This window comes from Xylophilus sp. PBN-3R, from assembly GCF_057747805.1.
The window spans coordinates 4,507,616-4,622,958 of sequence record NZ_CM173225.1; the positions used below are offsets into that span (position 1 = coordinate 4,507,616).

A 115,343-nucleotide genomic window follows, 5' to 3' on the forward strand; every position below is an offset into this window, starting at 1 on the left:
CCCACACCGTCGAACAGCTCGACCGGCTGCGCGAGACCCGCGACCAGGCCGCATCGCAGGTCGCGGCCGGCAGGGCCCAGCGTGAAAACGCGGTGCGCCAGGCTGGAACGCTCCGGGCCCAGCAGGCGGTGGCTGCAGCACAGGTCGAACAGGCACGAGCGCAGTTGCGGCAAACCGAGGCAGACCTGGGTTCCACCGTGGTCCGCAGCAGCATCGCCGGACGGGTGGGTGACCGCACCGTGCGGGTCGGCCAGTACGTGCAATCGGCCACCCGGCTGATGTCGCTGGTGCCCATCGACCAGCTCTACCTGGTGGCGAACTTCAAGGAAACCCAGATCGGCCTGATGCGTATCGGCCAGCCTGCGGACATCCACATCGATGCCCTGCCCGACTCGGTGCTGCACGGCGAGGTCGAAAGTTTTTCACCCGGCACCGGTGCGCAGTTCGCCCTGCTGCCGCCGCAGAACGCGACCGGCAATTTCACCAAGGTGGTCCAGCGGGTGCCGGTGCGCATCCGGGTCGATTCGGGTGCCGAGGCCCGGCGGGTGCTGCTGGCCGGCCTGTCCGCCACCGTCGAGGTCGACACCCTGGGCGCCAGGGACCAGCGCGAACGGGCGGAGAGCGAATCGGACAACACCGACGACCGCCGCAAGGAAGTGAAAAAACAGGAGGTCGAGCGCGACCGGCAAGCCATACGGCCGGGGCCCGGCAAGTGAGTGGAGAGAAAGCCGACAGCGGCGCCTGGCTGGCGGTCGCCGCCGGCACCATCGGCTCCTTCATGGCGCTGCTGGACGTCTCCATCGTCAATGCATCGCTGCCGACCATCCAGGGCGAGATCGGCGCCACCGGCACCGAAGGCACCTGGATCTCGACCGCCTACCTGGTGTCCGAGATCGTGATGATCGCGCTGGCCGGATGGTTCCAGCGCATGCTCGGCCTGCGGCGATTCCTGTTGATCGCGACCATCCTGTTCATCGGTTTCTCGATGGTCTGCGGCCTGTCGACCAGCCTGGCGCAGATGGTCGTCGGTCGGGTCGGACAGGGTTTCACCGGCGGCGCGATGATCCCCACCGCCATGACCATCGTCAGCACCCGCCTGCCGCCGAAACAGCAGCCGGTGGGCGTGGCGCTTTTCGGCATCACGGCGGTGCTGGGTCCGGTGATCGGACCGCTGCTCGGCGGCTGGCTGACCGAGAACATCAGCTGGCACTACGCGTTCTTCCTGAACCTGCCGGTGAGCATCTTGCTGATCGCCCTGCTGGCCATCGGCCTGCCGGCGCAGAAGGGGCGGCCGGAACTGCTGGCCAATGCCGACTGGTGGGGCATATTCGGCCTGGCGATGGGCCTGGGCTGCCTGACGGTGGTGCTGGAAGAGGGCCAGCGCGAACGCTGGTTCGAGTCGCAATTCATCATCCGGCTGACCGTGGTGTCGATCATCGGATTCGTGCTGCTGGCCATCGGCCAGTTCACCGCCGAAGCCCACAGACGAGAGCCGGTGGTGTACCTGCGCATCCTGCGCGACCGCAGTTTCGGCATGGTGTTTGTCATCAGCCTGGTGGTCGGCGGCGCGTTGTACGGACTGCTTTATCTGATCCCGCAATTTTTGGCCAACGTGTCCGGCTACAACTCGCTGCAAGCCGGATATGTGGTGCTGCTCAGCGGCATCCCGGCGGTCTGCATGATGCCGCTGTTTCCCTGGCTGGCACGCACGGTGGACATCCGGTTCCTGATCGCCCTGGGTCTGTTGTGTTTTGCCGGCAGCTGTTTCATGAACGCCCACCTGACCGATGTCACGGTGGGCGAGGACTTCATCTGGCCGCAGATATTGCGAGGTTTCGGCCAGTACTTCTGCATGCTGTTCCTGAACCAGGCGGCGACCAGTTCGGTCGGCAAAGAATTCGCCGAAGACGCGGCCGGGCTTTTCAACGGCGCCCGCAACCTGGGGGGATCTTTCGGCCTTGCGGTGGTATCCACGCTGCAGGAACGTCGCACCACCCTGCATGTTCAGCAGGTCGGCGAATCGGTCACCGCCAATTCGCCACGCGGGCAGGACTATGTGCAGGGACTCGCCGGCCAGCTGGGTTTCGGTGATCCGGCCACCGGCATGTTGCGGGCCATCGGCACGCTCGGCCGCGAGGTGGAAAGGCAGGCCACGGTGATGGCGTATTCCGATCTGTTCTGGGTCTTCGGCATGGTGCTGTTGTGCACCATTCCGCTGGTCCTGTTTTTGAAGCCCCTGCCCAAGGGGCAGACCTCCAAGCCGGCAGCCTGACATGACGCATAAATCCATTTTGTTGCTCGGCCTCGCCTGCTCTGCCCTGGCCGGTTGCACGCTCGGACCCGATTACCGTGGTGCGCCCGATGCCGCTCCGAAGTCGGTGGCTGCGGGGGCGTTTCATCGTGCCGATGCGGCGCTGGAAATACCGGCGCCGCCGCCGTCGCGCTGGTGGGAATCGCTGGACGATGCGGAACTGACCCGGCTGATCGAAAAGGCTTTTGCGAACAGTCCCGACCTGCAGGCGGCCGAGGCGCGCATTCGCCAATCGCGGGCCTTGCTGGTGCAGCGCCGGGCGGCAGGTTTGCCCGGGGCCACGGCGACCGGCGCTGCCATCAAGGCATCGGTGCCGGCGAACAGTGCCCTTTCGGCGCTGGGCGGGTCTTCTTCTTCGTCTTCGTCTTCGTCGTCTTCGCAGACGTCGTCAGGCGGCCACCAGACCATCGACTTCTACACGGCAGGATTCGACGCCATGTGGGAGATCGACCTGTTCGGCGGTGTGCGCCGCGGAGTGGAAGGCGCCGCCGCGCAGGCCGATGCGGCCATCGCCCGATACCAGGATGCGCAGGTCCAGCTGGCGGCCGAAGTGGGGCAGGCCTATGCCGGTTTGCGGGGTTTCCAGCGGCAGTTGGAGATCGGCCGGACCAGCACCGGACTGCAGCGCCGCATGCTCGCGCTGACCGAGGCCCGGCGGGCCGGTGGCACGGCCGACGAACTGGATGTCGAGCGGGTGCGGGCGCAGATCACGCAGACCCAGGCCAACCTGGTGCCCTTGTCCGGCCGCATCGAAGAAGCGATGGATCAGCTGGCGTTGCTGACCGGGCAGGAGCCGGGGGCGCTCGACGCCGAGTTGTCTGCCGTTGCGCCTTTCCCCAAGGTGCCTGCGACGGTTGCCGTGGGCGACCCTGCCGGCCTGTTGCGGCGGCGGCCGGATGTGCGGGCAGCCGAGCGGTCGCTGGTGGCTGGCAACGCTGCCGTCGGGCAGGCGATAGCGGCGCGGTTTCCGCGGGTGACGCTTTTCGGAAATGTCGGGTTTTCTTCTGGCAGTGCCTCGGATTTGTTCCACCACGACAAACTTGCGGTCCTGGGCGGGCCGATTTTGCAGTGGAATTTTCTGGACTTTGGAGGTAATCGGGCGAAAGTCCGGCAGGCCGAAGCTTCATTCGATGAGGCCGAGGCGCGTTATCGGCAGGCTGTGTTGGCTGCGTTGCAGGACGCGGAGTCGGGGGTTTCCCGTTTTCGTTCTCGGCGGGAGACGTTGGAGCAATTGGCTGCTTCGCGGGATTCGGCTACGCGGTCCGCTGCGTTGGCCCAGCTGCGTTATCGGGGAGGGACCGCCAGCTTGCTCGACGCCCTGGATGCCGAGCGGCAGCGGTTGCAGGCCGAGGACGGCTTGACTCAAGGGGCTGCTGCTTTGATGACCCAGTACGTGGCGCTGCAGAAGAGTCTGGGTCTGGGTTGGGGGGAAGTTTCTGTGCGGTGATTTTTTGGGATTATCTTTGCTTCGTTCCGGTGGTTCTTTCCACTACTCGGTAGGGGTGGAATACGGAAAAACAGAACGAAGCAGAGATCACGGAGCGGAGATAAAAGAAAAACTCAAAGCATCCGGACAGCCGCGTTCCAGACCCGCTCGCAATAAAGCAGTGAAGTAGGCCGATCCCACTGCGCAGCAGTCCTCTCACAGACTTCAACGGACGGGCGAATCAACCGACCGCCTCCCGCCAGAGCACGGGTCTGAATCTGGCAAGCCCGCTCCAGAAAGTAAATATTGACGAAAGCCTCGGCGATCGTGCGGCCACCCGCCAGCAGCCCGTGGCTTCGCAGAATCATCGCCCGATGCGACCCGAGATTGGCCACCAGACGTTCCCGCTCTTCAAGATCCAGCGCGATGCCTTCGTATTCGTGATAACCGAGCCGGCCATAAAACCGCAGCGCATGCTGGTTCAAGGGCAACAACCCATCTTCCTGGCAAGCCACCGCGATACCGTCGGCCGTGTGCGTATGCACCACGCAAGCCAGGTCATGCCGGGCCATATGCACGGCCGAATGGATGGTGAACCCGGCAGCATTCACCCGGTTCTGGTCTTCGTCGCCCGGATCGACCGGCCGCCCGTCGAAATCGATCTTCACCAGATCCTCGGGCCGCATCTCGTTGAACAGAACGCCATAACGGTTGATGAGGAAATGATCGGCAGTACCGGGCACCCTAACGCTGATGTGCGTATCGATGATGTCCGTCATGCGAAACGCGGCGATCAGCCGGTACAAGGTCGCCAGATCGCGGCGCACCTCGGCTTCGGTCTTCACCGGCAGAGCCACGGGAGCCGGCGCATGCGGCGAAAGTTCAAGCGGCGCGGGGATATCGGCCAGGTTCATGGGGTGTCCTCGAAGACGTGAAAAAACAAAGAAGAATCAGCTTGCCAGGTCGGGATGTTCGCGCATCAGGCCGGCGACCGCCAAGCCCGATGTTTCGGCGAGCGCCTCGAGCGCGGCGATGACACTGCGCCGGTCGTCTACCGACTTGTCCTGGTTCAGCTTGAATTTTCCCTCCAGTCCGGCCACCGGAATACGCAGGGCCACGATCGCCCGCAACCGTGATGCGGTCAATTCGGCCGGCATGTCCGGGAACCTCCAGCTGCCGCCCAGCGGCGTGTCGTAAAACGCGACCGTGCGGTCCAGCACGGCCCGCACGCCGGCCGTGTCTTCGACCAGTTCGGGTCGGCCACGCGCATGGATGGCGGTGTAGTTCCAGGTCGGGAAGGTCAGCTGGTTGGTGTACCAGCTGGGCGAAATGAACGCATGCGGTCCCTGGAAGACGACCAGCGCCTGCGCGCCGGCCTGGATGTCCTTCAGCTGCGCGTTGGCTCGGGCGAAATGAGTGGTCAGCACCGCTTCGCCGGCATCGTCCACATCCAGCAAGAAGGGCAGATGCGTGGCATTGCAGACGCCCTGCACCGACGTCACCAGGGTGGCGAAACTCCAGGCGCGCATGCTGTCGAACAGCACCTGCCGGTCGGCTTCGACATAGGCCTTGGGTGTGTACATGGCGGTCTCAGATTCCGGCCTGCCGCTGCAGCCAGCGGGCGGTGTCGTCGAAGGCCACGCCGGCCACGTCGGCAATGGAAACTGCCTCCAGAAAACTATGGGCCGTGCCCTTGTAGACCTTGGCCTGAACCGCGACGCCGGCCTCCCTGAACTTGCGTTCCAGCTCGATGCTGTCGTCGTGTAGCGGGTCGCATTCGGTAATCACCATCCAGGCCGGCGGCAGGCCGCGCAGGTCGGCCCGCAGGATGTCCACACGCGGGTCGAAGAAGTCCTGGCCGCGAGCGATATGCATGCCGCGGAACCAGATCATCATGTGCAGCGACAGGCCGTAGTCGCCCGCGCCGTAACGCACCACCGAATTGCGGAACAGGTTGCTGCCGAAGCCGCCGTAGTTCAGCACCACACCCTTGATGAGCGTGGCCTGACCTTCGTCGCGCAGGGTCAGGCAGGTGCCCATCGACAGGTTGGCGCCGGCCGAGTCGCCGCCGATGAAAAGCTGGCCCGCATCGATGTCGAGCAGCTCTGCCTGCGCGGCCGTCCAGCGCAACACGTCGACGCATTCCTCCAGCGGTTGCGGAAACCTGGCGTCGGGCGCGCGGGTGTATTCGATGCCGATCACCACGATACCGGTCCGGTCCGCATATTCACGCATCAGGCGGTCGTGGGTGTTGATGCTGAACAGCACAAAACCGCCGCCGTGGATGTAGACGAACGCGCCGGGCAGCTTGCGTTCCTGCGGGTAGTGAACCCGCACCAGGATGTCGCCATGGCGGGTGGGCACCTGGTGCTCGACGGTGTCGGCCATGTCCGGGCCGCCCAGGGCCCAGGGAGCGCGCACTTTTTCGGCGATCTCGCGACCGGCCTCGATGGAGAGGGTGTCGCGGCGCGGGTACTTCGATGCGTCGGCCGCCATGAGGCGCAGAAAGTCGGCGATCTGCGGATCGAGCGGTGCCGGTGCGCCGGTCGGGATGGTGAAGGCGGGGTCTTCGGGGAGCATGTCGATGTGGGCCATGTGGAACCTTCTGAACGCTGTTATCGGGATGGTTTTGTTCAATAGCCGCGTGCCGTATCGACGGCATTACGCAGGGGCCGGTACGAATGGAGGCGGCGAATGTTTTCCGCCACCTGCTGCACGATGACGGCCGGCGCGGCCATGGTGGCCATGTGGGGCGTGACGAGCACGCCGGGCATGTGCCACAGCGGGTTGTCGGCAGGTAGCGGTTCCTGTGCGAAGACATCGAGAACCGCGCCGCGCAGTTGCCCGGTGGCCAGTGCGTCGGCCAGGTCGGCTTCGAGGAGGTGTTCGCCGCGGCCACAACCGATGATGGCCGCGCCCTTCGGCAAGGCGTCGAAAGTGGCTTTGCCCAGGATGCCGCGTGTGGCGTCGGTCAGCGGCAGCAGGTTGACCAGCACATCGCTCCGGCCGAGGAAGGTGTCGAAAGTTTCCGCTCCCGCGTAAGTGGTGATGCCGGGCAGTTCGCGCGCACTGCGGGCCCAGCCGCCGACCGGATAACCGAAGCCGCTCAGCGCGGTCGCCACCTTGCTGCCGAGTTCACCCAGACCCATCACGCCGACACGGAAGTCGGCAGCGCGTTTGAGCGGCGGGCGTTTCCAGACATGGTCCTTTTGCTGGGTCATGGCGCGGTCGAGGTTGCGGTGGAAATACAGCACGGCCCACATCACGTACTCCACCATGCCCTGCGCCAGGTCCGGGTCGACCACACGGCACACCGGAAGGCCTCGCAGTTCCTGTCCTGCGACCACGTTGTCGACACCGGCAGCGATGCTGTGGACGAGTTTCAGTTTCGGCATCTGCCCATACAGGCCGGGCGTGGTGTTCCAGCACACGGCGACCTCGGCCTGCAGGCAGCGCGGGTCGGGCCAGACGGAGACTTCGGAGCCCGGCAAGGCGGTTTCCAGCAGCGGTGCGAAGTAGCCGAGATTGGCGGTTTCGGACAGCAGCGCGATGTGGGTTTGAAAGCTCACGCGGTCTCCCGTTCGACCGGCGCACCGGCCAGCCGGCCCTGCCCCGGAATGGCCGCCAGCAACTCGCGGGTGTAGGCATGTTGCGGACGCTCGAACACCTGGCGCGCGGCGCCGATCTCGACCACCTCGCCGCGCTGCATCACCGCGATTCGGTGGCACAGGCGGGCGGCCACGCGCAGGTCGTGGGTGATGAAAACGATGCTCAGTCCGAGCCTTGCACGCACGTCCTCGAACAGGTCGAGGATCTGCGCCTGCACCGACACGTCGAGGGCAGAGACGGCTTCGTCGGCCACCAGGATTTCGGGTTCCATCATCAGCGCGCGGGCGATGGAAATGCGCTGGCGCTGGCCGCCGGAAAACTCATGCGGGAAACGTTGCAGAGCGCTTTCGGGGATGGACACCAGCGCCAGCATTTCCTTCATGCGGCGTTTCACCACATCCGGCGGCGCGCCGAAATTCAGCGGCCCTTCGGCCAGTGATCGTTCGATGGTGGCGCGCGGGTTGAAGGAGCGGAAAGGGTCCTGGAACACCATCTGCACCCGTTTGCAATTGCCCCGCCATTGGCTTGCAGACATCGACGCGATGTCGGCGCCATCGAGCAATATCCTGCCGGACGTCGGCTGCACGATGCGGGCCAGGCAACGGCCGAGCGTGGTCTTTCCGGAGCCCGATTCACCGACCACACCCAGCGTCTCGCCGTGTGCCAGTTGCAGCGATACACCGGCCAGTGCGTTGACCACCCGGCGGCGCGACTTGAATATGGCGCCGGTCTCGAAACGCATGGTCAGCTGCTTGACCTCCAGCACCGGTTTCGAAGCCGGTTGCGTCGGCAGTGCTTCGGCCCGGAAATCGCCACGCGGCACTGCGGCCAGCAGCTTTCTTGTGTATTCGTGCTGCGGGTTCTTCAGCACTTCTTTCGCCGTGCCGCTCTCCACGATGCGGCCCGACTGCATGACGATCACGCGGTCGGCGATCTCGTCCACCACGTCGAAGTCGTGGGTGATGAACAGCACGCCGTTGTCGTGTTTGCCGCGCAGTTCGCCCAGCAGCCGCAGCACCTGCGCCTGCGATGTCACGTCGAGTGCGGTGGTGGGTTCGTCGGCAATGATCAGGCCGGGTTCCATGGCGAGCGCCATGGCGATCATCACCCGCTGGCGTTGTCCGCCGGACAGCTGGTGCGGATAGGCGTGGCGCAGGGTTGCGGGCGACGGCAGGCGCACGTCGGCCAGCAGCGCCAGCACCTTCCGCTCGACCGCTTCCCGGCCCAGGTCGGCCTGGTGGAACTGGTAGATCTCGGCGATCTGGTCGCCGACCTTCATCAGCGGATTCAGGGCCGTCATCGGCTCCTGGAAGATCATCGCCATGCGGTTGCCGCGCAGCTTCTGAAGTTCGTTCAACCGTGCGTGGGCGATGTCCTGGCCGGCCAGCAGGATCTGGCCGGACTCGAGGGTCAGGACACCCTTGGGCAGCAGTCCCATGACGGCGGCCGCGGTAACCGATTTGCCGGAGCCGGATTCGCCGACGATGCAGACGATTTCGCGCCGGCCGACGGTGAGGGTGATGTCTTCGCAGGCGTAGCGGCGGTCGCCCTGGCCGGGCAGCCGCACCTTGAGGTCGCGGATCTCCAGCACGGGTGCGGTAGTGGTGGTTGTCATGGGTTCAACCCCTGGTCTTGCGGGCCAGCCGCGGATCGAGGCGGTCGCGCAGGGCGTCGCCGAACATGTTCACCGCCAGGATCAGCAGCGCCAGGAAGATGCCGGGGTACAGCACGATCCACGGGGCACGCTGGAAGTACGGCCGGCCCTCGGCAATGATGCTGCCCAGGCTCGGAATCTCGGGCGGGAAACCCAGGCCCAGGAAACCGAGCACCGCTTCGGTCAGGATGGCTGCGGCGCAGACGAAGGTGGCCTGCACCACCAGAGGATTGATGGTGCTGGGAACGATATGGAACCACAGCACCTTGTGCATCGGCGTGCCCATGCCGAGCGAGGCCTCCACATAGGGCTCTTCTCGCACCGACAGCACCACGCTGCGCACCAGCCGGGCGATGCGGGGAATCTCCGGAATGGCGATGGCCGACACCATGGTCACGATGTTGGCGCCGCCCAGCGCCACCATGGCCACGGCCAGCAGCAGTCCGGGGATGGCCATGATGCCGTCCATCAGCCGCATGACGACCGCGTCGAGCCTGCGGAAGTAACCTGCGGCCAGGCCGATCACCAGGCCGATGGCGACCGAGATGATGCTGACCAGCGCGGCCAGGGTGATGGACAGGCGGCCGCCGTAGAGCACACGCGCGAACAGGTCGCGGCCGAGCGAATCGGTGCCCAGCCAGTAGGTTTCGCTGGAAGGCTTTAGGCGTGATCGCGGCACCAGCGATGCGGGATCGTGCTGGACGATCCAGGGTGCGCAGGCCGAGGCCGCCACCAGCAGCACCAGCAGCATGAAGGAGCCGAGCATCACCGGGTCGCGCAGCACGGCGAGGGCCATGCGGCGCAGGGTCTGGAATCTGGGTTTGGGCATGTTGTGTTCTCCCGGGATCAGTAGCGGATGCGCGGGTCGAGCAGCACGTACGCCATGTCGATCACCAGGTTGATGAAGACATAGATGAACGAGAAGAAGAGGATGGTTCCCTGTACCACCGGATAGTCGCGGGCCAGCACCGAATCGACGATCAGCCGGCCCACGCCGGAGATGTTGAAGATGGTTTCGGTGACCACCACGCCGCTGATCAGCGTGGTGATGGCGACACCGATGATGGTGACGATGGGCACCGCCGCATTGCGCAGCGCATGGCGGAAAAGCACGTACTTCTCGGTGACGCCCTTGGCCCGCGCGGTGCGCACGAAGTCCTCGCCCAGGATGTCGAGCATGCTGGCGCGGGTGATACGCGTGATGAGCGCCACGAACACCGTGGCCAGCGTGATGGTGGGCAGCACCAGGTGGCTGGCGTATTCGCCCAGGCCGTCGGCCAGCGGTGAATAACCCTGCACCGGCAGCCAGCCGAGCTGCACCGAGAACACCAGGATCAGCAGGTAACCGATGACGAATGCCGGCACCGAGAACGCCAGCACCGCGCCGGCCATGATGCCGCGGTCGATGGGTTTTTTATGCCGCCATGCCGACAGCACACCCAGCGGCACGGCCGTCAATATGGTGAGTGCGATGGCCGAGAAAGCCAGCGACATGGTGGGTCCCAGCCGGGCCGATATGAGCTGGGTGACGGGCTGTTTGGACAACACCGAATGGCCCAGGTCGCCACGCACTAGCGCACCCATCCAGCGCAGGTATTGCACCGGCAGCGACTGGTCGAGTCCCATGTCGGCGCGGATGGCGGCGATGGCCTCTTCGCTGGCCATGTCTCCCGCGATGACACGGGCCGGATCGCCCGGTGCCAGCCGCAGCAGCAGAAACACCACCGTGGCGACGATGAGCATGATGGGAATGGCCGCGAGCAGGCGCCGGAGGATCAAGCCGAACATGGGTCAGACCTCGGTTGTTTTTACTTCTTGCCGCCGGCCCAGAACAGGGGCAGCGGTGCGTCGACCATGGCGGCGAACTTGCCGTCGTAGCCCTTGAACTTGGAGTAGCCGCCCAGCGGCACGAAGAACACCTGTTCGTAGCTCAGCTTCTGGATGGCGGCGGCCAGGATCTTCTTTTTGGTGGGGTCGGATTCCTCGGCGAACTGGTCGCGCAGGGCTTCCATGCTGTCGTTCCTGCTCCAGCCCACGTAACCGGTGTCGCCCCGGCCGTCGAGGTTGGGATTGATGACCGGGCTGATCAGGTCCAGGCTGCTGAAGCTCGAATGGAAGATGCTCCAGCCGCTCTTGTCGACCGGGTCTTTCTTGGTGCGGCGCGCCAGCAGCGTGGTCCAGTCCATCGACTGGATGTCGACGTTCATGCCGATGCTGCGCAGTGCCTGGGCGGTGACCGACGCGAAGCTGTTCAGGATGGGCAGGTCGGTGGGATGCAGCACGACGACCCTGGTGCCGTCGTAGCCGCTTTCCTTCAGCGCGGCCTTGGCTTTCGCCAGGTCGGGCGCCTTGGTCTGGGTGGCGCCGTCTTCGGTGGCGTAACCCGAGATGCAGGTCAGCACTGCGCCGCACACCTGGTAGAGCCTGGCGTCGCCGATCTGGGCTTCCAGGTAGTCCACCTGGTTGAGCGCCAGCAGCGCGGCGCGCCGCACCTTGACGTTGTTGAAAGGCGGCTGTGCCCAGTTCATGCGCAGGGTGAAGGCATTGCTGTTCTTGCCGTAGGCCTTGATGGCCACCCCCTTCACGCCTTCGAGTTGCGGCATGAGGTCGGGCGGCACGTCTTCGACGAAGTCGATCTCGCCTGTGCGCAGCGCGTTGATGGCGGTCTGGCTGTCGGGGATGTTGACCAGTTCGATGCGGTCGGCCAGTGCCACCTTGCCGCCGGCGAATCCGCTGGCGGGTTCCTTGCGCGGCTGGTAGTCGGCGTACTTGAGATAGGTCGCCTTGACGCCGGGCTGGAAGTCTGCGGCCACGAAGCGGTAGGGGCCGGAGCCGATCACTTCGGTGATGGCGGTCGATGCCGGTGTGGAAGCGATGCGTTTCGGCATGATGAAAGGCACCGGCGAGCCCTGCTTGGCCAGCGCTTCGATCAGCAGGCCGAAAGGCTTCTTGAGGTGAATCGCGAAGCTGTCCGGCGCGCTGCTGTCCATCTTCTCGGTGACGCCCAGCAGCCGGGTGCCCATGGGGTCGCGCTGGCCCCAGCGTTGCAGCGATGCGATGACGTCTTCACCGGTGACCGGGCTGCCGTCGTGGAACCTGAGTCCCTTGCGCAGCACGAAGCTGTAGATCAATTTGTCTGGCGATACCTTCCAGCTTTCGACCATCTCGGGCTGGGGAGTGGCCGATGCATCCATGGCGAACAACGTGTCGTACACCAGGTAGCCGTGGTTGCGGGTGATGTAGGCGTTGGTCAGCACCGGGTCCAGCACCCGCAGCGGTGCGTGCAGCACGATGCGGGCGGTGCCCTGGGCAGCGGCGAACATCGGCAGGACGAAGGCGGCGGCGCAGGCCAGTGAGGCGATCAGTCTTTTCATGTCGGGTCCTTTCGGTGAATCGGAAACTTCAGACAGAAACGGAAGCGGAGACGGAAGCGAAATCCGGAATGCGGTGGGCCCACGGCGCAGCGCGTTCCAACTGGGCGGACAGCGCCAGCAGCAGGTCTTCCTCGCCGAAGCGGCCGATCAGCTGGCTGCAGACCGGCAGGTCGTCGGCGGTCCATGACAGCGGCAGGCTGGCGGCGGGCTGGCCCGATGCGTTGATGACGGCGAGGAAGGTGGCGTAGCGCGAAACCCGGGCACGAAAGTCCCAGAAACCGCAGGCGTCGAGCGCCAGGTAGCCCTGTCTGGCCGGCAGCTGGGTGAGCGTCGGCGTGAGGATCACGTCGCAATCCAGCGCCGTCATGGTGGCGGCGAAGGCGCGGCCGATGGCATGGAACCGATTGATCGAATCGACGTACTGGCCGGCGCTCAGCGTCTTGCCGATGGCGTAGCCGTCGAGCAGAACGGGCTCCAGGTCCTCGGCCGTGGGTGCGCGGCCGGAAACGGCCAGCTTGGCGTCCACCGCCAGCGTGATGTTGGTGGCCAGCACCCGGCCATGGGCGCGCACGAAACCTTCGTAATCGATGGCCGGCAATGCAGCGTCGATGACGGTGTGGCCGAGCGCGCGGCACAGTTCTGCCGTGTGTTCGGCGGCGGCCAGGCATTCGGGGGCGATGGCGATGCCGTTCCAGGCTTCGCGCAGGACGGCAATGCGCAGCGGGCGCACGGCCTGTTCCTGCACGGCGGCCAGGAACGGGCGCGGTTGCGGCGGCGCGGCGTAGGGCGAGCCGGCGTCGTAGCCGGCGATGCCGTCCATGGCGGCAGCGGAGTCGCGCACGCTGATGCTCAGCACGCCGTCCGATGCCATGCCGCCCCAGCCTTCGCCGCGCGACGGCCCCATCGGCACCCGGCCGCGTGAGGGCTTCAGGCCGTAGACACCGCAGCAGGCGGCAGGGATGCGGATCGAACCACCGCCGTCGCTGCCGTGTGCGACCGGCACCAGGCGCGCGGCGACCGCGGATGCCGCGCCGCCGCTGGAGCCGCCAACCGACCGGCTGGCGTCCCACGGGTTGATCGTCAGGCCCTGGTTGCGCACCGCTTCCGTAGACGGCCCCATGCAGAGTTCCGACACGGTGGTGCGCGCAAAGGGGATCAGGCCGGAGTCCTCGAAACGCCGTGCGACCGTGGCGTCGAAGTCATAACGGGTGTCATTGAAGAGGCGCGATCCGATGCTCGACGGGAAACGCCTGGCGGCAAGACCCGAGTCCTTCAGCAGGAACGGAATGCCTCGGAAAATGCCGCGGGCCGACCAGTCGTCGGCAATCGCCTGGCTTTGTTCGTACTGCTCGTAGGTCAGGCAATTGAGTTGCGGTGCGCGCTGTCTGGCGGTGTCTATGGCGACCTGCATCAGTTCGCCGGAGCTGACCTCGCCTTTTTCCAGCAGCCCGGCGAGTGCCAGTCCGTCGAGCTTTTCGTATTCGTTGATCTGCATCCCGGTTCCTGTTCCAGTTTTGTTTAGGTATTGCAATTAAATACCTAGGTATCTTGATGAGATAGGATGCAATTCGAGTGCCAGCTTTGGCATCGGGATTTGCACCAAGAACAGGCAAAAAACCGGCAGTCGCCGCAAGACATGAAAAGTTCTGGTGCGAACCAGAGCAGCGGTTGACCCTGCCACCGTGTGAGGGTCTAGTCTTGAAGGTATGAACCCGAACCCCTCCCCGACTTCCCCGACCTTCCAGGCCGTTCCCGTGGATGTCTCGATCGGCGGCATGACCTGCGCGTCGTGTGTGGCACGCGTCGAAAAAGCGCTGATGGCGGTGCCCGGCGTTGCGGAGGCCAGCGTCAATCTGGCGACCGAGACGGCGCGCATCCGCATGGCCGCCGATGCGCCGGCCGATGTCGACTGGCGCTCTCGCCTGAGCCGGGCGGTGCGCGATGCGGGTTACGAACCGCGTACCGAGCAACAGGCAGCCGAGGCCGCTGCCGTGTCGCCCTGGACGGGGCTGATGCCGGTGCTGGCCGGCGCTGTCGTCAGCGTGGTGCTGATGACGCCGATGCTGCTGGGCTGGCTGGGCCTGGTCGGGCACGACGCCATGCTGCCGCCGTGGCTGCAACTGTTGCTGGCTGCGCCGGTGCAGTTCGGGCTGGGCGGCCGGTTCTATCGTGCGGGTTGGGCCGCGGTGCGGGCGCGGGCCGGCAACATGGACCTGCTGGTGGCACTGGGCACGTCGGCCGCCTTCGGCCTGTCGCTCTGGTTGTGGTGGCGGGCGCCGGCCGGTGTCATGCCGCACCTGTATTTCGAGGCTTCGGCAACCGTCATCACCCTGGTGCTGCTGGGCAAGTGGCTGGAAGGACGGGCCAAACGCCGCACCACCAGCGCCATACGCGCGCTGCATGCGCTGCGGCCCGATACCGCGAGGGTGCTGCGCCGTCGCAAGGAGGTCGAAATGCCGGTGGCCGAACTGCTGGTCGGCGACAACGTGGTGCTGCGGCCCGGCGAGCGGTTTCCGGCGGATGGCCGGGTCACCGAAGGCCGTTCGCAGGCCGATGAATCGATGCTGACCGGCGAACCCCTGCCGGTCGACAAGTCGGTCGGCGACAGCGTGACTGGCGGTTCGGTCAATGGCGACGGCCGCCTGCTGGTGATGGTGACGGCCATCGGCGCTGAAACGGTGCTGGCGCGTGTGGTGCGTCTGGTGGAAGACGCGCAGGCGGCGAAGGCTCCCATCCAGCGCACGGTCGACCGGGTGTCGGAAGTCTTCGTGCCGGTGGTGCTGCTCATCGCGGCGCTGACCCTCGCCGGCTGGTGGCTGGCGGGCGCGGGTGTCGAGGCGGCGCTGGTGCATGCGGTGTCGGTGCTGGTGATCGCTTGCCCGTGCGCGCTGGGGCTGGCCACGCCGGCCGGGCTGATGACCGGCACCGGCGTGGCCGCCCGCCACGGCATCCTGGTGCGTGATGCCGCTGCGCTGGAACAGGCGCGGCGCATCGCTACCGTGGCCTTCGACAAGACCGGCACGCTGACGGCGGGCCGGCCGCGTCTGCTGGGTTTCGAGGTCGCCGAAGGACGGCCGGACGAATGGCTGGGCATCGCCGCAGCCTTGCAATCGGGTAGCGAACATCCGCTGGCGCGTGCCGTGCTGTCGGCGGCTATCGAGCGCGGAGTGTCGCCGCCGCAAGCCACCGACCTGCGCGCCGAACCCGGGCGTGGCCTGCGGGCGATGGTCGGCGAACGGACCTTCGTTCTGGGCAGCGAACGCTGGATGTCGGAACTCGGCGTGCCACCGATGGAGGCCGACCGCAGCGGCGAACGCGCCGGCGCCACGATGTCGGTGCTGGCCGAACAGGTGGGCGCCGTCACGCTGGCGCACGCCCTGTTCTTCTTTGGCGATACCGCCCGCCCGGGCGCTGCCGAGGCGGTGGCCCGCCTGCGCAGCCGGGGTCTGCAGATCGCCCTGCTGTCGGGCGATAACCCGGCAGCGGCGCTGGCCATGGCGGCCACACTGGGCATTCGTCCTGACGAAGTGCAGGCCGGCCTGCTGCCGGCCGGCAAGGTGTCGGCATTGCAGGCGTTACGCAGCGCAGGCCCGGTGGCGATGGTGGGTGACGGCATCAACGACGCACCGGCCCTGGCAGCGGCCGACCTGGGTATCGCCATGGCCGGCGGCACCGACGTGGCGCTGCAGGCGGCGGGCATCACGCTGATGCGGGGCGACCCAGCGCTGGTGGCCGCTGCGCTGGATATCGCGCGGCGTACCGGCGCCAAGATCCGGCAGAACCTGTTCTGGGCCTTTGTGTACAACCTCGCCGGCATTCCGCTGGCGGCGCTCGGTTATCTGAGCCCGGTGGTGGCCGGCGCGGCCATGGCGCTGAGTTCGGTCAGTGTGATGGCCAATGCGCTGTTGCTGCGGCGCTGGCGACCGTGACGGCGGTGCCGCCGGGTGTGGGTCTTTGATATCCACACCCGGTGATCGATAGTCAAAAGATTGGATCCAGATGTCACATTGTTGGCAAAATGTGCAATTACTTACATATAAGCCCGACCGTCTGAGCGTTGGCGGCTGGGTCTCTGGGGATTAGCCATGTCTGTGTTTTCCTTGCGCCGGTACACCATCCGGATGCGCATGTACGGCGCGATCGCGCTGGTGGTCGGTCTGGTCGTCGTGCTCGGAGGCGCGGGTTTCCTGGGCATGGCGGGCATCCAGCAGAAGGCCGAGGCCTTTGTCTCCACCTCGTCGACCGCGGCAGCCCAGATGGCCGAGATGCGGGATGCGTTGTCGGTGGCGCGCCGCAACGAGAAGGACATGATCATCCAGTACGAAAAGCCGGAAGGCGTGCGTGCCGCTCGCACCCGCTGGATCGCCGCACTGGACAAGGCCAACGCCACAGGCAACCGTTTCGCCGAAGAGCGCGGCGGCGACGACGCCACCGCCATGAAGGACGTGCTGCAGCGCCTGGGCCGTTACCGCGAGACCTTCACCGCCACGGCCAACCAGCTGGAGTCGGGCGGTTATGAATCGGCCACCACCGCAAACCGCATGAGCGCCCGCGCGGTGGCGGTGTTCGAGGAAGCCGAAAAGAACATGGTCGCCCTGGACGACCGCCTGCGCACCCAGATTGAACAGACCCTGGCCGAGCAGCGCAGCATGGCGCAGCGGATCCAGATGCTGTTCGCCATCGTCGTACTGGTGGCGGTATGCACCGTGGTGCCGCTGACACTCATGAACATGCGTTCCATCTGCCTGCCGCTGGAGCAGGCCCGCCGTGCCGCACTGGCCATCGCGCGGGGCGATCTGTCGCAGACCATCGTGGTCGAAGGCCGCGATGAACTGGCCGACCTGCAGCAAGCGCTGGCCGGCATGCAGGACGGCCTGGGATCGATGGTGGCCCAGGTGCGTAATGCCAGCGAAAGCATCGCCACCGCCAGCCAGGAAATCGCAGCCGGCAACCAGGATCTTTCGAACCGCACCGAGAACACGGCGGGCAACGTTCAGCAGACCGTGGCTTCGATCTCGGAGCTGGGCAGCAACGTGCAGCAGACCGCTTCTTCGGCCCAGACCGCCCACGCCCTGGCCACCACCGCCAGCGGTGCGGCAACGCGTGGCGGCGAAGTGGTACAGCAGGCCGTGGCCAGCATGCAGGACATCGCCACCTCCAGCCGGCGCATCAACGACATCATTGCGTTGATCGATTCCATCGCCTTCCAGACCAATATCCTGGCGCTGAATGCCGCGGTGGAAGCCGCCCGCGCCGGTGAACAGGGCCGCGGTTTCGCGGTGGTGGCGAGCGAAGTGCGTAACCTGGCTCAGCGTTCGGCCCAGGCCGCGCAGGAGATCAAGGGTTTGATCCAGACCAGCGTGACCGCGGTCGACGGCGGCGTGAAGCTGGTGCGCGACGCCGGCGTGGCGATGGAAGAGATCGTGGCCGGTGTGAAGCGGGTCGGCGGCATCATCGGCGAGATCAGCAGTGCGGCCAACCAGCAGACCACCGGCATTGGCGAAGTGAGCGATGCGGTGAACGACATCGACCGCATGACCCAGCAGAACGCCGCGCTGGTGGAACAGTCGGCCGCCGCGGCCGAGTCTCTGCGCGAACAGGCGCAACGCCTGGCCGGCGTGGTGGGCCAGTTCCAGCTGTCGGGTGGAATGGCCCACACCCTGTCTGCACCGCCGGCCACGCCGCGGATCGCGAAGCCGGCCGCCAAGCGCCTTCTGGCACAGGCCTGACCGGCCCGTAGCGCAGAGAGGTTCAGAGCCGGGGTCTGGCCGCGCTCCAGACCCCCGCGGCCTGCAGCAGGCCGCGGGCATATCCCAGCGAAAACGCGTCGAAACGCTGGTGATCGGGATCCAGTTCGGACACCGGCGAAGGCTCGGCGCAGACCGGCCCCGCATAGCCCCCGCGCTGGTAGGCCTTCAGGGCCTGAAACATATCGACGTCGCCCTCGTCCGGGAACACTTCCTGGAAGTCGAGATAACCTCCACGGATGTTGTTGAATCTCACGACGAAGATGCGGCCGGTAGAGGCGAATTCCTCGATGACGGGTATCAGCGCCTTGGCGGGTTCGGTGAACATGGCGGACACGGCGCCCTGGCAGAAATCCAGCCCGTGGTGGGGGCTGGGCGAAAGCTCCAGAAACTTGCGCATGCCTTCGACCGAACCCATCACGTGTTCGATGCCGTTCAATCCGCCCGCCGGGAATGACGGGTTCTGCGGCAGGCACGCCAGCCGCACACCGGCCTTGTCTGCCGCACCGACAAGGCCTTCCACCAGGAACTCGATGGCCGACCAGGCTGCCTTGGCGTTGACGGGCGGTGTTTCACGTGGATCATCCGAAATGCCTTCGGCATGCAGGTAGGACGGGTAACGCACCCCGCCCCTGCCCGGCCGGTGCGAGGTGCGAGGCGTGCCCGCCAGTTGCACGTGATACCGCAGGCATTCGATGCCTGCCTCACCGGCCTGGCGGATGTTGTCGGCCAGCAGGTCGCGCTGTCGCCGGGCGGAGGGTAGGTCGTTCAAAAAATCCATCAGCACCGAACCCACGCCGAGCGTGAGCACGTCGAGCTTCAGACCGAAGCTTTCGATCCAGTGCCGGTAGGCAGCGAGGTGGCTGGCCTCCCAGCGCACCGGCCGGGACGGGGGGACGGGGTCCCGGTTGTCTACCACCACATGCTGCACGCCGAACTGGGTGCAAAGGCGCAGGCGGCGTTCATCGGGGTTGAGGAGTTGCTCGCTGAGGTACATGGTTTGTGTTTCCCTTGCCTGCATGAAAACGAAAACCGTATGGATACGAGCGTAGCTTGCCCGGTGAACGCGCGAGCGGTTTGCCGCTAGCGGTTTTCACTGAGTCATCCTATGAGTCAGGGGTTCTTGGCAGGTTTCTTGTCGGTGCCGAACAGGCGACCGAGCGCATCGCCGATACGCGCACCGAGGGCGGTGCCCACACCCGGCAAGACCGCCGTGCCGACAGCGGCTCCGGCGATGGCGGCAGGCGGCACGCTATAGGTCGGATCGGTCACCGGCCCGGTGATCTTGAGCGGTACACCGACCACACCGTCGACCAGATCGACCGCGATGTCTGCATCGACCTTGCGGTTCTGCAGCACCACCGTTCCGCTGGCGCTGAGTGCGCCCGACTTCGCCTTCAGGGACGAATACCGCATGACGATGCCGTCGCTGTCGTTTTGCGTGTCGAGCACACCGGTGAGCGTCTGCAGCGGCGTGGTGCCCTGGTGTTCCTTGCCCACGCTGCGGATGGCCCGGTCCAGGTCGAACCGCAGGATGGTGGCGGGGTTGACCGAAAAGGTGGTTCGGGTGTGGAGCGATTGCACGATTTCGCCGAGCGTCTTGCCCTGGGCTTCGACTGTGGTTTCGCCATTGGCACGACCGGCGATCACCGGCTTGCGTTTGAAGGTTTCCAGCAGTAGCCGCAGGTCGATGTTCCGCGGTTGCAGCGGCCCGGCGATGCGCCAGGTTTCGGATGTGGGCTGGGTGAGGGTCAAAGTTCCGTTCCAGGTGCCGTCGGCTACGGTGATGTCGGTCCTGTATTGGTCCTGGCCGTCGACGCGGTGGAGTTCCAGGCGGGCGGGCGGCTGGGAACCGGTCAGCCAGACGGCGGCTTCGTGCGGTCGCCAGGCGGCGTCGAAATCGACTGTGCCGTCGAACTCCAGCGGGATCTCGCGGCGGCCGATCCAGGTGACCTTGTGGAACTCGGCGCGCTGTATCGCCTGTTCCGCCAGTCGTAGTGGTTTGTCCTTCCTGTCGTTCTTGCCGTTTGCGTCGCCCTGGTCGAAGGCCTTCACCGACACCTGCGGAATGGTGGCGCCATCCAGCAGCACCCGCTCGAACGCGATCTCACGGTGCAGCAACCGGCCGATGCGGGGCCAGGCAGCCAGGTGTTTCAAGACCACCGGTTTTTCCTGTTCGGTGCTGGCGTCGAACACCTCGACCATGGGCACCGGCAGCAGTTGCCAGTGCAGGCGGCCGATGTGCACCGGCACGCCCAGTTTTTCGGTCAACGCCTGCTCGGCGCGCCGCGCCAGTTCGGTTTCACTGGGGATGGCCAGGGCTGCGGCGATGCCGGCGACGGCCAGCACGGCGACGACGACCAGGGTGATCTTCAGGGCGGGACGACGGGTCATGTGAACGAGGAATTTCAGGCCCCAGGCGGCCCACCGTGCCTTATGCCCCGGCTCGGTCTTCCAGGGCGTCGGCGGACATGCCATCCGGGCGTGTGCGGCAGGCGTATCTTCCCGGGGCGCATTAGGATCTTCCGTCCGGCATTCGCCGCCTTCATCACCTTCAAACCCATGCCCATCTGGACCGCGCCCTTCACCCTGGACGACCTGCACGCGCGCTGCGTCGACACCGCCATCGAACACCTTGGCATCGAATTCCTGGAGATCGGCGACGACTTCCTGCGCGGCCGGGTGCCGGTGGACCGCCGAACGCACCAACCCTACGGAATCCTGCACGGCGGCGTGTCGGTGGTGCTGGCTGAAACCCTGGGTTCGATCGCAGCGGCCTGCAGCTGTGCCGCCGGTCATCGGGTGGTCGGCCTGGACATCAATGCCAACCACCTGCGCTCGGTTTCGACCGGATGGGTGACGGGCACCGCCCGGCCGGTGCATCGAGGCCGCAGCACCCAGGTCTGGCAGATCGACATGCAGGACGACCAGGGCCGCATGACCTGTGCTTCTCGCATCACCATGGCGGTCCTGGCGCCGGCTGCCGCATCCTGAAGATTCTTAACGCGCCTGACGAATAAGAAACCAACTTTTTATTCGTTCTGGGTTGAAGGGAATGGGTCGAATAATGCGGCCCGGCCGGACTTCACGGGCCGCATTTCCTTGTCTGCCCATGAACTTCCAGCAATTGCGCTCCGTGCGCGAAGCCGTGCGATGCGGTTTCAACCTCACCGAGGTCGCGCACACGCTGCACACCTCGCAGCCGGGCGTCAGCCGACAGATCCGCGAACTGGAAGACGAACTGGGCATCGCGCTGTTCGTGCGCTCCGGCAAACGCCTGACCGGCATGACCGAACCCGGCGCGCATGTGCTGCCGGTGATCGAACGCATTCTTCTGGACAGCAGCAACCTGCGCACCGCCGCCCAGGAATTCGTCGCGCAGAAAAGCGGCCGGCTGGTGATCGCCGCCACCCATTCTCAGGCGCGTTACGCGCTGCCTGGTGCGGTGCAGGACTTCCGCCGGCAATTCCCCAACGTGCGGCTGCACCTGCACCAGGGCTCGCCCCAGCAGGTGGCCGAGATGTTGCTGGCCGGCGAGGCCGATGTCGGCATCGCCACCGAGGCGCTGGACCGCTACGAAACCCTGGTCGCCCTGCCCTGCTATCGGTGGACACATTCGGCTATCGTCCAGCCCGGCCATGCCCTGCTGGACGGTCCGCTGACGCTGGAGCGTCTGTCGCGTTATCCGCTCATCACCTACGACACCGGTTTCACCGGCCGGCCGCACATCGACGATGCTTTCTCCCAGCAGGGCCTGGCGCCGGAGATCGTGCTGTCGGCCATGGATGCGGACGTCATCAAGGCTTATGTGGAACTGGGCATGGGCGTCGGCATCGTGGCTTCCATTGCCTACGAAGCCGAACGCGACACCGGCCTCAGGGCGCTGGACGTGGGCCATCTGTTCGGCATCAACCTGACCAAACTCGCGCTGCGGCGTGGTGCCTACCTGCGCGGCTACGTCTATTCGTTCATCGAATGTTTTGCGCCGACGCTGGTGCGCGCGGTGGTCGAGCAGGCGCTGGGCGACGGTGCCGACGCCGGCGAGCAGTACGACATCTAGGCGCCCTGCCGGGCCAGGCGCTCGCTTTTCCAGTAGATGTCGTCGCCGCCTTCGGCCCGGTTGAGCACCCGCGCCAGCACGAACAGCAGATCGCTCAGTCGGTTGAGGTATTGCCGTGGCGCCGGGCGCACCGTTTCATCCTGCCTCGACAGCGAAACGACGGCCCGTTCGGCGCGGCGGGCGACGGTGCGGCACACATGTGCCAGCGCGGCGGCGCGGGTGCCGGCCGGGAGAATGAATTCGGCCAGCCTCGGCAGCGCGACGTTGTGGTCGGCCAGGGCTTCGTCGAGCCGCAGCAGCGCAGCATCCTTCAGCAGTTCGTAGCCGGGCATGCACAACTCGCCGCCAAGGTCGAACAGGTGGTGCTGGATGTCCACCAGCAGTGTTCGAACTTCGCCCGGCAGTGCGGTTTCGGCCAGCAGCACGCCGATGTTGGAGTTGAGTTCGTCGACATCACCCATGGCCTGCACCCGCAGGTGGTCCTTGGGCACGCGGGTGTTGTCACCCAATCCCGTACTGCCGTCGTCGCCTGTACGGGTGGCGATCTGCGTCAGGCGATGACCCATGGCATGCTCCTCGGTTCGTTTTTAAAGTCGGGGCTATCGTAAGGCGTGAGCAGCGCAGCTCCCCGACAGATTTCAACCGCAGAACGCCGCCATGAACGCACCCGCCCTCGCCCCCCATCTCCTGCCCGAAGTGGCGCTCCGCCCGGTGCCTAGCGCCCTGCTGGACGCGTTGGCGGCGCGTTTCGGCCCGACGCAGTATTCGGCAGCGCATGCGGTGCGACAGCAGCATGGCCGCGACGAGTCTTCTTTCGACGTGCCACCGCCCGAGGCGGTGGTGTTCGCCCAAAGCACCGCCGATGTGGCCGACACCATCCGGCTGGCGGCTGCCCACGCGGTACCGGTGATTCCCTTCGGCAGCGGTTCGTCGCTGGAAGGTCAGTTGCTGGCGGTGCAGGGCGGCATCAGCCTCGATGTCTCGCGCATGAACCAGCTGCTGCGCCTGGACGCCGACGACCTGACAGTCACGGTGCAGCCCGGCATCACCCGCAAGCAGCTCAACGACCAGATCAAGGACAGCGGCCTGTTCTTTCCGATCGACCCGGGCGCCGATGCCTCCATCGGCGGCATGACGGCAACCCGCGCATCCGGCACGAACGCGGTGCGCTACGGCACCATGCGCGAGAACGTGCTGGCGCTGGAAGTGGTGACTGCCGGTTCGGAGGTGATCCGCACCGGCACGCGCGCCCGCAAGTCGGCCGCCGGTTACGACCTGACCCGGCTGATCGTGGGCAGCGAAGGCACGCTGGGCGTGGTCACCGAGATCACGCTGCGCCTGTACCCCTTGCCGGAGGCGGTGTCGGCGGCCATCTGCTCTTTCCCGAGCATCGAGGCGGCGGTGCGCACCACCATCGAGACCATCCAGATGGGTGTTCCGATCGCACGCTGCGAGCTGATCGACGTGAACTCGGTGCGGATGGTGAACAAACATTCGAACCTCACCCTGCCCGAGTCGCCGATGCTGCTGATGGAGTTCCACGGTTCGCCGACCGGCGTGGCGGAACAGGCGGCGGTCGTGCAGGAACTGGCGGCCGGAAACGGCGGCAACGGCTTCGAGTGGGCGACCACACCCGAAGAGCGCACCCGCCTGTGGACCGCGCGGCACAACGCCTATTTCGCGGCAGTACAGTCGCGCCCCGGCTGCCGCGCAGTGGCGACCGATACCTGCGTGCCCATTTCACGGCTGGCCGACTGCCTGCTGGATTCGGTGACCGAGGCTGATGCCAGCGGTATTCCATACTTCCTGGTCGGACACGTAGGCGACGGCAACTTCCATTTCGGCTACCTGATCGACCCGGAATCCGCCGAGGAACGCGCCACCGCCGAAGCCCTGAGCCATTCGCTGGTGGCCCGCGCGCTGAAGCTGGAGGGCACCTGCACCGGCGAACACGGCATCGGCCTGCACAAGATGGATTTCCTGGTGGACGAAACCGGCGTCGGCGCGGTCGACGTGATGCGCACCCTGAAGCGGGCACTGGACCCCCTGAACATCCTCAACCCCGGCAAGATCTTCGCCCTCTGAAACGGCTTGCCGATCAGCGGCGCTGGTAGGCCCAGACCGGTTTTTCGCCGGCCTGCAGCGGCGGCAGCGCGCGCAGGTCGGGATGCTCTTCGGGCAGCGGGAATTCGAGGCTGACCAGCCAGGCACCGGGTTTCAGTTCGACCACCGCCTTGCTGCCGGCGCGGCCCATGCTTTCGGGTCGCTGGAACAGGTAGACCAGGTCGTTCTCGCGCCAGTCGTCGTGCCAGATGTCGCCCTGCCGCACCCGGGCCCAAGGGCAACGCAGTGCGCAGGCCAGGCGCAGGGGCCAGCTCCATTCGGTGCCGCGCAGTTGTGCCCGGGGATAAGCTTCACGCAGCGCAAGAAGGCCGTCTCCGAGGCCGCAACCGGCATCCAGCACCACGGCCCCCTCTTTCAGCACCACGTCCTGTGCAAGCCCCTTCAAGGTACCGCGTGGCGTGGGAAAAAGGGGCGCATCGCGCCAGGTGCGCAGCGGATACAGGCAGGCCAGGAGGGCCAGCGGCAACAACCACCCCCACGCCGGCACGGTGGCAGCACCCAGCGCCGCGAACGACAGCGGATAACCGGCAGCCACCATCAGGCGACGCCAGCGCCGGGAGTGCGGCCAGGCACCCAGCGCGCCCAACGCCGTCGCGGTGAAAAGCGAAGTCAGCGGCGGAACACCCACGGCCTGCAGCCCCAGCCAGCAGACCCAGCATGCAGCCCAGGTGAGCAGCGCCGGCAGCGGCCAGGGAAAGAGGTTCGGGCGAGCTTTGGACATGCTTCCCATCATCGCGCAGCGGCGCGTTCGGATGACTTCAGCGTGCCCACTTCTGCAACACGGCCGCGACCGTGTCCAGCCGCACCGGCTTGAGCACATGGTCGTTCATGCCGGCGTCCTGGATGGCGGTGGCCCGCTCCATCGATGCGAAGCCGGTGATGGCGACGATGGCCATCGTGCCGCCGGCGCCCGGCAGCGCGCGGATGAGGCGGGTGGCGGTCAGGCCGTCCATGGCACCCAGCTCGAGGTCCATGAAGACCATGCCGAATATTTTGGCGGTGCACATGGCGACCGCCTCGGCGCCGCTGCCCGCCACTTCGACATTGCAGCCCAGGGCCTGAAGCATCTTGCGCAGGATGAGGCGGTTGGCAGCGGTGTCGTCCACCACCAGCACATCCAGGGTGTTGAAGTTGAGTGCCGGCCTGGGTCCGACCGCCGATTGCGTGAACTCTTCGCGCGGCAGGCGACGTCGTTCCTCGTGCAGCGGCAGGCGGATGGTGAATGCGGCCCCGTGGCCTGGCTCGCTGCTGACGCGGATGTCGCCCCGCATCAGTTCGACGAGCGCCGAGCAGATGCTCAGCCCGAGACCCCAGCCTCCGACCGTCGGCCCGGTCGACGAGGGGACTGCCGAAACACGGGCGAACCGGTTGAAAAGCGAGCGCTGCCGTTCCCGCGGTATGCCCGGGCCGTCGTCGCGCACGACGATCTCGAGCAGCGGGTTGAAATTGCCCCGATAGCGGGCCTGGACCGTGATGGTGCCGCTTTCCATCACCTTGATGGCGTTCCCGATGAGGTTGAGCAGGATCTGCTGCACGCGTGTGGCGTCGCCGATGAGGACTTCGGGCACCGACGAGTCGACGCTGTGCCGCACCACCAGGTCGCGGCCGTTGATGGCCGACGACGCCGACAGCACCGAGGTGCGCACCAGGTGCCTGAAGGAAAACGGCGATAGCGCCAGGCGGGTGCGGCCCGCGTTCAACCGGCCCACATCCAGCAGGTCGCTCAGTAGCACCTGCAGCAGGCCGCCGGTCTCGCGGGCGTGTTCGATCAACTCCTGGTGTTCGTGCGACATCAGCGCCGGATTCGAGGCCACGTCGAAATACCCGATGATGGAAGTGAGCGCGTTGCGTATTTCGTGGTTGAGGTTCTCGACGAACTCCTCTTCCGCCAGACGGGTGACTTCCGCGTCGTGCAGCAGACGCGATTTTTCATGGATCAGTTGGACCACGCCGCGGAAATTGAGCCAGTTGTTCCACAGCGTCCAGAGCGTGCCGCAGCAGATCATGCCGACCAGCACCGTCCGCACCAGGGTGTCCGGGTCGTGCGGCATCAGGCTGATGAAGAGTGTCGCTGCCAGCAAGGGGACCGAATAGGCCAGCGCCGCAAAGGGCAGGACGAACAGGGTCGCCGAGGCGCCCAGGCTGAGCGCGGCCGCAGCGACGCAAAGCAGGTTGAGCGTGCTGGCGCTGGCGTCGTTGTCCCCCAGGTAGTACAGCAGGCAGACCGCCCAGAAACCGCCCAGCACCGCCGAATAGCCGATCTGTCGCCGGAGATGGTTGGGCGACACCGAAATCGGCCGGACACGACGCCGCAGACGCCACCAGCTGACGGCGACCGGTGCCAGCAGATAGGTCATGCCGATCAGCATGGGGACGAGTTCCGACCAGCGGTGATGGTCCAGCATTGCTATCGCCGACAGCAGCATGCCGAGACCGTTGCTCAGGATGACCATCGGCATGTGGCGTGCCAGGGCGACCGACTGCGCGATGCGCAGGTCGTTTTCGGCCTCGGCCTGCCACCGCTGCTGGAACTCGCCGTGTTCCATGGGCTTGGCGGCGGCGCTCATGCGGGCCAGGCGGTGGCGCCAGGAGTCGGGATACCAGTGCATGCTTTTTTTCCGCCGCGGATCAGGGCGACGCCAGGGGGCGACCGATGGCGGTGAAACGCGCCGAACGCACATGTCCGGAACCGTCCGGCAGCGGAACCCATTCGCGCGGATGCGCGCGCACGTGGCCTGGAGAAACCTTGGCCAGCATCGTCAGTTCGACCTGCCACCAGGCGAAGCGGCGAATCGACAGGCTGACGCACGAGGTGTAGTCCTCCAGCAGGGCGTCGATGCCCGCCTGGATGAACGCGGTCATTTCGCTCTGCTGTTCGGTACGAAGGCTGAATTCGCCCTCTCCCTGGTCGATGCGCGGCTCGATGGCGTCCGCCATCAGGTAACGCATCGCGGCATAACTTCGCGTCAGCTCGCACAGGCCGACGAGTGTCAGTTGCCGGCTGGTTTCCATGCGGTGCACGGCGGCCAGGTAATCGGCAAGCCGGCCCACCAGTTCTTCGCGCAGGCCCATGTCCTCCGTTGCGGTGAGGCGGTTGAGCAGGTTGAGCACTGCATGGACATTGATGGAGCGGCGTTCGTGCCTGGCATGGCTGGCTGCCAGCACCAGGCGTGCGCGAAATCCTGTCAGGCACGCCGCGGCCGCAAGGGGTGCGGAGAGAGCTGAGCCATACGTCATGGGGCGCGCGCGGGGGAGCGATGAGGAAGTCGAGGCGGCCTGCCAAAAACAGCAAGCGGATGAAATCCGGGAGTGAATATTCCACAGTTTGTAACTAATGTAAGGAAATTTATGGAATTGCGATGGCATCCGCATGCGTTCGCGAGGAGCCGATAGGGCTATGCGAGTCTCTTGAGGGCGGGCGGTGGTGCCCTCCGAGGCTGCTATTGCTGCGGATGGATAAGGCGCGAGGCCAGGGGTATCTGTTTGCGGGCCAGCGGTTCCGCCAGCGGCTGTGAAAGGCCGTTGCCCTGCACGCGTACCCGGTGCCAACGCAGGCGGGCCAGCCAGCGCAACTGCGCGTCGGTTTCAAGCCCCTCCACGACGACATCCTTGCGCAGGGCCAGGCACAGGTTGATGACGCTGGTCATGAGAGTGCATGCGCGGGATTCGTCGGGAATCCGTGTCAGGAAAGCCCGGTCGATCTTGACCACGTCGAAGGGCAGTTCGGCCAGCCGGGAAAGCGTCGAGTGGCCGGTGCCGAAGTTGTCCATGACAAGCCGTACGCCGGCTTGCCGCAGCATACGGATGTTGGTATCGGCGATATCGCCGAAGCCGGGCATGCAGGTTTCGACCAGTTCGATTTCGAGTTCGCCGGGCTGGATCCGGTATTGGGCCAGCAGACGGCAGACCCGCGGGGCGAACAGCACATCGGCCAGGTCGTCGGGGTCGAGGTTGACGGCAATGAACATGCCCTGACGACTGCCGCCACGCCAGGACTGCAAGGTGCGGCAGGCGCTTTCGATCACGTGGAGAGCCAGGCCGTCGATGAGTCCGGCGGCACGTGCGAGCGGCAGGAAATGTTCGGGTGCCAGCCATTGGTCCGGCAACACATGCAGCCGTGCCAGGGCTTCGAATCCGCACAACGAGAGGCCCGGCAGCAGGTACTGGGGCTGCAGCAGTACGCCGAACTGGCGGTTTTCCAGCGCCTTCAGGAGATCGGCCTGGCCGATCGATCCGCATGCCGGGACGGCGGCGGGGCAGAAGGAGGACGTTGGGGTCATGCGGCTCCCTTGTGCAGGCCCGCGGGGGGCTCCCGACCCAGAGGGTCAGGTTGAGGTGCGGGTGATGAAACGGCTGTCGAGCACCGTGATCTGCGGGAACAGCGGATGGGTGGGGTTCACCACCAATGCCATGCCGTCGGCGGAGAGCGAGGTGGGAACCCAGGCGCCGAGCAGGTCACGCTGGCACAGCTGCATCAGCAGGTCCGGAGAGACGCTTTCGCTGCCGCCAAGGTCGACAATCTGGCCCTCGTTGGGCAGCTGTAGTTTTTCCCAGAGCATTTCTTCGGGGTCGATGCCGGCGCACAGGAGCGCGCCGCACATCGCCGCGAGTTCACTCTGGCTCCAGGCATATACCACCCGTTCTCCAGCGCGGTGGAAAGGTCCGTCGTAGGTGGCCGGCTCGGCAGCCGCGCGCGCCCAGGACTGGGTGGGGTGCACCGTGCGCCAGGCGAAGCGACTCATAGCGGCCAACCTTTGGACAGTGCCTCCATCAGCGCGCCGAGCTGCTGCGCCTTGGCGGGCGAGGTTTGCGCGTTCTTGGGCGAGGCGCTCAGCATGGGGTGGTTCGATTCGAACCAGCGCTCGGCCTTTCGGTACGAGCCCATCACGAGACATGCCCGTTGGAAAAGCATGGTCGGCGTTTCCTGGACGGAAGTGGGGGGTCGGCGGACAGTGGTCATGGCAGTTGGCATGCTCTGGAAAGAGGAAGGGGTCCACGGCTACAGCCGTTACGTTTGGTGCCTACCCGTTGACATGTGATGTGCGTCGGTTTGCATTGAAACCAAGCATCACAAATGTTGAACGCCCCAGTCAGGCGATGCGACGAACACCGGTTTTCCGCCGATGAATCGACGTATGGCGCGACGAAATGCGGAAGTGCTTGGCTGCTTACTTGTCGCAATTTCTCCGGTCGAAATGTGGGTGATAGTGTGTCCTAACATGCGTAACTTTTTATAAACGCAGAGGGCTGGATGGACGTCGTTGTGGGTGAGGACGACCTGCCGCAAAGAGAGCGGCTGTCACGGATGATCAAACTCCTCCGTCCTGAATGGACACAGGTGGCGCATGTCTCCACTGCCGACGGTGTGCTGGCCGCGGTGGCCGATTTCAACCCCGATGTTCTGGTCCTGGACATTCATCTGGGTGGCGAAGATCCACGCTGGATCCGCAGGCTTCCGCGCGAGGCGGTCATCGTTTTCATCACCGGGGATCCGTCGCTGGCGATCGATGCTTTCGACCTTGCGGCGGTCGATTACGTCATGAAACCGCTGCTGCATTCGCGGCTCGAGAAAGCCTTCGAGCGCGCAGAGAACCGCATCAGAGACCTGGCCCGGGACGACGATGCGGATGCTGCGGGGTTCGACACCGTCGTCGCTGCGCGGGGCGTCGAACTGGTGATGTTCCACGCGAGCGACCTCTGTTATCTCCAGTCGGATAACAAGTACACCCGCCTGGTGTCTTCAACCCAGGAGGGGCTGGTGCGCACCACCATTTCAGAATTCGAACGCCGGCTCGACCCGCGTTTCTTCAAGCGCATTCACCGTGGAACCCTGGTCAACCTGCGTCAGGTGCAGCGGGTCTGGCGTGACGACACAGGGCGGCTCCGGGTGCAATTGCCCTGCCCTGGTGATGACCTGCAGGTGAGCCGTACCTTCGAATCGGTTTTCCGGGTGTTCTGATCCAAGTCTCAGGCCGCCCTGCGGTCCGGGTTTAGGTGGCCGGTCCGCGCAGGCGGTCGATCAGGCCGTTGAGTTCATCCATCGAGGCGAAGTGGATTGCCAGTTCGCCACCTTCCTGGCCCGGTGCGCCGCGTTTTCCGCGTTTCTTCACCCGCACCTCGACCTGGGCGGTGAACAAGTCCGAAAGCTCTTCTTCCACACGTCGCAGGTCGCGCGATTTTTCGGGAGGGGGTGCGGCAGGTTTCTGGGCGGTGAGGCCGAAATCCGCGCCGATCTTCCGGGCCAGCGATTCGGCCTCGCGGACCGATAGCTTGCGAGCGGAAATCTGGTGCGCCGCTGTGATCTGGGCGGCCTTGTCGAGCGGCAACAATGCCCGTGCGTGGCCCATGTCGAGGTCGCCTGCCATCAACATGGTCTGGACGGGGTCGGCCAGTTGCAGCAGCCGCAGCAGGTTGCTCGCGGCACTGCGCGAACGGCCGACCGCCTGCGCCGCCTGCTCGTGGGTCAGCCCGAATTCCTTGACCAGGCGCTGCAGGCCCTGGGCTTCTTCCAGCGGATTCAGGTCTTCGCGCTGGATGTTCTCGATCAGCGCCATGGCGGCGGCGGCTTCGTCGGGCACGTCGCGCACCAGCACCGGCACGCTTTCGAGGCCCGCCAGGCGTGCGGCCCGGAAACGGCGTTCGCCCGCGATGATTTCATAGTGGCCGGCGTTAGGGCCACCCGCCAGCTGTCGCACCAGGATCGGCTGCATGATGCCCTGGGCCTTGATGCTTTCCGCCAGCTCGTACAACGCACCTTCGTCCATGCGTGTGCGCGGCTGGTAAGCCCCAGCCACCATCACATCGAGGGACAGGGTGGTGGGCAGGCCCGGATCGGCGGCGGCGGCCTTTTCTGGTGCCTCTACGGCCTTGGGGCCCAGCAACATTTCGAGGCCGCGGCCGAGGCCCTTGGATTTCTTGGTAACCATGGTGATCGGCAGTCTGTGATTCAGTTCTTGGGCGCCGGAGTGGCGGACAGTGCGACGGCGGCCGCACCCGCAGCCTCGCGCAGATAGGCGTGGCCTTGCGGCCAGTCGCCGATGGCCGAAGCGGCATTGATGTGGCCCAGGGGACCGGCATCGACAAACGCCGCTTTCCAGGCGGACGCGAACGAACGGGCTCGCGGCAGCTCGCAATAGGGATCGTTGCTGCTGGCCATGACGGTGGTGATGAAAGGTAGGGGCTGCAAGGCTAGGGGCGACCAGCCGGGCAACTGGTCGGCGAGGGTTTCACGTTCGACATCGGGCGGTGCCACCAGGAGGGCCGCACGGACCAGCCGCGTATTGCGTGAATGGCTGGCCCAGGCAGCCACCAACACGCAACCCAGGCTGTGCGCCACCAGCACCACTGGTGCTCCCTCCCCGGCCAGGATTTCTTCTTCCAGGCGGGCACTCCAGTCACCGCGCAAGGGCCTGGCCCAGTCATGTTGCTCGACGCGGCGGTATCCCTTGTGTTTTTCCCACAAGGTCTGCCAATGGTCGTCACCGCTTCCGTGCCATCCGGGCAAGGTCAACACCCGCGCCGCGGTCATGCTGCCACCGCGGGCGACTGGGCACGCTCGACCATTTCGGTTGCAAAAGCAACAAAGGCTTGCGCGCCTTTTGATGCCGGGTCGAACACCACGCCCGGCAGTCCATAACTCGGCGCCTCGGCAAGTCGCACGTTGCGCGGGATGACCGTGTTGAAGACCTTGTCGCCGAAGTGATCCTTCAGTTGCTCGCTCACCTGCTGCTGAAGAGTGATGCGTGGGTCGAACATCACACGCAACAGCCCGATAATCTTCAGGTCCTTGTTGAGGTTGGCATGCACCTGCTTGATGGTGTTGACCAGATCCGTCAGGCCTTCGAGCGCAAAGTATTCGCACTGCATCGGCACGACGACGCCGTGGGCACTGCACAGACCGTTCAATGTCAACAATGACAGTGAAGGGGGGCAGTCGATTAACACGAAGTCGTAATCGGCATCGACGGCCGCCAGTGCGGTCTTCAGCAGCCGTTCCCGTTGGTCCATCTCCACCATTTCCAGCTCGGCTCCGGCCAATTCGCGGTTGGCACCCAGTACGTCATAGGCACAGCCACTGGCTTCGAGTTTTTCCGCGCGCACCCGTGCGTCGGCAACAGGCATCCCGTCCACCAGCACTTCGTAGAGCGTGGCGTCGAGCGCCCTTTTGTCCACGCCCGAGCCCATGGTCGCGTTGCCCTGGGGATCGAGATCGACCAGCAATACACGTTGCCCGATCTTCGCCAGGCCGGCGGCCAGGTTGACGGATGTGGTCGTCTTGCCAACGCCACCTTTTTGGTTGGCGACACAGAAGATTCGGGCCATGGTGTGTAAAGAAAAAACGGAAAACAAAGGCCGGCAAGTGCCGGCCTTGGGGTTAACGACGAAGACGAAGTTTACGCGGCATGCACCGGGGCAGGTTTCATCCAGACGATGCAACGTTCGGCATCCAGTCCCGGAACGACGATTTGTTCCACGTGAAACACCTGGACCGCAGGTGGTAAAACGGCCAGCTCTTCGGCTGGATGTTTGCCTTTCATGGCCATCCAGACACCCCCGGGCGCCAAGGATTTGCCGGTCCAATTGGTGAAATCGAGCAATGAAGCAAACGCTCGTGAGCAGACCACGTCCTGCGCTTCCGTCAATGTTTCCACCCTTGCGTGAATACCTCGGAGATTGGGAAGACGTAATTCAAGTGCTATCTGCTGTTGAAACGCTGCCTTCTTGGCAACTGTGTCCACACAACTTACCTTGGCCTGCGGGCAGCAGATGGCGATAACCGCACCCGGCAAACCACCACCGGAACCTACGTCCAATAATTTGAAGGATCCATCTCCGCGTTCTCTGAGCAATGAGGGAATCACGGCCAAACTGTCCAGCAAATGGTGCGTCAACATTTCCGCCACGTCGCGCACGGCTGTCAGGTTGTAGACCTTGTTCCATTTCTGCAGCATGGCCAGATAGGCGCAAAGCAGATCCAGTTGCTGGGCGCTGAGCGTCAAGCCGATGCGTGCTGCGCCCTCTTCGAGGGTTGTCGATGTCGTGGATGCCATGCGGTTCAAATCGTTTCAGCTTCGGTTGGCTCGTTCTGGCCGAAGCCCTTGAATCCGCGTTTCTTCAAATGCACCAGCAACAAGGAGATAGCGGCCGGCGTGACACCCGACATGCGGGATGCCTGGCCCAGCGTTTCTGGCCGGTGGCGCTGCAGCGTCTGGCGCACTTCGAAGCTGAGGGCTGTGACCTGCAGATAGTCCAGGTCGGCTGGCAATCGCATGCGTTCGTGGTGTGTCGAGCGTTCGATTTCGTCTTTTTGGCGTTCGATATAACCGGAGTATTTCGCGGAAATCTCGATCTGCTCGACCACGGTATCCCGCGCTTGGCCCAGGTTGGCCTCATTGAGTTCTGACGATCTGAATCGTCCACCGTCCAGAGACATCAAGGCGTCATAAGTCACATCCGGTCGGCGCAGCAAATCGGCAAAGTTGTATTCATGGTCGATTGCCTTACCCAGCACTCGTTCGGATTCGCTCGATGCCAAATTCCGCGGATTCACCCAGATCGAGCGCAGCCGCTCTGTTTCACGTGAAACAGCATCGCGCTTGCGGCTGAAAGCGTCCCACTGCACGTCGCCCACCAGTCCCAGCGTCCGCCCGGTTTCGGTGAGGCGAGCATCGGCATTGTCTTCGCGCAGCTGCAAACGGAACTCTGCGCGGCTGGTAAACATGCGATATGGCTCAGTCACACCTTTGGTGATGAGGTCGTCGACCAGCACACCCAGGTAGGCCTCGTCGCGGCCCGGAAGCCAAGGCCCGTCACCACGTACCTGCAATGCAGCGTTGATGCCGGCAAACAGACCTTGCGCCGCGGCTTCTTCGTATCCGGTGGTCCCATTGATCTGGCCGGCGAAGAATAGCCCCTTGATCTGTCGTGTCTCGAAGCTCGATGTCAGCGAACGCGGATCGAAATAGTCGTATTCGATGGCATAACCAGGCCGCAGGATGTGGGCGTTTTCCATCCCCTTCATTGACCGCACCAGCGCGTATTGGATGTCGAAAGGGAGGCTGGTCGAAATGCCGTTGGGATAGATCTCGTGTGTCGTCAGGCCCTCGGGCTCCAGGAAAATCTGGTGGCTGTCCTTGTCGGCAAAACGGTTGATCTTGTCTTCAACGCTCGGGCAATAACGCGGACCCACGCCTTCGATCTTGCCGGTGAACATGGGACTTCGGTCAAACCCGCTGCGGATGATGTCGTGGGTGCGTTCGTTGGTATGGGTAATCCAGCACGGCATCTGGCGCGGATGCATGGCTGCCGAACCCATGAAACTGAAGCTTGGTACACGGCCTTCGTTGATGCCACCGGGCATGCCGTCGCCCAGCTGTTCGGCGCACTGGCTGAAGTCGATGCTCCGGCCATCGATGCGCGGCGGTGTGCCGGTTTTCAGCCGACCCTGTGGAAGCTTCAGTTCCTTCAGGCGGGCCGAGAGCGATACCGCCGGCGGATCCCCTGCCCGGCCGGCTGCGTAGTTGTTCAACCCGACATGGATCTTCCCGTCCAGGAAAGTGCCGGCAGTCAACACCACCGCCCGGGCGCGAAAGGTGATGCCAACCTGGGTGACGGCACCGACGACACGATCACCCTCTACCACCAGGTCGTCCACTGCCTGCTGAAAAAGCCACAGGTTGGACTGGTTTTCCAGACGGGTGCGGATGGCGGCCTTGTACAAGATGCGGTCAGCCTGCGCGCGGGTGGCGCGCACTGCCGGGCCCTTGGAACTGTTGAGGATTCGGAACTGAATGCCCGATTCGTCTGTGGCAATCGCCATGGCGCCGCCCAGCGCATCGACCTCCTTGACCAGATGGCCCTTGCCGATGCCGCCGATGGACGGGTTGCAACTCATCTGCCCGAGGGTCTCGATGTTGTGGCTGAGTAGCAATGTCTTGCTGCCCATCCTGGCTGCAGCCAGCGCGGCTTCGGTGCCGGCGTGGCCGCCACCGACGACGATCACGTCGAATTCCTGGGGATAGATCACAGTATTTCCTTCCGAAGTCTTGACTCGCCCGGGTTGCCCGGCACGTATTCAGTCTGCAGTCCGAGTTTTCGCGCTGCTTCCGCCTGCTGCCGGTCGCAGGTCACAAAAAGGTCCACTCGCGCTGAAAGGGCACTGCCGATGTGCAGCGCGTCTGCCGCACGCAGCGGCGCGTGTTCCATGGCGGCGAATGCAAAACGTTCCACGTGGGCATCTACATTCACACGCTCCATGTCGGCGATGTCTTCGCAGGCCATCGACCAGGTCCGGTCAAAATCCGTGGTGGACAGAATTCCTTCACGCCGGCGGCGTAACAGCGCAGACGCCACTTCGGCTTGGCAATGGGCTGCGACGAACAAACTACTGGCCTCGGAAAATAACGCGAGTACACGGTCGTGACCGGTCTCTGCCGAATACCGTTTGGTCAGCGCCGAGGTGTCGAACAGCATGCGCGCGGTACTCACCACGGCGCCGCTCCTCGTTCGTCCCGGATGGCGTTCCCCAGGGATTGGCCGGCGGGCAATACCAAAGGTTCGAAAGGCCGTTTCCAGCTCGGTACGTGGGAAGCGGCACTGTCGCCGGCGGTGGCCGGCACCAAGTCCGCCACCGGCTTGCCATGCCGCATGATGCGCACGGTTTCGCCTTGTTCGACCAAGTCGAGCATGGCCGACGCATTGGCACGGAATTCACTCAGGGGAAGGGTATGCATGGTGTACAGAATCGAAGGATTTGTACATTTTATCGGTTGCCTTCTTTTTGAGCACCCACCATGAAAAAAGCCCTGCAGCGGCAGGGCTCTCATAACATTTGGAGAACGGAGGTCAGGCCGGCATGAGGCGCCGTACCGTTGCTTCCACAGGGTCCGGGTTGTCGCTTGCCGGGCTTCCGTCGTGGTTCACCTGGATATGCATGTACGACATCGTCACCATGCCGAACATGGTGGCGAACGCGGTGTCCTTGGCATCACGGCCGGTGCCGACACGCACCACCGCTTCCACCGGCGCGAGGTTGGTCGGGTCGAACATCACCCACTGGCCGCCCAGCCACGCCTCGAAGGTGGCGTGGAAATCCTGGGGAGGTTCGTCGAAATGCACGTAACCCACCACCAGCCGCGCCGGAATGTTCAGCGCGCGGCAGAAAGTGATCGCGAGATGGGCGAAGTCGCGGCAGACGCCGGCTCGCTGCAGATAGACGTCGCGGGCGCTGGTCGTAGCGGTACTCACACCCAGCTGGTAGGCGATGTTTTCGCGAATCCAGTCGCAGATGTGGCGCACCCGCTGATATCCGGGCGGGACACGGCCGAACAGATGCTGAGCGGCCCGGCTCATGACGTCGGATTCGCAGTAGCGGGTGGGCATCAGGTAATGCAGCACCTCGTTGGGCAAGGAAGTGATGGGCGACTCGTTGAGTGCCGAATCGGGTTTCGGGCGCAGCATCTCGATCTGGGCGTCGTACCGCACTTTCAGCGTGCCGGGAATCCCATCGCAGCGGAAGAACCGGTTGCCATTGTTCGGGTCTTCGAACTGTCGCACCTGGATGCCGGGGGTCACGATCAGCGAATCATCCAGGATGCGCTGGTCGCCTCGCCGCGAGGCCTGGATATTGAAGCAGAAGTGGGTGTCCGCGTGGATCGAATATTCGAGATCGCAACGCAGTGTGGTGATGTTGGTCACGGTGATTCAGGTCGGATCAGGCGCATTCAGTTGCGCACCACGTGCAACCGGCGGGCGACACCGGCGGCGGCATGCGCGACGGCGTTGGCCGCACGCTGGCTCCGGCGACGGGCCGGCGGAGCACCGCCTTCCCACCAGCTGTTGGCGGTGGTGGACATCACCTTGGTGGCGTACCACATGGGCGTGTACATCGGCACGACTGCCTCGTGGCTACGCTCTGCGCGGCTGGCGGCGTTGCGGGCGAATGAGAGCGAAAAGGCGCTGCTGGCGTCGAAGGTCATGTTGCCGTCGTCCCTCAGTCGATCGCCTTGCGGACGGCGCCCACACCCAGTGCAGCCAGCACCACGAAAACGATGGCGACGAGCAGGAACAGGCCGAACAGGATCTTGGCGATGCCTGCGGATCCGGCCGCGACGCCGGTAAAGCCCAGGGCGCCTGCGATGAGCGAGATGATGGCGAAGATGATTGCGTACTTGAGCATGGTGTTCTCCTGGGACCGGAGAAGGGCTCGTCCGGCAATGAATCGACTGTAGGGAGACGCCCTCGGCCACCAGGTCGGGATCGTCCGCTTTGCTCTGTAGGACGGCTGCCAAGCGAGGCGTCGATGCGGCAAAAAGCCCGTCGACACGCTTAGCATGCGGGCGCGGCTTCGGCCCGCGCTCTCGCCATCCACGACCCTCCAGGAAACCATCGCATGAAGCTCTATTTCAGCCCCGGCGCCTGTTCGCTTTCGCCTCATATCGTGCTGCATGAAGCCGGCATCGCCCATGAAGCGATTCCCGCACCGACAAAGACCCACCGGCTGCCGGACGGCACCGACTACTACACCATCAACCCATTGGGTTATGTGCCCCTGCTGGAGCTGGACGACGGCACCAGGTTGCGCGAAGCCGCGGTGATCGTGCAGTACATCGCCGACCAGGCTCCGGCCAGAAACCTCATCCCGGCCCACGGCACGCTGGCCCGCTACCGGATGCTGGAATGGCTGAACTTCATCGCCACCGAACTGCACAAGGGCTTCGGTCCGCTGTTCAACCCGGCCACCCCCGACGACTTCAAAAACGTGACCAAACTCAAGCTGAAGTCACGTTTCACCTGGCTCGACAGCCAGCTGGAGGGCCGTGATTTCCTGACCGGCGAAACCTTCTCGGTGGCCGACGCGTACCTTTTCGTCATGACCGGCTGGGCACAACGCATGAGTGTCGACCTGAACGGCCTGGAACGGCTGCAAGGCTTCATCAGCCGTGTCGCCGCGCGCCCGGCGGTGAAGGCTGCGCTCGCCATGGAGCAACAACAACAGCAGCAACAGCAATAAGCCGTCGTCCGGGGTCTACAGGGGCGTTTCCACGGGCGCAAACGGTGCGCGCGTGGCATAGCCCTGGTTTTGCGCTCCTTGCCCTTCTTGCGGCAGATAACGTATCTGGCGACTGTGCCAGCGGGCCACCGTGCTGCGGTGCGCGATGCTGACGATGGCGGCCTGCGGCAGGCGGTCGATTAGCAACCGGTACATCGCCGCTTCCGAAGTTTCGTCCAGCGCCGACGTGGCTTCGTCCAGGAACAGGTAATCGGGCCGGTGCAGCACCGCGCGTCCGAAAGCGAGCCGTTGCTGTTCGCCCGGAGACAGCCGCAGCGCCCAGTTGTCGACATCGTCCAGCCGGCCGGTCAGGCCAGCCAGCCTGCAGTCGACCAGCAAGGCTTCCAGGTCGGCCCGCGCGTACGACGTCGCCGGCTCCGGATAACTCAGCGCATCCGCCAGGCTTCCGCTCGGTACATAACTTTTCTGCGGCAGGAACATCAGGCGCTTGCCCGCCGGATGCCGCACCTGGCCGCTGCCGTAAGGCCAGATACCGGCGAGGGCACGGAACAGCACACTCTTGCCCGATCCCGACGGACCGGACACCAGCCAGCGTTCACCCGGTGCAAGGTTCAGGTCGACGGGTGCGGTCAGTGCACTGTCGAGACCGTGGCCGGGGACTTTCAGCACCAGCGCGCTGGCCTGCACGTTGCCGCCGTCCTGGTCGATCACCGCGATGCCGTGCGCGCCATCCCGCTGCGACTCGTCCTGTTCAGCGTCGCGGATGACCTGTTCCAGGTCGATCAGGCGGTTGACCGAGGCCTGCCAGTTGACCAGGCTCGAATAGCTGTCGACGAACCAGGACAAGGCGCCCTGCACCTGGCCGAAGGCGGAGTTGATCTGCATCAGCCCGCCCAGCGTCAACTGGCCCGAAAAGTAGCGCGGCGCCGCCACGATCAACGGAAACACGATGGCAGCCTGCGCGTAACCCGAGTTCACGAAAACCAGCCTCCGCATGTATTTCACCAGTCCGTGCCAGTTCTGCCGGATCAACTCGAACCGACCCTGCAGCTGCGCCTTTTCGGAGCCTTCGCCGTGGTACAGCGCCACGCCTTCCGCGTTCTCGCGCAGCCGCACCAGGCCGTAGCGAAAACCGGCCTCGGTCTGCTCCTGCCGGAAGTACAGGCCGATCAGCGGTTTGCCCACCTTGTGGGTGATCCACGAACCCGCCAGCGCATACACCAGCGCCACCCACACCATGTAGCCCGGAATGGTGATCGGATGCCCGCCCAGCGCGAACGAAATCGGTCCCGAAAGCGTCCACAGGATGGCCACGAAGGACAGCAGCGTGACCACCGAATTCAGCAGCCCCAGCGAGAGCGTCAGGCTGTCGCTCGTCAGGCTGCGGATGTCTTCCGAAATCCGCTGGTCGGGGTTGTCGGCGCGGCCGCCCTGCTCGATGCGGTAATACGCCTGGTGGGCCAGCCAGCGGTCCAGGAAACGCCGTGTCATCCACGTCCGCCAGCGCATCTCCAGGCGCATGGTGGCGAACTGCTTCAGCACGGCCACCACGATGAAGACCGCCGCGATGGCGCAGAACTGGAAAAGCGCCGTCTCGAAGCCCGCGAAGTCCTTCGATTCGAGCGTGTTGTAGAAGATGCGGTTCCAGTTGTTGAGCCACACGTTCACCGCCACCACGGCCAGGTTGAGGCCCACCACCACCGCCAGCAGGCTCAGGCCGGCCTTGCGATCTTCGGACACCCAGTAAGGCTTCAACAAGGCCCAGCTGTCGCGCAATCGCAGCTTTCCGCGCAGGTCGTCGATGTCGGGCGAGGCTTCGGGTGTTGGCATGGGTGGGGCTTCTATCGGTCGGTTCGGAGGATGAAACATGCGGGCACAGGCGACCTGGCGGTCTGCTGCATCCTGACATCTTTCGTTCAAGACAGGTCTTGCGATGCGGCGTAGCCTGCGAATCGTTCCACCCATTCCTTAACCCTCACTTATGCCTACTTCCACACTCTTCGACCCGGTCAAGGCCGGCAACCTCGAACTTGCCAATCGCATCGTGATGGCGCCGCTGACCCGCAACCGTTCGCCCGAGGCCATCCCGCTCGACATCACCGCCAAGTACTACGCGCAGCGCGCCACGGCCGGCCTGCTGATCACCGAAGCCACCGCCATCAGCCACCAGGGCCAGGGTTACGCCCACGTGCCGGGCCTGTACGGCACCGAGCAGCTCGACGGCTGGAAGAAAGTGACCGAAGCCGTGCACGAAGCCGGCGGCAAGATCGTGGTGCAGCTGTGGCACGTGGGTCGCATCTCGCACACCAGCCTGCAGCCGGACGGCGGGGCGCCGGTCGCGCCATCGGCGATCACCGCCAAGTCCAAGACCTACCTGGTGCATGCCGACGGCAGCGGTGAAATGGTGCCGGTGTCGGAACCGCGCGCACTCGATGTCGGCGAACTGCCGGGCATCGTCAAGAGCTACCGAGTGGCGGCCCGCAACGCGGTGGAAAGCGCCGGGTTCGACGGTGTCGAGGTGCACGGCGCCAATGGCTACCTGCTCGACCAGTTCCTGAAGAGCGACTCCAACAAACGCACCGACGACTACGGCGGCAGCATCGAGAACCGCGCCCGCCTGCTGCTCGAGGTGACCCGCGGCATCGTCGACGACCTGGGCGGCGGCAAGGTCGGCATCCGGCTGTCGCCTGTCACGCCGGCCAACGACGTGCACGACAGCCATGCGCAGGCATTGTTCGAATACGTGGTGCGTGAACTGGGCCCGCTGCAACTGGCGTATGTCCACATCATCGAAGGCGCTACCGGTGGCCCGCGCGAAATCGGCGACCGCCCTTTCGACTACGCGGCCCTGAAGAACGCATACCGCGAAGCTGGCGGCAAGGGCGCATGGATGGTCAACAACGGATACGACCGCGCGCTGGCCATCCAGAAGGTGGCCGATGGCGAGGTCGACCTGGTCGCCTTCGGCAAGGCCTATATCGCCAACCCCGACCTGGTGCGCCGCCTGAAGGAGGACGCGCCCCTGAACCAGCCCGACCAGGCCACGTTCTACGGCGGCGGCGAACACGGCTACACCGACTACCCGACCCTCAGCTAAGGCGGCAAGGGCCGGTCAGCCCTGGGCCGGAGGCGCGGGCGGCGCGCACGGCAAGGTCACCGACGCTGCCAGGCCCGGATGGCCGGGCGCAGGCTCAAGGTCCAGCGTCGCGCCCAGCAGCTGCGCATAACGCGCGACGATCGACAGGCCCAGTCCCGAGCCCTGCTTCAGCCAGGCGCCCTCGGGTCCCTGCGCCCAGCGCTGGCGCAGGCGTCCCTGCTGTTCCGGCGAGATGCCCGGCCCGTTGTCGATCACGGTCAGGCTCACATCCCCGCTGCCCTCGTGAACCGTCAGCGCCACCGTGATGCGGGAGGTGCCGCCATCGGCCGGTTTTCCGTAGCGCAGTGCGTTGTCGAGCAGGTTGTTGACGATGCCGTCCAGCAGCGAGGCATGCGCCATCACGCTGACCGGTTCGTCCAGACCGCGCGCCCCCAAATCGACACCGGCCAGATCCGCACGCGACAGGAATCGCAGTACTGCGTCGCGTGCCACTTCGTCCAGCCGCACCGGTTCGAACCGCATCGCGGGAGCTTCGTCGGCGCGTGCCAGCGCCAGCAGCTGGTCGACCAGGTGACTGGCGCGTTCCTGGCTGCGTGCGATGCGTTCGAGCTGTTCGCGCCAGGCCTGCGGGTCTTGTTGCGCCAGACCGTATTCGGCCAGTGCCCGGATGCCCGCCAGCGGCGTGCGCAGTTCGTGCGCCACGTTACCGGCGAATTCACGCTGGGCCCGCACGCCGGCATCGACACGGCCGAACAGCTTGTCCAGCGCCGCGCCCAGCTGTTGCACTTCGCGGGTGGAAGCCTGGGCATTCACCGGCGACAGGTCGCCGGCGCTGCGCTGCTCAAGCGTCCGCTGCAATGCCAGCAACGGCTGGACATCGTCGGCGATGGCGCGGCCCAGCCAGATGGCCAGCAGCACCAGCAAAAACAGCTGCGGCACGATGGCATACAGCAGCAGGCTGCCCAGCAACTTGCTGCGCGACCGTGTGGTCTCTGCCATCACCACGTCGAAGGGCTGGGGCTTGGCGGTACGCAGCACCACCGCCCGCAGCGGCCTGCCCTGGTAGCTGATGTCGGAGAAACGGTAGGCACCGCCGTCTTCCGGCGACGGTGCATGCAGTCCGGCATGGCCGGCCAGCAGCGTCCCGTCGGGCCACAGCACGGCGAAATAGATGCGTTCGGACTGGTCGAAAAGCACTGCGCCGACCTCGCGCGGGGTGAGGCCCAGCTCGAGTTCCTCGCCCGTGGTGTGCACGTTGGCGGCCACCGAATAGGCGTCGTCGAGCAGGGCGCGATCGAAGGCACGCTGGGTGAAGTTGATCGCCACCGCGATCGACACCACCACCCCCAGCAGCCAGGCCAGTGCCAGCGGCACCAGCACATGCTGCAGCACGCGCGTGCGCAGCGAAGGCAGGCCGGGCGGCGCCGAAAGCGACGCCCGGGGTGTCATTGCAGTGCCTCGGAATCGTTTTCGGATTCGAGCAGGTAACCCAGTCCGCGCAGCGTGCGGATACCGGCCCCGCTGCCCGTGAGTTTCTTGCGCAGGCGCGAGATGAACGCTTCGAGCGCGTTGTCGCCAAGGTTGTCGTCGAAGCTCGACAGTTTCTCGGACAGGGTGCGTTTGCTGACCACCCGGCCGGGCGGGGTCATCAGTTCCCACAGCACCTCGAATTCACGTGCCGGCAATTCGAGCATCTGCCCGTGCAGGGTGAAACGCCGGGCCTTCCGGTCCAGGGACAGGCTGCCCACCCCGGACACGTCCTGCGTTCCCTGGGCGCGGCGCACCAGAGCCCGCAGTCGCGCCTCGACTTCGGCCAGTTCGAAGGGTTTGCCGAGATAGTCGTCGGCACCGGCGTCCAGGCCGGCGATGCGTTCTTCGGTGCGGTGACGCGCCGTCAGCACCAGCACCGGAGTGCGGTCGCCGCGGCTGCGCGCACTACGCAGGACATCGAGGCCGCTGCCCTGCGCGCTGCCCTGCGTGCTTTTTACCGGCAGGTTCAGGTCGAGCAACACCGCATCGAAAGGCTGCACCCGCCAGAAATGGTCGGCCTCGGAAACGCTGCGGGCTTCGTCCACGCGGTGGCCGGCGTCACGCAGGCTCCGCAACATGACGTCACGCAGGACGGGATCGTCTTCGACAACGAGGATGCGCATCGGAAAAAGCGACAGTTCGGACAGGAAAAAATGGGGGATGCCTGGGGTTTGCCCTTGGGCCAAATCCCCTGCGGCCGGCCGGTCAGGCGATGGTCAGGCCCGCACCGCGATAACCGCGACCATGAGCATACGACAGTTGATTTGGACAAGCGCGTGGTTGCTGGCCCTGCCCGCCGGCGCGCAGACCGCGATGGGACCATCGGGCACGGCAGGCGCGCCCGCCTCCGTTCCGCCAGTTCCGGCCACCGCGGTCGCGATGGCTTCGGCCAATGCCTCGGCCGCCCGTGTCATCACCCTCACCCAGGCCCTGGCCGCCGCACGCGACAACCTGGACGTCGCCATCGCCCAGGGCAACCTGGCCGCCGCGCGCGCCGACATCCTGGCTGCCGACCATGCACCGCTTCCGGTGCTGTCGGGTGTGGCCGAGAACATCGACCTCAAAAACGGCATCGGCGCCGGCAACGCCATTCGCGACAAACGCATCGACAAGACCATCGGCCTGGACTGGACCTACGAACGTGGCGACAAACGCCGGCTGCGCACCGCTGCCGCCGAGCGTTCCGCCGTGGCCGCCAGCGCCGATGTGGAAGACATCCGCATCCATGCGCTGATCACCGCCCTAGCCGCCTACTACGACCTGCTGGCAGCACAGGACCGGGCTATCGAGGTCCGCGAAATCGCCAACAGCGCCACCGACCTGTCGCGTGCTTCCGACCGCCGGGTGCAGGCCGGCGACCTGCCCGCGCAGGACGCGGCCCGTACCGCCATCGAAGCCCAGCGCGCGCGCGCCGATGTACAGCAGGCGCTGTACGACCAGCAGCAGGCCGTCACCACGCTGGCCCAGTCGATGGGTGCACGCGGCGCCGGCCGCATCGCGCCGACCGAGCTGCGCGCCGACGGTTATGCCGCGCTGCCGCAGGTCGACGCCACACCGGTCGACATCCTGTCCATTGCCGAAAACCGCCCCGACGTGCGCGCCGCCCTGGCCCGTGTGCAGGCCGCGCAGGCCAGCCTCGACGGCGCCCTGGCGCTGAAGAAGAGCGACGTCACCATCGGTGCCGGCTTCGAGCATTACCCGGGCACGTCGACCCGGCTGATCCAGTTCCGCGCCTCCATTCCGCTGCAATGGGGCTACAGCTTCGAAGGCGAGATCGGCCGCGCGCAAGCCACGTATACGCAGGCAGAAGACAGCCTCGACAAGGCCCGCCGCGACGCCGCGCTGGAACTGCAGGGCCTGCAACGCGCAGCGCTCACCGCCCAGCAGCGAGCGCAGGGCTACGACACCGAGATCCTTCCGCGCGCCCGCAAGGTGGCCGACGGTGCCGAACTGGCTTTCCGCCGTGGCGCAATCCCGCTGGTCGATCTGCTCGACGCCCGCCGCACCCTGCGCGCGACCCTGCTCGAAGCCATCGACGCCCGCACCGACTACGCCAAGGCCGCAGGTGCCTGGACGCTGCAGACGCGCCCGCAACTGCTGATGCCGCAATGAGCCATCCACTCGCTTCCATGTTTACTCCGGATACCGCACCCGTCACCGCCACGAGACCCGCCATGCAGCCCTCTTTCCGCCGTTCCCCCCTTGCCGCGCTGATGGTCGCCGGCAGCCTGTCGGCCCTGATGCTGTTGACCGCCTGCGGCGAATCGACCAAGACGGCCGAGGCGCCGCCGCCGCCGGCCCCCATCCTGCAAGGCAAACAGCTGCGTTTCCCGGCCGGCCATCCGCAACTGAAGCTGTTGGCATCCAAACCTGCCACCGCCGCCGTCGACGTGGTCGCCGAACTGCCCGCACGGCTGGTGTGGAACGAAGAACGCACCCAGCGTGTGTACCCGGCCTTCGGCGGCCGCATCGTGGCCATCACGGCCGACATCGGCACGGTGGTCAAGCCCGGCACGCCGCTGGCCCGCATCGCGTCGCCCGACTTCGGTTCGGCCCAGAGCGACACCGCCAAGGCAGGGGTCGACCTGTCGCTGGCGCGCAAGACCCTGGCCCGCCAGCGTGAGCTGTTCGACGCCGGCATCATCGCCCGCAAGGACCTGGAGCAGACGGAGGCCGACGTGGCCCGCGCCCAGGCCGAATCGGCCCGCGCCGCAGCCCGCACCAGCCTGTATGGCACCGCTTCGGCGGTCAACCAGCAGCTGGGCATCACCTCCGGCATCGCCGGCGTGGTGGTCGAACGCAACCTCAACCCCGGCCAGGAAGTGCGCCCGGACCAGAGCGGTCCCGGCGTGCCGGCGCTGTTCGTGGTGACGGACCCCAGCTCGTTGTGGGTCCAGATCGACGCCAAGGAAACCGACATCGGCAGCATGCAGCCCGGTGCCAGCTTCGAACTGCAGGTGCCGGCCTATCCGGGCGAAGTGTTCACCGGCAAGGTCATCGCCGCGTCCGATGCCATCGACCCCGGCACCCGCACCATCAAGGTCCGTGGCCTGGTGGCCAATGCCGACCGCCGCCTGAAGGGCGAAATGCTGGTGACCGCTCGTGTGCGCGAAAAGCTCAACGGCGTGGTCGTGCCGTCCACCGCCGTCACGCTGGACGGCAGCAAACACGTGGTCTACGTGCAGGTGCAGCCGGGTGTGTTCGAACCCCGCACCGTGGTGATGGGACACCTGGGCTCGAAGGAAGTGGTGCTGTCGTCCGGCTTGCAGGTCGGCGACCAGGTAGTGGCCGACAACGCCCTGCTGCTGGCACGTGAGTTCAACGTGGCCAACGAAGACGCCGGCAATCCGGCATCGGCTGCCATCAACGGCAACGCGGTCGAAGCACCGAAGGCCAAATAAGCCATGAAGCGTCTCATCCAATACGCGCTGCACCAGCCGCTGTTCATCGTACTGGGCACCTTGCTGTTCGCGATGGCGGGCGTGTTCGCCTTCAAGAACCTGTCGGTCGAAGCCTTCCCGGACGTGACCGACACCCAGGTCACGGTGATCGCCCTCTACCCCGGGCGCGCTGCCGAAGAGGTCGAGAAACAGGTCACCCTGCCCATCGAGGTGGCGCTGGCCGGACTACCCAACTCCATCCGGGTGTTTTCGCACACCCAGTTCGGCCTGTCGTTCAGCGTCGTCACGTACGACGACAAGTCCGAGGTCAACCTGGTGCGCCAGCAGGTCGCCGAACGCCTTCGCGGCGTCGACCTGCCCGACGGCGTCGAGGCCGAGATCGCGCCCAACGCCACACCCGTCGGCGAAATCATGCGGTATCGGCTGCGCGGCGACGGCCGCACCACCACCGAGCTGCGCAGCGAGGAAGACTGGGTGGTCGAACGCGGCCTGCGCCAGGTGCCCGGCGTGGCCGACGTGGTCGCCATGGGCGGTGCCATCAAGCAGTACGAAGTGCAGCCCGACCTCGACAAGCTGCGTGCCTACAAGGTCACCTTCCAGAACCTGCTCGACGCACTCGGCCGCGGCAACAGCAACGCCGGCGGAAGCTATGTGCGCCAGGGTGCGCAGCAATACACCATCCGCGGCATCGGCCTGCTGCAGTCGGCAGACGACATCGGCCGGGTGGTGGTGGCCGCGCGCGGCGGCACGCCCATCCTGATCCACGACATCGCCCAGGTGAAGATCGGCGCCGTGCCGCGCCTGGGGGTGGTGGGGCAGGACAACGACGACGACATCGTCACCGGCATCGTCATCATGCGAAAGGGCGAGAACCCCTCCGTGGTGCTGAAGGCGGTCAAGGAAAAGATCGCCGACATCAATGCCCGCGGCCTGCCGCCGGGCGTGCAGATCGTGCCCTTCTACGACCGCACCTGGCTGATGGAAAAGACGCTTTCTACCGTCTTCCGCAACCTGGTGGAAGGCGCCATCCTGGTGTCGCTGGTGCTCTACATCTTCCTGTCCAACCTGCGTGCCAGCCTGGCCGTGGTGGTGGTGATTCCGCTGGCCCTGCTGTCGACCTTCATGGGCCTGAAGATCATGGGCGTGCCGGCCAACCTGCTGAGCCTGGGCGCGATGGACTTCGGCATCATCGTGGACGGCGCGGTGATCGTGATCGAGAACGTCATGCACCGGCTGTCCGAGAAACGCGAGGACATGAAGCCTTCGGAGCGTCGCGAGACCATCATCGCAGCCGTCAACGAGGTGGGTCGCCCCACCCTGTTCTCGATGCTGATCATCATCGCGGCGCACATTCCCATCTTCGCGCTGCAACGCCACGAAGGCCGCATCTTCCAGCCCATGGCCCTGTCGGTCACCACCGCGCTGATCGGTTCGCTGATCTTCTCGCTGACCCTGGTGCCGCTGCTCGCCTACTGGATGCTGCGCAAGAAGCTGCCGCACGGCGACAACCGTGTGGTGCGCGGCGCCAAGCGGTTCTACGGCCCGGTGCTCGACTGGGCGCTGCGCAGCCGCCGCATCGTGGCCATTGCCGCGGTCGTCACCTTCGGCCTGACCGTGGTGGTGGCCTCACGCCTGGGATCCGAATTCCTGCCCGAGCTGAACGAAGGCACTACCTGGGTCAACTTCACGCTGTCGCCCAACGTGTCCACGCAGGAAGCCTCGCGCATCCTGCACATGGCACGCAAGGCGCTGCTGACGGTGCCCGAGGTGCGCACCACGGTTTCCAAGGCCGGCCAGCCGGAAGACGGCACCGACCCCAAGACCATTTCCATGGCCGAGATCTTCGTGGACATCAAGCCCGAGGACCAGTGGCGCAAGGGCATGACCCGCGAGAAGATCAACGAGGAGATGAACCGGGTGCTGTCGGCCATCCCGAGCATCGACCCGGCGTTCTCGCAGCCGATCCGCGACAACGTGCTGGAGTCCATCTCGCAGATCAAGGGCCAGATCGTCATCAAGCTGGCCGGCGACGACCTGCAGCTGATGAAGCAGGTCACCGACCAGATCGCCCACGAGGTGAAACAGGTCGAAGGCGTGGCCCGTGCCGAGATCGACCGCGACGGCCAGGTGCCGCAGCTGGTGCTGGCCATCGACCGCGACCGGGCTTCGCGCTACGGCCTGAACGTCGGCGACATCCAGGACGTGATCGAGGCCGCGCTGGCCGGCAAGGCCGCCACCAGCCTGTGGGAGGGCGAACGCAAGTTCGCCGTCGCAGTGCGCCTGCCGTCCGAAGAACGGGTGATCTCCAACCTGCGCCGCACGCCCATCGCCACACCTGACGGCGGTTATGTGACCCTGGCCGATGTCACCAACATCCAGGAAACCGTCGGTGCGATGAACATCGCCCGCGAAGCCGGCCGCCGCACCACCGCCATCGGCATCTTCATCCAGGGCCGCGACATGGGCTCGGTGGTGGCCGACATGAAGGCACGCGTCGAGAAGAACGTCAAGATCCCGCAGGGTTATGTCGTCAACTGGTCCGGTGAATTCGAGAACCAGGAACGCGCCATGAAACGCCTGGCGGTGGTCGTTCCGATCTCGTTGCTGCTGATCTTCGTTCTGCTGTTCGACGCCTTCAAGAGCTTCAAGATGGCTGGCCTGATCCTGATGAACGTGCCCCTGGCACTGTTCGGCGGCTTCTTTGCGCTGTGGGTCTTCGGCATCCCGCTGTCGGTGTCGGCGGCCATCGGTTTCATCGCGCTATCGGGCCAGGCGGTGCTGAACGGCGTGGTCATGCTGTCGGTGTTCCAGCAACTGCGCGCATCGGGTTCCACCGTGGTCGAGGCGGTGCGCGAAGGCTCGATGCAGCGCCTGCGCACGGTGTTGATGACGGCCATGCTGGCCGCGCTGGGCCTGCTGCCGATGGCGCTTTCGCACGAGATCGGCTCCGAGACCCAGCGGCCGCTGGCCATCGTGGTCATCGGTGGCCTGTTCACCGCCACGTTGCTGACCCTGGTCGTGCTGCCGGCGCTATATGTCGCCTGGTTCGGCAACGAAAAGCCGAAGCGTGACGAAGAGGACGAAGGGGCGGTGCAAGCGGTGGTCTGATTCCCCCGCGCCCACTGCGCCCGCTGAAGGCCGCCGATTTTTCGGCGGCCTTTTTCGTTTCCGAGCCTGTTCGCGGTTACTTCGCCCGTCCTGCTTAACGTTCGCTTTATCCCCCGTTTGTGCGATGTAAAGACATATGCAAAGTCAATACATTCAATCCTGCATATACGTCAGTCCCACCTGGGGTGAATACGGGTTTCCATAGTCGGGCTCATATTCATGTAAGGAGTTGTCCATTAAACCCGCTGTCAGCGTGCTTTGGGCGAAGGCTGACGTTTTCTCTTCCACTCGAAACGGTTCACGTATTTGTGTGGCTATGTAAGTTGCTGATTCTGTTTTGCTTTTTGAAAAACTGAATCGACAGCTTCATTTCGAAAACTTCCGATTGACCGTCTCTCCGGATTTTCTGGAGCCGGCACTGAGAAACCAAGGGCAGGGGTCAACATGAGCAATTCGCGTAGTGGCACAGGGAGAAAGAAAGGAAACACGAAATCACCAGGCGTGTTTTCTGTCGGAGCGATATGGAAGGCGGCAAGCCAGTTGCTGACCGGACACAAGGGATCGGATTCGGATTGGGCCGCGCAAGCGGCCCGCCATGCGATACCTGCCTTCGCCTTCATCGCCCTGAGCGGCAGGGTGGTCGACGGCTACGTCCGGGACGGCACCGTCTTCTACGACGCCAACGCCAACGGCGTTCGGGAACCCGGAGAAAGCACCGCCACCACCGATGACCAGGGCAACTTCACCCTGACCGACGTGGTGCGGACGTCGACCGGCCGCATCGTGGTGGAAGCCGGCGGCATCGACATCGAGACCGGCAATGCCGTCGGCCTGCTGATGGCGCCCGACACCGACGGCCTGAGCGGTGCCAGCGTGGTGTCGCCGCTGACCCTGCTGGTGACACTCAACCCGTGGCTGCACACGTCGGACCTCAAGGCCGTGCTCGGCATCCCCGCCCACATCGACCTGCTGCATTACGACCCCATCGCAGAGATGGCTGCGGGCGGCGCCGCTGCTTCCGTGGCCGAAACGGTCTTCTCGGCGCAGCAGCAGGTGTATGCGGTCATCCAGGCCGCTGCGCAGGCGCAAGCCGGTGACGGCAAGGTCGACTTCGCATCGCTGCAGGTGGCAGTGACGGCGGTCGGCGCAGCCGTCAGCAGCGGGGCCGGCACGCTGGCCGAGGTCAGCCATGCGGTGCTGACGGCCATCGTCGCCGACCCGGTGATGGCTGCGCAGATCGAGACCGCGGTGAACGACAGCGTGGTGGCCATCGCCACCGCCTACGGTGGCACGGACGGTGGACCGTCCCTGTCCGACGCCCGCGCCCTGGTGGCCGCTCACGACCCGGCCGCGGCCGGCTTCGGCGAGGCGGTCGCGACGGTGGCGGCGGCCAAGGCCGCGGCCTCGGTCTCGCAAAGCGGCCTGCTGGCCGTCGTTGCCGACGTGTCGGCCGGCGGTTCCTACGCCGCGGGTGACCTGCAGCCCCTGATCGACGATGCCTTTCGGGGGTATCAGGACCAGCTGGCCCCGGCCGCCGCGCCGATGACGGCATTCGTGTCGGCGCTCGTCGATCCGCCCGCGGCGGCCCCGCTCGAATCCGTCTCTTCGCACTACCAGTTCACCGACCAGCAGATCACCGACCTGCTGCCACGGGGTGATGCCGCCTTCGACACCCTGATCAGCAGCCTGCAGGACCGCGGCATGCAGGTGCTGGAACTGACGCCCGGGCAGATCACTTCCCTGGCCGGGGCGGACTTCACCCTGAACGCCGGCACCGATGTGTCCGTCACCGGCACCGGTTTCCTGCATGCTGGCGGCGTCAGCTCGACGGCGATCGGCGCATTGCTCGCACCCGCCGACCTGACCGTCCACCTGTCCAGTCAGGACCTGGGCCAGGTGATCGCGGCCGGCGATCCGGCTTTCGACGACCTCATCAGTCAGTTGCAGCTGTCCGGCATGGACCACCTCGACCTGAGCAACAGCCAGATCGGCGCATTGGCCGAAGCCGGCTTCACGCTCAACGCCGGCGTCGACATCTCGGTCACCGGCACCGGTTTCCTGCATGCCGGCAATGCCAGCACCGCGGCCGTCGGCGCACTGCTGTCGCCGGCCGACGTCACGGTGCACCTGAGCAACCGTGACATGGCCGGGATCGTCGCGCGTGGCGACGCCTCCTTCGATGAACTGACCAGCCATCTGCAGCAGTCCGGCATGGATCACCTGGAACTGAGTTCCAACCAGGTCGATGCCCTGGCCAATGTGGGCATCACGCTGAATGCCGGTATCGACGTCACCGTCACCGGCACCGGTTTCCTGCATGCAGCCGGTGTCAGCCCGACCGCGATCGGCGCATTGCTCGCACCGGCCGACGTGACCGTGCGCCTGACCGACCAGGACCTGGGCCACCTGCTGCAAGGCGGCGACGCCATGCTGGACGCGATGGTCAGGCAACTGCAGGCCGGCGGCATGGACCAGCTCGAACTGACCGCCGGCCAGACCGCCACGCTGGCCCACGAAGGCTTCAGTTTCGACGCCGGCACGACCATCAGCGTCACCGGCACCGGTTTCCTGCACACCGCCGGTGTCACAGGCGTGGAGCTGGGCAACCTGATGGCCGGTGCCGACACGACCGTGCACCTGACCAACCAGGACCTCGGCCATCTGCTGAACGACGGCGATGCCGCGATGGACACGCTGATGCTTCAGCTGCAGACCGCCGGCATGGACCACCTGGCGCTGTCCGGCAGCCAGGTCATCGAACTGGCCAACGCCCACTTCAGCTTCGATGCGGGCACCGCCATCACGGTCGACGGCACGGGTTTCCTGCACACCGGCGGCAGCAGCACCCACGACCTCGACACCCTGCTGGGTGCCGCCGACGTGACGGTGAACCTGACCGCACAGGATTTGGGCCATGTGCTGGCCGTCACCCACGACGCGACGGCGATCACCTCGGTGGCCGACCATCTGCACGATGCCGGTGTGGACACGCTGGGCATGACCGGCTATCAGGCCATCGAACTGGCACATGCCCTGAGCGGCGTCGCGCTGACCGACCTGCCGTTGGGCGTGAACATCACCGACCCGCTGGCCTTCAGCACTGCCAGCGACGCCGACCTGATGTCGCTGAACACCTTGCTGGGCGCCTCGGACACCACCGCCGACCTGAGCATGGGCGAGCTGCGCCAGGCCCAGTTCGGTACGCTGGACGACCTGCAACAGGCCATGGACGGCATGCAGCACGCGCTGACCGAAGGCGGCATCGACCACATCGACATGAGCGACGAACTGGCCCACGCGTTGGCCCAGGCCAACATCGCCTTCCTGCCGTCGGCAGCCGAAGGCGGAACCGGCCAGGACATCGTGGTCACCGCCCAGGCCGACAACGGTGCCGGCACCGCCTACCTCGAGGCTTCGCTGCAGCAGATGCAGGCCCTGGGGGTCGACGAAGTCACGGTGGCGGCGGGTGTGCACAAGGTCGAAGTCGCCTTCGGCAATCAGGACGGTGCGGCCTACACGCTGGACGACCTGCCGCATTTCCAGGTGGCAGCGGACATCGAAGTCGACCTGGTGGTCACCGAGGACGACCTGGCCAGGCTGCTGCAACAAGGCGGATCGTTCGACCAGCTGCACGACCTGGGCATCACCGACCTGCATTACACCGGCGACACCTCCAGTGCCGCTTACCAGAACGCCGTCGAAGCCAGCGTCCTGCCGATCGACCCGGTCACCCTCACGCCGGTCGAGGTGCAACTGCTCGGCCTGGGCAGCCAGCCGACGGACCCGATGGATCCGTTCCACAAGCCGACTTGAACGAAGCCGCCACGGCCGGACGACGCGCACGGCGCGACGTCCGGGCCTTCTCGACACAACCCTCCCCCTTCCCGGGTGGAGGGTTTTTCTGTTTCCGCAAACCACCGCTTTCTTCTTCTCCACGGAGGCAAACGCGCCATGCCAGACATCCCCAAACTCGACAGCCAGACGGCACCGGAGCATTCCACGCCGGTCGGCGACGTGCTGCGGCAATGCCGCAGCAGCTTCGTGGCCATCACCCTGCTAAGCATCGTCATCGAGGTGCTTTCGATCGCCCCCATCGTCTACATGTGGAACGCCTTCGACCGCGTGATGAGCAGCCGCAGCATCGTCACCCTCACATCGCTGACCTCCCTGATCGTCGGGGTCTACCTGTTCTGGTCGGCCATGGAATGGGTGCGCACCCGGCTGATGGTGCGGCTGTCGCTGCGGATTGACTGGGAACTGGCCGCCGATGTGTTCGACGCCTCGTTTCGCCGCCATGTCGGCCGACGCCATGTCAACGTGCAGCAGGTGATGGGCGACCTGCTGGAACTGCGCCAGTTCCTGGGCGGCAAGGGGGTGCTGTCGCTGTTGTCGGCGCCCTTCGCGGTGCTGTTCATCATCCTGGGTGCGGTGTTCCATCCCTACCTGGCGGTTTTTGCCCTGGTGGCCAGCGGCGTGATGTTGCTGGCGGGCCTGGTCAACCGCCGCATGAGCACCGCCGCCCTGAGGGCTTCGAACAATGCCAACGCCCGGTCCCTGCAGCTGGCCGGCAGCGTTTTGCGGCAGTCCGAAACCACCCTGGCGCTGGGCATGATGCCCGCCATGCGCAAGCGCTGGTACCGCAAGCATCGCGAGTTCCTGATGCTGCAGGTCAACTCCACCGAAGCGGCCGGCGTCGGCACCGGACTCACCAGCTTCCTGCAGCACAGCTTCCAGACGCTCGGCATGGCGCTGGGCCTGTTCCTTGCCATCGAAGGCGCCATCACCGGCGGCATGGTGATGGCGGCATCCATGCTGATCGCCCGCTCGGTCAGCCCCCTGCAGCAACTCATCGGCCAGTGGCCCGGTATCGTCAGGGCCCGCCAGGCCCTCGACCGCCTGAACGCTTTGCTGGCCGAGGACGACCGGCGCATGCAGCAGATGGCACTGCCCGACCCGGTCGGAAAACTGACGGTCGAAGGCCTTTCCGCCACCCCTCCGGGCGCTGAACGGCCGGTGCTGGCAGACATTCATTTTTCGCTCGAGGCCGGACAACAGCTGGCCATCGTCGGCCCCAGCGCGTCGGGTAAATCGTCCCTCGCGAAGCTGCTGGTCGGCGTGTGGAAACCGGCAAGCGGATCGGTGCGGCTCGACGGCGTGGACCTGTCCGAATGGAACCACGACGAACTGGGTCCGCGCATGGGTTACGTACCGCAGGAAATCGAGTTCTACGAGGGCACCGTCGCCGAGAACGTCGCGCGGCTGGGCGAGGTCGACGCCGACAAGGTGGTGATCGCCACCCGCATGGTGGGCCTGCACGAAATCATCCTGTCGTGGCCCAAGGGCTACGACACGATGCTGGGAGATGCCGGCTTCAGCCTGTCCGGCGGCCAGCGGCAGCGGCTGGCCATCGCCCGCGCCCTGTACGGCGATCCCGCCTACTTGGTGCTGGACGAACCCAACGCGAACCTCGACGAGGTCGGCGAGCAGGCCCTCATCGCCACCCTGCACCAGCTGCGCGAACGAGGCGCCACGGTCATCGTCACCACCCACCGGCCGCGGCTCATCGGAATCGTCGACCGCATGCTGGTACTGAAAGCCGGCCGTCAAGTGGGGTTCGGTACGCCGAAAGAACTGTTTGCAGCGGTACAAAAGGTACCGACTGCCCCGGATGCGCAACCTACAGTGACATCACCGGCCGACGATGGCCAGCCGCCCCAGATCGGAGTCAGTGCATGACCGCGCTAGTCACTCGTGCCCGCCAGTGGACACTGAACTGGAACCCCTACGACCCGGCCAGACTGCGTCCGTTGGGCGAAGGCCTGGAACCGCTGGTCCTGCAGGAGCGGAAGGTGCAGCGCAATGCGGTGGCCATCGTCTCGGTCAGCTTCCTGGTGTTCCTCGCATGGGCCACGCTGGCACCGCTGGATGGCGGTGTGGTGATCCCAGGCACCGTCACCGTTTCGGGTAACCGCAAGGCGGTCCAGCACCCCGGTGGCGGTGTGGTCGAGGACCTGCTGGTGCGCGAGGGTTCGCACGTCGATCAGGGTGATGTGGTGGTGAAGGTCAACCCGCTCGACAGCGAAGCCAACCTGAGCAACGCCGAGGCCCAGTACATCACCCTGCTGACCACCGAATCGCGCCTGCTGGCCGAACGCACCAACACCCCGATCCGCTGGAAAGCCGAGCTCGAACCGTTCGGCGAAACCGACCCGCGCGTACGCGAAGCCAAGCATGTGCAGATGCAGCTCTATGGCTCGCGCCGGGCGGACCAGGACAGCGCCAATCGCATCCTGCGCGAGCAGCTGGCCGGCCAGCAGGCCACCGCCCGCAGCCTGGTGCAGGTGGCCGCCGAAAAACGCAGCCAGCTGGTGCTGGTCGCCAATGAAGCCAGGAACACGGTGGAGCTGGCGAAAGAAGGCTACGTGTCCGAATCCAAGGCCAACGAAACCCTGCGCGCCCAAAGCAGCCTGCAGGCCGAAATGGCCAACCTGACCGCCGAAGCCAGCAAGGCCGACACCGCCATGGCCGCCACCCAGCTGCAGATGCTGCAGCAGCGCGGCGTGTTCAACAAGGACATCGACAACGAACTGTCCGACCTGCAGAAGAACCGCGACGCCTATCTGTCGCGCATGACCTCGCTGAAGTTCGCCCGTTACCTCACCGAGGTCAGGGCACCGGTGTCCGGCACGGTGGTCGGCCTGAAGGTCAACACCGTCGGCGGTGTCATCACCGCCGGCCAGGTGCTGATGGAAATCGTGCCCGACGGAGGCAACCTGGTCATCGAGGCGCAAGTGCCGCCGACCTCCATCGACAAGGTGCGCAAGGGCCTTCGGGCCGACCTGCGTTTCTCTGCCTTCAACCAGCGCAACACACCCGTCGTGCCCGGCATCGTCAAGCTGGTCGGCGTCGACCGGCTGGTCAGCACCAGCACCAGCTCCAGCGCCGGCAACAACAACGAGTACTACCTGGCCCAGGTCGAAACCACGCCCGAGGGACTGCAGCTGCTGGGCGCCAACCACATCCAGCCCGGCATGCCGGTCGAGGTCATCGTGAAGACCGGCGAACGCACCTTCATGAGCTACCTGACGAAACCCCTGCTCGACCGGTTTGCACGCAGCTTCAAGGAAGACTGAACCGAATGCCGAACCCCCTATCCGCGATAGTTTTCCTGTGTGGGGCCGCGTGTGCATGGAACCATGCAAAAGCCCAGAGCTACGAACAGGCGGTGGAAGCCGCCCGCACCGCCGACGCGCAATTCGCCGCACAACGGGCCGGTGTCGAAAGCAGACGTTCCCAGTCGCGGCAGGCCGCCACCGCGTACTACCCGTCGGGCGCGGTGTACTACAACCAGGCAGACGTCACCGCCAACGGGCGCAGCACACGCAGTGTCAGCATCACCCAGCCGCTGATCAGCTACGACCGCTACCTCACCCTCCAGCAGGCGGACCCGATAGCCGCGCTGGCCGATGCAGAACTGGCCCAGGCCAACACCGACCTGGCGCTGCGTGTTTTCACCGCCATGGCCGACGTGGTCCGTAACCGCGAGCAGATCCGCGCACTCACGCTGCAGATCGGCGGCCTGGAAGAACAGCTGCGCCGGGCCGTCCGCACGCGGGAGCTGGGCCAGGGCACGGTGACCGATGTCAGCGACTTTCGTGTCCGCGTGGCGGCGGCCCAGGCCAACCGCGTCAGCTTGCGCAACGCACTGACTGCGGCAGACCGCAACTTCACCCTGCTGACAGGCCTGCACGGCGACATCCCCGCCATGCAGGCGGACGTGCCTGCCTGGAACGATCCGCGTCCCCTGGACATGCTGATCGACGACGTCCGCGCCAGTGCGCCCCAGAACCGCACGGCGAGGATGAACGTCGCGCTGGCCGAACTCGCGTTGAAGCGGGTCAAGGCGCAATACCTGCCGCAAGTCTCGGCGCAGTTCGCCCGCGTATCCACCTCCGGCGTCACCAGCAGCAGCGATACCAACCGCATCGCCATCACGCTGACCGCTCCGCTCGGCTTTTCTCCGTGGTACGACAACCAGCGCGCCGCCCACGAATTGCAACGTACGCAGGACACCCAGCGATTCACCCAGGACAGCCTGGCCTCCGAAGTGGCACGGCTCGACGCCGCCATCCGGTCTTCCCGAGACGAAATCGACATCCGGCAGCAGGCGGTGGAAGCCGCACGACTTTCGGTGGATGCCAACGTGAAGAGTTACCAGGGCGGGGTGAAAACCAATATCGACGTGGTCACGAGTTACCAGCTCCTCGCCGATGCCGAGGTGGCGCTGGTGAATACACGCCTGATCTCGTCCGAAGCGCAGTTGCGCCTGGCGTTGTTGGCGGCCCGCTGACTTGCCGGCTTCAGCCCCTGCATGCAAACGTCACCAGCATCAAAAACAGGAAAAGCCTTGAATAACCTCACCATCGTAAAAGTCAAAAGCGAATTTTGCGAAGGGCTGAGTTTCAACTTCGAAGGACTCAAACGGGTCGGTAACCTGCTCATCCTGCACGGCTGGATCGTCGACCCGCATAAACAACTGGCCTCCATCGTCATGGGAAAACCCGGCGCTTCGAAAGGCGTCGACCTTAAAAACAGGCTGGTGCGTTTTGCAAGACCCGATGTCGTCGCCGCCTACAGCAGCCCGGACGCGAATATCCTGAGTCATTACGGTTTCGCCGCCATTGTCGAAGACGGCCCGGCCATGGAGAAGATTCTTCAGCTGGCGGTGGCTCTGGTTGCCACCAATGGCCGTGCCTTCATCGAAAGCCTGCGTGTCACCCAGATCGACAGCCGGGCCGAAACGCTGGCCTCCATCGTCGGCATCATTCCCGACCCTTACCTGAATGTGGAACGTTGCCAGAAGTTCTACCATCCCATATTCAAGGCGATTACCAGCAGTGCCCCTGAGCCTGTCGATGCCTGCGACGAAACACACGGTAGGCCCCCTGCGGCACCGCAGCTCACCGTCATTATTCCGCTCTATGGGGAAACCCGATTCGAACTGATTCAGATACCGGCCCTGGCGGCACTCGGCACCGGCGGCTGGGAAATCATCCTGGCGGTCGACGACCCTCGAATTCTGGAAAGCGTCCGCAGCAATACCCGGCGGCTGGTCCGGCTCTACGGCATTTCGATCCGGATCGTAGCGCCGACCCAGAACCAGGGATTCTCGGGAATCAACAACTTCGCGGCGGCCAAGGCCAGAGCTCGATATCTTCTGTTCCTGAATAGCGACTGTTTCATCGGCCGACGCGCGCCAGTTGAAAAAGCGCTGAATTGGCTGGCCCGCGACAATTCCGGTGCAGTGGGTTTCCGCCTCACCTATCCGGACAAGACCATTCAGCACGATGGCATGTCGGTGTCGTGCTGGAACCGCAATCCGGCCTTCATGTTGAACGAGCACCCCCGCCGCGGCCTGCCGATCAACCTGATTCCTCAACACCCGCCCGGTGAAGATGCGACCCTGCTGACGGCTGCATGCCTGATGGTTTCGGCGTCCCTGTTCCATCAGCTGAAGGGGTTTGACCGGGATTTCGTGCGTGGCGATTTCGAGGACTCGGACCTATGCCTGAGGATCATCGCCACCGGGCGCAGGCTGGGCATCGTTCGCGACGAGGGCCTGTTCCACCTCGAACGCCAGACCATCGGCCAGCAGGAAGGCGGGCTGCGGCAAAAAATCACCTTGATCAATGCGTTCATCTACACCCAGAAGTGGCGCAGGACGCTGGAACAGGGTCTGCAGAAACTCGAGGTGGTGCAATGAAACCCCTCATCGTCGCGCATGGACATCCGACCCTGCACCACGGTGGTGGTGAAGTGGCGGCCTATGCGCTGCATCGTTTGTTGCGAGCGCAAGGCCACCCGTCCGTTTTTGTGGGCTGGGGCGGGCAGTCGCATTCTGCGAATGGCGGCAGTCTCACGCAGATCGGCGAAGACGATTACCTGCTCTTCACCGATGCCGAGCATTTCAATTTCTCCTCGACATCCAGCCATCTGGTCGAAGCCTTCGGCGTATTGCTGCAGGCCTACCAGCCCGACGTGGTGCATTTGCACCATTACCTGCATATCGGCATCGAAGCAGCCGCCCTGGTCAAGAAAATCCGACCCGGAACCCGGGTGGTGCTGACCTTGCATGAATACCTCGCCATTTGCGCGAACAATGGCCAGCTATTCACCAAAACCAATGAAATCTGTGCGGGCTACGCGCCGGAACGCTGTGTGGCCAAGTGTTTTCCGCATATCCGGCCAATAGCGTTTTTCATGCGCGAAATCGTCGTCAAGTCGGCCCTTGGTTTCGTTGATGAATTCATAGCACCCTCCCAATTTTTGGCAAATCAATATATTGCCTGGGGCGTATCGGCATCCCGCATGTCGGTGGTGGAAAACCCCCTGATGGTCATCCGACCTGCCGCTTCGGCAGTGAAAAGAAAGCCTCCCAACCCGAATGCCGGACTCAGGATCGGATTTTTCGGGCAGATCAATTTTTATAAAGGGCTGGACATCGTGGTCGAGGCGGTCCGGCTTGCAAGAAACGACGGGATGGATATCACACTCGGCATCCACGGCAATTTCTCTTCGGTGACCGGCGAAACTTATATCGAGAATCTAAAATCGCGCATCGCAGCCATGCCGACATCCGTCATGCACCGCGGACCCTATGCGCAATCGGACGTATCCACACTGATGGCGGGTTATCAATTCGTGGTCATGGGTTCCCGCTGGTTCGAGAATTCTCCCGTCGTCATTCAAGAAGCCATCAATGCAGGTATTCCCCTGATCGTGCCGGCCCATGGCGGCATGACGGAGAAAGTCGAGGGCATCGGCCTCGGTTACCGACCCGGCGATGCCGCTGACCTGGCCGAGGTATTGAAAACCCTGACTGCACAAAAGCTGGATGCCTTGAATGCAGCCGTCCAGAGACGCGCCGGGACCGCCGAAATCACCCATGCCCGCAGTCTGGAAGAAATCGTCGCGATCTACCTCCGGAATCCGGCCGAAAACTCGCCGAGCCATACCACTTGAACGCTAGCCGCATGCAAATCACCACATCACAGAACCAGGATCTGGAGTCCCGGTTTATCGCCGTGGCCGATGCCGGCTTTCGCGCCCGGTCCACCATTGAATACAAACGGGTTTCGGCCTGGGTGGGCAAACAGGTGAATCTCGAGCGTGCGGCCATTCTGGACTTTGGTTGCGGCGAGGGTGTACCGGCGGTTTCCTTCGCGTTGCGCCACCCGCAAGCCAGTGTCACAGGTTATGACATCACGCCGCCTCGCTTGAAAAATCTCCAGGCATTGTTTCAAAAGGAAATGGCGACCGATCTACCCGGCAACGTAGATTTCTGCCATGTCTGGGATGCATTGGCTGGCAAGAGATTCGACCTGGTCTATGCCTGGTCGGTATTCGAGCATATTACCCCGCAGGAAATGCCGGTTGTCCTCAGCCGACTGCGTGAAATAATTGCCCCGGGCGGTTGCCTTTTTGTCAATTGCGAGCCGCTGTTCTATTCTCCACATGGTTCGCACCTGCGGAAATTCCTCAAAACGCCCTGGTACCACCTTCGTGAAACCCTCTCGAATATCAAGGATCAGGTCATTTCAGAAAATGCCACAGAACGTAATGCACGGGAATGGGCGCAATTCACTTCCTTGAATCGATACACCCATCTGGATTTGCGGCGCGAATTCGAGCATGGCGGATTCAAACTGGTTCGGGAGCATCTGGCGCTGACTGCAGAAACTCCCCCGGCGGATTTGTTGCATGTTTTCAATCCACAGATTCTGGCGGTGGACGGAGCGCAGTTCCTGCTGGTGCCCGCTGAACCAGAGAAACAGACGGTGACCCCCCGCGGAGTTGCGACATGAACGTTCCCGTACCCGCCATTGTCCGCGCCGAATCGGCGTTGGATACGATTCTGCAGCTCTCGGCCGCCTTTCAGCAGCTGGTGGGAAAGTTGAAGGTCCACCATGAATCACGGGCAGTGCTGATCGAGCAAATATCCATGGCGGCCAGCCAACTGGCTCTGGAACAGGCGCGTTCGGCGCCCATATTGGGTTTGATCCATGAAAATCCCTCCCTGTTCCGGCATCCGACGCAGAGCGGAATCGACCATGTATGGGATATGCGCCGCCGCTGGCACGAGGCGCTGGCCAAGCTGAACAGCCAGTTCGAGATTTATGCCGATTTGATCGAAGCTGGGCGTGATTCGAATGCAGCCGGTCGAAAACGCCACCAGGAACTGATGGAGCGCGCGGTCGAGGCAGAGTTGCAGGCGTCCACCGCTCAGGACTGGCTCACCTTGGCGGTCGAGGCCTTGCGGTATGCACGCAAATCGAGCGTACAACGAGCCCGATTGGTATTGCCGGCCGAAACGGCGAGAGAGAAATTCACGCCGGCCATGAGCATCGACGCCATGGCGAAAATCATCGGCGACAGCGGGCTGTTCGACGCTGCCTATTATTTGTCGCAATGGCCAGAGGTGACCGACCCGCACATCGATCCGCTGCGGCATTACCTAGAGCACGGCTGGCATAGCGGACACGATCCTTTGCCACTGTTCTCCTGCGGCTATTATTTGCGCCAAGGCCCGAATCTGCTGGAGCGCGGTGAGGAGCCGCTGACACATTACCTGCTGGCCGGCCCGACCGCGAGCCGTAATCCGCACCCTTTGTTTCTCAGCGATTATTACCGCGGCCAATTACCCCGAAAATCGGCTGCCAGGGTTTCGCTGCTCTCTGATTTTCTGGCAAGGAAAAACGCCCCCAGCCCGCATCCGTTGTTCGATACTGCATATTATGCCGAGCAGGCCGGGCTGAAGGCTCCAGGCGCCGCACTCGCCATGCTGCATTATCTGGTGGTGGGCTGGCAGCATGAGCAGGCGTTTTCGCCGATGTTCAATGCCGTGTTCTACAAATCGCAGTGGCCCAAAGGCGTGGTGGCATCCGAGCCGTATGCCCATTATCTGGAATTCGGCATCGCCAACCAGCTGGACCCGCACCCTCTATTCGACGTGGGTTTTTATCTCCAACACCGGATCGAAATCGATTTCAAGGCTGAAGATCCGCTGGTGGATTTTCTGCTGGAAGGCGAAGCCGCCGGTGTATCGCCCTCGCCCTTTTTCGATACCAATTTTTATGCGCTCAAATACCGGCAACGGGGCGAGCTGCGCGGGTCCTTGAATCATTTCCTCATGGAAGGAGGCAAGGTCGATGATTGGCCGCGGGCGGATTTTCCCAGCGATCGTTACCGGGAAGCGTTCATGCCCGGGCTGGCACCTGCAGTCGGCCACAGTGCCATCGAGCATTTCCTGACCCAAGGTATTCCGGAACTCTCGACCGAGTTTTTACCCCCTCGGCGCGAGAAGTCCGTCAAGCGCGCCGCCGCCAAAAACGCAGGCCGCATACCGGCCGGCCAGCCGCCACCGATTCCCCTGGTCGACGCTGCGCGCGGCGAGGCGAGAAACTACAAACAATATCCCGGCAAACGTGCGTATGTGCAGGGCATACCCAACATTCTGCTGGTCGGCCATGCTGCGGGCGAAAAACTGTTCGGTAGTGAACGCAGTTTTCTCGACATGGTTGACGGACTGACCTCCCTGCCCGCCAATGTCTATGTGGTGCTGCCGCGTAATGTGCCCGATTACACCAATGCCATTCGGCCCATGGTGCAATTCGTTTCCACTTTTGAATATGGCTGGTGGCGCAGCGGAGAAAACCCTTCCACCGACGCACAGGCACTGTTTGAAGACCTGATCAAAAGCCTGCGCATTGACGTGGTTCACTGCAATACCATCATGCTGCGCGAATGTGTTGCGGCCGCCCGCAAGACCAGGATCCAAAGTGTCACCCACGTCCGGGAATTGATTACCGAAGACCAGGCGCTGCTCGATCTCATCGGCGAAGATGCGCCGGGTATTATCCAGGCGGTAACGCGCCGCACCGACTGGATTATCGGAAACTCCCAGCTCACGGCCCGGATTTTTGATAAACCGAACCACACCTTCACCATTCCGAATACGCTTGCGGTCGACGAATACGATATTCCCAATCTCCAGGAACCGGGGCGGGTGCGGTTCGGCCTGATCAGCAGCAATATTCCCAAAAAGGGCTTGCAGGATGTGGTGGAGTTGGCGATCTGCTGCGCGAAGTCCTGCCCGGAGGCTGAATTCCACCTGATCGGCCCGATAACTGCGACGGTGGAAGATCTGCAGGCGCAGCAGCAGGCGGGAACGCTGCCGTCGAACCTGGTTTTTCCGGGATATGCAGCAAGTCCGCTGGCCGCCATTCGTCAGGTGCAGGTGGTCCTCAATTTTTCGCATTTCGCAGAGTCCTTCGGGCGTACCGTGCTCGAAGCCATGGCGGCGGGCCGGCCGGTTGTGGCCTATGAATGGGGGGCATTGCCCGAACTGGTGCAGCACGGCGTAACAGGTTTCCTGGTGCCTTATCGCAATCCGGCGGCCGCATTGCCATTCATCGAGTTCTTGTGCCGGGATCCGGATGCAATTGCCCAGTTCGGCGAGGCGGCACGGGGCGTGGTCGCGAAAAACTACGGCTTCACGCCATACCGGCGCCAGTTGAAGGACGCTTATGCCCGCATCGTGGCGCCGGCAGCGTCGAACGTCGATGTCCCCGTTGTCAAGCCGGCGCGCCTGGCCAATATCAAGACGGTCGAGGACAAACCACGCATCGCCTATTTCTGCTGGCATTTCCCGGTGCCGTCCGAAACCTTCGTATTGAACGAACTCGAGGTCCTGGTTCAGCAGGGACATGACGTCATCGTGTTTTGCCGGCAGACGCCGCACAAGAATTTCAAGCTGTCTTTTCCCATCCATTCCGAGCGTGTGGATTCGGTGGCCATGCTGACGCAGCGGCTGCGTGAAACCAGCCGGACGGTTGTGCATGCGCATTTTGTATTTCCTACCGTGACCGAGATGGTCTGGCCGGCCTGTGAAAAGGCGGAAATACCATTCACTTTCATCGCGCATGCGCAGGATATCTTCAAGTACGAAAATGAAAAACGGAACCGCCTGGCGGAGATCGGTGCATCCCGCTGGTGCCGCAAAATGTTCACACTGTCTGAATTCCACCGGGATTATGTTGCCGAGCGTGGTTTCCCGGCGCACAAGGTGGTGATCAATCCCAATGCGGTGGTGACGGAGAAATTCGCTGCGGCACGATTGGTGGACCGCGAGGATCGGGTTTTTCGCAGGGTGCTGGCGGTACACCGTTATGTGCCAAAGAAAGGATTATCCCTGCTCATCGAGGCTTTTTCTCTGGTGCAAGATCTGGACATCGAGCTGGATATTTTCGGTTATGGAGATTGCGAGGCGGAGTATCGATCAATCGTGCAGCGCCTCGGTTTGACGAATGTGCGCATCAACGGGCAGATCAGCCAGGCCGAAGTCATTGACCAGATGCGGCATGCCGATCTGTTCGTCTGCCCGTGCATCCGCACCGGGGACGGCGACATGGATGGCATTCCGACATCCATCGTGGAGAGCATGGCGGCGGGCCTGCCGGTGCTGGCAACCAATATCGCAGGCATTCCCGAACTGGTGGTCGACGGCCTGACCGGATTGATCTGCGAAGCGACGGCGGCCGGTGTGGCGCAAGCCATCCGCCGCTTTTATGCCATGCCGGCGGTGCAGGTTCGGGCCATGATCGATGCCGCCGCCGAACGGGCCGTTCGCAATCACGATGCCAGACGTTCGGTGCGCGTGCTGACACGCGTCTGGGAAAATCGGGCGACCGATATTCTTGTCGTCGCCTGGAACAACCTGGCGGAATTGAAAGGCGTGGTGCAACGTATTCTGCAGAATACCGCGCTGCCGTTTCACCTGATCATTTGCGATAACCAGAGCGAAAAAGAGCCGGTGGCGCAATACCTGGACCTGCTCTGGGAAAATGAAGAACGTGTGACGGTCATCCACAATAACCGCAACGCGATGGTGGGCCCGGGAACCAACACCGCGCTGGCCGAGGGCCGGGGTGATATCGCGATCTACGTGTGCGGCAAGGAAGGTTTCAGTTTTGCGAACGGCTGGGAAATCCCGTTCATCCACGCCATGGACGCGAATCCGCAAGGCGGTCTGGTGGGAACCATAGGCCGCTCACCGACCTACCTGACCGGCCAGGATTACCCGAAGGGCATCAGCCTTTTCGACAAGTTCCGCAACCGGGATTTCGCCTCTGAAAATCGCGAACGGATTTTTGGGCACATACAGGGTGGATTATTTGCGATGCGTCGCACCATGATCGATAAAATTGGCGGGTTTTCCAGCGAAGTGCCGCACGATTATACCGACGTCGAATATTCGTATTATGCGGAAAGCTGTGGCTGGCAACTGGTCGAGACTCCGCAGGTCATGGCCCTCTTCAACAAGAGCCGGCCGACGCTCTCTCAGCGCTTCGACGAAACCATCATCGTGGCCCATCCCTGCATGCTCGACGAACTGGCCACCTTCGACCGGGTGCGCAGCGGGGAACTGCAGCATTGCAATATCTGCAACTGGTTCGGAGCCGGGTTCGATGGTCACGGGATATGCCCGGACTGCCGCAGCGGTCCGGCTGACCGCGGTTTGTACCGGTGGTTGAGCGAATCGCCCTTCATGTATCGCCGTCTGGCCGCATTGGCTATCGGTCTGGAAGGGCGGATCGAACAAACCTGGGCAGAACAATTCCAGGGACCGCGAATGGCGAAAGCCAAGCTGGTCGACGAGTTGCAGACTCATCGGCGATTGAAGAACGCCGCGAACGGTTTCCACCTCGCGCTGGTCCGCCTGACGGGCGAGGACCGGGAGCATTTCGGCATCGTGGCCTTCGAACTGGCCAGGCTTCTGCGTGGCGACGGTGTTGCGCTGTTTCAGGGAGAGCGCGATGACCACGACTGGCGGCCGCACCGCGCGTTGCTGGCGGCTGCCATGGCCGCCCACGGATGGCTGCTCCAGGAAGACGTCCGCTACACCAGCCGGGCCGTGGCTTATTCGCCGTCGCCGATGCTGGTTTTCAGAAAGTCTTGACTCCGCTTTGTGGAATGAAAGGTTCAGGCTCATGGCCGAAAATAATCTTCGTGGAAGCATCGATGCAGTGCGCATCGGCAAGGACTTCATCAATATCGAAGGCTGGGTGTGTAGGGCGGACCAGAAGCAGGCGGAAACCCCCTTGGTGTTTTCCTGGCTCGAGCAGAAATTCAGCGGCTTCGGCCTGAATCTCCGGCCCGATCTTGCGAAAGCCGGTATCGCCAACGGAGTCGCGGGCTTCAATATCCTGATTCCGCAGGATGGGGCGCGGATGCCGGAGCGCTTTGCACTGGAGGTCACCGACTTGAGCGGTGCGAGTCGCGAGCTCACCGCAGCAGCCACTTCGATCGCGACATTCACTCCGTCGGGTGCGATCGACGGACTCAACTCCCAGATCATCAGCGGCTGGATCTTCAATCCCGCGCCGCCGGGTCCCGCCCGGGCCGGCCACGACATCTGCCACGCCCATCTGTTTTTCGAGGACGAATACGTGGGCGGCGTCGTTCCGCACCTGGAACGCATCGACCTGGCTTTCGACCTGGGCGACGGTCGAAAGATGTTCGGCTTCGAGGTGTCCGGCGAAGTCGTGCTGGATGCCGTCCAGCGGATGGCCGCCCGCCGACGGGGTCGGGACGGCCGGCTGTCGCTGGTGGCGTCCGGTTTGTGCCTGTCGGTGGCGGTTCTGCGTTGGAGCGACGACAAGCTGGTCATGGTCGAGGTGAAGAGTTTCCAGCCGGCAATCCACAAGGTGGCCGCCAGCGACCATCTGGCGAAGTACTGGTTCAAGCCGGCGCCGATGGATATGCCAAATGCACCCAACAGGGAAACCCATGACATTGGATTTGAATAACTTCGTCATCCAGGGCACCGGAGGGTTTCTATATCTCGGCGGAGGGAATCACCGCGTGCTGGATTTTCTGACCGGTGCGTCCGAGATTCCGCAACAGGCCTTCGAACGATTTGAAAGAAACCTGGAAATGCGGGCCGCCTATGCGCAACGGGCTGGAGCCAGGTATCTCCACTGTGTCGCGCCGGACAAACATTCGGTGGTGCGTGAGCATTTCCCGGTACCGGTCCGGTGCATAGCAGGCGAAGCCTTTGGCGAAAAGGTGAAAACGCCATTTCTGTTCCCAGTGGCTGCCCTGCGGAAATGCGCGACGTCATTCGGTTACCTGAAAACCGATACCCATATGAATTTCGACGGGCGTCTGACGTTCGCCAGTCTGATCCTGCAGCAACTCGGCGTGGATGCGGCGGCCCTGGAGCGTCGCCGGGAGAGCCTCGCCGGCCTCAAGAAGATCTTTCCTGATTTTTCCGGTGACCTGGGCAGCAAGTTGAACCCGCCGCAGACCGAATCAGCGGAGGTCGGGGTGCAGTTCGACCGGCATGGCGCGGTGCTGCATTATTCGAATTACATCGGCGGAAACAATGGACTGATCGCCGCACAGTTCAACCTCGAGTCTGCCAACAATGACCGGCTGCTGATATTCGGGGATTCCTTCGCATTGCACTGCCTGCCGATGCTGTCCCCGTTCTTCAAGGAAACGTTTTTTCTGCGGACACTGTATTTCCATCCCGACCTGGCGGATGCCTTCCAGCCGACGCACATCCTGACTTCCAATGCGGAGCGCTACCTGCCCAACATCAGCAACGACCAGGATGCGCCCCTCGGCCTGCTGATGGCGGCGCTTCACGGCAAACCCTGGTCGGCAGATGTAATGCAGAGCCAGGCCATCAACGCTGCACTGCAACCGACCGGGCCGCGCAGCAGAAACTTCTGGCGTGAGATTGCAGCCGAACACCACGCGGGCAGCGCGGCGCCGGGCAAGATCGTGATGGTCTAGACATCCGTGCGGTCCGCATTCGCCTTGTCTATCGCCGCATTGATTGCGGCTGCGCAGGCGATGACACTCGGATGCTCGGGCTGGAGCGACCGCGCGATCTCCGATGCTTCGTGCGCAAGCGCCAGGCGGCCCAGTCGCAGATAACAGCGCGCCAGCGAGTTCCGGACCAGCCCATCGTGTGGGTTCAATTGGTTGTATCGCTCGTAGAACTGCACGCTTTCTTCGAGTTGCCCGGCTTTTTCCAGGCAAACCGCCTGGGTCCGGACAACGGATGAACGTGCGGGCAGCAGACGATAGGCCGCAGCGGCGGCCGCCAGAGCGTTGGGCAGGTCGTTCAAGCGCAGATACGCGTTCGCCAGCGTGTCGTGACAGAGGCCCGCCTGTTTTCCATCCATGGCGTCGCCCCGGTTGTCGACCAGTCTTCGGGCGCAGTCGGGCCGTCTGGGCGCCAGTGCCTGGGCGATGCCGGACAGCCTTGCACCCGAATTCGCCCGCATGCCGCGTGCGAGTGATTTGACGTTCGCCAAGTCACCGTCCAGGCAGGCGAGGATCAGCCTCGCCATGCTGATGGTGCCGGCCGCGATCTTGATGCAGTCGTGACCTGCATACGGCAGCGGGATGGTTTTCAGATGAGGTGCCGCAGCCATGATGCGGGCTGCATTCTGCAAGTCGAAATCGACCTGGGGATCGAAGAACAGGTGGGCGTTTTCCGCCACGTCCTGCGACTTGATGGACATCCGTTCATGCAGCGCATTCTGGAAATACCGGGTGTAGGCGGTATCGGCGATGCCATCTGCGGGGTCGATGGAGGTCTGCGCGCCGAAGGTCACGGCCGTCGAGACCCCGAGCCGCCTGGAGTATTTGAGCGCGCCATAAGCACCCATGGATGAGCCATAGGAAATTCTGTAGCGAAACCGTTGCAGGATTTTTTCCAGATCGGTCATGAGGCGATGCATATCGGCCGCCGGGTACCAGTTATTGCGCCTGGGCACGAAGCCGATGGCGGAAAACCCGGCTTTACCGGCGAACTGCTGCCCCCAGAACTCATCCGCAGCACACTGGAAGTCCAGCGGGGCAAAGGTGATCAGCAAATGGTTGCCACCACGATCATCGAATACAGCGGCGACTTCCGATGTGGCTGTGATCGTTTTGGGCATGGATTTTTATCTTCCGTCGTTACAGCGAAAAATGCTTCAGGCCCTTGTCGAGCGTCTGGCTCGGCAGCAGAACGGAGTCCTTGTTCCAGATCCAGTCCTTGCCGGTCGGAATCATGTCTGCCGCATATTCAAAGCCGGACAGATTGGCGATTGCGCGATAAAGCCAGCGTCCCCAGAGTTTGTCCGGAAATATCTCGAAGATCTTCACGCCCTTCCGGCAATGCCACAGGTTGGCCAGGCCCGCACCGTGTTCGGCAAAAATGACCGACGCATTGCGAAAATAGGAAGCCTGCGCGGAAAAAGACAGGTCTGCCAGTTCGACACATGCAAATCCGTTTTCATGTGCCCACAGAATAATGCGTTCCCGGTTCTCGAGTTCACGGATCGATTTCCGTTCGCGCAGCACATAGATACGTTCCGGCGCATCCTGGATATTGGGATCGAGCGACAGGGCGAATTCAGCCATCATCGGTGGCATGACACGTTTGATGCGCTGCAGGTTGTGGCGCCGCGCCCCGGTAGAGAGAATCAAGGCCTCGCTGCACACACTGGTGCGGCCGCTGATATTCATAGCGCAGGCCGGCGGATAGAAAGGTGCGTAGAGTTCCTTGAACTTGTCCTGCTTTTGCTGCGGCACGAAGGCGGCGTAACCAAGGGTGAATCCGCTGGACAGATCGGGACGTAACCCGGCGACATAGATTGCGGGCAGTACTTCGTGAAGAAAAACCGAATAATTGAAGGTGCCGAATTTCGAGGTGCAGTAGATCGGCTCCTTGAAATGGTTGTTGATGGGCAGCGTCAGTGGCCGGTCGGTGCTCATGCCGTTGTCGACCAGCGAACCCTCCAGGGTTTCTGCGATCACCCAGCCGTCGTGGGTAATGATGGCGCCGGTGGGCAGCATGAAGCAGTTTTTGATCGCATGGATCTCTATCGAGTCGAATTGGAATTCGTTCAGCCTCAAACCCGGCGAACCCTGCAGAAAGGATTCGGCATTGGATGTCCTCACCGTGAGCGGCGGCCGGATGACGATGGAAGATTTGCAAACGTCGCCAGCCGATTTGATGCCTTCGATATGCACGGAAATTTCCATTGAATATTCAACCTTTTCGTTTTGAGAGGCGAGCACCTGCTTCCCACGTGTCTGCCATACGGGGGTCCGGTCGGCATTCAAAATCATCAGCGGATTCGACGGAGTCAGCGGAAATGCAGCTCGGCGGCGCTGATCAGCGGCAGGTAACGTTTGCACCAGTCGGGGCCGGCGGTCTGCAGGAGGTACAGGTTCCGGTAGTTCAGCCAGCAGGCATAAAGCCAGCGCGATCGGGTGCGGTGGGCCACGTCCTTCATTTCGCGAAGTCGCTGCAGATGGGTGTTGAGGCGGACCTCGGCGGCCGGCAGGGCCAGCTTGTGGGTTTTCAGTCCCCGGCCCTCACGGGCCAGGAACAGCGGCAGCAGTCGTTCGACGATGAATGGCCAGTAGGTTGAGCCGGCGTGGTGGTTGTCGGGGTCGCTTAGCGGGGAGTCGAGCACCTTCAGCACCGAATCCGGCACGCCGGCGCGCACCCGGTCGAGCAGCCCGCGCACCCAGGGCAGGTACAGGCCCCAAAAGGCCGGACTCCCGACGAAAAAATTGCAGGTGGAGAAAAGCGGCGAGGGATGCAACGCGCCGAGTTCTTCCACCGGCAGGCCGCCCGCCTCGAAGACGGCGGTGCACAAGGCGGTGAAGTTGGGATGCGAAGGTACGCCCTGCTGCCAGCTGTTGATGAACAGAGCCTCATGTTCGGGAAAGGGATTGCAGTAATACAAATCGTGGCCGGGCTGGGCGGCGATGGCCTGGCGCAGGGCGTGGCCGCTCAAGCCGGTCTTGACGCCGAACCGCCACGACAGCGCACCCCACAGCGGAGCCTGGCCCAGGCCTTCGTCCCGGGCCAGGCGTTCGAAGACGGCGAACTCGTGCAGCGGATCGGTGTTGGCCGAGTTGTCCAGCGGAATGAAGGCGGCGTCGAGCGCTGGCCTTTGTTCCGACAGGAAGTAGATCTGGTAGATGGGGAGGGACTTCTCGGGCCGGGCCTTGCCGACCACGGCCGTGGTCCGTTGGCGCGGCGCGGTTTTGGGCACGGCCTTCCTGGCTGCGCTTTTCTCGATGACGATCTTCAGGGCGGGCTTGGCGGCCTGCGGAGACGGCGCACCGGCGACGACTTTCGCCGGAGGCCGGGCGGTGGATTTGGCAGCAGTCTTGGCAGACACGGTCCCGGTGCCGGGCTTGGATTTTGAGGGCATGGAGAGTGAAGAGTTGGCAGCATTACCTCCACATCACCTTACCGGTGGATACGGTTTGCCAACACCGCCCCGATTAGTCCGTCCATCCCGCCTCGGTGCAATAAAAAAGATGCAGGCTTGATAAAGGCGACATGTATCCGGATGCATTCGTGTGATCTATTGCGGACTCTGGCAGGCCATTGCTACTACTGCGCCTGTCGCGCCTGTCGCGTATTCCTATGCGGCATGCACGCCGTGCCGGTACCACATTTCGGCAATCGCCGGACAGGGCTTAAAGGGTGAGGACAGGATCCGGTGGGGTCAAACGCATCACGGCCGGTGGCGCCGGGGTTTCCAGAGGCCGTGTTACGTTCAGGTGTGGATGCCAAATCACGCCTGAAAACCGTTTATAGGAATCCGGATTTCCAACCGAGGTCGAATGTTCAAATCCACGACTAATTCCATTACCTTTTTCAAATCCGGAAACGGCTTCGCGAAAGCATGCGTCGTGATTTTTTCCTTTTTCGGTTTGCGGGTATTGGGCGGGAAAACCAGCGGGGCGGATTTTCTGTTGCATTCGGGTTATGACGTGGTCTCGGTGGAGTCGAATGGCGACGACTGGCACCAGGGCCTGCCACCGCAGGAAGTCGAAAAACTGGCGCTTTTCCTGAAGACGCACTACACGATCGTTCACGGTTATGGCTCTTCGATGGGCGCTTATGCTGCACTCGCGTTTGCGGACATCCTGGACTTTTCACGGATTCTGGCCATTTCACCGCAATTCAGAATCGACCAGGATTTTGATCGCCGCTGGGCATCGAACGCCGCGAGGATTCGATGGCAATACGGCATTCAGGGCGGCCCCGGTCGAATCGAGATTTTCTTGGTGTTCGATCCGATGAACGAGGATGCCTTGCATATTCCGATGATTGTTTCGAGGTTTCCCTTTTCCCGTATCCATCAAATTCGTGTGCGGTATTCGGGTCATCCCAGTACTTTCTGGCTGCACCGCGCCGGCGCGCTGAAGGATTTCATGGTCGGGATATTCGACAGCGGCCGGGTTTCGCTGAACCTGCGCCTGGCACGCAAAAACAATACGGTGCATCTGCGTGAACTCGGTTTTGTGTTGTTCCGGCGCCGGCGTTACGACTGGTGTGCCCGGGTGCTGGAAAAAGCCGTCGTGGGCGGTGAAACCGGTGCGCAGATCCACAAGTTTCTGAGTGGCGCCCAGGGACAGTCCGGCAAGATGGATTCGGCCATCCGGAATGCGGAGATAGCCATCGCCATGGCGGCTTCCGCCGCAGAAAAGGCCGGCTGCCTGGCACACCTCGGCCATTTGTTCAATCACACCGGGCGGCGCAGCGAAGCGATCCAACGGTTCGACGAGGCAATAGAACTCCTTCCTTCCAATCTTTCCTTCCAGGCCGTCAGGGCTCACATGAAAGGAACGGGTGGCGCTGCCGGCACCTGATCGTCCGTCCGCCGTCGACGTCAAGTTCTGCCGTTGGTCTTCCCCGCCCCACCACCGCTCATGAGTTTCCAGTTCGACGCTTTCAGCACGCTGCTACTGACGGTCTACCGACTGGCGCAGTCCTTGCCGGTGCAGTTGTTCCAGGACGCCGCCCTGGAACAGCTCAAGCGGTTCATCGCCTTCGATGCCGCCAGCTGGGGCACGGCCCACATGCGTTCGCCGCAGCAGGGCGTGGACTTCCACAGCATCCACCTTCACAAGGTGTCCGCAGGCATGGTGGCGGCCTATGAAAAGGTCAAGCACCTCGACGTGGTCGCCCGGGCCATCACGCGGGACGAGCGGGTTACCCAGGCCTTCAATGCCCACGAGTCCCTGCACGGCGAACATCTGCGTCCTCTGCTGGCCTATCGGCAGGCCTTCGGCCACGACAACCTGCTCATCAACAGCGAACTCGACCTGCGGACCCGGGTGGTCCAGTGGGTTTCGCTCTATCGGCGGGACCCGGCGCAGGTCTATACCGCCGAAGAGACGAAGGTCATGGAAACCGCGGCGCCGCACCTGATGCAGGCGCTGGCCATGAACCGGCAGGCCAACCTGGAACGCCTGTGCGGTGGTGACGCCAGGGCGCAGTGGGCGGCGGCCATCGCCGATGTGCGAGGGGTGCTGTACCACGCCGATGTGCGGTTCCTGCAGCTGGTCGCGACCGACTGGCCGGGCGGCGAAGACAACCACGTGTCGCCTCAGCTGATGGAGCGCCTGCGCCGCGACACCGACCGCGTCGTCGGCCCCGAGACCGTGGTGCGGCGCACGCTGGAACATGACGTGCTCTACCTCAAGGCACGGCCGCGCCACGCGGTCGACAGCCTCAGCAGTAGCGAACTGAAGGTGGTGCGCCTGCTGGTGACCGGGCTGACGCAGAAGGAGGTGGCGCTGACGCTGAAACGCTCGCAGGACACGGTGCGCACGCATGTGCGCAACATCTTCGAGAAACTCGACATCGGCAGCGCGGTGATGCTGAGCGGCATCCTTGCCCTGCGGGATTAGCCGGTTTCACAAGCCGCCGCCCTGCGGGCATCATCGGCGCGATGGAATTGCATTTTCTCGATTTCGACATGAGCGAGGACGCCGACGGCTCGGTGGTCTTCGACGCCCTGGCCAGCGTCCCGGCGGCTCAGCTGGCCCGGCTCCATGCCGAGGTGACCACCGTGCTGGGCTGGGCGCACGAGACTTTTCCCGGCGCATGCGCACCGCTCGAAGACGGCGGCGAATGGGACTTCCAGCTCGACGGCGCCATCGAGACCCGCACCCCGCAATCCTTGCACTACGACAGCCGCACCGGCGAGATCACCAGCGAGTCCGGCACGCCGGGCCCGGGCCGGTTCTCGCTGAGTCTGTCGATCAACGGCACCGCCGGCTTCGGCGACGCGCTGCGCGAGGCTTTCGGTATCGCCTGACAACGGCAGACGCACCCACTGCCATACGGACACCGCCACCATGAATCCCTTCAGTTTCCAGACCGTCCCACGCATCGTCATGGAAAGCGGCGCAGCCGCCCGGCTCGGGCCGCTGCTCGCAAGCCGTTATGCAGTGGGCAGGCTGTGTGTGATCACCGACGCCTTCCTGCACCGCAGCGGCCTGCTGGCGTCCTCGCTCGCCAGCCTCGCCGAAGCCGGCTGGCAGGTGCTGGTGATCGACGATGTGCTGGCCGATCCGCCCGACCATGTGGTCGAGGCCGTCACTGAACGTGCCCGCGGTTTCGGTGCGCAGGTGGTGGTGGGGCTGGGTGGTGGTTCGTCGATGGATGTCGCCAAGCTGGTGGCGGTGCTGCTGGCCGGCCACCAGCCGCTGGCGCAGATGTACGGCATCGACCAGGTGCTGGGCGAACGCCTGCCTCTGGTGCAGGTGCCGACCACTGCCGGCACCGGATCGGAGGTGACACCCATCGCAATCGTCACCACCGGCGCCACCACCAAGAGCGGCATCGTGGCGCGCCAGCTGTATGCCGACATGGCGGTGCTGGACGCCACGCTGACACTGGGCCTGCCGCCAGCCATCAGCGCGGCCACCGGCATCGACGCGATGGTGCACGCCATCGAGGCCTACACCAGCAAACGCCTGAAGAACCCGCTGTCGGACCACCTCGCGGTGCTGGCGCTGCGCCTGCTGTCGGCCAACCTGTTGCGAGTCTGCGAGAACGGCCACGACATCGAAGCCCGCGAAGCCATGCTGCTGGGTGCCATGCTGGCCGGCCAGGCCTTCGCCAACGCGCCGGTGGCGGCGGTGCATGCACTGGCCTATCCGCTGGGCGGGCATTTCCACCTGCCGCACGGCCTGAGCAACGCGCTGGTGCTGCCGCATGTGCTGCGTTTCAACCTCGACCACGCGGCCGGGCACTACGCAAGCCTCGCCGACGCGCTGCTGCCCGGCCTGACCGGCGACACCACGGCGCGGGCGACGGCCTTCATCGAACACATCGATGGTCTGGCCGCGGCCACCCGGCTGCCGATGCGCCTGCGCGACCACGGCATTACCGAGGCCGACCTGGACCGGCTGGCGAGCGACGCCATGCAACAGACCCGGCTGCTGATGAACAACCCGCGCGAACTGCTTCTGGAAGACGCGCGGGACATTTACCACCGGGCGTTCTAGTCTCCCGAATGGGGGTGTTCGACACCTGGCGGCATACTTCGGCCTGTCAAAACGTACTCGAATTCAGCTGAATGGAAAAAGAAATCGACCCCACCGTCCTGGCGGTCATCAATGAAAAACGCCTTTCGGGCGTCAAACACACGCCTGTCGAAGTGATCACCAAGATGGGTGTCTACGACGCGCGAACCCAGGCCGCTTCGTCGGCCTGGCTGGCCAGCGGCGACAACGTGATCGTCACCATCTGGGCCGAACTCATCACCGTGGCGGCCGACGGCCGCTGGTTCCACCTCGAATCCCTGGACACCCACCAGCGCCTGGGCGGCATCGAACGTTCGCCCCAGCAGATCCAGCGGGCCAAGGACCGCATGCAGCTGCTGAAATACGCGCTCGACGAAGAACAGCCGGTGCGTGCCGCGCTGCAGGCCAACCGGGTGGAGATCCAGCAGGTCGAGTCCAACAAGGACGCCAAGATCTCGACCCGCGTGCCGGACGACGAGACCTGGCGCGTGACGGTGTGGAACGCCGACGAGAAGTACGCGATCCTGGTGCGTGGCGACAATGCCGGCTGGGTGCCCACCGACGCCGACCTGAAGGCCGCCCGCGAGCGCGGCGGCGTGCCGACCGCGCAGGCCGGCATCGGTGGCGCGCAGGTGCCGTCCGAAGAAGTGCAGGCAGCCGCCATGGCCTACCTGTTCAAGTACTTCGGCAGCTACGGCTACAAGGCCGAGGCGGTCACCAGCGAACATTTCGGCTATGACATGGAAGTCTCCGACAAAAAGGGCAACACCCTGCTCAAGCTGTCGGTGAAGGGACTGGGCGGCGGTGTGCGCAGCTTCAAGCTGAGCCCCATCGAACGTGAGGCCGCCAGCGCCGGCCATCCGTGGCGCCTGGCCGTGGTCAGCGACGCCGTCGCACCGAGCGCGGTGCACAAGCTTTACAACTCGGCAGACTTCGAGGCCGCGCCCGGCCTGGAACTGGACCTCGACGCCTGATCGGCGCGAGTCGATCTCCAGGCGGTCGCCCGTGGCCACCCAGGCCATCCACAGGGCATCCCCTTGGGCCGCTCCGTCCGGATGCAGCATCCGCACCGAGCCGGCCCCTTGTTTCCTCCTGTTCATCAAACGCCGAAGATCAATCCAGCATGATTGGTCACGCGATCATGTGAGATGAAAACGCTTCCACACTCCTTCAGAAAAAGCCGGCGATAACCGGGAGCGGCGACAAAGTCCGGAAAATTGGTGGAAGAGTTGGAATGGAAGCGCTTCCAATACCATGAGCGTAGTTACGGGTGCAATAAAAAGCCCCATGCTCCCGGCATACTCCTGCCGCTTCCACGCATCCAATCTTGATATGGATGCGTATCCATTTCCGCGAACCTGCCGCTTTTCCAGCCTTTTGCTCTTCTTCTGCCGTGACCACCAGTGCCCATTCAACCCGCCGCCGCCTGCCAGCAGGACCCCGGGCGGCGGCGCGCATGAGCGATGTGGCCCATGCCGCCGGGGTATCGCTGGTCACGGTGTCTAGAGCCATCAATACACCTGACCAGGTGGCCCCGACCACGCTGGCGGCCGTGCGGGCCGCGGTGGCGCAACTGGGTTACCTGCCCAACCTGACGGCGGGCAGCCTGGCGTCGAGCCGCTCGCGCATCGTGGGCTGCCTGGTGCCGGTCATCTCCGATTCGGTGTTTTCGGACACCATCGGGGCGCTGACCCGTATCCTGGGCGACGGCGGCTACCAGGTACTGCTGGGGCAGACCCATTTCCGCATCGAGGAAGAAGCCCGGCTGGTCGACACCTTCATCGGCCGGCGTGTCGATGCGGTGGTGTTGACCGGCGTCACCCACGCCGCCGGCCTTCGTGCACGCCTTCAGCGCAGCGGCATCCCGGTGGTGGAAACCTGGGACATGGCGCGCCAGCCGATCGACATGCTGGTGGGCTTTTCCAACCATGCCGCCGGCCGTGCTGCCGGCGAACATCTTTTCGAGCGCGGCTACCGTGCACCCGCCTATATCGGCGCGGACGAAGATCGTTCGTACCAGCGCCTGGAAGGCCTGCGCTCCGTCGCCCGTGAGCGCGGCGTGGCCGATGTGCCGGCCGAACTCATTCTGCCGCCGGCCGAGATCGAAGACGCCGGTCCCCGACTGGCCGCCCTGCTGGCGCGTCGACCCGAGATAGACGCGGTCTTCTGCAACAACGACACCCTCGCAGCCGGCGTTCTTTTCGAATGCCGGCGACGGGGTTGGGACATACCCGGCCGCATCGCGGTGATGGGTTTCGGCGACCTGCCGATCGCTCGCGCGGGGCATCCGCGTATCTCCACCGTCCAGGTGCATGCCAGCAATATCGGCGAAAGGGCAGGTCAGCTATTGCTGGCGCGCCTGGCCGGCCAGCGGCAGCCAGAGGCCGTCGTGGATATTGGTTTCGAGGTGGTGCACCGTGAAAGCACCTGATTTCCCCGGCTCAGCTGCCGGTCCGGTCCGCATGGCCGATGTGGCCCGCATGGCGGGTGTGGCCCGTGTGACGGTGTCCCGCGTATTGAGCAATCCGCAAAGCGTTGCCCCCACCACACGCGCAGCCGTGCAGGAAGCCATCGCGCGGCTGGGCTACGTGCCCAATCTCAACGCCGGCACGCTGGCGTCGAGCCGGTCGCGCATCGTCGGCTGCATCGTGCCGACGCTGTCCAACGCCTGGTTCGCCGAAACCATCGACGGACTGTCCGAAGTGCTGTCGGCGGCCGGCTACCAGCTGCTGCTGGGGCAATCGGGCTACGATCCCGGTTCCGAAGAACGCATGGTGGACACCTTCCTCGGCCGCCGTGTCGACGCCATGGTGCTGACTGGCGCCGACCGGCCCGACGCGGTGCGGGATCGCCTGCAGGCTGCCGGCATTCCGGTCGTGGAAACCTGGGACCTGGGCCTCGAGCCGCTCGACATGGCGGTGGGCTTCTCCAACCACGGCACCGGCGAGGCCGCGGCCGAACACCTGCTGGCGCGTGGTTGCCGTCACCCGGGCTATATCGGTGCGGACGAACCGCGTGCCGACAAGCGCCTTGCCGGATTCAGCGCCGCGCTGGCGCGCCATGACCTGGCACCGGCGGTCGCACTGGCCGGCCGGCCGCCCACCTCGTTCGAGGGCGGTGCGCAGGCCTTGCGTGAGCTGATGGCACGTGACCCCCAGGTCGACGGCATCTTCTGCAGCAACGACATCATCGCCGCTGCGGTGCTTTTCGAATGCAGCCGCCAGGGCTGGGCCGTGCCGCAGCAGATCGCGGTGGTCGGTTTCTCAGACCAGCCGCTTTCGGCCGCCACGGTGCCTTCCCTGACCACCGTGCAGGTGCGGTCGCACGACATGGGTGCCGAGGCCGGCCGGATGCTGCTGCGGCGCCTTGGCAGCGTGGCGAATCGTTCGCTGGGCGGGGAACATCGCATCGCCGACATGGGCTTTCGTGTCATTGCCCGCGAAAGCGCCTGAACCCGACGGCTCCCGAAGGCTTGCGGCGGGGGCCGGCAGTCTTCAGCTCTCGCGCAGCGCCGCGAGGTCCAGCACGCGCAGACCGCCGTATTCGATGCGGATCAGGCCCTGAGCCTGCAGGGTCGCCAGCGCCTGGTTGACCCGCTGCCGTGACAGCCCCACCAGGTAGGCCAGTTCCTGCTGGGTGATGCGCAGCATGTCGCCCACCGCCGGATACAGCACCGGGTTGAACAGCGCGGCCAGGCTGCGCGCCACCCGCGCGTCCGGGCTGGCCATGCGGTCGGTTTCCAGTGCCACGATGAACTGCGAAAGCCGCTCGTTCAGCTGGCTCATCACGAAGCGGTTGAACTCGATGGAGTGGTCGAGCAGCCAGTGAAAACTGTCGATCGGCAGGCCCGCCACCAGGCTTCTGCGCAAGGCCTGGATGTTGTACCGGTAGGGCTCGCGCTTGAGCACCGTGCCCTCGCCGAACCAGCCACCCGGCGCCATGCCGGCAAAGGTCATGGTGTGGCCGCCGTCGGTGTCGGTGCTCATCTTCAGCAGCCCTTCGACCACACCGAACCAGTAGGTCGGCGCCCGGCCCAGGCGGCAGATGAAGTCGCCCGGTTCGGCCTCGCTCACCATCAGGCCGTCGACCGCGCGGTTGCGCTCTTGCGGGGTCAGCCGCCGCAGCCACGGAATGGCTGCCAGTTCGGCTTCGGACGGCTTGCGGCGCCGCTGGTGCAGGGATGAATCGAGGCTGGACGTCAAGGTCGTCGAATTCTGCTGGCCCGGCCCGGTGCAGCCACCCCGGACAGCACCTGATAGGACATTCCCTAGGAATGTCGCCAGCAAGACAAGCAGGCGTCAAACGCAGTCCTAGGATGCGGCTCGACTGGCCCCAACGAGACAAGACGAGGACCGCATGACGACCGAAACCTTTCCGCAGTTGCTTGCACGCCATGCCGAGACCCGGCCCACGGCGCCAGCCGTGCGGGAAAAGGAATACGGCATCTGGCAGACCTGGCCGTGGTCGCAGGCCCAGTCCGACGTGCGGGCCATCGCATGCGGCCTGATGTCGCTGGGTTTCGCGCGGGGCGACAACCTGGCGATCGTCGGCGACAACCGGCCGCATCTGTACTTCTGTTTCATGGCCGCACAGGCCGCCGGCGGCGTGCCGGTACCGCTGTACCAGGACTCGGTCGCCACCGAAATGGCCTTCGTGCTGCAGGACGCCGGCATCCGTTTCGCCTTCGCCGAAAACCAGGAACAGGTCGACAAGCTGCTGGAACTGCGCGAGACCCTGGACCTCCGACACATCCTCTACGACGACCCGCGCGGCCTGCGCTGCTACGACCAGCCGGGCCTGCGGTCGATGCAGTCGCTGATGGAGCAGGGCCGTGCGTGGGACACGGCCAACGCCGGCGCCTACGAACGCTCGGTGGCAGCGGTCGCGGCCGACGACGTGTCGGTCATCCTCTACACATCCGGCACCACCGGCAAACCCAAGGGCGTCTGCCAGACGCATCGCAGTTTCATCGCCGCCGCCCGCGGCAGCGTCGAGACCGACGGCCTGGGCCCGCATGACAACGTCATCTGCTATCTGCCGCCGGCCTGGGTGGGCGACCATCTGTTCTCGCTGGCGCAGTGGCTGGTGGCGGGTTTCACCATCAACTGCCCCGAATCGCCTGCCACCGCGGCCATCGACCTGCGCGAGATCGGCCCCAGTTATTACTTCGCGCCGCCGCGGGTCTTCGAAGCGATGCTGACCAGCATCTCGATCCGCATGGAAGACGCGTCCGCTCCCAAGCGCTGGATGTATGCGCGTGCGATGGCGCTGGCCCGCCGGGTGGGCTCCGACATCCTGGACGGCAAGCCGGTGGCCGGCCTGGACCGCCTGCGCTATGCCGTCGGCAACGCGCTGGTGTACGGCCCGCTGCGCAACGTGATGGGGCTGACGAGGGTGCGGGTGGCCTATACCGCGGGTGCCGCCATCGGTCCCGACCTGTTCCGTTTCTTCCGCTCGGTGGGCGTCAACCTCAAGCAGTTCTACGGCCAGACCGAAACCTGCGCCTACGTCTGCCTGCAGAAGAACGGCCGGGTGAAACTTCACACGGTCGGCGAGGCCGCGCCGGGCATCGAGATCCGCATCGCCGACAACGGCGAAGTGCTGGTGCGCGGTGCATCGGTGCTGAAGGAATACTACAAACGCCCCGATGCCACGGCGGAGGTGATCGACGCCGAAGGCTACTTCCACACCGGCGACGCGGGTGTCATCGACAGCGACGGCCATCTGCGGATCATCGACCGCGCGAAGGACGTCGGCAAACTCAACGGTGGTGCCTTGTTCGCGCCCAACTACATCGAGAACAAACTCAAGTTCTTTCCGCAGATCAAGGAAGCCGTGTGTTTCGGCCACGGTCGCGACGAGGTCACCGCCTTCGTCAACATCGACTTCGAGGCCGTCGGCAACTGGGCAGAGCGCCAGGGCCTGCCCTATGCAGGATATGTCGATCTGGCCGGCAAACCCGAGGTGCTGGAACTCATCGCCCAGTGCGTGTCGCAGGTCAACGCCGACCTGTCGAACGAAGCCGGAATGGAAGCCACACAGGTGGCGCGATTCATCGTGCTGCACAAGGAACTCGACCCCGACGACGATGAACTGACCCGGACCCGCAAGGTGCGCCGCGGTTTCATCGCCGACAAGTACCAGTCGCTGCTGACGGCTCTCTATACCGGGGTGCGGCGCCAGCACATCGAGACCCTGGTCAAGTTCGAGGACGGCCGCAGCGGCACGGTGAGCGCGACCCTGAACGTGGTCGAGGCCCAGGTCTTCCAACCCCTTGCGAGCGCGGCATGAACATGATGGCCGAACCCCTTCTGATGACGCCCGCGACATCCGGCAGCGCTGCCGGAGTGGTGCTGGACGTCCGCAACATCTCGCTGAGTTTCGGCGGCGTGAAGGCGCTCACCGACATCAGCTTCGACGTGCGTGAACACGAGGTGCGATCCATCATCGGACCCAACGGCGCCGGCAAGAGTTCGATGCTGAACTGCATCAACGGCGTCTACCAGCCGCAGCAGGGACAGATCACTTTCCGCGGCCAGACCTTCACCCACATGAACAGCCGGCAGGTGGCTGAAATGGGGGTCGCGCGCACCTTCCAGAACCTGGCCCTGTTCAAGGGCATGAGCGTGCTCGACAACATCATGACCGGCCGCAACCTGCGCATGAAAAGCAACCTGCTCATGCAGGCCCTGCGCATCGGGCCGGCCGCCCGCGAAGAGATGGAACACCGCGAGAAGGTCGAACGCATCATCGACTTCCTGGAGATCCAGGCCTGGCGAAAGACACCGGTCGGCCAGCTGCCCTACGGCCTGCAGAAACGCGTCGACCTGGGCCGCGCGCTGGCGATGGAGCCGCAGGTGCTGCTGCTCGACGAACCCATGGCCGGCATGAATGTCGAGGAGAAACAGGACATGTGCCGTTTCATCCTCGATGTGAACGAAGAGTTCCGCACCACCATCGTCCTGATCGAACACGACATGGGTGTGGTGATGGACATCTCCGACCGGGTGGTGGTGCTGGACTACGGCAAGAAGATCGGTGACGGCACGCCTGCCGAAGTCCGCGCGAACCCCGAAGTCATCAAGGCCTACCTCGGCGGCGCGGCATGAAGAACGAGGACAAAAAATGATGGGCTTTCTACTGGAAACCCTCTTCGGAGGACTCATGGTCGGCATGCTCTACGCCCTGGTGGCGCTGGGTTTCGTCCTCATCTACAAGGCCAGCGGGGTCTTCAATTTCGCGCAGGGCGCGATGGTGCTGTTCGCCGCGCTGGCGATGGCGCGCTTCTCGGAATGGATCCCGCAATGGCTGGGCTTCGACAACAAGACGCTGGCCAACATCCTGGCCTTCGCAGCCGCCACGGCCTGCATGGTCGCGGTCGCCTGGCTGGTCGAAAGACTGGCCCTGCGGCGACTGGTCAACCAGCCCGGCATCACCCTGCTGATGGCGACCCTGGGCATCAGTTATTTCATCGACGGCGCCGGCCAGCTGCTCTTCGGCAGCGCGGCCTACAAGATCGATGTCGGCATGCCCAAGGACCCGATGATCGTCATGGAGCAGACCTTCGACGGCGGCCTGCTGCTCAGCAAGGAAGATCTCTACGCGGCAGTCATCGCCGCCCTGCTGGTCGCCACGCTCACCCTGTTCTTCCAGAAGACACGGACCGGAAGGGCGCTGAGGGCGGTCGCCGACGACCACCAGGCAGCCCAGTCCATCGGCATTCCGCTGTCGCGGATCTGGGTGGTGGTGTGGTCCATCGGCGGCATCGTCGCCCTGGTCGCCGGCATCATCTGGGGCAGCAAGCTGGGCGTGCAGTTCTCCATCTCCCTGGTGGCGCTGAAGGCCTTCCCGGTCGTCATCCTCGGCGGCCTGACATCGGTGCCGGGCGCCATCGTAGGCGGCCTGCTCATCGGCGTGGGCGAGAAGCTTTCGGAGATCTACCTCGGCCCCTACGTCGGCGGCGGCATCGAGAACTGGTTCGCCTATGTGCTGGCCCTCGGTTTCCTGCTGATCCGCCCGCAGGGATTATTCGGCGACAAGATCATCGACAGGGTCTGACGCCATGTTTTATCGGGAAAACGGCCAGTTCAAGACGACGTACCAGGCCGACGTCGCACTGTTCCCCATCGCGCAGGACCGCTGGGCCCTCTACACCCTCCTGGCGGTCGCCTTCATCGCGGTGCCCGGCTTCGCCAGCGACTACCTGTTCCGGGCGGTGCTCATACCGTTCCTCATCCTGGCGCTGGCCGCCACCGGCCTCAATATCCTGGTCGGCTACTGCGGCCAGATATCCCTCGGCACCGGCGCCTTCATGGCGGTCGGCGCCTATGCGGCCTACAACCTGCAAGTGCGCATAGAGGGCATGCCGCTGATCCTGTCGCTCATCGGCGGCGGACTGGCGGCCACCGTCTGCGGCGTGCTGTTCGGCATTCCCAGCCTGCGCATCCGCGGCCTGTACCTGGCGGTGGCGACGCTGGCGGCGCAGTTCTTCGTGGACTGGTTCACCAACCGGGTGAAGTGGGTCACCAACGACTCGTCGTCGGGCTCGGTCAGCGTCAACGTGTTGTCGATGTTCGGCTACAGCTTCGACACGCCGGTGCAGAAGTACCTGCTGTGCCTGACGCTGGTCGTGGTGGTCGCGCTGCTGGCCAAGAACCTGGTGCGCGGCGCCATCGGCCGCGAGTGGATGGCCATGCGCGACATGGACGTGGCGGCCAGTGTCATCGGCATCCGGCCGGTGCACGCAAAACTCACCGCATTCGCCGTCAGCAGCTTCATCGTGGGTGTGGCCGGAGCGCTGTGGGGTTTCGTGCACCTGGGTTCATGGGAGCCGGCCGCCTTCGGCATCGACAAGTCCTTCCAGCTGCTGTTCATGGTGATCATCGGCGGCCTGGGTTCCATCGCCGGCAGCTTCTTCGGGGCGGCTTTCATCGTGCTTTTGCCGCTGGTTCTGAACTACGTGCCGCACTGGTTCGGGCTGTCGCTGGGCACGGCCACCGCATCGCAGCTGGAGCACATGGTGTTCGGCGCACTCATCGTCTTTTTCCTCATCGTCGAGCCGCACGGCCTGGCGAAGCTCTGGTCCACCGCGCGCCAAAAACTGCGCACCTGGCCGTTCCCCTATTGATGCATTTTTCGGTCGGTCGTAATCCATACAGGAGACACAAAAAATGAAGTTCAAGAGCCTCGTGATCGCAGCCGCCGCAGCGGCATCGGTAGTCGCCGGCGCGCCTGCGTCGGCACAGGAACAGTTCGTGCCCTTGCTGGTCTATCGCACCGGCCAGTTCGCCCCGCTGGGCATCCCCTGGGCGGACGGCAAGCAGGACTACCTGAAGCTGGTCAACGCCCGCGACGGCGGTGTCAACGGCGTCAAGCTGGCCTATGAAGAATGCGAGACCGCCTACGACGCGGCAAAGGGTGTCGAGTGCTACGAACGCCTCAAGGCCAAGGGCACCGGCGCATCCGGTTTCGACCCGCAATCGACCGGCATCACCTTCGCGGTGACCGACAAGGCCTATGTCGACAAGGTGGCCATCGAGACACCCGGCTACGGACTTTCGCAGTCGTCCGACGGCACGGTCTTCCAGTGGAACTTCCCGCTGCTCGGCACCTACTGGACGGCGGCCGACGTGATGCTGCAGGACATCGCCAAGAAGGAAAAAGGCAGCCTCAAGGGCAAGAAGATCGCACTGGTCTACCACGACAGTCCCTACGGCAAGGAGCCCATCCCGCTGCTGCAGAAACGCGCGGCGGCCGAGGGTTTCGAGGTGTCGCTTTTCCCGGTGACGCCACCCGGCGTGGAACAGAAATCGACCTGGCTGCAGATCCGGCAGCAGAAACCCGATTACGTGCTGTTCTGGTCGGCCGGCGTGATGACTCCGGCGGGCATCCGCGAGGCCCAGGCCAGCGGTTATCCGCGCGACCGCATGTACGGCATCTGGTGGGCAGGATCGGACCACGACGTGAAGGATATCGGTGCCGGCGCCACCGGCTACAACACCATCACCCTGCACAACAGCGCGGCGAAGGACAAGGTGCACGACGACCTGAAGAAGTTCGTCTACGACAAGGGCCAGGGTACCGGCGCGGCCAATGGCGTCGGCACCCTGGCGCACACCCGCGGAATGATGATCTCGATGCTGCAGGTGGAGGCCATCCGCGCCGCGCAGGAGAAGTACGGCAAGGGCAAGACACTCACGCCCGAACAGGTGCGCTGGGGTTTCGAGAACCTCGACCTCAACGCCGACAGAATCAAGGCGCTGGGCTTCGGCGAAATCATGCGGCCGGTGAAGACATCGTGCGCCAACCACATGGGCGACGACTGGGCGCGCATCGTGCAGTGGGATGGCGGTAAATGGAACATCAAGTCCGACTGGTACCAGTCCGACAAGAGCCATATCGATCCGCTGGTGAAAGAGCTTTCGGCGAAGTATGCGAAAGACAAGAACATCACGCCGAGAGCCTGCTGAGAACCGCATGAGTTCACCCGACGCTCCCCTGCTCGAAGTCAACGGCATCGAGGTCATCTACAACCATGTGATCCTGGTCCTGAAGGGCGTCTCCCTCAACGTGCCGGAGGGCCGCATCGTGGCCCTGCTGGGCGGCAACGGCGCGGGCAAGACGACGACGCTGCGGGCGGTCAGCAACCTGTTGCTGGGCGAACGCGGCGAGGTCAGCAAGGGCAGCATCCGGCTGCGTGGCGAACGCATCGAAAAGCTGTCGCCCGCCGCCCTGGTGCAGCGCGGCGTGCTGCAGGTGATGGAAGGGCGGCACTGCTTCGCCCACCTGTCGATCGAAGAGAACCTGCTCGCCGGCGCCTACACCATCCGGGACCGGGGCGAGGTGGCGGCCAACCTCGACAAGGTCTACGCCTACTTCCCCCGGCTGAAGACGCGGCGTGCCAGCCAGGCCGCCTACACCTCGGGCGGCGAACAGCAGATGTGCGCCATCGGCCGTGCGCTGATGGCCAGCCCCCGGCTGGTGCTGCTGGACGAACCCTCGATGGGCCTGGCGCCGCAGATCGTCGAAGAGGTCTTCGCCATCGTGAAGGACCTCAACGAGAAGGAGAAGGTCACCTTTTTGCTGGCCGAGCAGAACACCGGCATGGCGCTGCGTTTCGCCGATTACGGCTACATCCTGGAAAGCGGCCGGGTGGTGATGGACGGCACCGCCGAGGCGCTGTCCGGCAACCAGGACGTGAAGGAGTTCTACCTGGGCATGGGCGATGCCCAGCGCAAGAGTTTCCGCGACGTGAAGAGTTATCGCCGCCGCAAGAGGTGGCTGGCATGACAGCGGTGCGCGAGTTGTTCTTCGACGCGCTGGAAACCCGCGACCCGCAGCAACGCGAGGCGGTGCTGTTTGCGGCCTTGCCGATGCAGGTGGCGCATGCGCAGGCGGCGTCACCGGCGTTCGCTGCCATCCTGGCCGGCATCGAGCCCGATTCGGTGGTCGACCGGGCGGCGCTGGCGCGTCTGCCGGTGACCCGCAAGCACGAGCTGCTGGAAGCGCAGCTGGCGTCGCGTGCAGGCGGTGGCGATGCCCTCGGCGGTTTTGCCGCCTTCGGCTACGGTCCGATGATGCCGAGGGTGTTCGCCAGCCCCGGCACGCTGTACGAACCCGATGGCGCGAGGCCCGATCACTGGCGTATGGCGCGGGCATTTTTCGCCGCCGGATTCCGAAGCGGCGAACTGGTCCACAACAGCTTCAGTTATCACCTGGTGCCGGCCGGCAGCATGATGGAAAGCGGCGCACACGCGCTGGGCTGCAGCGTGTTCCCGGGTGGCACCGGGCAGACCGAACAGCAGTTGCAGGCGCTGGCCGAACTGGGTGCCCGCGGTTACGTCGGCACGCCGAGCTTCCTGCGCATCCTGCTCGAGAAGGCGGCTGAAAACGCCCGGTCCCTGCCGCATCTGAAACGCGCGCTGGTGTCGGGCGAGGCCTTTCCGCCGTCGCTGCGTGACTGGGTCGGCGAACGTGGCATCGACGCCTACCAGTGTTATGCGTCGGCCGACCTGGGGCTGATCGCCTACGAGACCGAGGCGCGCCAGGGCCTGGTGCTGGACGAAGGTGTCATCGTCGAGATCGTGCGGCCGGGCACGGGCGACCCGGTGGCAGAAGGCGAAGTGGGCGAGGTGGTGGTGACCAGCTTCAATCCGGCCTATCCGCTGGTCCGTTTCGGCACGGGTGATCTGTCGGCGGTGCTGCCTGGGCCGTGCCCCACCGGGCGGACCAACGTCCGTATCAAGGGCTGGATGGGCCGGGCCGATCAGACGACCAAGGTGCGTGGCATGTTCGTACACCCCCAGCAGGTGGCAGAGGTCGGCCGGCGGGTGCCGGGCGTGGGCCGGCTACGGCTGGTGGTGTCGGGGGAGATGGCCGACGACCGCTTGTTGTTGCGTGCCGAATGTGCCGTCTCCGACCCGCAGCTGGCGGTGTCGCTGGGGCAGGCGGTGCGGGACGTCACCAAGCTGCGCGGCGAGGTGGAGTTGTGCATCCCGGGCACCCTGCCGAACGATGGCAAGGTGATCGAGGACGCCAGGAGCTATCGCTGACCGCGCTGGCGGTCAGAGCGCCACACCCTGACGGTCCACCAGCCAGCCCGGCGCATCCTGCAGCGCCAGCGGCCGCAGGAAGCGCTCCAGCGCCGCATAACCGACCGAAGTGGTGAACGGTGCGGTGGTCGACGGAAAAGGCCCGCCATGGTGCTGGGCGGCGGTCACCGCCACGCCGGTCGGAACACCCGAGAACAGCACCCGGCCCGACACCTGGATGGCCGCGCGGACGATGGCTTGGGTGGCCTCGTCCGGCAGTTCGCTGCCGGCCGGCACGCCCCACAGGGTGGCGGTCAGCGTGCCGCCGATGGCACGCAGCAGGGCCACGACTTCTTCGGCCGAGGTCACCCGCACGACCAGCGCGGCGGAACCGAAGACTTCCTCATGCAGATGGTGGTCGGCGATGAAATCGGCGGCGTCGACTTCGGCCAGGAAGGGGCGCGGCGTGCCGGTCGCAGCAGCTTCGGTGTCGTCCACCAGCACGCTGAGTTTTCCGTGGCCGCGCCAGGCCGCGATTCCCCGGTCGAACGCGCCGCGGATGCCGCCGGTCAGCATCGCGTGCGGGGCCAGGGCCTGAAGCCTGGCGGCCAGGTCGGCCACGAAGGCATCGCCACCGGCATCCTTCCACACCACGATGACACCCGGGCTGGTGCAGAACTGGCCTGCGCCCATGCAGATGGAACCGGCCAGGGTCTGGGCCAATGCGGCGCTGTCTTTCTGCAACGCGGCGGGCAGGGCTACCAGTGGATTGATGGAGCCCAGTTCGCCATAGAAGGGGATGGGGCGCGGGCGTTCCCCGGCGATCTTCGCCAGCGCGGTGCCGCCCTTGAAGGAGCCGGTGAAGGCGGCGGCCGCGATGCCCGGCGCCTGGACCAGGTGCACGCCGACCTCGATGGATGCGCCTTCCACGAACTGGAAAATACCGGCGGGCAGACCGCATTCGGCGACCACCTTCGATGCGATGGCCGCGACCTGACGCGACAGTTCCGGGTGGGCGGGATGGGCCTTCACGACCACCGGGCAGCCTGCGGCCAGGGCCGATGCGGTGTCACCGCCCAGCACCGAAAAGGCGAACGGGAAGTTGCTGGCCGAAAACATGGCGACCGGGCCCAGTGGCACGCGCACACGGGTCATGCGCGGCCGGCCGGCGGGCGGTGCGCCGGCCACGGCGGCTTCGTCGAGGAAGCTGTGGGCGCCACCGTTGTCCAGCACGTCGGCGAAGCCGCGCAGCTGGAAAGTGGTGCGGTCGAGTTCGCCTTCCAGGCGCGGCAGGCCCAGGCCGGTTTCGCGGTCGGCCAGCGGCACCAGCGTGGCGCGGGCGGCCGTGACGGCGTCGGCCAGGGCGCGCAGCAGGCGCGCCCGTTCGGCCGCGGAGGTGGCGCCGAAGGCATCGGCCACAGCGGCCGATGCGGCGACCGCCGCATCGATCTGGGCGGCGGTGGATTCGGGCCAGGCGTCACCCTGGGGCTGGCCGGTGCGGGCGTCGATGGATTGCAGCATGGAGGTGGATCCTGTGGGGTTGGAAGTCGATGGCGAAGAAGCGCATTGTCGTGGCCCTTCCGGGGGGCCGTCTCGCCCCTATCATCGGCAGATGGCGACGGCGAAGCACATTGCAACAACTCCAGAAACGGCCGTTCCCGGTGATTCGCTCGGCGAATTCGAGGTCGTGGACATTCTCTACAGGGGAGAGCGCTCGACCGTTCTGAGATGCCGCGTCGGCGGCGAACGGCGGGTCGTGAAGTTCCTTCGGCGCGAGGCGCTAGGCGTCGGCGACGTGGCACGGTTTCGACGTGAATACGAACTTTCCCGACGGGTTTCGCATCCCAACGTGGTCAGCGCCGAAACGCTCGGCAGCCATGCCGGCGCGCTGTTCCTCACCATGCCGGACGACGGCGCCGTGGCCCTGCGCGACGTGCTGCGATCGGGTCCGCTTTCGGTGGGCGATGCGCTGTCGGTAGCCATCGCCCTGATCGACGCATTGGCCGAAGTGCATGCGCACGACATCCTCCACAAGGACATCGCGCCGGGCAACGTGGTGATCGACCTGGCGCGCGGCGTGGTCAAGCTGATCGACTTCGGCATTTCGGCTGAAATCTCCAGCGAGCGTCCGGCCCTGGCCGCGCCAGCCGAACTCGAAGGCACGCTGGCCTGCATGGCGCCCGAGCAGACCGGCCGCACCAACGGCGACGTCGATTACCGCACCGATTTCTACAGCCTCGGCGCCACTTTGTATTCGATGCTGGCCGGCACGTCGCCATTTCCGGGACACGACGCGGTGGCGCTGGTGCATGCCCATCTGGCGCTGACGCCGCCGCCGCTGGCCGGCCTGTGTCCGGCCGCGCCGCCGGCGCTGTGCCAGGTGGTCGACAAGCTGCTGGCCAAACAGCCCGAAGGCCGTTACCAGAGCCACGACGCCCTGCGGCGCGACGTGGTGATGCTGCACGGATTGCTGGACGCTCCCGAACTGCTGCGCGGCTGGGTGCCGGCGGTGGGCGACCTGCCGCAACGGTTCCAGGTATCCAGCCGGCTCTACGGCCGCACCGACGAGACGTTGCGCCTGCTGGCCGCTTTCGAGATGGCCGCCTCGGGGCCGGCGCAGCTGGTGCTGGTGGAAGGCGCACCGGGCATCGGCAAGACCGCGCTGGTGCACGAGGTGCTGCGGGCGCTGCTGGCACGGCGTGGCGAGATGGTCGAGGGCAAGTTCAACCAGTTCGGCCAGCAGGCGCCGGGAGCGGCATTCGCCCAGGCGCTGCGGCAGCGGGCGCGGCAGGTGCTGTCGTACAGCGGCGTCCACCAGCGGCCCTGGCGGGCGGCCCTGCTGGCGCAACTGGGTGCCAACGCCGCGCTGGCGGTGCAGGCGGTGCCGGAACTGGCGCTGCTGTTCGAACATGCGCCACGCGATGTTCCGCCGCTGGGGCCGCAGGAAGCCGAGAACCGTTTCCTGCGCACCATGTGCTGCTGTTTTGCCGCGCTGTCCAGCGAGCAGCAGCCGCTGGTGGTCTTCATCGACGACCTGCAGTGGGCCGACCGGGTGTCGCGCCGCCTGCTGCGCGAACTGGCGCTGGACGACGGCCTGCGTCACCTGCTGGTGGTGGGTGCATTCCGCGACGATGCGCTGGGCGACGAACATCCGCTGGCGCGTGACATCGCCGGCTGGTCCGAGGCCGGGCGGCCGCCCATCCGCCTGGCCGTCGGGCCGCTGCAGGCGGAGGACGTCGCCGGCCTGCTGGTCGACACCCTGCAACGCTCGCCGGACGACGCCGAACTGCGCGGCCTGGCCGACCTGTGCCAGCTGAAGACCGGCGGCAACCCCTTTTTCCTGGGCCGTTTCCTGCAGGACCTGCAACGCCGCCGGCTGATCTGGCGCGACCCGGCGGGGCCGAGCTGGCGCTGGTCGCTGGAGCAGATCCGCCACGAACGCATCGCCGACAACGTGGTGGCGCTGATGCTCGAACAGCTGCGCCGCCTGCCGCTGCGGACGCGTGAACTGCTCACCATCGCCGCCTGCCTGGATGCGCGATTTTCGCTGCGTTCGCTGGCGCTGATCTGCGACGACGCCGAGGACACCGTGCTGCGGGGCCTGGAGCCCGCGCTGGCGGCCGGCGTGCTGACGCCGTCGGACGTCCGCTACAAGTGGGTGGGTGTGCTGGATGCCGACGAACGTGCCGGCCTGGACGTCGAACTGGCTTTCGCCCACGACCGGGTGCAGGAGGCCGCCTACCTGCTGACCGCCGAGGATGAACGGCCGGCACTGCACCTGCGCATCGGCCGCATGCTGCGCCCGACCATGGACCCGGCGGTGCCCGATTTCGCGGTGGTCAACCACCTCAACCGTGGCGGTGCGCTGGCCGAGGCCGACCCGGCCGAACGTGCGCAACTGGCGCTGTGGAACATGCAGCTGTCGTATGTGGCGCGCGACCGTGCGTCGTTCGACCTGGCGGCGGACCATGCGGCGCGGGCGGTGACGCTGTTCGGCCCGGCCTTCTGGCAGACCAGCCCGGCGGCCGCGCTGGAGCTTCGCACCCACGCCGCCCGCATGGCAGGCCTCCGGGGCGACGACCGCAGCATGCAGCGCCTGATCGACGAAGCCCTTGCGCAACCGCTCAAGGCAGTCGAGCGTGCCTTGCTGATCGATGTGCGGGTCGAGGCCTCTTACGGCCTGGGCCGGCTCGACGAAACCATCGAGCTGGGCCTGGAAGCGCTGCGCCTGCTCGACCTGCAATTGCCGGTGGTGGCCGGCCTGCCCGACGTGCTTCGCCTGGTGGCCGAACTGCGCGACGAGATCGAGGCCATCGGCATGGTCGCCGTCGCCGATCTGCCGGTGATGAAGGCTGCCCTGCCGCACCAGCAGCTGGCGGTGATCGCCCGCATGACGGCGGCCGCCTATATCGCCCGGCCCACGTTGCTGCCGCTGCTTACCGTGGTGCAGCTGCGCCTGATGCTCAGGCACGGACACGCACCGCAGGCCCTGTCGGCCTACACGGTGATGGGCCTGCTGGTGGCGGAATTTCTGGGCGACTACCGTTTCGGCTGGTCGCTGGGACGCATGTCGATGGGCCTGATCGACCGCCACGGCTGGCAGACGGTGCAGGCGCATGCGGGTTTCTCTTTCGGCGCCTTCCTGCAGCACTGGGTGGAACCGCCGCGCGAAACCCTGCCGGCCTGGCTCGACGTGCATCGCAACGGCCTGGAAAACGGCAACCTGCGCCATGCCGGGCTGGCCCTGGTGCTGCATGGCAGCCACGCGCTGCTGGGTGGTCTTCCGCTGTCGCAGGTCGAGGTTTTGCTGGCCCGGCACCTGGCCACGCTGCGGCGCATCCGCCAGCCGGTGGCACACGACTATGTGCAGGTGCTGCACGAGTCGGTACGCGCCCTGCAGCGCAACCGGCTGGTGTCGCGTCCGCTGGAACACGACGGTTATGTGCGCGACGCCGCACTGGAAGGTTTTGCCGCCCGCAAGGACCAGACCGGCGCGCTCTTCGTGCATGTCTTCGAATGCTGCCTCCTGGCGCTGGCCGGGCGCCATGCCGAGGCGGTGACCGCGGGGGAAGCGGCGGCGGCGATGTTCTCCGCCGGGAGGGGCCTCGGCATGGTGGCCTTCTGCATTTACTTCACCGCCTCGTCGCGGCTGGCGCTTGTGCTGGAAGGACGTCCGCCGGCCGGCTGGGAAGCCGATGTCGACGCGGCGGTCGCGCGTTTCACGCCCTGGCTGGCGGCCAGCGCGCGCCTGCTGCCGCTGCAGCAGCTGCTGTCGGCCCAGCGGGCGGCGGTGCGTGGTGACGACGCCGCCGTGCGCCTGGCGCTCGACCAGGCGCTGGCGGCGGTGCGCGACGCCGACGACCTGATGCTGCTGGCCATCGTGCGCCAGCAACGCGCCATGCTGATCGACGCACCGGCCGAACGTGCCGAAGCCCGCGCGGTGCTGCTGCGCTGGGGTGCGCCCGCGGCTGCGGCGGCGCTGTTCGCGGAGGCCGATGAAACGACGGTCTCCGCCTCGCCTGCCCGCGCCCTGGACCTTGGCGCGCTGATGAAGGCGGTGCAGGCGGTGACGGCGGAGATCGCCCTGGCGCCGTTGCTGCAGCGGCTGCTGCAGGCGTTGCGCGAGAACGCCGGCGCAGTGCGTGCGGTGGTGGTGCTGCGCGGTGAAGGCGAGGGACGCGAACGATGGCTGCTGCAAGCCGACAGCAACGCGCCGGCCGATGCCCCCGCACCCGAGGCCGTGCCGCTGGAGCAGTGCGACGACCGCCTGCCGCTGGAGATATTGCGCACCGTGCTGGCCACCGGCCAGGCGATCCGCGCGGACGACGCGCTGCACGAACATCCCTGGCAGCGCCTGCCCTACGTGGCGCTGCGCACCGTGCGTTCGCTGCTCTGCATGCCGCTGGTGCGCCAGGGCGTGGCCATCGGTGCCCTCTATCTCGAAAACGACGCGGCGAGCGGCGCGTTTCCGCCGCAGCGCATCGAGTTCCTCGAACTGCTGCTGGGCAACCTGGTCAGCGCGCTCGAAAACGCCCGGCTGTACGCCGAGGTGCGCAGCCTGGCCGACTCGCTGGAGCAGCGGGTTGCCGAGCGGACCCGCGAGCTGCGCGCCAGCGAGGAACGCACGGTGACCATCCTGCGCAACATTCCGCTGCCGGTGGTGGTGTCGCGGGTGGCCGACGACGTGTTCGTGTATGCCAACGAGCGTGCCGCGGCGCTGGTCGGCATGTCGGTGGCCGAGCTGGTGGGCCGGCTGCCGCACACCATGTACCGCTTTCCGGCCGAACGCGAGCGGCTCTACGCCCAATATGCACGCGACGGGCTGGTGCACGACTTCGAGGCCAATCTCGTCGACGCGAGCGGCCGCGGTTTCTGGGCGCTGATCTCGCTGGTGCCGGTGGTCTACGACGGCGAGAGCGCGCGGCTCACGACGGTGGTCGATATCTCCCACCGCAAGGCCGAGGAACAGGCGCTGCGCCGCGCAGCCGCGACCGACGACCTGACCGGCCTGGCCGGCCGCGGGCATTTCATGCGCATCGCCAACGAAGCCTTGCAGGCCGCCCTGCTGCACGGCCGTGCGATGGCGCTGGTGATGCTGGACATCGACCACTTCAAGCAGATCAACGACCGCTACGGCCATGCCGCCGGCGACATGGCGCTGCGCGACGTGGCCCAGCTGTGCAGCACGGTCACCCGCGTCGAAGACCTGGCTGGCCGCATCGGCGGCGAGGAGTTCTGCCTGCTGCTGCCGGGCATCGGCACCGACGCCGCGCTGGCGCTGGCCGAGCGGCTGCGGACCGCCATGGAGGATCACCCCATCGACATGGGCGGCCGAACTGTCAGGCTGACGGCCAGCCTGGGGGTTACGGAAGTGCGCGCGGGCGACTCGATTTCACTGCTGCTGGCGCGGGCCGATGCAGCGCTCTATGCCGCCAAGCGGGGTGGTCGCAACCAGGTCGCTGTCGCCTGAGGCCGGACTGGTCGGCTGCCGGAAGTCACACGTTAAACTCGCGGACTTTGACACTGCTTGTCTCCATGGCCGCATCCTCCGGTTCCGCCGCTCGCGCCAGCTTCGACCTGAAGAGCGCCACCCTGCCGTTGATCTCGGTAGTGCTGCGCACGGCAGACAGCGCATCGCTGTCGCAAGAGGTGGAGCGCCGCCTGGCCGAACAGGCCGATTTCTTCGACCAGGACCCGGTGCTGGTCGACCTGACCCAGCTGCCGCCCGGCAGCGACATCGATTTCTCCGTGCTGGTGCAGTCCCTGCGCCGGATGCGTGTGCTGCCGGTGGGTGTGCGCGGCGCCCGCGCCGACCAGGTTGCTGCCGCCCGTGCCGCCGGCCTGACCGAGGCACCCGACCTGCCCGCCGCCCGCTCCGCACCCGCTCCCGCTCCGGTCGCCGCCCCGCCTGCCGCGCCTTCGGTGCTGCCCACCATGGTCATCGAGCGCCCGCTGCGTTCCGGCCAGCAGGTGTACGCCCGCAATGCCGATCTGATCGTGCTGGCGGCGGTGAGCAACGGCGCCGAAGTCATCGCCGACGGCAATGTGCATGTGTACGCGCCGCTGCGCGGCAAGGCCATCGCCGGCGCCCGCGGCAACACGGCGGCCCGGATCTTCGCCACCTGCATGCAGCCCGAGCTGGTTTCCATCGCGGGCATCTATCGCACGGCCGAGACGCCGCTGCCGGCCGACATCGTGGGCCGTGCGGCCAAGATCAGCCTGGTCGGCGAGAAACTCGTGATCGAGTCGCTCCAGTAGTCTCGACCACACCTTCAATCCTCACCCCTTTTACGCATTTTTCAAGGACAGCAACAACATGGCCAAGATCGTCGTGGTGACTTCCGGCAAGGGCGGCGTGGGCAAGACCACGACCAGCGCCAGCTTCGCCTCGGGCCTCGCGCTGCGGGGTTTCAAGACCGCCGTGATCGACTTCGACGTCGGCCTGCGCAACCTGGACCTGATCATGGGCTGCGAACGCCGCGTGGTCTATGACCTGATCAACGTGATCCACGGCGAGGCCAACCTGAACCAGGCCCTCATCAAGGACAAGCAGTGCGAGAACCTCTTCGTGCTGGCTGCCTCGCAGACCCGCGACAAGGAATCGCTCACGCAGGACGGCGTCGAGAAGGTGCTGAAAGACCTGGGCGACATGGGTTTCGACTACATCGTCTGCGACTCGCCGGCCGGCATCGAGACCGGTGCGCTGATGGCCATGCACTTCGCCGACGAGGCGCTGGTGGTGACCAACCCGGAAGTCTCCTCGGTGCGCGATTCCGACCGCATCCTGGGCATGCTGGGCAGCAAGACCAAACGTGCCATGGACAGCGCCGAGCCGATCAAGGAACACCTGATCATCACCCGCTACAACCCGGCGCGCGTCGAGGACGGGCAGATGCTGTCGCTGCAGGACATCCAGGACATCCTGCGCATTCCGCTGATGGGTGTGGTGCCCGAATCCGAAACCGTGCTGCAGGCATCCAACCAGGGCACGCCGGCCATCCACCTCGAGAACAGCGATGTTTCCGAGGCCTACAAGGATGTCGTGGCGCGTTTCCTGGGCGAGGAGCGTCCGATGCGTTTCACCGAAGCGCCGAAGTCGAGTTTCATCAAGCGTCTGTTCGGGAGGTAAGCACCATGTCCCTGCTTTCCCTCCTGCTCGGAGAGAAGAAGAAGACTGCCAGCGTTGCCAAGGAACGCCTGCAGATCATTCTGGCGCACGAGCGCAGCGGCCTGGGCGGCGTCCGCCCGGACTACCTGCCCGCGCTGCAGCGCGAGCTGATCGCGGTGATCTCGAAGTACGTGGCCATCGACGCCCGCGACATCAAGGTCAACCTGGAACGCCAGGACAACTTCGATGTGCTCGAAGTGAAGATCGAACTGCCGGAAGGCGGCAAGAGCTGAACCCGGCCGGGCCCGCCGGGCCTGGCTAAAACATGAAACCCATGTTGCGTGGGTAGTCGGGGCGGCTCGCGGCCGTGCCGAAATTCGTCAGGTTGGGCAGCAGCCCGTTCAGTTCGCCATCCGCCACCCCGAACCAGCTTGCCAGGGTGGCCGCGTACTGGTCGACCGAGGTGGTCGGCAGCAAACGGCCCTGGCCCACATGCCACTGGTCCTCTGCCGCCGTGGTGTTGCCGATGCTCACCGGCGGCGGCACCCCATAGAACTCCTGTCCCCTGACCGCGCCGCCCACCACGAAATGGTGGCCGCCCCAGCCATGGTCCGAACCGCCGCCGTTGTGCGCCAGCGTACGGCCGAAGTCGGAGGCGGTAAACGCCGTCACCTGGTTCGCCAGGCCCATCTCCACCGTGGCGTTGTAGAAAGCGTTCATGGCCTGGCCCAGGCTGTCCAGCAGGCCGGCCTGCGTGGACAGCAGGTTGTCGTGGGTGTCGTAGCCGCCGGCCCCGACAAAAAACACCTGCCGCCGGGCGCCGAGCGCGCCCCGCGCCGCGATCATCCGTGCGACAACCTTCAACTGGTCGCCAAGGCCGCCGCCGGGAAACACGGTGCTGAGCGTGCTGCCGGTGCCGATGGCGGATGTGACGACGGATTCGGCGGCGATGGAACGTGCGGTGACACGGTTGTAGGCGTCTTCCATCAGGTGGCTGCGCGGCTGTTGCAGCAGGGTGTTCAACGCGTTCCTGACGCCGTTCAATCCGTAGGGCGCATTCTTCAGCGCCGCGATGGGAATGGCGCCGGTCGGGCCGACCTGGTACTGCAGGGCGGTCTGTCCCGAAAGGAAGACCGCATTGCCCGATGTCGAGATGCAGGTGAAGGTGGCCTTGCCGTTGGATGCCAGTGCCAGGTCGCCGATGCGGCCGCCCCAGCCGACGGTGGCGCCTTCCGGCGAAAGCGACTGCCAGACCGACTGCTGGTCGTTGTGCGAGAACAGCTTGGGCGGCCGTGGGAACCGGGTCACGTCCGGGCTGTAGTACTGCGAACGGGTGAGCGGCACGACCAGCGGGCCGACGTTCAGCTGCACGGCGGCCCTGCCGGCGTGGAACAGCGACGCCATGCGGCCCAGCGAGGGATGCAGGGCCATGCGGCGGCCGTCGCTCAGGTCGGTCTTGGGGTTCAGCAGCGTGGCCGTCAGGCTGTCCCTCGACAGTGCGATCGGGCCGCGGATGGCGGCATAACGGGCGTAGTTGATGTCGTCGTAGGGCACGACGGTGTTGCCGTGGTCGTTGCCGCCGATCAGGAATATGCAGACCAGCGCCTTGTAGTCGGTGGCGTCGAAGGCGGCCGCCTCCCCCATGGCCGCCAGATTGAGCGCGAACGGCAAGGCCGTGCCGGTGAGGGCCAGCTGGCCGGAGCGCAGCAGGAAGGCACGGCGGGCCGGACTGTCCGACCGGCCCGATGCGCCGGCCGGCAGTTCTTGCGAGGTGTGGAGGTGGGTTTTCATTTCTGCACCAGGTATTCACTCGAGGCCATGACCATCAGCACCGCACCCGCCACGCGGCTGAGCTTGGCGTCGTCGCTGGACGCTGCCGTCACCGGGCTGGCTTCGAGCGCCGACACCATCAGGGACTGCGTGGCCCGCGACAGCTGGCCGGCCGCCAGCAGCAGGTTCAGCCGGGCGACCAGCGCGGTCGCGTCGGTCGCCAGCGGCAGCTCCGCGGTGTAGCGGGCCTTGATGTCGAAGCCGTCGGTCGGGCTGGGCGAGCCGTTGACGATCTGCGGAAGGTCTGCCGAATTGACGAACAGCCCGTTCTTCAGCAAGGACTGCATGGTGTTGACGTAGCCGCTGACGGTGGCTTCGTTCACCAGCTGGAACTCCGGCGCCAGCAGGCCGGCCGAGGCCATCGAAGTCGACGAGGGCACATAACCCGGGCGGAAGAAGTTGAACACCGAAGGGGCGCGCAGCGGGCTCTGCGACAGCTGGTCGACGCCCGACTGGTCATAGAACTTCCAGCTGCCGCGGGCCGAGTTCAGGCCGCAGGTCCGCGCCCACTGGATGAGTCGCACGATGGGTTCGCGCAGCCGGCCGAAGGTGACGCTGGCGAGGCCGGCGGGTTCGCGCGCCTCGTCGTCCAGCAGGATGGCGGCCAGTGTGGCGGCCAGGTCGCCGCGCACGCCTTTGCCGTTGTCGGCGAAGGCGGCCGCCACCCGGGCGACGTAGGCCGGGCTGGGGTTGCTGGTGACCAGCCGCTGGATGAGCTGCTTGCCGACGAACGGCCCGACGTTGGCATGGTTGAAGAGGGTGTCCAGTGCGATCCTGCGGGCCGCGTTGCCCTCGGTGCCGCCGGGAATGGAGGTGCCCAGGAAACGCACGTCGCGGGTCGAATGCAGGCTGGCGTCCAGCACCATCGGCAGTCGGGTGAAGGTGTTGCTGTTGATGTAGGTCGTGCCGACCAGCACGCTGGGTGCATTGCCGGACAGGTTGAGGGTGTAGCCGCTGAAGACCCTCGCCAGGTTGGTGACGTCGTCCTGGGTATAACTTTCGACCGGTGCGCCGTTGGCCGTGACGGGCGTGCCGTCCGGCTGCAGGTTGACCAGGCCGATGGTCATCAGCTGCATCAGTTCGCGGGCGTAGTTTTCATCCGGCTGCCTTCCGCTGGCGTCTTCCTTCTGGCTGCCGAGCGTGTTCAGGAAGATGCCCATCGCCGGGTGCAGCGTGACCGATTCGAGCAGCGTGCGGAAGTTGCCCAGGGCGTTGGTCGACAGCATGTCCCACCAGTTGGCGACCACGTGCGACGGCCATACCGTCGTGATGCTGCCGGCCGATATGACGAAGATTTCCGACAGCGCCAGGGCCATGCGTTTGCGCAGGGCGTCGGGCGCATTGAAGAGCTGCCACCAGACGGCGAAGTCCGACCCATAGACGGTATAGGCAAAGGCGTTGACGCCGTAACCACGCTGGTTGAGCCAGGCCCAGGCGGTGTTGACGGCCGGTACATCGAACTGCTGTGCCAGCCAGCCGGCGTAGCCCAGGTTGCGTACCGAGGCGATGTCGGCATCCACCGCGCTGAACTGGGCGTGCAGCAGGAAACGGGCAGCTTCCGGGTCGCTGCCCGGCACCGCGTAGGTCCGGGGCTGGCCGAGCGGGCCGGCGACGCCGCCGGCCTTGGTGGACCCCGCGATCAGCGCTGCGCCCGCACCGGTGTTGGCCTGCTGGCTGCTCGCCCTGGGCGCGGCGAAGGACGCCGGCGATTCGATGATGGGTTCGTTGCTCGCCCCGCATCCGGCCACGACCGCGGCCGTGGAGGCCGCGCCCGCCGCGCAGGGCAAAGCCGCGCGGTATCCGGGGCTGGCTGGGGTGACAGGCGCCGGCGAGGCCGGCGGCGGCAGGGTCGAGGTGCGCGTGGAGCTCATGGCCCCGATGCTGCGCCTCAGTTAGTGCGCGCAAACAAACATCTTGCGATAACGATGGGTACTTTGTAGCCCTTCATCGGCGCAGGCCGGCGACCGCGGCGGAAAGCGTGGCTAGCCGCGCGCGGCCTGCAGCTGGTCGCGTGTGGCCATCGCCACCCGGCGGGCCGCTTCGGCGAAGTCCGCGCCTTGCGAGGCATACAGGATGGCGCGCGAGGAGTTCACCACGATGGGGGCATCGGACTTCCAGCCTGCCCGCACCGTGGCCGCGGCGTCGCCGCCCTGCGCGCCCACGCCGGGTATCAGCAGCGGCACGGTGGGCGCCAATGCACGCACGCGCTCGATTTCCGCCGGGTAGGTGGCGCCGACCACCAGGCCGAGCTGGCCGTTGCGGTTCCAGTCGCCCTGCGCCAGTTCGGCGATGCGTTCGTACAACATCGGTTCACCTGGCAGCGAGGCCAGCCGCTGGGCCTGGAAGTCGTCGCCACCCGGGTTGGAAGTGCGGCACAGCAAAAAAGCACCCTTGCCGGGCCGGCGCAGATAGGGCTCGACCGAATCGAAACCCATGAAGGGCGACAGCGTGACCGCGTCGGCGCCGTAGCGGTCGAAGGCTTCGCGGGCGTATTGCTCGGCGGTGGAACCGATGTCGCCGCGTTTGGCGTCCAGCACGATGGGCACGCCCGGCGCCACGCGCTGCAGGGTGTTGACCAGCCGTTCGAGCTGGTCTTCCGCCCGGTGTGCGGCGAAGTAGGCGATCTGCGGCTTGAAGGCGATGACCAGGTCGGCCGTGGCTTCGGCGATGGCCGCGCAGAAGTCGTGGATCCTGCTCGGGTCGTCCTTCCAGGCGCCAGGAAAGCGGGAGGGTTCGGGATCGAAGCCGACGCAGAGCATCGAGCCGTTTTTGCGCTCGGTGTCGCGCAGCTGGTCGAGAAAAGTCATGGTTTGATTTTATGGATTTGAAGGGGCCGGCCTGGCACCACGCACCGTGGCGAGGGCACGGCAGAGGTCTTCCCAGGCGCGCGCCTTGTCGTCCTGCGAGCGCAGCAGCCAGCCGGGTTCGTAGCTGGCCACCAGCGGCGCCGGATCGACATGGCCGATGGAATGCACCGCGCCGCGCAGCTTGCCCAGGGCTTCGCCGCTGCCCAGCGCTGCCTGCGACGACAGCCGGCCGAGCGTGAGCACCATGGCCGGTTGATGCGCCGCCAGGGCCTGGCGCAGCCCTTCGGCCAGCGGCAGTCCTTCGTCGCCCGCACGGCCCACGCCGGCCACCCAGACACGGGCGTCCTTGTGCAGGCCGGCGGCCTTCAGCATGGCCTGCAGCAGGCGGCCGGCATCGCCTTCGCGAGGATCGGCGGCAGGGCTGTCGGCCAGCACCAGCCAGATGGGGGATTGTGGGTCGTCGCCTTCGGGCGCGAACATGGCGAGCCAGTCGCCACGCAGCACCGCGCCGGGAGCGGCGGCGGCAGTGACCGGCGCCGGCGCCGGCGAAGTAGACGGTGCCGGGGCGGCCGTTGCGGGCCGCGGGGCCGGCGGGGCGGGGGCCGCTGCCGTCGCCGGTGCTGTCGCCGGGACGGGTGCGGGGGCTGGTCCCGGTGCGGTTCGGGGTTGCCATACCTGCACCCCCATCTCGCGCAACATGGCGCGCTGGCGGTCGTCCAGGATCAGGGTGGGGGGCATGGCAGTCACCCCGCGATTATCGGTGGCCGCGCAATGGCCTCAGTTCCACAGGCGCAGGCTCATCACGATGGCGTCCTCGCGCTCGGGTGCGAACGACGGGTAATAACGCTTGCGCACGCCGACCCGCCGATAGCCGTGGGTCTCATAGACGTGCTGGGCGCGCAGGTTGCCGGCCCGCACCTCGAGCCATACCCACATGGCGCCCTGCCCCCGGGCCCACAGCGCCAGCGCGTCCAGCATCACCTGCGCCCAGCCCTGGCGCTGGTGCACGGCTGCCACGGTCAGATTGAGCAGGTGGACTTCGTCGACGCCCTTCATGGCGACGAAATAGCCGATGACCTCGCCCTGCGCCACCAGCTGCTGCGCCTGGTAGCCGGCGCGCAGCGAATCGGCAAAGTTGCCCAAGGTCCAGGGGTGGGTGTAGACGTCCTCCTCGATCGGCAGGATGCCGGGCAGGCTCTCCACCGTGAGCGGCTCGAAACGCGCTTCCATGCTGCGGGGATTGGCACTCATGGGCGGCATTTTCCTTCAGCTTCAGGCCGCTGCGCCACGGGCCGCCAGGCGTTCGGCGGTGGTTTGCGCCACCTTGTCACGCACATACAGCGGCAGCGCTTCCGAAGCGGGCACCAGGCCGCCGGCGGCCATCAGCCCGGGCGCCAGCCGCAGCAGGGCCGCCGCGTGCGGCAGCACATGCACCGAGGGCGCCGGCACGATGCGCTCGCCGTAGGCGGCCCGCGCATTGCCGGCCAGCGTCCAGCCTTCGGGCACCACGATGTCTTCGGGGCGTGCCAGGCGGGCGTGGCTGCCGTCTTCGGCCCGCCACTGCCGCAGGTCTTCGTTCCACGCCAGGGGCTGCACGTAGACCTCGTCCATGCGGGCGTCCAGGGTAGCGACCACCCGGGTTGCGCCGCTCTCTGCGCGGGCGGCTTCGGCCACGGTGGCCAGGGTGTCGACGGGCAGCACCGGCAGGCCTTGCGGATGCTGAGCCGACCGTGCGCCGTAGGCCATGCCCTGTGCGGCGGCGCAGGCAGTACGCAGGCCGGTAAAGGAACCCGGGCCGCGCCCGAAGACGACGGCCTGCAGCTGGCTGAAACCGATGCCGGCTTCTGCCAGCAGTGCCTGCGCCATCGGGATCAGGGTGGTCGAGGACTGGGCCGCGCCGGGGCCGGATCGCTCCTGCACCGTGCCGTTGAAGGAAAGGGCGACCGACAGCAACTCGGTGCTGGTGTCGAATGCAAGGAGGTAAGGGAACGCGTCAGGCATGGCAAATTATCGAACGGCCACCGTAGACTGTCTTTTTGCCCTTGCCAGACGACCCCACCGTGACAGTCCGACTCTCTCCGTACCCCTTCTTTCCGGGGCGGGCGCACGGCGTCCGCAAGACGCTGGCCGCCTTCGTGGCGGCTGCAACGCTGGGTTTTACCGGCCTGGATGTGCAGGCCCAGGGCCAGGTCCAGGCGCGTCTGCCGGCCGAGGTCGAGGCCGCACTGCAGCGCGCCCACCTGCCGGCCGATGCGCTGTCGGTGGTGGTGGCACCGGCCGGCGGCGGCACTCCCCTGGTCCGCTGGCGGGCCGACCAGCCCGTCAATCCGGCATCGGTCATGAAACTGGTCACCACCTATGCCGGCCTCGACCTGCTGGGCCCGACCTTCCGCTGGAACACGCCGGTCACACTGGGCGGCCCGGTCGATGTGGACGGCACGCTGCAGGGCGACGTCTTCATCCGCGGCCAGGGCGATCCGTCGATGGTGCTGGAGCGGCTGTGGCTGCTGTTGCGCCGATTGCAGGCGCAGGGTGTGAAGGCCATCGCCGGCGACATCGTGCTGGACCGCAGCGCCTTCATCCTGCCGCAGCACGACCCGGCAGCCTTCGACGGCGAGCCCAGCAAGCCCTATAACGCTGCGCCTGACGCGCTGTTGGTGAACTTCCGGGCGCTGACCCTGGGTTTCGTCCCGGAGCCTTCCAGCGGCCGGGCACGGGTCATCGTCGACCCCCCGCTGGCAGGCCTGAAGGTGCCCGACACCGTGCCGTTGGCACCGGCCCGCACGGCTTGCGGCGACTGGCGCACCAACCTGCAGGCCGACCTTTCCAGCCCGGACCGCATCGTATTCGCCGGCAATTATCCGGCCGACTGCGGCGAGAAGACCTGGCCGGTGGCCTACGCCGACCCCGACCGTTACGCCGCGCGGGCTATCGAAGGGATGTGGCGCTCCATGGGCGGACGGCTGTCCGGCCGGGCGCGCGACGGCCGCGCGCCGGCCGGGTTCAGCCCGGCCTTCAGCGCTGCGTCGCCCACGCTGGCCGAAGTGGTGCGCGACATCAACAAGTACAGCAACAACGTGATGGCGCAGCAGGTTTTCCTGACCCTGTCGCTGCAGAACGGCGGCGGCGCCAGCTTCGAGGCATCGCGGGCGGTAGTGCAGCGCTGGTGGCGCGAGCGTTTCCCGGATGTCGAAGCGCCGGTGATGGACAACGGTGCCGGCCTGAGCCGTGAAGGCCGCATCAGTGCGATGGGGCTGACACGCCTGCTGCAGGCCGCCTGGCGTTCAGCGCTGATGCCCGACCTGGCGGCCTCGCTGCCCATCGCCGGCATCGACGGCACGCTGCGCCGCAGCCAGGCCGGGGCGGGCAGCGCCCATCTCAAGACCGGCAGCCTGCGCGACGTGGCGGCGGTGGCCGGTTACGTGCACACCGCCAGCGGCAAACGCTGGGTTCTGGTGGCCGTGGCCAATCACCCCGACGCGGCGGCGGCCAGGCCGGCCTTCGACGCACTGGTGGCCTGGGCAGCCCGCCAGCCATGAAGAAAAAACCCGCCGGCTGGAAGCGCGGCGGGTTTTTTTGAAAGGGCGTCAGGTTTCAAAAACGCAGGCGCAGGCGGTCGTAGGCGTAGTTGCCGAACAGGCGGTTGGCCTGCGGCGTGAAGTACACGTTGTCGGCGAACTCGTAGACGGTCGGGTCCAGGCCGGCCTTGATGGTGCCGCTGTTGCACAGAGCCGAATTGACCTGGCCGTTGCCGGTGCCGATGCCCGCCCCGGAATCGACGGAGTTGCAGACCACCGTGGTGGAGTCTGTGAACGAATAGCTGCTCGGCACGCCGGTGATGTTGTTGAAGTAGAACGCCGCATCGACGAACAGCACGTTGGAACCCAGGTCCGAAATACCCAGCAGCAGGGCCGTGTTGAAGGCGGTGCTGGCGCTGTTGAGAACGGTGCCCAGGCCGGTGGCGGTGGCCAGCGGCGAACGGCTCAGGTCGTAGGTTCCGCTTGCCATGACGTACTTGGCTCCGGCGGTGACCATGCGGCGCACCTGGGCCGCCAGCTGGGTGCCGGCCAGGGTGGCGGATGCATTGAACGCGGTCGCCGCTGTGGTGGCGGCTGCGGCCGAGGAATCGGCGGCGATGGCCGCGCGGTAGGTGGCGAAGCCGGCCAGGATGTCGGAAGTACCGCCGCCCACCATCACCAGATCGCTTGCCAACGGGTTGCCCGCGGCCAGGAAGGTGCTGATCTGTTCGGTCACGGTCGGCGTGCTTGCGACACCGGCGGCATCCGGGTGCAGCGTGACGCGGGCATTGCCCACGGCATAACCGCTGCCGCCGGCCGAGGCCGCCGTGATGGTCACGCCGTAACGCGATGCCAGTTGCGATGCCCAGATGTTCACCGAGCCGTCGTTGACGGTGTAGCGCGAGCCGGTCTGGCCGACGTCGCTGAAACCATCGCCGAAGACGACGAATCGTGTCGGGCTGATGGCGGAATCGACCGAGCCCGAACCGCAGGCGGCCATCAGGGCGGCCGATGCACAGGCTACCGCCAGTACGGCGGTGCGGCGCAACCAGGAAACAGTCATGAAAATCTCCGTCTGAAATGGGGTGGGAGTGTACCGAGGCGGTCCGTCACCGCCGGTATCACGTTGGTTTTGTAGTGCGGTTCCTAGGCCGCTGCACGCTGAAGGCGATCGCGTACGCCGTCCCAGGCAGGGTCCGGCGGCAGGGTCTCGATCCAGATCAGGCGCACACCACGGTCGTCGAAATCGCGCAGCGTGGCGAACAGCTGGTGGGCGGTGGCGCCAGCGTCGTCGGGCATGCGCCGCAGCAGCACTGCCTGCGACGACCGGAGACGAATGGCGCTGCGGGCGAAGACGGCGATGTGGGCCGCGTCGGCACCCAGCAGGTCGAGCGCGGCCTGCAGCGATTCAGCGTCCATCAGCCGCACGGCCGCACGCGGCGCGTAGTGCGATTCGAGGGTGCCCGATGCGCGCGGTGCGGCGCTTTCCATCGCCTCCGGCGACAGCACGGCCTGGCCGCAGGCGGTCTCTATCTGGGCGGCGGTGATGACACCCGGCCGCAGCAGCACCGGCAGGCTGCGGCTGCAATCGACGATGGTCGATTCGATGCCCACTTCGCAGGGGCCGCCGTCCAGCACGATCAGTTCGGGGCCGAATTCGCCCGCGACGTGGGCCGCGGTGGTGGGGCTGACGCGGCCGAACTGGTTGGCGCTGGGTGCCGCAACGCCCAGCACCCCCAGCGGCATGCAGGCGGTCAGCACCGCCTGGCATACCGGATGCGAGGGGCAGCGCAGGCCGATCGAGTCCTGGCCGCCGGCAGCCGCGGCGGCGTTTCCGGCGCGGCGCGGGAGGATGAGGGTCAGCGGGCCCGGCCAGAAGGCACGCGCCAGGCGTTCGGCAAAAGCCGGCAGCGATGCTGCGTAGTGATGCAGCGCTTCGGGCAGCTCGCCGGCACGTGCGGGCGGTGCCAGGTGCACGATCAGCGGATGGTCGCTGGGCCGGCCCTTGGCGCGGAAGATGCCGGCCACCGCAACGGCGTCGTCGGCATTTGCCGCGAGGCCATAGACGGTTTCGGTCGGCAGGCCCAGCAGCCCGCCGTCGGCCAGCACGCGGGCGGCGCGGGCCACGGCGGCGGGGGCGTTTCCGTCGAGGACCATGGTGCTCAGAAGGCCGCGATGCCCAGCAGCGCGCAGGCGGCCAGGGCGGCTTCGCGCGCGCCGGCGGCGTCGGTTGCGGTGAAGGTCAGATGACCCATCTTCCGACCGGGTTTGGCATCCCGTTTGCCGTACAGGTGCAGGTGGGCACCCGGCAGCGCCAGCACCTGCTCCCAGGCGGGCGTACGTTGCGTGCCGGCGGCATCGAACCACAGGTCGCCGAGCAGATTCAGCATGACCGCCGCGCTGTGTTGGCGCGGCTGCACCAGCGGCAGGCGGCACAGGCTGCGCACCTGCAGTGTGAACTGCGAGCTGTCGCAGGCGTCGATGGTGTAGTGGCCGCTGTTGTGAGGGCGCGGGGCGATCTCGTTGACCACCAGGCTGCCGTCGGCCAGCACGAAGAATTCGACGCACAGCACACCGACATATCCGAGCCCGTCGGCAATCGCGCCGGCGGCCTGCACGGCCTGGGTCGCCAGGGTCGCATCGATGTTGCCGGGGTAGGCCTCGGTCACCGCCAGGATGCCCTCGCGATGCAGGTTGAGCTGCACCGGAAAATGGACGAAGGCGCCGTCGTGCCCGCGCGCGAGCACCACCGAGCATTCCGCGGCCAGCGGCAGCATTTTTTCGAGCACGCAAGGCACGCCGCCCAGCGACTGCCAGGCCGCAGCCAGCGCAGCGGCATCGGCCACCCGCACCTGGCCCTTGCCGTCGTAACCCATGCGGGATGTCTTCAGGATGCCCGGCAGCAGGGACGTGTCGACGGCAGCCAGTTGCCCGGCCGTCTCGATCACCGCATAAGGCGCACAGGGCACGCCGCAGGACACGAAATGGGCCTTTTCGGCCGCGCGGTCCTGGGCTATGCCCACCGCATGCGAGGCCGGCGACACCGGCAGGTTCTGCGCCAGCAGGGCCAGCGAAGGTGCGGGCACGTTCTCGAATTCGGTGGTCACGGCGGCGCACAGCTTGGCCAGTTCGGCCAGGCCTTCCGGGTCGTCGTAGGCAGTCTTCACCTGGTGGTGGCTGACCCGGCCGGCCGGGCTTTCGGCGTCGGGGTCCAGCACCGCGGTGAAGTAGCCCATCGACTGCGCGGCATGCACGAACATGCGGCCCAGCTGACCGCCACCCAGCACACCCAGCGTGGCGCCCGGCAGGATGCTCTCTTGGCCGATTTCGCTCATGCGACGTTGCCGGTATCGGGCAGCGCCATGTTGCGTGCCACTTCGGTCTGCTCGGCGCGGAAGGCTTCCAGTTTCTTGCGCAGCTCGGGCTCGGTGCCGGCCAGCAGCGCCACCGCGAACAGGGCCGCATTGGCCGCACCCGCATTGCCGATGGCGAAGGTTGCGACCGGGATTCCCTTGGGCATCTGCACGATGCTGTGCAGCGAATCGACGCCCTGCAGATGGCGGCTGGCCACCGGCACGCCCAGCACCGGAACGGTGGTCTTGGCGGCCAGCATGCCCGGCAGGTGGGCGGCGCCGCCGGCACCCGCGATGATGGCCCGCAGGCCGCGATCCGCCGCCGTTTCGGCGTAGGCGAACATGTCGTCCGGCATGCGGTGTGCCGAAACCACGCGGGCTTCGTATGCGATGCCGAACTGCTGAAGAATTTGTGTGGCCTGCGCCATGGTGTCCCAGTCGCTGTTGGAACCCATCACCACACCGACCTGAACCGGACCCATCACCATTGCCTGTGCTCCTAGAGAGAGCGCGGGATTTTACCGGGCTGCTTCACGCATGGTTCCGCAGTCGGGAATCGTGCTTGAATCCGGCTTTTGAATCCGCATCTAAAAACGATGATCGACGTCACCGTAGAAAACTTCGAAACCGAAGTCATCGCCGCCTCCCAGGGCGTCCCCGTGCTGGTCGACTTCTGGGCCCCCTGGTGCGGCCCGTGCAAGTCGCTCGGCCCGGTCCTCGAGAAGCTCGAGGCCGATTACGAAGGCCGTTTCAAACTGGTCAAGATCGATTCCGACCAGGAGCAGCAGCTGGCCGCCGCCTTCGGCATCCGCAGCATTCCGACCTGCGTCCTGCTGATCGATGGCCAGCCGGTGGATGGCTTCATGGGCGCGCTGCCGGAAGGTCAGGTCCGGGAGTTTCTCGACAAGCATGTACCCGAGGCGGCCGAGGCCCAACCCGAGGTCCTGGGGGAAGAAGACGCGGCTGCACCGGTCGAGGAAACCCCCGACGCGCGGCTGGAGAAACTGCAGGAAGCCGTGGTCACCGATCCGGCCAACGACGAGGCCCGTTTCGACTATGTGAAGCTGCTGATGTCGCTGGGCCGCAGCGACGACGCCAAGGTGGCTTTTGCGCCGGTCATTGCCAAGGCCGGGCTGGATCGCCGGCTGGGTGCGCTGCAGCGCTGGATGAAGGCGGACGACTTCGCCCTGTCGGCCGATCCTGCTGCGCTGGATGCCGCCATCGCGTCCAATCGTCGTGACTTCGAGTCGCGTTTCGGGCGGGCCCAGGTGTTGATGGCGCAGCAGTCGTGGACTGCTGCGATGGACGAACTGCTCGAAATCCTGATGCGTGACAAGGGCTGGAACGATGAGCTGGCCCGCAAGACCTACATCGCCATCCTGGAGATCATCCAGCCGCCGGCGGTGAAGGTGGCGGATGGGCAGGTGCCTCCGGAGGATCCGGTGGTTGCGACCTACCGGCGGCGCTTGAGCAGTGTTGTCCTGAGCTGAGTTTCCGGTTCTGGCCGTCGCGGCAAAAACGCATCACCGCTGCCCGGTCCGCGACCCCTTGAACAGATCCTTGAACCGTGACGGCTGCGACCTCCAGTACTGCGGCGGCGCGGAAACCTGAGCCCCCAGCTCCGCAGCCGCATGCCAGGGCCACCGCGGGTCGTACAACATGGCCCGCGCCAGACCCACGGCATCGGCCTCGCCATCCGCGACGATGGCCTCGGCCTGCGCTGCCTCGGTGATCAGACCCACCGCGATGGTCGCCAGACCGGATTCGGCCTTCACCCGTCGGGCATGCGGCACCTGGTAGTTGGGCCCCAGCGCGATCTTCTGCAGCGGCGAAACACCGCCGGTGGACACATGGATCGCCTCGCAGCCCCGGTTCTTCAGCGCCTTGGCAAGCGCCACGGTGCTGTCCAGGTCCCAGCCACCCTCGACCCAGTCGGTGGCGGACACCCGTAGCCAGACCGGCTTTTCGGCCGGGAACGCCGCGCGCACAGCGTCGTAGATCTCCAGCGGGAAACGCATCCTGTTCTCCAGGCTGCCGCCGTAGGCGTCGGTGCGCTGGTTGGCCAGGGGCGACAGGAACTGATGCAGCAGGTAGCCGTGCGCAGCGTGCAGTTCGATGCCGTCCAGGCCGAGGCGTGCAGCCCGTTGCGCGGCCTGCACGAAGCCGTCGCGAACCCGTTGGAGGCCTGCGCCATCCAGGGCCAACGGCGCGTCTTCTCCTTCGCCGTGCGGTACGGCGGACGGCGCAACCGCCTGCCAGCTGCCCGGCTCACCCAGCGGAATCTGCTTGCCGCCTTCCCAGGGCGCCTGGCTCGACGCCTTGCGGCCCGCATGCGCCAGTTGCACCGCGATCTTGATGGGTGCGTAGGCGCGCGCCGCTGCCAGCACCCGCGCCAGCGCGGCCTCGTTGTCGTCGGAATAGAGACCCAGGTCGCGCGGCGTGATGCGGCCTTCCTCGACCACCGCGGTGGCTTCCAGCACCAGCAGCCCGGCGCCCGATAACGCCAGCTGGCCGAGATGGATCATGTGCCAGTCGGTGGCGTTGCCGTTGTCGGCCGAGTACTGGCACATGGGTGCGATGACGATGCGGTTGTCGAGGGGCAACCGGCCGATCTGCCAGGGGGAAAAGAGATGGCTCAAAAATGACTCCGCAAGGGGTGGACCAAGCCGGAAATTATGGAAGAGCCGCGCCAGCCGTGCTGCCGCGCGGTTACCGCCTACCGTTCGGCCCGTCTGTCGCCTGCCTCACAGATGGACATTGGGCTGCATGATGGTTACATGACCGCCACTACCGCACTGCGCTGCGACCTCGAATACGAGATCGACACTCCATCCCACTTCATGATGCACATCCAGTGCGCACAAAGTCCCGACCAGTATGTGGCGAGCGAGCAGCTGACCATCAACCCCGAGGTGCTGATCCGTTCGTCGTGGGACGCCGGCACCGGCAACCGCCTGTTCCGTTTCGACTTCGGCCCCGGCAAGCTGCGTATCCGCTACGACGCGCGGGTCGACATGCTGCGGCCGCCCATCGACAGGACCCTGCCGGAGATGGACGTGAGCCAGATCCCCGACCACGTCATGCCTTACATGATGCCCAGCCGCTTCTGCGAGTCGGACACGCTGAGTGCCGATGTCCAGCAACTGTTCGGCCAATGGAACCGCGGTTACCAGCGGGTGGACGCCATGTGCCAATGGATCCGCGACAACATCGAATACCGCATCGGCACGAGCGGCGCCACTACCAGCGCGGCGGATGTGTTCCGCGACCGCGCGGGGGTCTGCCGCGATTTCGCCCATCTGCTGATCGCCTTCTGCCGCGCGCTGAACATCCCGGCGCGGCTTGTGGTCGGTTATGTGCATTTCAGCGAGCCGCCGCAGGACTTCCATGCGCTGACCGAGGTGTGGCTGGGCGGGCGCTGGGTGCTGTTCGACGCCACGGCGCTGGCACCGGTGGAAGAACTGGTGCGTGTGGGCACCGGCCGCGACGCGAAGGACCTGGCCTTCTCGACCATCTACGGATCGATGCGCATGACCCATATGCACATCCAGGTGAATGCGGACGGCAGCCCTGTTTCGGACAACCCCGACCCGATCGAGGCGACGGTGCGGCAGTTCAGGTAGATACAACAAACCTGAGCGGGACCTAGGGATTACCCGAGGGTGTCACGGGCGGTTTTTCTAATGACTGTCAGTCCTTCTGAAATGAGGCTGACTTTTCAAATACAGAAATTCCATTTCGAAGGCGGCGTGGCGCTCGACAACGGCCGCGGCACCGGTTCGGGTACCGGCTTCGGTTTCGAACGTCGTTCCACCGTCAGCCTGAGCAGCAAGACCCTGGGCGAACTGCGCCTCGGCGATGACAAGGTGGCCTCTTGCCTGAACATCGAAACCTTTGATCCGTGCGACGACATCGGCGTGGGCGCCGTGGGTGCCTCCAACATGATCGGCAGCGCCACCACCGCCACCGGCACGCCGGAAGCAGTGCAATGCTGCCGGCGGCACCGCCACCACCGAAGTCAACCACAAAGCACCACGCCGGGCGGCTCGTACAACTTCGGCATCGTCAAGCCCATGCTGCAGTTCGCCAACGAAAAGGGCAACGGCCGCAAGATCGACATGTTCCTGATCGGCGTCACCGCCCCCCGGGCGCGGGTGAACTGCGTGCTGCTTTCAGCACCATCAAGAACAAGACCGTCAACGACGCGGATTCGCAGAAGTTCGCCATCGGCTACGGCTACAACCTTTCGAAGCGCACCCAGGTCTGCGGCACCATTGCCCGCGTGAGCAACGACGGTGCTGCGGCGCGCGGCCTGGCGGTCTCGTCGTCTTCGCTGGCCAGCCCGACCATCGCCGCCGGCAACAACGTGACCGGCTACGAAATCGGCCTGCGCCACAGCTTCTGAGCCGGCGTCCCATTCTTCATCAGCGAGCTCGGGTTCAGGGCAGGGACCAGCGCTCGCCGTGCGCCGGCAACTGCAGGGTGCGCTCCGGTATCTCCCAGACGATGAGTTTCGGCGGCGTCTGCTTGAAGGCATCGCTGCTGAAGTAGGCGCCGGCCGAGCCCCAGAAATTGCCGCCATCCTTCGCAAAACTCGCGACTGGCGACTGAACCGCTGCGGCCAGGAATTCCGAAAAGTGCGAATTGCGCGAGAACGAGGTGCCGATCAGCGCCACGGTTGGCAGGTTCTGGTCGCCGAACAGTTCATCTTCAGCCGAAGCCGCCGCTCCGCCCGCCGGTGCCTTGCGGGGCGTGAAGATGCTGCCGACCGCCTGTTCCGGCGCCGGCTGCCAGGACGGCGGCAGGCCGTCGATGCCTGCCAGCCGCACCAGGTCGCCGGGCCGCGGCACGGGAGCCGAAGTCTGGATGTCGTAGTCCTGGTGGGGTTCCGGGTCGATGCCCAGTGCGCGGATGCCGGCGGCGACGGCCTGTGCTGCGGCAGCGGCGCCGGCTTCGTTCCAGTGAGTGTCGGTGCGCAGAAAGGGCTCGGTGCCGCGTTCCTGCAGGGCCTGCAGCGCCGGTGTGGTGTCGATCACGGCCACATCGGATGCCTTCAGGCGGCTGATCCAGGCGCGCAGCCGGTTCTCGAACACAGGCGGACGGTTCAGGGCGCAGAGTTGTCGTGTATCGACGCGGCTCTTGTCGGGCACCATGGCCACGACCAGCTGGATGCCGCGCTGGCGCAACTGGTCGCGGATCCCGACGACCGCCCGGGCACGTGCCGTCTGCTGCGCGATGGCGTCCTTCTGCGGTGCGAGTTCCTCGGCCAGGAACAGCCAGCCGGTGCAGCCCTGCCGCACCTGCGGACCCAGGTCGCCGATGGCCAGCCAGCTGCCCTGGCGCTCCAGCGTCGCCGAGCGGCTGGCCATGGGCGCGTCGGCCAGCGCAGAAGCCATGTCGCGCATGCTGGCGCCGTCCAGAAAGGCTTCTTTTGTCAGCGGATGCGGCGCCAGGTCCAGCCGGTCGGTCGCGACCGCTACCGCGGTCGTGACGAGGCCGGCGGCCATGAACACCAACAGGACCGCACCCGACACGCGGGATGCCAGGCTGCGCGGATGGGACGCTTCGATGGGCGGGGCGGCGTTGGCGGCGGACGGTGCGGTCATGGTGGCACTGCCTCAGAACTGGAAGTACAGGAAAGGCACCGCGCCTCGGCTGGCGATGAGTGCGAAGGACAGCAGGAAAGCCGGCACTGGCCAGAGTGCACCGATGGCGGCCAGGCGCGGCCCGGCGCGTTCCGCCAGTTGCGGAGCCAGCGCCGGCCACACCACGCAGGCCACGCCCAGCGCAAAAGCCAGCAGGTGCGAAGTGCGCAGTCCGGCCAGCAGGGCATCGCCGAATTCGAAACCGCCGTGCAGGCCGAACTGGCCGGACAGCATGTTCAGCGCGCTGTCGAAGTCGTGGGCGCGGAACAGGGTCCAGGCCAGCATCACGAAGAGCAGGGTCAGCACCCGGGCCGGCACCTGCGGCATGTGCCGGCCGCCGGCGCTGTAGACCCGCGCACAGCACAGGGCCGCGCCGTGGGCGATGCCCCAGAGCAGATAGTTCCAGCTGTCCCCGCCGTGCCACAGGCCGGCGATGGCCATGGTGAGCAGCAGGTTCACGTAGGTGCGCAACGGGCCGACCCGGTTGCCGCCCAGCGGGATGTAGAGGTAGTCGCGGATCCAGCTGGACAGCGACAGGTGCCAGCGCCGCCAGAAGTCCTGGATGCTGCGCGCCAGGTAGGGATGGTTGAAGTTCTCCGGAAAATGGAAGCCCAGCATCAGCGCGATGCCTATGGCCATCGCGCTGTAGCCGGCGAAGTCGAAAAACAGCTGCAGGGTATAGGCGGCGCAACCGATCCAGGCATCCGCGAAACCCGGCCGCGCCTGCGAGAAGGCCAGGTCGGCGATGGGCGCCAGGGTGTCGGCCACCAGCACCTTCATGCTGATGCCGACCATGAAACGCCGTGCGCCCGCGCCGAAACCGCCCCAGCCGAAACGCCGGTTTCCGATTTCTTTCTTGACCCAGTCGTAGCGGATGATCGGCCCGGCGATCAGCTGGCCGAACATGGCCTTGTAAGCGGCGAAAGCGACAAAACTGCGCTGCGCCGTCACCGTGCCGCGGTACACGTCGACCAGATACGAGATGGCCTGCAGCACGATGAACGACAGGCCGATCGGCAGCACCACCTTCTGCCAGGCGATGGGCATGGCGCCGGCATGGCCGAGTGCAGTGTTGAGGGTCTCGACGACGATGTTGGCGTACTTGAACCAGCCCAGCAGGCCGGCCATGACGACGATCAGCACGGTGAGCTGGATGCGTTGCCGGCGTTTGTCGGCAGTCGCCGCGAT

96 protein-coding genes (2 of these 96 running past the window's edge) are annotated in these 115,343 nt (G+C 65.4%); 47 read left to right on the forward strand and 49 right to left on the reverse strand.

Going from position 1 to position 115,343, the window contains the following annotated elements; all coding sequences use genetic code 11:
• The 3 genes in view from AC3ANW_RS21425 to AC3ANW_RS21435 are tightly spaced (at most 1 nt apart) and all read left to right on the forward strand, a layout consistent with a single transcriptional unit that may run on beyond the window.
• Positions 1-716, forward strand: partial view of an HlyD family secretion protein gene (locus AC3ANW_RS21425; protein WP_488342844.1) — the 3' portion only. The gene continues 565 nt to the left of window position 1, outside the view; only the last 716 of its 1,281 coding nucleotides appear in the window; the start codon falls outside the window, past its left edge; the stop codon is at positions 714-716.
• On the forward strand, positions 713-2,272 hold the full coding sequence (locus AC3ANW_RS21430; protein WP_488342845.1) for an MDR family MFS transporter: 1,560 nt from the start codon (positions 713-715) through the stop codon (positions 2,270-2,272). The genes AC3ANW_RS21425 and AC3ANW_RS21430 overlap by 4 nt, the downstream gene beginning before the upstream one ends.
• A gap of 1 nt (position 2,273) precedes the next feature.
• Positions 2,274-3,758, forward strand: a complete 1,485-nt coding sequence (locus AC3ANW_RS21435; protein WP_488342846.1) for an efflux transporter outer membrane subunit — start codon at positions 2,274-2,276, stop codon at positions 3,756-3,758.
• 113 nt (positions 3,759-3,871) lie between these two features.
• Here the strand turns inward: AC3ANW_RS21435 and AC3ANW_RS21440 are convergent, their stop codons facing one another.
• Genes AC3ANW_RS21440 through AC3ANW_RS21480 form a run of 9 tightly spaced genes read right to left on the reverse strand, consistent with a single transcriptional unit; the run spans position 3,872 to position 13,869 of the window.
• The gene (locus tag AC3ANW_RS21440; RefSeq protein ID WP_488342847.1) at positions 3,872-4,651 is read right to left on the reverse strand and encodes a class II aldolase/adducin family protein; all 780 of its coding nucleotides are present in this window, start codon (positions 4,649-4,651) and stop codon (positions 3,872-3,874) included.
• A 36-nt stretch (positions 4,652-4,687) separates the two neighbouring features.
• Complete coding sequence (locus tag AC3ANW_RS21445; RefSeq protein ID WP_488342848.1) at positions 4,688-5,320, reverse strand: FMN-binding negative transcriptional regulator; 633 nt, start codon at positions 5,318-5,320, stop codon at positions 4,688-4,690.
• Positions 5,321-5,327: 7 nt separating this feature from the next.
• Complete coding sequence (locus tag AC3ANW_RS21450; RefSeq protein ID WP_488342849.1) at positions 5,328-6,332, reverse strand: alpha/beta hydrolase fold domain-containing protein; 1,005 nt, start codon at positions 6,330-6,332, stop codon at positions 5,328-5,330.
• A gap of 38 nt (positions 6,333-6,370) precedes the next feature.
• Positions 6,371-7,306, reverse strand: a complete 936-nt coding sequence (locus AC3ANW_RS21455) for a 2-hydroxyacid dehydrogenase (protein ID WP_488342850.1) — start codon at positions 7,304-7,306, stop codon at positions 6,371-6,373.
• Positions 7,303-8,961 carry a dipeptide ABC transporter ATP-binding protein gene (locus AC3ANW_RS21460; RefSeq protein WP_488342851.1) on the reverse strand — a complete coding sequence of 553 codons (1,659 nt, stop codon included), beginning with the start codon at positions 8,959-8,961 and terminating at the stop codon, positions 7,303-7,305. The genes AC3ANW_RS21455 and AC3ANW_RS21460 overlap by 4 nt, the downstream gene beginning before the upstream one ends.
• Before the next feature lie 4 nt (positions 8,962-8,965).
• Positions 8,966-9,829 (reverse strand): ABC transporter permease, encoded by an 864-nt coding sequence (locus AC3ANW_RS21465; RefSeq protein ID WP_488342852.1) that lies wholly within the window; start codon positions 9,827-9,829, stop codon positions 8,966-8,968.
• 17 nt (positions 9,830-9,846) lie between these two features.
• Positions 9,847-10,788, reverse strand: coding sequence for an ABC transporter permease (locus AC3ANW_RS21470; RefSeq protein WP_488342853.1), 942 nt, complete (start codon positions 10,786-10,788; stop codon positions 9,847-9,849).
• A 20-nt stretch (positions 10,789-10,808) separates the two neighbouring features.
• The gene (locus AC3ANW_RS21475) at positions 10,809-12,374 is read right to left on the reverse strand and encodes an ABC transporter substrate-binding protein (protein ID WP_488342854.1); all 1,566 of its coding nucleotides are present in this window, start codon (positions 12,372-12,374) and stop codon (positions 10,809-10,811) included.
• A 28-nt stretch (positions 12,375-12,402) separates the two neighbouring features.
• Positions 12,403-13,869 carry an amidase gene (locus AC3ANW_RS21480; protein ID WP_488342855.1) on the reverse strand — a complete coding sequence of 489 codons (1,467 nt, stop codon included), beginning with the start codon at positions 13,867-13,869 and terminating at the stop codon, positions 12,403-12,405.
• A gap of 211 nt (positions 13,870-14,080) precedes the next feature.
• Here AC3ANW_RS21480 and AC3ANW_RS21485 point away from each other — a divergent pair, with 211 nt between their 5' ends.
• Together AC3ANW_RS21485 and AC3ANW_RS21490 are read left to right on the forward strand one after the other, a co-directional pair.
• A complete protein-coding gene (locus AC3ANW_RS21485; RefSeq protein WP_488342856.1) occupies positions 14,081-16,303 on the forward strand; it encodes a heavy metal translocating P-type ATPase in 2,223 nt (740 codons plus the stop codon).
• Between the two features lie 156 nt (positions 16,304-16,459).
• A complete protein-coding gene (locus tag AC3ANW_RS21490; RefSeq protein ID WP_488342857.1) occupies positions 16,460-18,103 on the forward strand; it encodes a methyl-accepting chemotaxis protein in 1,644 nt (547 codons plus the stop codon).
• A 22-nt stretch (positions 18,104-18,125) separates the two neighbouring features.
• Here AC3ANW_RS21490 and AC3ANW_RS21495 read toward each other — a convergent pair whose 3' ends face one another.
• Both AC3ANW_RS21495 and AC3ANW_RS21500 read right to left on the reverse strand, forming a co-directional pair.
• Positions 18,126-19,118 carry a mannonate dehydratase gene (locus tag AC3ANW_RS21495; RefSeq protein WP_488342858.1) on the reverse strand — a complete coding sequence of 331 codons (993 nt, stop codon included), beginning with the start codon at positions 19,116-19,118 and terminating at the stop codon, positions 18,126-18,128.
• Positions 19,119-19,234: 116 nt separating this feature from the next.
• Positions 19,235-20,515, reverse strand: a complete 1,281-nt coding sequence (locus tag AC3ANW_RS21500; RefSeq protein WP_488342859.1) for a hypothetical protein — start codon at positions 20,513-20,515, stop codon at positions 19,235-19,237.
• 168 nt (positions 20,516-20,683) lie between these two features.
• On the opposite strand from AC3ANW_RS21500, the gene AC3ANW_RS21505 reads away from it, so the two are divergent.
• Together AC3ANW_RS21505 and AC3ANW_RS21510 are read left to right on the forward strand one after the other, a co-directional pair.
• Positions 20,684-21,115, forward strand: coding sequence for a hotdog fold thioesterase (locus tag AC3ANW_RS21505; RefSeq protein ID WP_488342860.1), 432 nt, complete (start codon positions 20,684-20,686; stop codon positions 21,113-21,115).
• A 118-nt stretch (positions 21,116-21,233) separates the two neighbouring features.
• Positions 21,234-22,181 carry a CysB family HTH-type transcriptional regulator gene (locus AC3ANW_RS21510; RefSeq protein ID WP_488342861.1) on the forward strand — a complete coding sequence of 316 codons (948 nt, stop codon included), beginning with the start codon at positions 21,234-21,236 and terminating at the stop codon, positions 22,179-22,181.
• On the opposite strand, the gene AC3ANW_RS21515 is transcribed toward AC3ANW_RS21510, so the two are convergent.
• Positions 22,178-22,747, reverse strand: a complete 570-nt coding sequence (locus AC3ANW_RS21515) for a cob(I)yrinic acid a,c-diamide adenosyltransferase (RefSeq protein ID WP_488342862.1) — start codon at positions 22,745-22,747, stop codon at positions 22,178-22,180. The two genes, AC3ANW_RS21510 and AC3ANW_RS21515, sit on opposite strands and share 4 nt — an antisense overlap.
• A 91-nt stretch (positions 22,748-22,838) precedes the next feature.
• On the opposite strand from AC3ANW_RS21515, the gene AC3ANW_RS21520 reads away from it, so the two are divergent.
• Positions 22,839-24,266 (forward strand): FAD-binding oxidoreductase, encoded by a 1,428-nt coding sequence (locus AC3ANW_RS21520; protein ID WP_488342863.1) that lies wholly within the window; start codon positions 22,839-22,841, stop codon positions 24,264-24,266.
• Between the two features lie 13 nt (positions 24,267-24,279).
• Here AC3ANW_RS21520 and AC3ANW_RS21525 read toward each other — a convergent pair whose 3' ends face one another.
• The 6 genes from AC3ANW_RS21525 to AC3ANW_RS21550 all read right to left on the reverse strand — a co-directional run bounded on the left by AC3ANW_RS21525 (position 24,280) and on the right by AC3ANW_RS21550 (position 29,217).
• The gene (locus AC3ANW_RS21525) at positions 24,280-25,026 is read right to left on the reverse strand and encodes a class I SAM-dependent methyltransferase (protein WP_488342864.1); all 747 of its coding nucleotides are present in this window, start codon (positions 25,024-25,026) and stop codon (positions 24,280-24,282) included.
• 37 nt (positions 25,027-25,063) lie between these two features.
• The gene (locus AC3ANW_RS21530; protein ID WP_488342865.1) at positions 25,064-26,914 is read right to left on the reverse strand and encodes a sensor histidine kinase; all 1,851 of its coding nucleotides are present in this window, start codon (positions 26,912-26,914) and stop codon (positions 25,064-25,066) included.
• Between the two features lie 19 nt (positions 26,915-26,933).
• Complete coding sequence (locus tag AC3ANW_RS21535) at positions 26,934-27,542, reverse strand: hypothetical protein (protein ID WP_488342866.1); 609 nt, start codon at positions 27,540-27,542, stop codon at positions 26,934-26,936.
• Between the two features lie 203 nt (positions 27,543-27,745).
• Entirely contained in the window at positions 27,746-28,585 is an 840-nt protein-coding gene (locus AC3ANW_RS21540) for an EAL domain-containing protein (protein ID WP_488342867.1), read from the reverse strand.
• A 45-nt stretch (positions 28,586-28,630) separates the two neighbouring features.
• A complete protein-coding gene (locus AC3ANW_RS21545; RefSeq protein ID WP_488342868.1) occupies positions 28,631-29,047 on the reverse strand; it encodes a hypothetical protein in 417 nt (138 codons plus the stop codon).
• Positions 29,044-29,217, reverse strand: a complete 174-nt coding sequence (locus tag AC3ANW_RS21550; RefSeq protein ID WP_488342869.1) for a hypothetical protein — start codon at positions 29,215-29,217, stop codon at positions 29,044-29,046. Before AC3ANW_RS21550 ends, AC3ANW_RS21545 begins: the two co-directional genes overlap by 4 nt.
• A 393-nt stretch (positions 29,218-29,610) precedes the next feature.
• Here AC3ANW_RS21550 and AC3ANW_RS21555 point away from each other — a divergent pair, with 393 nt between their 5' ends.
• Complete coding sequence (locus tag AC3ANW_RS21555; protein WP_488342870.1) at positions 29,611-30,264, forward strand: LytR/AlgR family response regulator transcription factor; 654 nt, start codon at positions 29,611-29,613, stop codon at positions 30,262-30,264.
• 31 nt (positions 30,265-30,295) lie between these two features.
• On the opposite strand, the gene AC3ANW_RS21560 is transcribed toward AC3ANW_RS21555, so the two are convergent.
• The 10 genes from AC3ANW_RS21560 to AC3ANW_RS21605 all read right to left on the reverse strand — a co-directional run bounded on the left by AC3ANW_RS21560 (position 30,296) and on the right by AC3ANW_RS21605 (position 37,482).
• Positions 30,296-31,231, reverse strand: coding sequence for a ParB/RepB/Spo0J family partition protein (locus AC3ANW_RS21560; RefSeq protein WP_488342871.1), 936 nt, complete (start codon positions 31,229-31,231; stop codon positions 30,296-30,298).
• Between the two features lie 20 nt (positions 31,232-31,251).
• Complete coding sequence (locus AC3ANW_RS21565) at positions 31,252-31,833, reverse strand: RBBP9/YdeN family alpha/beta hydrolase (RefSeq protein ID WP_488342872.1); 582 nt, start codon at positions 31,831-31,833, stop codon at positions 31,252-31,254.
• Complete coding sequence (locus AC3ANW_RS21570) at positions 31,830-32,627, reverse strand: ParA family protein (RefSeq protein ID WP_488345483.1); 798 nt, start codon at positions 32,625-32,627, stop codon at positions 31,830-31,832. Before AC3ANW_RS21570 ends, AC3ANW_RS21565 begins: the two co-directional genes overlap by 4 nt.
• Positions 32,628-32,698: 71 nt before the next feature.
• Positions 32,699-33,355, reverse strand: coding sequence for a 16S rRNA (guanine(527)-N(7))-methyltransferase RsmG (gene rsmG / locus AC3ANW_RS21575; protein WP_488342873.1), 657 nt, complete (start codon positions 33,353-33,355; stop codon positions 32,699-32,701).
• Between the two features lie 5 nt (positions 33,356-33,360).
• Positions 33,361-35,331, reverse strand: a complete 1,971-nt coding sequence (gene mnmG / locus AC3ANW_RS21580; RefSeq protein WP_488342874.1) for a tRNA uridine-5-carboxymethylaminomethyl(34) synthesis enzyme MnmG — start codon at positions 35,329-35,331, stop codon at positions 33,361-33,363.
• A complete protein-coding gene (locus AC3ANW_RS21585; protein WP_488342875.1) occupies positions 35,328-35,777 on the reverse strand; it encodes a type II toxin-antitoxin system VapC family toxin in 450 nt (149 codons plus the stop codon). The genes mnmG and AC3ANW_RS21585 overlap by 4 nt, the downstream gene beginning before the upstream one ends.
• Before the next feature lie 11 nt (positions 35,778-35,788).
• Positions 35,789-36,037 carry a type II toxin-antitoxin system Phd/YefM family antitoxin gene (locus AC3ANW_RS21590; protein WP_488342876.1) on the reverse strand — a complete coding sequence of 83 codons (249 nt, stop codon included), beginning with the start codon at positions 36,035-36,037 and terminating at the stop codon, positions 35,789-35,791.
• 112 nt (positions 36,038-36,149) lie between these two features.
• Complete coding sequence (locus AC3ANW_RS21595) at positions 36,150-37,001, reverse strand: transglutaminase-like domain-containing protein (RefSeq protein WP_488342877.1); 852 nt, start codon at positions 36,999-37,001, stop codon at positions 36,150-36,152.
• Positions 37,002-37,027: 26 nt separating this feature from the next.
• Positions 37,028-37,282 carry a hypothetical protein gene (locus AC3ANW_RS21600; protein WP_488342878.1) on the reverse strand — a complete coding sequence of 85 codons (255 nt, stop codon included), beginning with the start codon at positions 37,280-37,282 and terminating at the stop codon, positions 37,028-37,030.
• A gap of 14 nt (positions 37,283-37,296) precedes the next feature.
• Positions 37,297-37,482, reverse strand: coding sequence for a DUF1328 domain-containing protein (locus AC3ANW_RS21605; RefSeq protein ID WP_318635316.1), 186 nt, complete (start codon positions 37,480-37,482; stop codon positions 37,297-37,299).
• 213 nt (positions 37,483-37,695) lie between these two features.
• Here AC3ANW_RS21605 and gstA point away from each other — a divergent pair, with 213 nt between their 5' ends.
• On the forward strand, positions 37,696-38,316 hold the full coding sequence (gene gstA / locus AC3ANW_RS21610) for a glutathione transferase GstA (RefSeq protein WP_488342879.1): 621 nt from the start codon (positions 37,696-37,698) through the stop codon (positions 38,314-38,316).
• A gap of 15 nt (positions 38,317-38,331) precedes the next feature.
• Here gstA and AC3ANW_RS21615 read toward each other — a convergent pair whose 3' ends face one another.
• Positions 38,332-40,146, reverse strand: a complete 1,815-nt coding sequence (locus AC3ANW_RS21615) for an ABC transporter ATP-binding protein/permease (protein WP_488342880.1) — start codon at positions 40,144-40,146, stop codon at positions 38,332-38,334.
• A 151-nt stretch (positions 40,147-40,297) separates the two neighbouring features.
• Here AC3ANW_RS21615 and AC3ANW_RS21620 point away from each other — a divergent pair, with 151 nt between their 5' ends.
• Positions 40,298-41,413 carry an alkene reductase gene (locus AC3ANW_RS21620; protein ID WP_488342881.1) on the forward strand — a complete coding sequence of 372 codons (1,116 nt, stop codon included), beginning with the start codon at positions 40,298-40,300 and terminating at the stop codon, positions 41,411-41,413.
• A gap of 15 nt (positions 41,414-41,428) precedes the next feature.
• On the opposite strand, the gene AC3ANW_RS21625 is transcribed toward AC3ANW_RS21620, so the two are convergent.
• Both AC3ANW_RS21625 and AC3ANW_RS21630 read right to left on the reverse strand, forming a co-directional pair.
• Positions 41,429-42,862 (reverse strand): sensor histidine kinase, encoded by a 1,434-nt coding sequence (locus tag AC3ANW_RS21625; protein ID WP_488342882.1) that lies wholly within the window; start codon positions 42,860-42,862, stop codon positions 41,429-41,431.
• On the reverse strand, positions 42,859-43,566 hold the full coding sequence (locus tag AC3ANW_RS21630) for a response regulator transcription factor (RefSeq protein ID WP_488342883.1): 708 nt from the start codon (positions 43,564-43,566) through the stop codon (positions 42,859-42,861). Before AC3ANW_RS21630 ends, AC3ANW_RS21625 begins: the two co-directional genes overlap by 4 nt.
• 136 nt (positions 43,567-43,702) lie before the next feature.
• Between AC3ANW_RS21630 and AC3ANW_RS21635 the strand changes: the two genes are divergently transcribed.
• The 13 genes from AC3ANW_RS21635 to AC3ANW_RS21695 all read left to right on the forward strand — a co-directional run bounded on the left by AC3ANW_RS21635 (position 43,703) and on the right by AC3ANW_RS21695 (position 68,313).
• Complete coding sequence (locus AC3ANW_RS21635) at positions 43,703-45,055, forward strand: TolC family protein (protein WP_488342884.1); 1,353 nt, start codon at positions 43,703-43,705, stop codon at positions 45,053-45,055.
• Positions 45,056-45,117: 62 nt separating this feature from the next.
• Entirely contained in the window at positions 45,118-46,344 is a 1,227-nt protein-coding gene (locus tag AC3ANW_RS21640; RefSeq protein ID WP_488342885.1) for an efflux RND transporter periplasmic adaptor subunit, read from the forward strand.
• A 3-nt stretch (positions 46,345-46,347) separates the two neighbouring features.
• On the forward strand, positions 46,348-49,452 hold the full coding sequence (locus AC3ANW_RS21645; protein ID WP_488342886.1) for an efflux RND transporter permease subunit: 3,105 nt from the start codon (positions 46,348-46,350) through the stop codon (positions 49,450-49,452).
• A gap of 501 nt (positions 49,453-49,953) precedes the next feature.
• Positions 49,954-53,265, forward strand: coding sequence for a hypothetical protein (locus AC3ANW_RS21650; protein ID WP_488342887.1), 3,312 nt, complete (start codon positions 49,954-49,956; stop codon positions 53,263-53,265).
• A 138-nt stretch (positions 53,266-53,403) separates the two neighbouring features.
• A complete protein-coding gene (locus AC3ANW_RS21655; protein WP_488342888.1) occupies positions 53,404-55,188 on the forward strand; it encodes a type I secretion system permease/ATPase in 1,785 nt (594 codons plus the stop codon).
• On the forward strand, positions 55,185-56,585 hold the full coding sequence (locus tag AC3ANW_RS21660; RefSeq protein WP_488342889.1) for an HlyD family type I secretion periplasmic adaptor subunit: 1,401 nt from the start codon (positions 55,185-55,187) through the stop codon (positions 56,583-56,585). Before AC3ANW_RS21655 ends, AC3ANW_RS21660 begins: the two co-directional genes overlap by 4 nt.
• Before the next feature lie 5 nt (positions 56,586-56,590).
• On the forward strand, positions 56,591-57,802 hold the full coding sequence (locus AC3ANW_RS21665; protein WP_488342890.1) for a TolC family protein: 1,212 nt from the start codon (positions 56,591-56,593) through the stop codon (positions 57,800-57,802).
• Between the two features lie 57 nt (positions 57,803-57,859).
• Positions 57,860-59,215: a glycosyltransferase family 2 protein gene (locus tag AC3ANW_RS21670; RefSeq protein ID WP_488342891.1), complete on the forward strand. Its 1,356-nt coding sequence runs from the start codon at positions 57,860-57,862 to the stop codon at positions 59,213-59,215.
• A complete protein-coding gene (locus tag AC3ANW_RS21675) occupies positions 59,212-60,474 on the forward strand; it encodes a glycosyltransferase (protein ID WP_488342892.1) in 1,263 nt (420 codons plus the stop codon). Before AC3ANW_RS21670 ends, AC3ANW_RS21675 begins: the two co-directional genes overlap by 4 nt.
• An 11-nt stretch (positions 60,475-60,485) precedes the next feature.
• Positions 60,486-61,316, forward strand: a complete 831-nt coding sequence (locus tag AC3ANW_RS21680; RefSeq protein ID WP_488342893.1) for a class I SAM-dependent methyltransferase — start codon at positions 60,486-60,488, stop codon at positions 61,314-61,316.
• A complete protein-coding gene (locus tag AC3ANW_RS21685) occupies positions 61,313-66,469 on the forward strand; it encodes a glycosyltransferase (RefSeq protein WP_488342894.1) in 5,157 nt (1,718 codons plus the stop codon). Before AC3ANW_RS21680 ends, AC3ANW_RS21685 begins: the two co-directional genes overlap by 4 nt.
• Before the next feature lie 67 nt (positions 66,470-66,536).
• A complete protein-coding gene (locus AC3ANW_RS21690; RefSeq protein WP_488342895.1) occupies positions 66,537-67,319 on the forward strand; it encodes a hypothetical protein in 783 nt (260 codons plus the stop codon).
• Positions 67,300-68,313: an alginate O-acetyltransferase AlgX-related protein gene (locus AC3ANW_RS21695; protein ID WP_488342896.1), complete on the forward strand. Its 1,014-nt coding sequence runs from the start codon at positions 67,300-67,302 to the stop codon at positions 68,311-68,313. The genes AC3ANW_RS21690 and AC3ANW_RS21695 overlap by 20 nt, the downstream gene beginning before the upstream one ends.
• On the opposite strand, the gene AC3ANW_RS21700 is transcribed toward AC3ANW_RS21695, so the two are convergent.
• Genes AC3ANW_RS21700 through AC3ANW_RS21710 form a run of 3 tightly spaced genes read right to left on the reverse strand, consistent with a single transcriptional unit; the run spans position 68,310 to position 71,747 of the window.
• On the reverse strand, positions 68,310-69,470 hold the full coding sequence (locus AC3ANW_RS21700) for a hypothetical protein (protein WP_488342897.1): 1,161 nt from the start codon (positions 69,468-69,470) through the stop codon (positions 68,310-68,312). The two genes, AC3ANW_RS21695 and AC3ANW_RS21700, sit on opposite strands and share 4 nt — an antisense overlap.
• 19 nt (positions 69,471-69,489) lie before the next feature.
• Positions 69,490-70,716, reverse strand: coding sequence for a glycosyltransferase family 61 protein (locus AC3ANW_RS21705; protein WP_488342898.1), 1,227 nt, complete (start codon positions 70,714-70,716; stop codon positions 69,490-69,492).
• A complete protein-coding gene (locus AC3ANW_RS21710) occupies positions 70,665-71,747 on the reverse strand; it encodes a hypothetical protein (protein WP_488342899.1) in 1,083 nt (360 codons plus the stop codon). Before AC3ANW_RS21710 ends, AC3ANW_RS21705 begins: the two co-directional genes overlap by 52 nt.
• Before the next feature lie 418 nt (positions 71,748-72,165).
• Here AC3ANW_RS21710 and AC3ANW_RS21715 point away from each other — a divergent pair, with 418 nt between their 5' ends.
• The 7 genes from AC3ANW_RS21715 (at position 72,166) to AC3ANW_RS21745 (ending at position 79,316) form a co-directional block, all read left to right on the forward strand.
• Positions 72,166-73,197, forward strand: coding sequence for a hypothetical protein (locus tag AC3ANW_RS21715; protein WP_488342900.1), 1,032 nt, complete (start codon positions 72,166-72,168; stop codon positions 73,195-73,197).
• Positions 73,198-73,257: 60 nt separating this feature from the next.
• Positions 73,258-74,241, forward strand: a complete 984-nt coding sequence (locus AC3ANW_RS21720) for a helix-turn-helix transcriptional regulator (RefSeq protein ID WP_488342901.1) — start codon at positions 73,258-73,260, stop codon at positions 74,239-74,241.
• 41 nt (positions 74,242-74,282) lie between these two features.
• On the forward strand, positions 74,283-74,651 hold the full coding sequence (locus AC3ANW_RS21725) for a hypothetical protein (protein ID WP_488342902.1): 369 nt from the start codon (positions 74,283-74,285) through the stop codon (positions 74,649-74,651).
• A gap of 40 nt (positions 74,652-74,691) precedes the next feature.
• On the forward strand, positions 74,692-75,846 hold the full coding sequence (locus tag AC3ANW_RS21730; protein ID WP_488342903.1) for an iron-containing alcohol dehydrogenase: 1,155 nt from the start codon (positions 74,692-74,694) through the stop codon (positions 75,844-75,846).
• Positions 75,847-75,917: 71 nt separating this feature from the next.
• The gene (locus tag AC3ANW_RS21735; protein WP_488342904.1) at positions 75,918-76,838 is read left to right on the forward strand and encodes a protein NO VEIN domain-containing protein; all 921 of its coding nucleotides are present in this window, start codon (positions 75,918-75,920) and stop codon (positions 76,836-76,838) included.
• Between the two features lie 482 nt (positions 76,839-77,320).
• Positions 77,321-78,295, forward strand: coding sequence for a LacI family DNA-binding transcriptional regulator (locus AC3ANW_RS21740; RefSeq protein WP_488342905.1), 975 nt, complete (start codon positions 77,321-77,323; stop codon positions 78,293-78,295).
• Positions 78,282-79,316: a LacI family DNA-binding transcriptional regulator gene (locus tag AC3ANW_RS21745; RefSeq protein WP_488342906.1), complete on the forward strand. Its 1,035-nt coding sequence runs from the start codon at positions 78,282-78,284 to the stop codon at positions 79,314-79,316. The genes AC3ANW_RS21740 and AC3ANW_RS21745 overlap by 14 nt, the downstream gene beginning before the upstream one ends.
• Positions 79,317-79,358: 42 nt before the next feature.
• On the opposite strand, the gene AC3ANW_RS21750 is transcribed toward AC3ANW_RS21745, so the two are convergent.
• Positions 79,359-80,066: a Crp/Fnr family transcriptional regulator gene (locus AC3ANW_RS21750; protein ID WP_488342907.1), complete on the reverse strand. Its 708-nt coding sequence runs from the start codon at positions 80,064-80,066 to the stop codon at positions 79,359-79,361.
• Positions 80,067-80,220: 154 nt separating this feature from the next.
• Between AC3ANW_RS21750 and AC3ANW_RS21755 the strand changes: the two genes are divergently transcribed.
• From AC3ANW_RS21755 to AC3ANW_RS21785, 7 genes are read left to right on the forward strand one after another with little or no spacing between them, the layout of a single operon-like run.
• On the forward strand, positions 80,221-82,155 hold the full coding sequence (locus AC3ANW_RS21755) for an AMP-dependent synthetase/ligase (RefSeq protein WP_488342908.1): 1,935 nt from the start codon (positions 80,221-80,223) through the stop codon (positions 82,153-82,155).
• A gap of 23 nt (positions 82,156-82,178) precedes the next feature.
• Positions 82,179-82,973, forward strand: a complete 795-nt coding sequence (locus tag AC3ANW_RS21760) for an ABC transporter ATP-binding protein (RefSeq protein WP_488345484.1) — start codon at positions 82,179-82,181, stop codon at positions 82,971-82,973.
• A gap of 19 nt (positions 82,974-82,992) precedes the next feature.
• Entirely contained in the window at positions 82,993-83,922 is a 930-nt protein-coding gene (locus AC3ANW_RS21765) for a branched-chain amino acid ABC transporter permease (RefSeq protein WP_488345485.1), read from the forward strand.
• Positions 83,923-83,926: 4 nt separating this feature from the next.
• Positions 83,927-84,991, forward strand: coding sequence for a branched-chain amino acid ABC transporter permease (locus AC3ANW_RS21770; protein WP_488342909.1), 1,065 nt, complete (start codon positions 83,927-83,929; stop codon positions 84,989-84,991).
• Positions 84,992-85,034: 43 nt separating this feature from the next.
• Positions 85,035-86,333, forward strand: a complete 1,299-nt coding sequence (locus AC3ANW_RS21775; protein WP_488342910.1) for an ABC transporter substrate-binding protein — start codon at positions 85,035-85,037, stop codon at positions 86,331-86,333.
• Positions 86,334-86,340: 7 nt separating this feature from the next.
• Complete coding sequence (locus AC3ANW_RS21780; RefSeq protein ID WP_488342911.1) at positions 86,341-87,153, forward strand: ABC transporter ATP-binding protein; 813 nt, start codon at positions 86,341-86,343, stop codon at positions 87,151-87,153.
• A complete protein-coding gene (locus AC3ANW_RS21785) occupies positions 87,150-88,415 on the forward strand; it encodes a phenylacetate--CoA ligase family protein (protein ID WP_488342912.1) in 1,266 nt (421 codons plus the stop codon). The genes AC3ANW_RS21780 and AC3ANW_RS21785 overlap by 4 nt, the downstream gene beginning before the upstream one ends.
• Positions 88,416-88,427: 12 nt before the next feature.
• Here the strand turns inward: AC3ANW_RS21785 and AC3ANW_RS21790 are convergent, their stop codons facing one another.
• A complete protein-coding gene (locus AC3ANW_RS21790; protein ID WP_488342913.1) occupies positions 88,428-89,915 on the reverse strand; it encodes an aldehyde dehydrogenase (NADP(+)) in 1,488 nt (495 codons plus the stop codon).
• A gap of 91 nt (positions 89,916-90,006) precedes the next feature.
• Between AC3ANW_RS21790 and AC3ANW_RS21795 the strand changes: the two genes are divergently transcribed.
• The 4 genes from AC3ANW_RS21795 (at position 90,007) to minE (ending at position 97,295) form a co-directional block, all read left to right on the forward strand.
• Positions 90,007-95,364, forward strand: a complete 5,358-nt coding sequence (locus AC3ANW_RS21795; RefSeq protein ID WP_488342914.1) for a diguanylate cyclase — start codon at positions 90,007-90,009, stop codon at positions 95,362-95,364.
• Positions 95,365-95,429: 65 nt separating this feature from the next.
• Complete coding sequence (gene minC, locus AC3ANW_RS21800) at positions 95,430-96,152, forward strand: septum site-determining protein MinC (RefSeq protein ID WP_488342915.1); 723 nt, start codon at positions 95,430-95,432, stop codon at positions 96,150-96,152.
• A gap of 58 nt (positions 96,153-96,210) precedes the next feature.
• Positions 96,211-97,023 carry a septum site-determining protein MinD gene (gene minD, locus AC3ANW_RS21805; protein ID WP_488342916.1) on the forward strand — a complete coding sequence of 271 codons (813 nt, stop codon included), beginning with the start codon at positions 96,211-96,213 and terminating at the stop codon, positions 97,021-97,023.
• 5 nt (positions 97,024-97,028) lie between these two features.
• Positions 97,029-97,295, forward strand: coding sequence for a cell division topological specificity factor MinE (gene minE / locus AC3ANW_RS21810; RefSeq protein ID WP_488342917.1), 267 nt, complete (start codon positions 97,029-97,031; stop codon positions 97,293-97,295).
• A gap of 25 nt (positions 97,296-97,320) precedes the next feature.
• Here the strand turns inward: minE and AC3ANW_RS21815 are convergent, their stop codons facing one another.
• From AC3ANW_RS21815 to tsaB, 6 genes are all read right to left on the reverse strand, one after another.
• On the reverse strand, positions 97,321-98,793 hold the full coding sequence (locus AC3ANW_RS21815; RefSeq protein ID WP_488342918.1) for a DUF1501 domain-containing protein: 1,473 nt from the start codon (positions 98,791-98,793) through the stop codon (positions 97,321-97,323).
• Positions 98,790-100,703 (reverse strand): DUF1800 domain-containing protein, encoded by a 1,914-nt coding sequence (locus tag AC3ANW_RS21820; protein WP_488342919.1) that lies wholly within the window; start codon positions 100,701-100,703, stop codon positions 98,790-98,792. The genes AC3ANW_RS21815 and AC3ANW_RS21820 overlap by 4 nt, the downstream gene beginning before the upstream one ends.
• A gap of 111 nt (positions 100,704-100,814) precedes the next feature.
• Complete coding sequence (gene pyrF, locus AC3ANW_RS21825) at positions 100,815-101,639, reverse strand: orotidine-5'-phosphate decarboxylase (protein ID WP_488342920.1); 825 nt, start codon at positions 101,637-101,639, stop codon at positions 100,815-100,817.
• Positions 101,640-101,648: 9 nt separating this feature from the next.
• The gene (locus AC3ANW_RS21830) at positions 101,649-102,377 is read right to left on the reverse strand and encodes a uracil-DNA glycosylase family protein (protein ID WP_488345486.1); all 729 of its coding nucleotides are present in this window, start codon (positions 102,375-102,377) and stop codon (positions 101,649-101,651) included.
• A gap of 39 nt (positions 102,378-102,416) precedes the next feature.
• Positions 102,417-102,890 (reverse strand): ribosomal protein S18-alanine N-acetyltransferase, encoded by a 474-nt coding sequence (gene rimI / locus AC3ANW_RS21835; RefSeq protein ID WP_488342921.1) that lies wholly within the window; start codon positions 102,888-102,890, stop codon positions 102,417-102,419.
• A gap of 21 nt (positions 102,891-102,911) precedes the next feature.
• Positions 102,912-103,640, reverse strand: coding sequence for a tRNA (adenosine(37)-N6)-threonylcarbamoyltransferase complex dimerization subunit type 1 TsaB (tsaB, locus tag AC3ANW_RS21840; RefSeq protein ID WP_488342922.1), 729 nt, complete (start codon positions 103,638-103,640; stop codon positions 102,912-102,914).
• 59 nt (positions 103,641-103,699) lie between these two features.
• Here tsaB and dacB point away from each other — a divergent pair, with 59 nt between their 5' ends.
• A complete protein-coding gene (gene dacB, locus AC3ANW_RS21845) occupies positions 103,700-105,178 on the forward strand; it encodes a D-alanyl-D-alanine carboxypeptidase/D-alanyl-D-alanine endopeptidase (protein ID WP_488342923.1) in 1,479 nt (492 codons plus the stop codon).
• Between the two features lie 55 nt (positions 105,179-105,233).
• On the opposite strand, the gene AC3ANW_RS21850 is transcribed toward dacB, so the two are convergent.
• The 4 genes from AC3ANW_RS21850 to purE form a co-directional block, all read right to left on the reverse strand.
• Positions 105,234-106,220 carry an SGNH/GDSL hydrolase family protein gene (locus AC3ANW_RS21850; protein ID WP_488342924.1) on the reverse strand — a complete coding sequence of 329 codons (987 nt, stop codon included), beginning with the start codon at positions 106,218-106,220 and terminating at the stop codon, positions 105,234-105,236.
• Positions 106,221-106,303: 83 nt separating this feature from the next.
• Positions 106,304-107,314 carry an L-threonylcarbamoyladenylate synthase gene (locus AC3ANW_RS21855; protein WP_488342925.1) on the reverse strand — a complete coding sequence of 337 codons (1,011 nt, stop codon included), beginning with the start codon at positions 107,312-107,314 and terminating at the stop codon, positions 106,304-106,306.
• Positions 107,315-107,319: 5 nt separating this feature from the next.
• Positions 107,320-108,492 (reverse strand): 5-(carboxyamino)imidazole ribonucleotide synthase, encoded by a 1,173-nt coding sequence (locus tag AC3ANW_RS21860; RefSeq protein WP_488342926.1) that lies wholly within the window; start codon positions 108,490-108,492, stop codon positions 107,320-107,322.
• Positions 108,489-108,992 carry a 5-(carboxyamino)imidazole ribonucleotide mutase gene (gene purE, locus AC3ANW_RS21865; protein ID WP_488342927.1) on the reverse strand — a complete coding sequence of 168 codons (504 nt, stop codon included), beginning with the start codon at positions 108,990-108,992 and terminating at the stop codon, positions 108,489-108,491. The genes AC3ANW_RS21860 and purE overlap by 4 nt, the downstream gene beginning before the upstream one ends.
• Before the next feature lie 114 nt (positions 108,993-109,106).
• Between purE and trxA the strand changes: the two genes are divergently transcribed.
• Positions 109,107-110,000, forward strand: coding sequence for a thioredoxin (trxA, locus tag AC3ANW_RS21870; protein WP_488342928.1), 894 nt, complete (start codon positions 109,107-109,109; stop codon positions 109,998-110,000).
• Positions 110,001-110,033: 33 nt separating this feature from the next.
• On the opposite strand, the gene AC3ANW_RS21875 is transcribed toward trxA, so the two are convergent.
• Positions 110,034-111,149, reverse strand: a complete 1,116-nt coding sequence (locus AC3ANW_RS21875; protein WP_488342929.1) for an NADH:flavin oxidoreductase/NADH oxidase — start codon at positions 111,147-111,149, stop codon at positions 110,034-110,036.
• 138 nt (positions 111,150-111,287) lie between these two features.
• Here AC3ANW_RS21875 and AC3ANW_RS21880 point away from each other — a divergent pair, with 138 nt between their 5' ends.
• Genes AC3ANW_RS21880 through AC3ANW_RS21890 form a run of 3 tightly spaced genes read left to right on the forward strand, consistent with a single transcriptional unit; the run spans position 111,288 to position 112,915 of the window.
• On the forward strand, positions 111,288-112,133 hold the full coding sequence (locus AC3ANW_RS21880; protein ID WP_488342930.1) for a transglutaminase-like domain-containing protein: 846 nt from the start codon (positions 111,288-111,290) through the stop codon (positions 112,131-112,133).
• A 39-nt stretch (positions 112,134-112,172) separates the two neighbouring features.
• Positions 112,173-112,796, forward strand: a complete 624-nt coding sequence (locus AC3ANW_RS21885; RefSeq protein WP_488345497.1) for a hypothetical protein — start codon at positions 112,173-112,175, stop codon at positions 112,794-112,796.
• Positions 112,691-112,915: a porin gene (locus AC3ANW_RS21890; protein WP_488345487.1), complete on the forward strand. Its 225-nt coding sequence runs from the start codon at positions 112,691-112,693 to the stop codon at positions 112,913-112,915. The genes AC3ANW_RS21885 and AC3ANW_RS21890 overlap by 106 nt, the downstream gene beginning before the upstream one ends.
• Before the next feature lie 34 nt (positions 112,916-112,949).
• Here the strand turns inward: AC3ANW_RS21890 and AC3ANW_RS21895 are convergent, their stop codons facing one another.
• Both AC3ANW_RS21895 and AC3ANW_RS21900 read right to left on the reverse strand, forming a co-directional pair.
• The gene (locus AC3ANW_RS21895; protein ID WP_488342931.1) at positions 112,950-114,116 is read right to left on the reverse strand and encodes an alginate O-acetyltransferase AlgX-related protein; all 1,167 of its coding nucleotides are present in this window, start codon (positions 114,114-114,116) and stop codon (positions 112,950-112,952) included.
• A gap of 12 nt (positions 114,117-114,128) precedes the next feature.
• Positions 114,129-115,343: the 3' portion of an MBOAT family O-acyltransferase gene (locus AC3ANW_RS21900; protein ID WP_488342932.1), read on the reverse strand. It continues 192 nt past the right edge of the window; the window shows 1,215 of its 1,407 coding nt (coding positions 193-1,407); its start codon lies off the right edge, out of view; its stop codon occupies positions 114,129-114,131.

Excerpts from the sequence above, each read along its gene's own strand:
- AC3ANW_RS21435 (WP_488342846.1), top strand. The coding sequence starts at position 2,274 with ATGACGCATAAATCCATTTTGTTGCTCGGCCTCGCCTGCTCTGCCCTG.
- AC3ANW_RS21440 (WP_488342847.1), bottom strand. The coding sequence starts at position 4,651 with ATGAACCTGGCCGATATCCCCGCGCCGCTTGAACTTTCGCCGCATGCG.
- AC3ANW_RS21445 (WP_488342848.1), bottom strand. The coding sequence starts at position 5,320 with ATGTACACACCCAAGGCCTATGTCGAAGCCGACCGGCAGGTGCTGTTC.
- AC3ANW_RS21450 (WP_488342849.1), bottom strand. The coding sequence starts at position 6,332 with ATGGCCCACATCGACATGCTCCCCGAAGACCCCGCCTTCACCATCCCG.
- AC3ANW_RS21460 (WP_488342851.1), bottom strand. The coding sequence starts at position 8,961 with ATGACAACCACCACTACCGCACCCGTGCTGGAGATCCGCGACCTCAAG.
- AC3ANW_RS21465 (WP_488342852.1), bottom strand. The coding sequence starts at position 9,829 with ATGCCCAAACCCAGATTCCAGACCCTGCGCCGCATGGCCCTCGCCGTG.
- AC3ANW_RS21470 (WP_488342853.1), bottom strand. The coding sequence starts at position 10,788 with ATGTTCGGCTTGATCCTCCGGCGCCTGCTCGCGGCCATTCCCATCATG.
- AC3ANW_RS21475 (WP_488342854.1), bottom strand. The coding sequence starts at position 12,374 with ATGAAAAGACTGATCGCCTCACTGGCCTGCGCCGCCGCCTTCGTCCTG.
- AC3ANW_RS21480 (WP_488342855.1), bottom strand. The coding sequence starts at position 13,869 with ATGCAGATCAACGAATACGAAAAGCTCGACGGACTGGCACTCGCCGGG.
- AC3ANW_RS21485 (WP_488342856.1), top strand. The coding sequence starts at position 14,081 with ATGAACCCGAACCCCTCCCCGACTTCCCCGACCTTCCAGGCCGTTCCC.
- AC3ANW_RS21490 (WP_488342857.1), top strand. The coding sequence starts at position 16,460 with ATGTCTGTGTTTTCCTTGCGCCGGTACACCATCCGGATGCGCATGTAC.
- AC3ANW_RS21495 (WP_488342858.1), bottom strand. The coding sequence starts at position 19,118 with ATGTACCTCAGCGAGCAACTCCTCAACCCCGATGAACGCCGCCTGCGC.
- AC3ANW_RS21500 (WP_488342859.1), bottom strand. The coding sequence starts at position 20,515 with ATGACCCGTCGTCCCGCCCTGAAGATCACCCTGGTCGTCGTCGCCGTG.
- AC3ANW_RS21505 (WP_488342860.1), top strand. The coding sequence starts at position 20,684 with ATGCCCATCTGGACCGCGCCCTTCACCCTGGACGACCTGCACGCGCGC.
- AC3ANW_RS21510 (WP_488342861.1), top strand. The coding sequence starts at position 21,234 with ATGAACTTCCAGCAATTGCGCTCCGTGCGCGAAGCCGTGCGATGCGGT.
- AC3ANW_RS21515 (WP_488342862.1), bottom strand. The coding sequence starts at position 22,747 with ATGGGTCATCGCCTGACGCAGATCGCCACCCGTACAGGCGACGACGGC.
- AC3ANW_RS21520 (WP_488342863.1), top strand. The coding sequence starts at position 22,839 with ATGAACGCACCCGCCCTCGCCCCCCATCTCCTGCCCGAAGTGGCGCTC.
- AC3ANW_RS21525 (WP_488342864.1), bottom strand. The coding sequence starts at position 25,026 with ATGTCCAAAGCTCGCCCGAACCTCTTTCCCTGGCCGCTGCCGGCGCTG.
- AC3ANW_RS21530 (WP_488342865.1), bottom strand. The coding sequence starts at position 26,914 with ATGCACTGGTATCCCGACTCCTGGCGCCACCGCCTGGCCCGCATGAGC.
- AC3ANW_RS21535 (WP_488342866.1), bottom strand. The coding sequence starts at position 27,542 with ATGACGTATGGCTCAGCTCTCTCCGCACCCCTTGCGGCCGCGGCGTGC.
- AC3ANW_RS21540 (WP_488342867.1), bottom strand. The coding sequence starts at position 28,585 with ATGACCCCAACGTCCTCCTTCTGCCCCGCCGCCGTCCCGGCATGCGGA.
- AC3ANW_RS21545 (WP_488342868.1), bottom strand. The coding sequence starts at position 29,047 with ATGAGTCGCTTCGCCTGGCGCACGGTGCACCCCACCCAGTCCTGGGCG.
- AC3ANW_RS21550 (WP_488342869.1), bottom strand. The coding sequence starts at position 29,217 with ATGCTTTTCCAACGGGCATGTCTCGTGATGGGCTCGTACCGAAAGGCC.
- AC3ANW_RS21555 (WP_488342870.1), top strand. The coding sequence starts at position 29,611 with ATGATCAAACTCCTCCGTCCTGAATGGACACAGGTGGCGCATGTCTCC.
- AC3ANW_RS21560 (WP_488342871.1), bottom strand. The coding sequence starts at position 31,231 with ATGGTTACCAAGAAATCCAAGGGCCTCGGCCGCGGCCTCGAAATGTTG.
- AC3ANW_RS21565 (WP_488342872.1), bottom strand. The coding sequence starts at position 31,833 with ATGACCGCGGCGCGGGTGTTGACCTTGCCCGGATGGCACGGAAGCGGT.
- AC3ANW_RS21570 (WP_488345483.1), bottom strand. The coding sequence starts at position 32,627 with ATGGCCCGAATCTTCTGTGTCGCCAACCAAAAAGGTGGCGTTGGCAAG.
- rsmG (WP_488342873.1), bottom strand. The coding sequence starts at position 33,355 with ATGGCATCCACGACATCGACAACCCTCGAAGAGGGCGCAGCACGCATC.
- AC3ANW_RS21585 (WP_488342875.1), bottom strand. The coding sequence starts at position 35,777 with ATGCTGTTCGACACCTCGGCGCTGACCAAACGGTATTCGGCAGAGACC.
- AC3ANW_RS21590 (WP_488342876.1), bottom strand. The coding sequence starts at position 36,037 with ATGCATACCCTTCCCCTGAGTGAATTCCGTGCCAATGCGTCGGCCATG.
- AC3ANW_RS21600 (WP_488342878.1), bottom strand. The coding sequence starts at position 37,282 with ATGACCTTCGACGCCAGCAGCGCCTTTTCGCTCTCATTCGCCCGCAAC.
- AC3ANW_RS21605 (WP_318635316.1), bottom strand. The coding sequence starts at position 37,482 with ATGCTCAAGTACGCAATCATCTTCGCCATCATCTCGCTCATCGCAGGC.
- gstA (WP_488342879.1), top strand. The coding sequence starts at position 37,696 with ATGAAGCTCTATTTCAGCCCCGGCGCCTGTTCGCTTTCGCCTCATATC.
- AC3ANW_RS21615 (WP_488342880.1), bottom strand. The coding sequence starts at position 40,146 with ATGCCAACACCCGAAGCCTCGCCCGACATCGACGACCTGCGCGGAAAG.
- AC3ANW_RS21620 (WP_488342881.1), top strand. The coding sequence starts at position 40,298 with ATGCCTACTTCCACACTCTTCGACCCGGTCAAGGCCGGCAACCTCGAA.
- AC3ANW_RS21625 (WP_488342882.1), bottom strand. The coding sequence starts at position 42,862 with ATGACACCCCGGGCGTCGCTTTCGGCGCCGCCCGGCCTGCCTTCGCTG.
- AC3ANW_RS21630 (WP_488342883.1), bottom strand. The coding sequence starts at position 43,566 with ATGCGCATCCTCGTTGTCGAAGACGATCCCGTCCTGCGTGACGTCATG.
- AC3ANW_RS21640 (WP_488342885.1), top strand. The coding sequence starts at position 45,118 with ATGCAGCCCTCTTTCCGCCGTTCCCCCCTTGCCGCGCTGATGGTCGCC.
- AC3ANW_RS21645 (WP_488342886.1), top strand. The coding sequence starts at position 46,348 with ATGAAGCGTCTCATCCAATACGCGCTGCACCAGCCGCTGTTCATCGTA.
- AC3ANW_RS21655 (WP_488342888.1), top strand. The coding sequence starts at position 53,404 with ATGCCAGACATCCCCAAACTCGACAGCCAGACGGCACCGGAGCATTCC.
- AC3ANW_RS21660 (WP_488342889.1), top strand. The coding sequence starts at position 55,185 with ATGACCGCGCTAGTCACTCGTGCCCGCCAGTGGACACTGAACTGGAAC.
- AC3ANW_RS21665 (WP_488342890.1), top strand. The coding sequence starts at position 56,591 with ATGCCGAACCCCCTATCCGCGATAGTTTTCCTGTGTGGGGCCGCGTGT.
- AC3ANW_RS21675 (WP_488342892.1), top strand. The coding sequence starts at position 59,212 with ATGAAACCCCTCATCGTCGCGCATGGACATCCGACCCTGCACCACGGT.
- AC3ANW_RS21680 (WP_488342893.1), top strand. The coding sequence starts at position 60,486 with ATGCAAATCACCACATCACAGAACCAGGATCTGGAGTCCCGGTTTATC.
- AC3ANW_RS21685 (WP_488342894.1), top strand. The coding sequence starts at position 61,313 with ATGAACGTTCCCGTACCCGCCATTGTCCGCGCCGAATCGGCGTTGGAT.
- AC3ANW_RS21695 (WP_488342896.1), top strand. The coding sequence starts at position 67,300 with ATGACATTGGATTTGAATAACTTCGTCATCCAGGGCACCGGAGGGTTT.
- AC3ANW_RS21700 (WP_488342897.1), bottom strand. The coding sequence starts at position 69,470 with ATGCCCAAAACGATCACAGCCACATCGGAAGTCGCCGCTGTATTCGAT.
- AC3ANW_RS21710 (WP_488342899.1), bottom strand. The coding sequence starts at position 71,747 with ATGCCCTCAAAATCCAAGCCCGGCACCGGGACCGTGTCTGCCAAGACT.
- AC3ANW_RS21715 (WP_488342900.1), top strand. The coding sequence starts at position 72,166 with ATGTTCAAATCCACGACTAATTCCATTACCTTTTTCAAATCCGGAAAC.
- AC3ANW_RS21720 (WP_488342901.1), top strand. The coding sequence starts at position 73,258 with ATGAGTTTCCAGTTCGACGCTTTCAGCACGCTGCTACTGACGGTCTAC.
- AC3ANW_RS21725 (WP_488342902.1), top strand. The coding sequence starts at position 74,283 with ATGGAATTGCATTTTCTCGATTTCGACATGAGCGAGGACGCCGACGGC.
- AC3ANW_RS21730 (WP_488342903.1), top strand. The coding sequence starts at position 74,692 with ATGAATCCCTTCAGTTTCCAGACCGTCCCACGCATCGTCATGGAAAGC.
- AC3ANW_RS21735 (WP_488342904.1), top strand. The coding sequence starts at position 75,918 with ATGGAAAAAGAAATCGACCCCACCGTCCTGGCGGTCATCAATGAAAAA.
- AC3ANW_RS21740 (WP_488342905.1), top strand. The coding sequence starts at position 77,321 with ATGAGCGATGTGGCCCATGCCGCCGGGGTATCGCTGGTCACGGTGTCT.
- AC3ANW_RS21755 (WP_488342908.1), top strand. The coding sequence starts at position 80,221 with ATGACGACCGAAACCTTTCCGCAGTTGCTTGCACGCCATGCCGAGACC.
- AC3ANW_RS21760 (WP_488345484.1), top strand. The coding sequence starts at position 82,179 with ATGACGCCCGCGACATCCGGCAGCGCTGCCGGAGTGGTGCTGGACGTC.
- AC3ANW_RS21765 (WP_488345485.1), top strand. The coding sequence starts at position 82,993 with ATGGGCTTTCTACTGGAAACCCTCTTCGGAGGACTCATGGTCGGCATG.
- AC3ANW_RS21770 (WP_488342909.1), top strand. The coding sequence starts at position 83,927 with ATGTTTTATCGGGAAAACGGCCAGTTCAAGACGACGTACCAGGCCGAC.
- AC3ANW_RS21775 (WP_488342910.1), top strand. The coding sequence starts at position 85,035 with ATGAAGTTCAAGAGCCTCGTGATCGCAGCCGCCGCAGCGGCATCGGTA.
- AC3ANW_RS21780 (WP_488342911.1), top strand. The coding sequence starts at position 86,341 with ATGAGTTCACCCGACGCTCCCCTGCTCGAAGTCAACGGCATCGAGGTC.
- AC3ANW_RS21785 (WP_488342912.1), top strand. The coding sequence starts at position 87,150 with ATGACAGCGGTGCGCGAGTTGTTCTTCGACGCGCTGGAAACCCGCGAC.
- AC3ANW_RS21790 (WP_488342913.1), bottom strand. The coding sequence starts at position 89,915 with ATGCTGCAATCCATCGACGCCCGCACCGGCCAGCCCCAGGGTGACGCC.
- AC3ANW_RS21795 (WP_488342914.1), top strand. The coding sequence starts at position 90,007 with ATGGCGACGGCGAAGCACATTGCAACAACTCCAGAAACGGCCGTTCCC.
- minC (WP_488342915.1), top strand. The coding sequence starts at position 95,430 with ATGGCCGCATCCTCCGGTTCCGCCGCTCGCGCCAGCTTCGACCTGAAG.
- minD (WP_488342916.1), top strand. The coding sequence starts at position 96,211 with ATGGCCAAGATCGTCGTGGTGACTTCCGGCAAGGGCGGCGTGGGCAAG.
- minE (WP_488342917.1), top strand. The coding sequence starts at position 97,029 with ATGTCCCTGCTTTCCCTCCTGCTCGGAGAGAAGAAGAAGACTGCCAGC.
- AC3ANW_RS21815 (WP_488342918.1), bottom strand. The coding sequence starts at position 98,793 with ATGAAAACCCACCTCCACACCTCGCAAGAACTGCCGGCCGGCGCATCG.
- AC3ANW_RS21820 (WP_488342919.1), bottom strand. The coding sequence starts at position 100,703 with ATGAGCTCCACGCGCACCTCGACCCTGCCGCCGCCGGCCTCGCCGGCG.
- pyrF (WP_488342920.1), bottom strand. The coding sequence starts at position 101,639 with ATGACTTTTCTCGACCAGCTGCGCGACACCGAGCGCAAAAACGGCTCG.
- AC3ANW_RS21830 (WP_488345486.1), bottom strand. The coding sequence starts at position 102,377 with ATGCCCCCCACCCTGATCCTGGACGACCGCCAGCGCGCCATGTTGCGC.
- rimI (WP_488342921.1), bottom strand. The coding sequence starts at position 102,890 with ATGAGTGCCAATCCCCGCAGCATGGAAGCGCGTTTCGAGCCGCTCACG.
- tsaB (WP_488342922.1), bottom strand. The coding sequence starts at position 103,640 with ATGCCTGACGCGTTCCCTTACCTCCTTGCATTCGACACCAGCACCGAG.
- AC3ANW_RS21850 (WP_488342924.1), bottom strand. The coding sequence starts at position 106,220 with ATGACTGTTTCCTGGTTGCGCCGCACCGCCGTACTGGCGGTAGCCTGT.
- AC3ANW_RS21855 (WP_488342925.1), bottom strand. The coding sequence starts at position 107,314 with ATGGTCCTCGACGGAAACGCCCCCGCCGCCGTGGCCCGCGCCGCCCGC.
- AC3ANW_RS21860 (WP_488342926.1), bottom strand. The coding sequence starts at position 108,492 with ATGAGCGAAATCGGCCAAGAGAGCATCCTGCCGGGCGCCACGCTGGGT.
- purE (WP_488342927.1), bottom strand. The coding sequence starts at position 108,992 with ATGGGTCCGGTTCAGGTCGGTGTGGTGATGGGTTCCAACAGCGACTGG.
- trxA (WP_488342928.1), top strand. The coding sequence starts at position 109,107 with ATGATCGACGTCACCGTAGAAAACTTCGAAACCGAAGTCATCGCCGCC.
- AC3ANW_RS21880 (WP_488342930.1), top strand. The coding sequence starts at position 111,288 with ATGACCGCCACTACCGCACTGCGCTGCGACCTCGAATACGAGATCGAC.
- AC3ANW_RS21895 (WP_488342931.1), bottom strand. The coding sequence starts at position 114,116 with ATGACCGCACCGTCCGCCGCCAACGCCGCCCCGCCCATCGAAGCGTCC.